The sequence below is a fragment of the Streptomyces sp. NPDC104096 genome (assembly GCF_055584385.1).
Window position 1 is genome coordinate 1 of sequence record NZ_JBVJMD010000010.1, and the last position, 111953, is coordinate 111953.

Annotated in this window: 105 protein-coding genes and 2 pseudogenes (1 of these 107 running past the window's edge); 50 read left to right on the top strand and 57 right to left on the bottom strand. The window is 72.8% G+C overall.

Annotated elements, in window-relative coordinates:
* The first annotated feature begins 174 nt into the window (after positions 1 to 174).
* Positions 175 to 735 carry a hypothetical protein gene (locus ACZ60B_RS13425; protein ID WP_469386293.1) on the top strand — a complete coding sequence of 187 codons (561 nt, stop codon included), beginning with the start codon at positions 175 to 177 and terminating at the stop codon, positions 733 to 735.
* A 95-nt stretch (positions 736 to 830) separates the two neighbouring features.
* Here the strand turns inward: ACZ60B_RS13425 and ACZ60B_RS13430 are convergent, their stop codons facing one another.
* Complete coding sequence (locus ACZ60B_RS13430; RefSeq protein ID WP_469386295.1) at positions 831 to 1445, bottom strand: hypothetical protein; 615 nt, start codon at positions 1443 to 1445, stop codon at positions 831 to 833.
* 317 nt (positions 1446 to 1762) lie between these two features.
* On the opposite strand from ACZ60B_RS13430, the gene ACZ60B_RS13435 reads away from it, so the two are divergent.
* Positions 1763 to 2968 (top strand): helix-turn-helix domain-containing protein, encoded by a 1206-nt coding sequence (locus ACZ60B_RS13435; RefSeq protein ID WP_469386297.1) that lies wholly within the window; start codon positions 1763 to 1765, stop codon positions 2966 to 2968.
* Positions 2969 to 3048: 80 nt separating this feature from the next.
* On the opposite strand, the gene ACZ60B_RS13440 is transcribed toward ACZ60B_RS13435, so the two are convergent.
* Positions 3049 to 3441 carry a hypothetical protein gene (locus ACZ60B_RS13440; RefSeq protein ID WP_469386299.1) on the bottom strand — a complete coding sequence of 131 codons (393 nt, stop codon included), beginning with the start codon at positions 3439 to 3441 and terminating at the stop codon, positions 3049 to 3051.
* A gap of 354 nt (positions 3442 to 3795) precedes the next feature.
* Here ACZ60B_RS13440 and sigJ point away from each other — a divergent pair, with 354 nt between their 5' ends.
* Positions 3796 to 4728 (top strand): RNA polymerase sigma factor SigJ, encoded by a 933-nt coding sequence (gene sigJ / locus ACZ60B_RS13445; RefSeq protein ID WP_469386301.1) that lies wholly within the window; start codon positions 3796 to 3798, stop codon positions 4726 to 4728.
* Positions 4729 to 4801: 73 nt separating this feature from the next.
* Here sigJ and ACZ60B_RS13450 read toward each other — a convergent pair whose 3' ends face one another.
* Positions 4802 to 5002, bottom strand: coding sequence for a DUF5999 family protein (locus ACZ60B_RS13450; RefSeq protein WP_469386303.1), 201 nt, complete (start codon positions 5000 to 5002; stop codon positions 4802 to 4804).
* A 142-nt stretch (positions 5003 to 5144) separates the two neighbouring features.
* Positions 5145 to 6737 carry a cytochrome P450 gene (locus tag ACZ60B_RS13455; RefSeq protein ID WP_469386305.1) on the bottom strand — a complete coding sequence of 531 codons (1593 nt, stop codon included), beginning with the start codon at positions 6735 to 6737 and terminating at the stop codon, positions 5145 to 5147.
* 106 nt (positions 6738 to 6843) lie between these two features.
* On the opposite strand from ACZ60B_RS13455, the gene ACZ60B_RS13460 reads away from it, so the two are divergent.
* Entirely contained in the window at positions 6844 to 7449 is a 606-nt protein-coding gene (locus tag ACZ60B_RS13460; protein ID WP_469386307.1) for a TetR/AcrR family transcriptional regulator, read from the top strand.
* A gap of 171 nt (positions 7450 to 7620) precedes the next feature.
* Complete coding sequence (locus tag ACZ60B_RS13465) at positions 7621 to 8346, top strand: DUF2470 domain-containing protein (protein WP_469386309.1); 726 nt, start codon at positions 7621 to 7623, stop codon at positions 8344 to 8346.
* On the opposite strand, the gene ACZ60B_RS13470 is transcribed toward ACZ60B_RS13465, so the two are convergent.
* The 3 genes from ACZ60B_RS13470 to ACZ60B_RS13480 form a co-directional block, all read right to left on the bottom strand.
* On the bottom strand, positions 8314 to 9576 hold the full coding sequence (locus tag ACZ60B_RS13470) for a lactonase family protein (protein WP_469386311.1): 1263 nt from the start codon (positions 9574 to 9576) through the stop codon (positions 8314 to 8316). The two genes, ACZ60B_RS13465 and ACZ60B_RS13470, sit on opposite strands and share 33 nt — an antisense overlap.
* A 123-nt stretch (positions 9577 to 9699) precedes the next feature.
* A complete protein-coding gene (locus ACZ60B_RS13475) occupies positions 9700 to 10779 on the bottom strand; it encodes a hypothetical protein (protein ID WP_469386313.1) in 1080 nt (359 codons plus the stop codon).
* 202 nt (positions 10780 to 10981) lie between these two features.
* On the bottom strand, positions 10982 to 12175 hold the full coding sequence (locus ACZ60B_RS13480; RefSeq protein WP_469386315.1) for an FUSC family protein: 1194 nt from the start codon (positions 12173 to 12175) through the stop codon (positions 10982 to 10984).
* 118 nt (positions 12176 to 12293) lie between these two features.
* Between ACZ60B_RS13480 and ACZ60B_RS13485 the strand changes: the two genes are divergently transcribed.
* The gene (locus ACZ60B_RS13485; protein WP_469386317.1) at positions 12294 to 12890 is read left to right on the top strand and encodes a TIGR03086 family metal-binding protein; all 597 of its coding nucleotides are present in this window, start codon (positions 12294 to 12296) and stop codon (positions 12888 to 12890) included.
* A 20-nt stretch (positions 12891 to 12910) separates the two neighbouring features.
* On the opposite strand, the gene ACZ60B_RS13490 is transcribed toward ACZ60B_RS13485, so the two are convergent.
* A complete protein-coding gene (locus ACZ60B_RS13490) occupies positions 12911 to 13405 on the bottom strand; it encodes an FBP domain-containing protein (protein WP_469386319.1) in 495 nt (164 codons plus the stop codon).
* 304 nt (positions 13406 to 13709) lie between these two features.
* Between ACZ60B_RS13490 and ACZ60B_RS13495 the strand changes: the two genes are divergently transcribed.
* On the top strand, positions 13710 to 15002 hold the full coding sequence (locus tag ACZ60B_RS13495; protein WP_469386321.1) for an ROK family protein: 1293 nt from the start codon (positions 13710 to 13712) through the stop codon (positions 15000 to 15002).
* 18 nt (positions 15003 to 15020) lie between these two features.
* Here ACZ60B_RS13495 and ACZ60B_RS13500 read toward each other — a convergent pair whose 3' ends face one another.
* The 3 genes from ACZ60B_RS13500 to ACZ60B_RS13510 all read right to left on the bottom strand — a co-directional run bounded on the left by ACZ60B_RS13500 (position 15021) and on the right by ACZ60B_RS13510 (position 18537).
* Positions 15021 to 16049: an NAD-dependent epimerase/dehydratase family protein gene (locus ACZ60B_RS13500; protein WP_469386323.1), complete on the bottom strand. Its 1029-nt coding sequence runs from the start codon at positions 16047 to 16049 to the stop codon at positions 15021 to 15023.
* A gap of 149 nt (positions 16050 to 16198) precedes the next feature.
* Positions 16199 to 17161 (bottom strand): SDR family NAD(P)-dependent oxidoreductase, encoded by a 963-nt coding sequence (locus ACZ60B_RS13505; RefSeq protein ID WP_469386325.1) that lies wholly within the window; start codon positions 17159 to 17161, stop codon positions 16199 to 16201.
* Between the two features lie 275 nt (positions 17162 to 17436).
* Positions 17437 to 18537 carry a PHP domain-containing protein gene (locus ACZ60B_RS13510; protein WP_469386327.1) on the bottom strand — a complete coding sequence of 367 codons (1101 nt, stop codon included), beginning with the start codon at positions 18535 to 18537 and terminating at the stop codon, positions 17437 to 17439.
* Between the two features lie 136 nt (positions 18538 to 18673).
* Here ACZ60B_RS13510 and ACZ60B_RS13515 point away from each other — a divergent pair, with 136 nt between their 5' ends.
* Positions 18674 to 18922: a hypothetical protein gene (locus ACZ60B_RS13515; RefSeq protein ID WP_469386329.1), complete on the top strand. Its 249-nt coding sequence runs from the start codon at positions 18674 to 18676 to the stop codon at positions 18920 to 18922.
* 147 nt (positions 18923 to 19069) lie between these two features.
* Here the strand turns inward: ACZ60B_RS13515 and ACZ60B_RS13520 are convergent, their stop codons facing one another.
* Positions 19070 to 19522, bottom strand: a complete 453-nt coding sequence (locus tag ACZ60B_RS13520; RefSeq protein ID WP_469386651.1) for a VanZ family protein — start codon at positions 19520 to 19522, stop codon at positions 19070 to 19072.
* A 430-nt stretch (positions 19523 to 19952) separates the two neighbouring features.
* Positions 19953 to 20615, bottom strand: coding sequence for a DUF4230 domain-containing protein (locus tag ACZ60B_RS13525; protein WP_469386331.1), 663 nt, complete (start codon positions 20613 to 20615; stop codon positions 19953 to 19955).
* A gap of 274 nt (positions 20616 to 20889) precedes the next feature.
* On the opposite strand from ACZ60B_RS13525, the gene ACZ60B_RS13530 reads away from it, so the two are divergent.
* The gene (locus ACZ60B_RS13530) at positions 20890 to 21873 is read left to right on the top strand and encodes a ribose-phosphate diphosphokinase (RefSeq protein WP_469386333.1); all 984 of its coding nucleotides are present in this window, start codon (positions 20890 to 20892) and stop codon (positions 21871 to 21873) included.
* 12 nt (positions 21874 to 21885) lie between these two features.
* On the opposite strand, the gene ACZ60B_RS13535 is transcribed toward ACZ60B_RS13530, so the two are convergent.
* The 5 genes from ACZ60B_RS13535 to ACZ60B_RS13555 form a co-directional block, all read right to left on the bottom strand.
* Positions 21886 to 22263 (bottom strand): anti-sigma factor antagonist, encoded by a 378-nt coding sequence (locus tag ACZ60B_RS13535; protein WP_450665384.1) that lies wholly within the window; start codon positions 22261 to 22263, stop codon positions 21886 to 21888.
* Between the two features lie 254 nt (positions 22264 to 22517).
* Complete coding sequence (locus tag ACZ60B_RS13540; protein ID WP_469386335.1) at positions 22518 to 23081, bottom strand: TetR/AcrR family transcriptional regulator; 564 nt, start codon at positions 23079 to 23081, stop codon at positions 22518 to 22520.
* Positions 23078 to 23440: a DUF1304 domain-containing protein gene (locus ACZ60B_RS13545; protein ID WP_469386338.1), complete on the bottom strand. Its 363-nt coding sequence runs from the start codon at positions 23438 to 23440 to the stop codon at positions 23078 to 23080. Before ACZ60B_RS13545 ends, ACZ60B_RS13540 begins: the two co-directional genes overlap by 4 nt.
* Positions 23441 to 23520: 80 nt before the next feature.
* Positions 23521 to 25146 (bottom strand): amidohydrolase, encoded by a 1626-nt coding sequence (locus tag ACZ60B_RS13550; protein WP_469386340.1) that lies wholly within the window; start codon positions 25144 to 25146, stop codon positions 23521 to 23523.
* Positions 25147 to 25197: 51 nt separating this feature from the next.
* Positions 25198 to 26700, bottom strand: a complete 1503-nt coding sequence (locus tag ACZ60B_RS13555; RefSeq protein ID WP_469386342.1) for an APC family permease — start codon at positions 26698 to 26700, stop codon at positions 25198 to 25200.
* Between the two features lie 221 nt (positions 26701 to 26921).
* On the opposite strand from ACZ60B_RS13555, the gene ACZ60B_RS13560 reads away from it, so the two are divergent.
* The 3 genes from ACZ60B_RS13560 to ACZ60B_RS13570 all read left to right on the top strand — a co-directional run bounded on the left by ACZ60B_RS13560 (position 26922) and on the right by ACZ60B_RS13570 (position 29018).
* Entirely contained in the window at positions 26922 to 27386 is a 465-nt protein-coding gene (locus ACZ60B_RS13560) for a pyridoxamine 5'-phosphate oxidase family protein (RefSeq protein WP_469386345.1), read from the top strand.
* A gap of 79 nt (positions 27387 to 27465) precedes the next feature.
* The gene (locus tag ACZ60B_RS13565; protein WP_469386347.1) at positions 27466 to 27858 is read left to right on the top strand and encodes a VOC family protein; all 393 of its coding nucleotides are present in this window, start codon (positions 27466 to 27468) and stop codon (positions 27856 to 27858) included.
* A 155-nt stretch (positions 27859 to 28013) separates the two neighbouring features.
* Positions 28014 to 29018, top strand: a complete 1005-nt coding sequence (locus ACZ60B_RS13570) for a cation diffusion facilitator family transporter (protein ID WP_469386349.1) — start codon at positions 28014 to 28016, stop codon at positions 29016 to 29018.
* An 84-nt stretch (positions 29019 to 29102) separates the two neighbouring features.
* Here the strand turns inward: ACZ60B_RS13570 and ACZ60B_RS13575 are convergent, their stop codons facing one another.
* Together ACZ60B_RS13575 and ACZ60B_RS13580 are read right to left on the bottom strand one after the other, a co-directional pair.
* Complete coding sequence (locus tag ACZ60B_RS13575; protein ID WP_469386351.1) at positions 29103 to 29552, bottom strand: nitroreductase family deazaflavin-dependent oxidoreductase; 450 nt, start codon at positions 29550 to 29552, stop codon at positions 29103 to 29105.
* A gap of 104 nt (positions 29553 to 29656) precedes the next feature.
* The gene (locus ACZ60B_RS13580; RefSeq protein ID WP_469386353.1) at positions 29657 to 30289 is read right to left on the bottom strand and encodes a LysE family transporter; all 633 of its coding nucleotides are present in this window, start codon (positions 30287 to 30289) and stop codon (positions 29657 to 29659) included.
* Between the two features lie 308 nt (positions 30290 to 30597).
* On the opposite strand from ACZ60B_RS13580, the gene ACZ60B_RS13585 reads away from it, so the two are divergent.
* The 6 genes from ACZ60B_RS13585 (at position 30598) to ACZ60B_RS13610 (ending at position 36535) form a co-directional block, all read left to right on the top strand.
* Positions 30598 to 31797 (top strand): cytochrome P450, encoded by a 1200-nt coding sequence (locus tag ACZ60B_RS13585; RefSeq protein ID WP_469386355.1) that lies wholly within the window; start codon positions 30598 to 30600, stop codon positions 31795 to 31797.
* 12 nt (positions 31798 to 31809) lie between these two features.
* Positions 31810 to 32010 (top strand): ferredoxin, encoded by a 201-nt coding sequence (locus ACZ60B_RS13590; protein ID WP_469386356.1) that lies wholly within the window; start codon positions 31810 to 31812, stop codon positions 32008 to 32010.
* A gap of 127 nt (positions 32011 to 32137) precedes the next feature.
* Positions 32138 to 32596: a nuclear transport factor 2 family protein gene (locus ACZ60B_RS13595; RefSeq protein ID WP_469386358.1), complete on the top strand. Its 459-nt coding sequence runs from the start codon at positions 32138 to 32140 to the stop codon at positions 32594 to 32596.
* 9 nt (positions 32597 to 32605) lie between these two features.
* The gene (locus ACZ60B_RS13600; protein WP_469386360.1) at positions 32606 to 33142 is read left to right on the top strand and encodes a flavoprotein; all 537 of its coding nucleotides are present in this window, start codon (positions 32606 to 32608) and stop codon (positions 33140 to 33142) included.
* Between the two features lie 48 nt (positions 33143 to 33190).
* On the top strand, positions 33191 to 34159 hold the full coding sequence (locus ACZ60B_RS13605; protein WP_469386362.1) for an aldo/keto reductase: 969 nt from the start codon (positions 33191 to 33193) through the stop codon (positions 34157 to 34159).
* A 480-nt stretch (positions 34160 to 34639) separates the two neighbouring features.
* Entirely contained in the window at positions 34640 to 36535 is a 1896-nt protein-coding gene (locus ACZ60B_RS13610) for a ricin-type beta-trefoil lectin domain protein (protein ID WP_469386364.1), read from the top strand.
* Between the two features lie 60 nt (positions 36536 to 36595).
* Here ACZ60B_RS13610 and ACZ60B_RS13615 read toward each other — a convergent pair whose 3' ends face one another.
* Positions 36596 to 37270, bottom strand: a complete 675-nt coding sequence (locus ACZ60B_RS13615) for a DUF4232 domain-containing protein (protein ID WP_469386366.1) — start codon at positions 37268 to 37270, stop codon at positions 36596 to 36598.
* A gap of 64 nt (positions 37271 to 37334) precedes the next feature.
* On the bottom strand, positions 37335 to 39719 hold the full coding sequence (locus ACZ60B_RS13620) for a SpoIIE family protein phosphatase (RefSeq protein ID WP_469386368.1): 2385 nt from the start codon (positions 39717 to 39719) through the stop codon (positions 37335 to 37337).
* A gap of 276 nt (positions 39720 to 39995) precedes the next feature.
* Here ACZ60B_RS13620 and ACZ60B_RS13625 point away from each other — a divergent pair, with 276 nt between their 5' ends.
* The 4 genes from ACZ60B_RS13625 to ACZ60B_RS13640 all read left to right on the top strand — a co-directional run bounded on the left by ACZ60B_RS13625 (position 39996) and on the right by ACZ60B_RS13640 (position 46074).
* Positions 39996 to 43091: a glycoside hydrolase family 2 TIM barrel-domain containing protein gene (locus tag ACZ60B_RS13625; protein WP_469386370.1), complete on the top strand. Its 3096-nt coding sequence runs from the start codon at positions 39996 to 39998 to the stop codon at positions 43089 to 43091.
* A 188-nt stretch (positions 43092 to 43279) separates the two neighbouring features.
* Complete coding sequence (locus ACZ60B_RS13630) at positions 43280 to 43525, top strand: hypothetical protein (protein ID WP_152895220.1); 246 nt, start codon at positions 43280 to 43282, stop codon at positions 43523 to 43525.
* A 3-nt stretch (positions 43526 to 43528) separates the two neighbouring features.
* Positions 43529 to 43906, top strand: coding sequence for a toxin Doc (locus ACZ60B_RS13635; RefSeq protein WP_469386373.1), 378 nt, complete (start codon positions 43529 to 43531; stop codon positions 43904 to 43906).
* 539 nt (positions 43907 to 44445) lie between these two features.
* Positions 44446 to 46074, top strand: a complete 1629-nt coding sequence (locus ACZ60B_RS13640) for a ricin-type beta-trefoil lectin domain protein (RefSeq protein ID WP_469386375.1) — start codon at positions 44446 to 44448, stop codon at positions 46072 to 46074.
* Positions 46075 to 46101: 27 nt separating this feature from the next.
* On the opposite strand, the gene ACZ60B_RS13645 is transcribed toward ACZ60B_RS13640, so the two are convergent.
* Positions 46102 to 47271 carry a lactate 2-monooxygenase gene (locus ACZ60B_RS13645; protein ID WP_469386377.1) on the bottom strand — a complete coding sequence of 390 codons (1170 nt, stop codon included), beginning with the start codon at positions 47269 to 47271 and terminating at the stop codon, positions 46102 to 46104.
* 437 nt (positions 47272 to 47708) lie between these two features.
* Between ACZ60B_RS13645 and ACZ60B_RS13650 the strand changes: the two genes are divergently transcribed.
* Positions 47709 to 48143, top strand: coding sequence for a protease inhibitor (locus ACZ60B_RS13650; protein WP_469386379.1), 435 nt, complete (start codon positions 47709 to 47711; stop codon positions 48141 to 48143).
* Between the two features lie 142 nt (positions 48144 to 48285).
* Here ACZ60B_RS13650 and ACZ60B_RS13655 read toward each other — a convergent pair whose 3' ends face one another.
* Positions 48286 to 48666, bottom strand: a complete 381-nt coding sequence (locus ACZ60B_RS13655; RefSeq protein ID WP_469386381.1) for an STAS domain-containing protein — start codon at positions 48664 to 48666, stop codon at positions 48286 to 48288.
* A gap of 145 nt (positions 48667 to 48811) precedes the next feature.
* The gene (locus ACZ60B_RS13660) at positions 48812 to 50314 is read right to left on the bottom strand and encodes an MFS transporter (protein WP_469386383.1); all 1503 of its coding nucleotides are present in this window, start codon (positions 50312 to 50314) and stop codon (positions 48812 to 48814) included.
* 229 nt (positions 50315 to 50543) lie between these two features.
* On the opposite strand from ACZ60B_RS13660, the gene ACZ60B_RS13665 reads away from it, so the two are divergent.
* A complete protein-coding gene (locus ACZ60B_RS13665; protein WP_469386385.1) occupies positions 50544 to 51074 on the top strand; it encodes an SRPBCC family protein in 531 nt (176 codons plus the stop codon).
* A 62-nt stretch (positions 51075 to 51136) separates the two neighbouring features.
* Here the strand turns inward: ACZ60B_RS13665 and ACZ60B_RS13670 are convergent, their stop codons facing one another.
* The 5 genes from ACZ60B_RS13670 to ACZ60B_RS13690 all read right to left on the bottom strand — a co-directional run bounded on the left by ACZ60B_RS13670 (position 51137) and on the right by ACZ60B_RS13690 (position 58324).
* Positions 51137 to 53986 (bottom strand): NHLP bacteriocin export ABC transporter permease/ATPase subunit, encoded by a 2850-nt coding sequence (locus tag ACZ60B_RS13670; RefSeq protein ID WP_469386387.1) that lies wholly within the window; start codon positions 53984 to 53986, stop codon positions 51137 to 51139.
* 1 nt (position 53987) lies between these two features.
* A complete protein-coding gene (locus ACZ60B_RS13675; protein ID WP_469386389.1) occupies positions 53988 to 56222 on the bottom strand; it encodes an NHLP family bacteriocin export ABC transporter peptidase/permease/ATPase subunit in 2235 nt (744 codons plus the stop codon).
* Positions 56219 to 57025: a biotin/lipoyl-containing protein gene (locus tag ACZ60B_RS13680; RefSeq protein WP_469386391.1), complete on the bottom strand. Its 807-nt coding sequence runs from the start codon at positions 57023 to 57025 to the stop codon at positions 56219 to 56221. Before ACZ60B_RS13680 ends, ACZ60B_RS13675 begins: the two co-directional genes overlap by 4 nt.
* 191 nt (positions 57026 to 57216) lie before the next feature.
* Positions 57217 to 57432, bottom strand: a complete 216-nt coding sequence (locus tag ACZ60B_RS13685) for a type A2 lantipeptide (RefSeq protein WP_469386393.1) — start codon at positions 57430 to 57432, stop codon at positions 57217 to 57219.
* 478 nt (positions 57433 to 57910) lie between these two features.
* Positions 57911 to 58324 carry a PaaI family thioesterase gene (locus tag ACZ60B_RS13690; RefSeq protein ID WP_469386395.1) on the bottom strand — a complete coding sequence of 138 codons (414 nt, stop codon included), beginning with the start codon at positions 58322 to 58324 and terminating at the stop codon, positions 57911 to 57913.
* A gap of 186 nt (positions 58325 to 58510) precedes the next feature.
* On the opposite strand from ACZ60B_RS13690, the gene ACZ60B_RS13695 reads away from it, so the two are divergent.
* The gene (locus ACZ60B_RS13695) at positions 58511 to 59899 is read left to right on the top strand and encodes a S1 family peptidase (RefSeq protein WP_469386397.1); all 1389 of its coding nucleotides are present in this window, start codon (positions 58511 to 58513) and stop codon (positions 59897 to 59899) included.
* A 172-nt stretch (positions 59900 to 60071) separates the two neighbouring features.
* Here the strand turns inward: ACZ60B_RS13695 and ACZ60B_RS13700 are convergent, their stop codons facing one another.
* Positions 60072 to 62231, bottom strand: a complete 2160-nt coding sequence (locus tag ACZ60B_RS13700) for a PP2C family protein-serine/threonine phosphatase (RefSeq protein WP_469386400.1) — start codon at positions 62229 to 62231, stop codon at positions 60072 to 60074.
* Positions 62232 to 62396: 165 nt separating this feature from the next.
* On the opposite strand from ACZ60B_RS13700, the gene ACZ60B_RS13705 reads away from it, so the two are divergent.
* Positions 62397 to 64916: a SpoIIE family protein phosphatase gene (locus ACZ60B_RS13705; RefSeq protein WP_469386402.1), complete on the top strand. Its 2520-nt coding sequence runs from the start codon at positions 62397 to 62399 to the stop codon at positions 64914 to 64916.
* Positions 64917 to 64965: 49 nt separating this feature from the next.
* Here ACZ60B_RS13705 and ACZ60B_RS13710 read toward each other — a convergent pair whose 3' ends face one another.
* From ACZ60B_RS13710 to ACZ60B_RS13745, 8 genes and pseudogenes are all read right to left on the bottom strand, one after another.
* Positions 64966 to 65445: a hypothetical protein gene (locus tag ACZ60B_RS13710; protein ID WP_469386404.1), complete on the bottom strand. Its 480-nt coding sequence runs from the start codon at positions 65443 to 65445 to the stop codon at positions 64966 to 64968.
* Between the two features lie 252 nt (positions 65446 to 65697).
* Positions 65698 to 66279 (bottom strand): hypothetical protein, encoded by a 582-nt coding sequence (locus ACZ60B_RS13715; RefSeq protein ID WP_469386406.1) that lies wholly within the window; start codon positions 66277 to 66279, stop codon positions 65698 to 65700.
* 685 nt (positions 66280 to 66964) lie between these two features.
* A pseudogene (locus ACZ60B_RS13720) lies at positions 66965 to 67435 on the bottom strand (aminopeptidase P family N-terminal domain-containing protein); the annotation flags it as partial.
* 194 nt (positions 67436 to 67629) lie between these two features.
* Positions 67630 to 68292: an oligopeptide/dipeptide ABC transporter ATP-binding protein gene (locus ACZ60B_RS13725; protein ID WP_469386408.1), complete on the bottom strand. Its 663-nt coding sequence runs from the start codon at positions 68290 to 68292 to the stop codon at positions 67630 to 67632.
* Complete coding sequence (locus ACZ60B_RS13730) at positions 68208 to 68621, bottom strand: ATP-binding cassette domain-containing protein (protein WP_469386411.1); 414 nt, start codon at positions 68619 to 68621, stop codon at positions 68208 to 68210. Before ACZ60B_RS13730 ends, ACZ60B_RS13725 begins: the two co-directional genes overlap by 85 nt.
* Positions 68618 to 68938: a hypothetical protein gene (locus ACZ60B_RS13735; protein ID WP_469386413.1), complete on the bottom strand. Its 321-nt coding sequence runs from the start codon at positions 68936 to 68938 to the stop codon at positions 68618 to 68620. Before ACZ60B_RS13735 ends, ACZ60B_RS13730 begins: the two co-directional genes overlap by 4 nt.
* Positions 68884 to 69519 (bottom strand): ATP-binding cassette domain-containing protein, encoded by a 636-nt coding sequence (locus ACZ60B_RS13740; protein WP_469386415.1) that lies wholly within the window; start codon positions 69517 to 69519, stop codon positions 68884 to 68886. Before ACZ60B_RS13740 ends, ACZ60B_RS13735 begins: the two co-directional genes overlap by 55 nt.
* Positions 69516 to 70298 (bottom strand): ABC transporter permease, encoded by a 783-nt coding sequence (locus ACZ60B_RS13745; protein WP_469386417.1) that lies wholly within the window; start codon positions 70296 to 70298, stop codon positions 69516 to 69518. Before ACZ60B_RS13745 ends, ACZ60B_RS13740 begins: the two co-directional genes overlap by 4 nt.
* On the opposite strand from ACZ60B_RS13745, the gene ACZ60B_RS13750 reads away from it, so the two are divergent.
* Positions 70293 to 70862, top strand: a complete 570-nt coding sequence (locus ACZ60B_RS13750; protein ID WP_469386419.1) for an Lrp/AsnC family transcriptional regulator — start codon at positions 70293 to 70295, stop codon at positions 70860 to 70862. The genes ACZ60B_RS13745 and ACZ60B_RS13750 overlap by 6 nt on opposite strands.
* Positions 70863 to 71052: 190 nt before the next feature.
* Complete coding sequence (locus ACZ60B_RS13755) at positions 71053 to 71253, top strand: hypothetical protein (protein ID WP_469386653.1); 201 nt, start codon at positions 71053 to 71055, stop codon at positions 71251 to 71253.
* 105 nt (positions 71254 to 71358) lie between these two features.
* Here ACZ60B_RS13755 and ACZ60B_RS13760 read toward each other — a convergent pair whose 3' ends face one another.
* From ACZ60B_RS13760 to ACZ60B_RS13770, 3 genes are read right to left on the bottom strand one after another with little or no spacing between them, the layout of a single operon-like run.
* On the bottom strand, positions 71359 to 71940 hold the full coding sequence (locus ACZ60B_RS13760; RefSeq protein ID WP_469386421.1) for a hydrolase: 582 nt from the start codon (positions 71938 to 71940) through the stop codon (positions 71359 to 71361).
* 5 nt (positions 71941 to 71945) lie between these two features.
* Entirely contained in the window at positions 71946 to 73364 is a 1419-nt protein-coding gene (locus tag ACZ60B_RS13765; RefSeq protein WP_469386423.1) for an MFS transporter, read from the bottom strand.
* On the bottom strand, positions 73361 to 73840 hold the full coding sequence (locus ACZ60B_RS13770; RefSeq protein WP_469386425.1) for a MarR family winged helix-turn-helix transcriptional regulator: 480 nt from the start codon (positions 73838 to 73840) through the stop codon (positions 73361 to 73363). Before ACZ60B_RS13770 ends, ACZ60B_RS13765 begins: the two co-directional genes overlap by 4 nt.
* Positions 73841 to 74014: 174 nt before the next feature.
* Here ACZ60B_RS13770 and ACZ60B_RS13775 point away from each other — a divergent pair, with 174 nt between their 5' ends.
* The gene (locus ACZ60B_RS13775; RefSeq protein ID WP_469386427.1) at positions 74015 to 74515 is read left to right on the top strand and encodes a metallophosphoesterase family protein; all 501 of its coding nucleotides are present in this window, start codon (positions 74015 to 74017) and stop codon (positions 74513 to 74515) included.
* A 61-nt stretch (positions 74516 to 74576) separates the two neighbouring features.
* Here the strand turns inward: ACZ60B_RS13775 and ACZ60B_RS13780 are convergent, their stop codons facing one another.
* A complete protein-coding gene (locus tag ACZ60B_RS13780; RefSeq protein WP_469386429.1) occupies positions 74577 to 75683 on the bottom strand; it encodes an XdhC family protein in 1107 nt (368 codons plus the stop codon).
* Between the two features lie 220 nt (positions 75684 to 75903).
* Between ACZ60B_RS13780 and ACZ60B_RS13785 the strand changes: the two genes are divergently transcribed.
* The 6 genes from ACZ60B_RS13785 (at position 75904) to ACZ60B_RS13810 (ending at position 83166) form a co-directional block, all read left to right on the top strand.
* Positions 75904 to 77874, top strand: a complete 1971-nt coding sequence (locus ACZ60B_RS13785; RefSeq protein WP_469386431.1) for a GTP-binding protein — start codon at positions 75904 to 75906, stop codon at positions 77872 to 77874.
* A gap of 147 nt (positions 77875 to 78021) precedes the next feature.
* Complete coding sequence (locus ACZ60B_RS13790) at positions 78022 to 79884, top strand: cellulase family glycosylhydrolase (protein ID WP_469386433.1); 1863 nt, start codon at positions 78022 to 78024, stop codon at positions 79882 to 79884.
* Between the two features lie 7 nt (positions 79885 to 79891).
* On the top strand, positions 79892 to 80095 hold the full coding sequence (locus tag ACZ60B_RS13795; protein ID WP_469386655.1) for an RHS repeat-associated core domain-containing protein: 204 nt from the start codon (positions 79892 to 79894) through the stop codon (positions 80093 to 80095).
* Between the two features lie 174 nt (positions 80096 to 80269).
* Positions 80270 to 80929, top strand: coding sequence for a hypothetical protein (locus ACZ60B_RS13800; RefSeq protein ID WP_469386435.1), 660 nt, complete (start codon positions 80270 to 80272; stop codon positions 80927 to 80929).
* An 18-nt stretch (positions 80930 to 80947) separates the two neighbouring features.
* A complete protein-coding gene (locus ACZ60B_RS13805) occupies positions 80948 to 81484 on the top strand; it encodes a hypothetical protein (protein WP_469386437.1) in 537 nt (178 codons plus the stop codon).
* Between the two features lie 368 nt (positions 81485 to 81852).
* Positions 81853 to 83166, top strand: coding sequence for an outer membrane protein assembly factor BamB family protein (locus tag ACZ60B_RS13810; protein WP_469386439.1), 1314 nt, complete (start codon positions 81853 to 81855; stop codon positions 83164 to 83166).
* Positions 83167 to 84625: 1459 nt separating this feature from the next.
* Here the strand turns inward: ACZ60B_RS13810 and ACZ60B_RS13815 are convergent.
* The gene (locus ACZ60B_RS13815) at positions 84626 to 84982 is read right to left on the bottom strand and encodes a hypothetical protein (RefSeq protein ID WP_469386442.1); all 357 of its coding nucleotides are present in this window, start codon (positions 84980 to 84982) and stop codon (positions 84626 to 84628) included.
* A 53-nt stretch (positions 84983 to 85035) separates the two neighbouring features.
* Entirely contained in the window at positions 85036 to 85302 is a 267-nt protein-coding gene (locus tag ACZ60B_RS13820; protein ID WP_469386444.1) for a hypothetical protein, read from the bottom strand.
* A 438-nt stretch (positions 85303 to 85740) separates the two neighbouring features.
* Here ACZ60B_RS13820 and ACZ60B_RS13825 point away from each other — a divergent pair.
* The 3 genes and pseudogenes from ACZ60B_RS13825 to ACZ60B_RS13835 form a co-directional block, all read left to right on the top strand.
* A pseudogene (locus tag ACZ60B_RS13825) lies at positions 85741 to 86884 on the top strand (tyrosine-type recombinase/integrase); the annotation flags it as partial.
* Between the two features lie 310 nt (positions 86885 to 87194).
* A complete protein-coding gene (locus ACZ60B_RS13830; protein WP_469386446.1) occupies positions 87195 to 87362 on the top strand; it encodes a DUF4236 domain-containing protein in 168 nt (55 codons plus the stop codon).
* A gap of 205 nt (positions 87363 to 87567) precedes the next feature.
* Positions 87568 to 87927: a helix-hairpin-helix domain-containing protein gene (locus tag ACZ60B_RS13835; RefSeq protein WP_469386657.1), complete on the top strand. Its 360-nt coding sequence runs from the start codon at positions 87568 to 87570 to the stop codon at positions 87925 to 87927.
* A 309-nt stretch (positions 87928 to 88236) separates the two neighbouring features.
* On the opposite strand, the gene ACZ60B_RS13840 is transcribed toward ACZ60B_RS13835, so the two are convergent.
* Positions 88237 to 89172 carry a hypothetical protein gene (locus tag ACZ60B_RS13840; protein ID WP_469386449.1) on the bottom strand — a complete coding sequence of 312 codons (936 nt, stop codon included), beginning with the start codon at positions 89170 to 89172 and terminating at the stop codon, positions 88237 to 88239.
* Positions 89173 to 89423: 251 nt separating this feature from the next.
* Here ACZ60B_RS13840 and ACZ60B_RS13845 point away from each other — a divergent pair, with 251 nt between their 5' ends.
* Positions 89424 to 91016: a ricin-type beta-trefoil lectin domain protein gene (locus ACZ60B_RS13845; protein ID WP_469386451.1), complete on the top strand. Its 1593-nt coding sequence runs from the start codon at positions 89424 to 89426 to the stop codon at positions 91014 to 91016.
* Between the two features lie 36 nt (positions 91017 to 91052).
* On the opposite strand, the gene ACZ60B_RS13850 is transcribed toward ACZ60B_RS13845, so the two are convergent.
* Positions 91053 to 91913 (bottom strand): hypothetical protein, encoded by an 861-nt coding sequence (locus ACZ60B_RS13850; protein WP_469386453.1) that lies wholly within the window; start codon positions 91911 to 91913, stop codon positions 91053 to 91055.
* Positions 91914 to 91973: 60 nt separating this feature from the next.
* On the opposite strand from ACZ60B_RS13850, the gene ACZ60B_RS13855 reads away from it, so the two are divergent.
* Positions 91974 to 92489: a MarR family winged helix-turn-helix transcriptional regulator gene (locus tag ACZ60B_RS13855; RefSeq protein WP_469386455.1), complete on the top strand. Its 516-nt coding sequence runs from the start codon at positions 91974 to 91976 to the stop codon at positions 92487 to 92489.
* Between the two features lie 48 nt (positions 92490 to 92537).
* Here ACZ60B_RS13855 and ACZ60B_RS13860 read toward each other — a convergent pair whose 3' ends face one another.
* A complete protein-coding gene (locus ACZ60B_RS13860) occupies positions 92538 to 92903 on the bottom strand; it encodes a nuclear transport factor 2 family protein (protein ID WP_469386457.1) in 366 nt (121 codons plus the stop codon).
* Between the two features lie 171 nt (positions 92904 to 93074).
* Here ACZ60B_RS13860 and ACZ60B_RS13865 point away from each other — a divergent pair, with 171 nt between their 5' ends.
* Entirely contained in the window at positions 93075 to 93368 is a 294-nt protein-coding gene (locus ACZ60B_RS13865; RefSeq protein ID WP_469386459.1) for a hypothetical protein, read from the top strand.
* A 160-nt stretch (positions 93369 to 93528) separates the two neighbouring features.
* Here ACZ60B_RS13865 and ACZ60B_RS13870 read toward each other — a convergent pair whose 3' ends face one another.
* Positions 93529 to 95286, bottom strand: a complete 1758-nt coding sequence (locus ACZ60B_RS13870) for an ABC transporter ATP-binding protein (protein WP_469386461.1) — start codon at positions 95284 to 95286, stop codon at positions 93529 to 93531.
* 115 nt (positions 95287 to 95401) lie between these two features.
* Positions 95402 to 95986, bottom strand: coding sequence for a rhodanese-like domain-containing protein (locus ACZ60B_RS13875; RefSeq protein ID WP_469386464.1), 585 nt, complete (start codon positions 95984 to 95986; stop codon positions 95402 to 95404).
* A gap of 89 nt (positions 95987 to 96075) precedes the next feature.
* Here ACZ60B_RS13875 and ACZ60B_RS13880 point away from each other — a divergent pair, with 89 nt between their 5' ends.
* Positions 96076 to 96357, top strand: coding sequence for a metal-sensitive transcriptional regulator (locus ACZ60B_RS13880; protein WP_385534364.1), 282 nt, complete (start codon positions 96076 to 96078; stop codon positions 96355 to 96357).
* 61 nt (positions 96358 to 96418) lie between these two features.
* On the opposite strand, the gene ACZ60B_RS13885 is transcribed toward ACZ60B_RS13880, so the two are convergent.
* Complete coding sequence (locus tag ACZ60B_RS13885) at positions 96419 to 97165, bottom strand: sulfite exporter TauE/SafE family protein (protein WP_469386466.1); 747 nt, start codon at positions 97163 to 97165, stop codon at positions 96419 to 96421.
* A complete protein-coding gene (locus ACZ60B_RS13890; RefSeq protein ID WP_469386468.1) occupies positions 97162 to 98565 on the bottom strand; it encodes an MBL fold metallo-hydrolase in 1404 nt (467 codons plus the stop codon). Before ACZ60B_RS13890 ends, ACZ60B_RS13885 begins: the two co-directional genes overlap by 4 nt.
* A 256-nt stretch (positions 98566 to 98821) precedes the next feature.
* Between ACZ60B_RS13890 and ACZ60B_RS13895 the strand changes: the two genes are divergently transcribed.
* From ACZ60B_RS13895 to ACZ60B_RS13915, 5 genes are all read left to right on the top strand, one after another.
* Positions 98822 to 99910, top strand: a complete 1089-nt coding sequence (locus ACZ60B_RS13895; RefSeq protein WP_469386471.1) for an S-(hydroxymethyl)mycothiol dehydrogenase — start codon at positions 98822 to 98824, stop codon at positions 99908 to 99910.
* Complete coding sequence (locus ACZ60B_RS13900) at positions 99910 to 100539, top strand: MBL fold metallo-hydrolase (RefSeq protein WP_469386473.1); 630 nt, start codon at positions 99910 to 99912, stop codon at positions 100537 to 100539. Before ACZ60B_RS13895 ends, ACZ60B_RS13900 begins: the two co-directional genes overlap by 1 nt.
* 142 nt (positions 100540 to 100681) lie before the next feature.
* Positions 100682 to 101596 carry an SDR family oxidoreductase gene (locus ACZ60B_RS13905; RefSeq protein ID WP_469386475.1) on the top strand — a complete coding sequence of 305 codons (915 nt, stop codon included), beginning with the start codon at positions 100682 to 100684 and terminating at the stop codon, positions 101594 to 101596.
* Positions 101597 to 101599: 3 nt separating this feature from the next.
* Positions 101600 to 102439 carry an SDR family NAD(P)-dependent oxidoreductase gene (locus tag ACZ60B_RS13910; protein ID WP_469386477.1) on the top strand — a complete coding sequence of 280 codons (840 nt, stop codon included), beginning with the start codon at positions 101600 to 101602 and terminating at the stop codon, positions 102437 to 102439.
* Between the two features lie 94 nt (positions 102440 to 102533).
* Positions 102534 to 103229, top strand: a complete 696-nt coding sequence (locus ACZ60B_RS13915; protein WP_469386479.1) for a L,D-transpeptidase family protein — start codon at positions 102534 to 102536, stop codon at positions 103227 to 103229.
* 23 nt (positions 103230 to 103252) lie between these two features.
* On the opposite strand, the gene ACZ60B_RS13920 is transcribed toward ACZ60B_RS13915, so the two are convergent.
* On the bottom strand, positions 103253 to 104455 hold the full coding sequence (locus tag ACZ60B_RS13920) for a Gfo/Idh/MocA family protein (protein ID WP_469386481.1): 1203 nt from the start codon (positions 104453 to 104455) through the stop codon (positions 103253 to 103255).
* Between the two features lie 246 nt (positions 104456 to 104701).
* On the opposite strand from ACZ60B_RS13920, the gene ACZ60B_RS13925 reads away from it, so the two are divergent.
* Positions 104702 to 104887 (top strand): hypothetical protein, encoded by a 186-nt coding sequence (locus ACZ60B_RS13925; RefSeq protein WP_469386484.1) that lies wholly within the window; start codon positions 104702 to 104704, stop codon positions 104885 to 104887.
* A 160-nt stretch (positions 104888 to 105047) separates the two neighbouring features.
* Here the strand turns inward: ACZ60B_RS13925 and ACZ60B_RS13930 are convergent, their stop codons facing one another.
* Positions 105048 to 106436: a S1 family peptidase gene (locus ACZ60B_RS13930; protein WP_469386486.1), complete on the bottom strand. Its 1389-nt coding sequence runs from the start codon at positions 106434 to 106436 to the stop codon at positions 105048 to 105050.
* 195 nt (positions 106437 to 106631) lie between these two features.
* Between ACZ60B_RS13930 and ACZ60B_RS13935 the strand changes: the two genes are divergently transcribed.
* Positions 106632 to 107810, top strand: coding sequence for a MalY/PatB family protein (locus ACZ60B_RS13935; RefSeq protein WP_469386488.1), 1179 nt, complete (start codon positions 106632 to 106634; stop codon positions 107808 to 107810).
* A 54-nt stretch (positions 107811 to 107864) separates the two neighbouring features.
* Positions 107865 to 108251, top strand: coding sequence for a PPOX class F420-dependent oxidoreductase (locus tag ACZ60B_RS13940; RefSeq protein ID WP_469386491.1), 387 nt, complete (start codon positions 107865 to 107867; stop codon positions 108249 to 108251).
* A gap of 52 nt (positions 108252 to 108303) precedes the next feature.
* Here ACZ60B_RS13940 and ACZ60B_RS13945 read toward each other — a convergent pair whose 3' ends face one another.
* From ACZ60B_RS13945 to ACZ60B_RS13955, 3 genes are all read right to left on the bottom strand, one after another.
* On the bottom strand, positions 108304 to 111084 hold the full coding sequence (locus ACZ60B_RS13945; protein WP_469386493.1) for a S9 family peptidase: 2781 nt from the start codon (positions 111082 to 111084) through the stop codon (positions 108304 to 108306).
* A 161-nt stretch (positions 111085 to 111245) separates the two neighbouring features.
* Positions 111246 to 111659 carry a Zn-ribbon domain-containing OB-fold protein gene (locus ACZ60B_RS13950; protein WP_469386495.1) on the bottom strand — a complete coding sequence of 138 codons (414 nt, stop codon included), beginning with the start codon at positions 111657 to 111659 and terminating at the stop codon, positions 111246 to 111248.
* Between the two features lie 150 nt (positions 111660 to 111809).
* Positions 111810 to 111953, bottom strand: the end of a protein-coding gene (locus tag ACZ60B_RS13955; RefSeq protein ID WP_469386497.1) for a TetR family transcriptional regulator. Its footprint extends 579 nt past the window's final position; only the last 144 of its 723 coding nucleotides appear in the window; its start codon lies beyond the right edge, outside the window — the gene reads right to left on this strand; the stop codon is at positions 111810 to 111812.

Genomic DNA, 111953 nt, shown 5'->3' on the forward strand with positions numbered 1-111953 from the left:
ACGCCGCACCCACCCCTCGAGCGCGGCTCGTTCCTCGTCCGACAGCGTCAACTCGGCCTTCGGCCGCCCCATCCGTGCCATAGGGCAAGCCTATATATCTGAATGGAATTCCCGACTCGGAACACTAGGTGGAGTTGAGTGCGGTCGGGCGGCGGTGCTCTAGTGTGTGGCGCCGTGACAGCGCAGATACCTGACGAGGTGCTCTTCGAGGGACGTTGGTTCGCGTTGACCGCGGTCGACGGTGGTGGCCTCTTCGACCCGGCTGGGCACGGTCTCGAGGCGGGGCCGGGTGGTACTGCCTGCTACCGCGGGCACATCTGCCGGTACACCACTACCGGGCAGCAACTGACGTTGCGGGATCTCGAACTCGGCTCGGAGCATGAACCGGTCCCGCTGTGCGGTGTTCGTCCACAACAGGAGGCGGAGTCCCTGGGATGGCGCTACCGTCGACTGGATCTTCCGATGTCTTTCACCGGACGTCTGCTCATCGGGAGTGGTGACGTCGCCGACTCCCCGTACCTGAACATGGGGTTCTGGCCGGCCTGGATGTACCGCGACGTCCACGAACTCACTTTGCGGGACGGTCTCCTGATCACCGCCACCGACCACTCTTCGGAACTCGCCGCAGTGCGGTCGGAGGCAACGGCAGGGCCGGTTGCGGGGGAGCCCACCGGAGAATGGATCTCTCGCACGTTCTCCCTGTCCTACGACTACAGCTGGCCGGGCCGCTCCTGACACCTCTGCCTCGGGACGGTCTCTGACCCTTTCTCTTCCGCCCGGTCCGGGGACCCCAACCCCCGGACCGGGCAGCCCGGTTCATCGTTTTCGGCTCAGCCCGCCCAGCGAGGGTTGAGGGCGATGGACTGGAGCCGGTCGAGGGTGAGCGGGGGCTCCGGCCGGGTGACGGGGCCGCTTTCGGCGGCGGCGTTGACCTCCTGGATGACGACCCGGCGGCCGTCGGGGTGGAGGGTGTCGACCAGCCAGACCACGGCGGAGCCGCCCTTCTCGGATGCCCGCTTGGCGCGCATGACCAGGGTGCCGTCGGCCAGGGTCAGCGCCTGGCACTCGAGGTACTGGCCCTCGCAGTGCATGTGCCCGGCGGCGACGTCGCCCATGTCGAGCTGGGCGTTCACGCCGATCAGGCTCTTGCCGCGGCCGTCGTCCCAGACCAGCTGGGCGTAGCCGTCCTGGTTGAACTCATCGCTGATCTTCCCACCCTTGGGGAGCAGGGACTTCAGCACCCTGGCCATCTGGTGGCCGGTCAGCACCGTCCCGTCCGAGGCGGAGAGCGTGGTGGACGAAGCCGTGTGGGCGGGCTTGCCGGTGACGGTCTGCCCGGCGGCGGAGGCCTGGGCTGCCGCGCCGAGTCCGAGGCCCAGGGCGAGACCGGCGGTGATGGCTGCGATACGGCGGACGCGGCGGCGTCCGATGGTGTTGCCGTGCATGTGTGTTCCTCGTTCCGGGTCGGTGTACGTCGTCACACGGGCCTGCCGGACGCGCCGTCGTGGGTGCGCTCGGGCATGGGTGTCCCCGGGGACGTGAGTGCCGTGGATGCCGCTGTGGTGAACCTGCCGGCCGATGGGGCCGTACTGCTCGGGGCGACACCAAGAGCATCGGCGGCTGCGGCGGCGTATGACAACCGTCGACGTCCGATCCGCAACAGTGGAACCGTCTCAGGGCTGTTGACGTGCAGAGATATGGGGTGCCTGGGATGCCGTTCCGGAATGGGGCGGCCTTGTACGAGCGGAGGTGGGCACGGGTCGTGGCGGCAGCTGACGACGAGGTGACGGGGTTCGCGGAGCTGCTGACGGTCCTGAAGGACCGTACGGATCGCAGTTACGCGGATCTCGCCCGGTGCCTGAACATGAACGTCTCCACGCTGTACCGCTATTGCGCGGGGGACGCGGTGCCACGGGAGTTCGCCGTGGTGGAACGTTTCGCTGCGCTGTGCGGGGCCTCGGACCGGGAGCGTGTGGAGTTGCACCGGCGGTGGATCCTGGCCGGCGCGCAGCGTCGGCGGTCCCGCCCGGGCGCGACCCGGGGCGTGGCCGCTTCCCTCGCACGGTCTCTGCCGGACGAGTTGCCCGTGCGACCCGCTCCGGTAGCGCCGGAAGTGACGTCCGGGAGGACCGGGGTGCGGCCTTCTCGTGTCCTGTGGCGAAGGCGCTCGGTCGTGGTGTGCGTGGTTCTGGGCGCCGTGTTCGGGCTGACCGCCGCGGGGCTGTCGGCGTTCTCGGCGATCCCCGCGTTCTCGGACCGGAGTTCGTCCGGCGGCGGGGCACTGCCGCGGCACCGTCCGTCGGCGTCGCCCACCGGAGCCACGGTACGGCCGTCCGCCCCGGCCGCACCGTTCACCTGGACGGTGAACTCCCATGTGTGGGAGGACGACTGCGGCCACGACTACATCATCGGCAAGCCTCCGGCGCAGGTCCCGCCGCCACCGTCCGCCGAGGACGCCGAGGCGTGGGCGAACGCCCAGGACGCGGTGCACGGCCGGGAGACGATCGTGCAGGTGGCGGTGCAGGGGCGTACCTCCTCTGCCGTCGTACTGGAGGCCCTGCACGTGCGCGTCGTGCGCCGCGCCGCGCCGCCGGCCGGTGGGGTCTACGTCTACGACACGTCCCCGGGCTGCGGCGGGGGCATCACGCCCAGGTCGTTCGAGGTGAGTCTCGACGCGCAGGATCCCGTCGCCCGGGCGATGCCCGGGAGCAGGGGGGACGTGACCGTGCCGGCGCGGCGGTTCCCGTACCGGGTCTCCGTGCAGGACCCGGAGGTGCTGCGGGTCACGGCAGGGACCGGGTCCTGCGCCTGTGAGTGGTACCTCGACCTCGACTGGTCCTCTCAGGGGCGCGTCGGCACGATACGGATCGACGACCACGGCCGCCCCTTCCGCACCACCGCGATCACGGGCCTGCCGCGCTACGGGTACGCCGGTTCGCCCCGGCACTGGATCCCGGAACTTCCGTAGGACCGGCCCCTCGCCAAGGGCGTGACATCGGCGGACCGGGGACCGTGGCGCACCGTCGGAGTCGGCGCGTCAGGCGGACGTCACTCCGGCGTCGCGTCTGCGCAGCTCTCCGAGACTTCCACCACCTCGAAGACCACCGGGAACTTGGAGATCCGCTGGTTCGGGCCAGGCTGGGAGCCGCAGATCTTCCACTCGGTGGGGTCGTCCACCGCACGGCCCTGTCCGCTCGCGTCCTTGAAGACCATGTCGAGTTCGGAGCTCATCTGCTCGAATGCCCGCCCGGCGTTGCCGCCGATGACATCGGGCATGACGGCGGCGATGGGTTCGGGTTCTGCCGGACGACGCGTCCCGGCGGCCACCGAGCTGTTCGTGGAGCTCGCCGAGGCGTCCGGCACGGATGATGCTTCGCAGGCAGTGAGCGACGCCAGGAGAGCGGCGGCGAGGACGGGCCTCAGATACTTGGCGACGGGCATGTCATGTTCCCCCGGTATGACGGCAGTTCCGAACCGAATTCGATGCGCGTGGTCAATTCCGCCACCGGCCCGTCGCGAACCAGAACACCGCCGGCCCCAGGGCGATCCAGAACGCGCACTGTCCTACCGCATAGCCCCATTGGTACGCCGTCATCTGCTCGGCCCCTCCCCGTCTGCAGGGGTGACCCTACCGTGGCGGCGCGACACCACTTCGGCGGGTGCGGCCATCGACGTGCGGCACAGAGGAGTTCCCGAACCGACGCCGCGGTCGGCTCTCGTCATCGAGGGGGTGGCGCAGGGCGTCGGGTAGCGTCTTCACGGCGCGTCGGCCGTGGTGTTCGAGCCGTTGGGGCAATGGGGGGACATGCAGTGAGCGACACGGAACTGCTCGCACAGCGTTTCGAGGAGCACCGGGGGCATCTGAAGGCTGTCGCCTACCGGATGCTCGGCTCGCTCGCCGAGGCCGAGGACGCGGTCCAGGAGACCTGGCTGAAGCTCGCCCGGACCGAGACGGAGGAGATCCGCAACCTCGGTGGCTGGCTGACCACCGTCATCGGGCGCGTCTGTCTGGACCTGCTGCGGTCGCGTGCCGCGCGCCGCGAGCAACTGACCGAGACCGGGGGCACCTTCGACGCCCTCGACACCTTCGTCCCCGACCCCGTGGTCGGCCCGGCGACCCGGATCGACCCGGAGGCGGAGGTGCTCCAGGCCGACTCGGTGGGCCTCGCGCTCCTCGTCGTGCTGGAGACCCTGGAGCCCGCCGAGCGGCTCGCGTTCGTCCTGCACGACATGTTCGCGGTGCCCTTCGACGACATCGCGCGGATCGTCGACCGCAGCCCGGCCGCGACCCGGCAGCTGGCCAGCCGGGCCCGGCGCCGGGTGAAGGACGTCGCGCCGCCTGCCGAGCCCGATCGCGGACGCCAGCGCGAGGTGCTGGAGGCCTTCCTCGCCGCCTCCCGGGCCGGTGACCTGGAGGGGCTGGTCGCCGTCCTGCATCCGGACGTGGTGCTGCGGGTCGACTCGGGCGCGCTGGTGCGCGGCGCCGCCGCGTCCAAGGTGGTGCGCGGGGCCCGGCGGGTGGCCGAACAGGCGGCGATGTTCTCCCGGTTCGCGGACGTCACCCGGCTGGTGTCGGTCAACGGCTCGCTGGGGCTCGCCGCCCTGCCCGACGGGCAGCCGCAGTCGGTCGCCGCCGTGACCGTCGTCGACGGCCTGATCACCGGCATGTACCTCCTGGCCGACCCGGAACGCCTCGCCCATCTCGGCCTCGACACCCTGGCGGACTGAACGACCTGGCGGACTGAACGACGGCCCGGACGCCTGGGCCGGCCACGGCGGCCCCGAGGGCCGGCCGGGCGGCTCAGGCGGCGACGGTGAGCGGGCCGAGGGCGCGGCACGGGCCGACGACCCGCCCGTCGGGCAGCAGTTCACCGGTGTCGTCGAAGACGATGGTGCCGTTGCACAGCAGGCTCCAGCCCTGCTCGGGACGGGCCGACACGGTCACGGCGGTGCGGTGCTGCGGGCTGTCCGCGCTGGGACAGGGGGGCTGGTGGCTGCACATGACGTCTCTCCTCGATCCGCTGGCTCCTGCCTCGGCCGACTCCTCCCCCCTTGGTAGCCGACGTTGTTTTCCGTTGGATGAGGAGTCCCCCACAGGACCGGAAACACCGCGGTGAGATTTCGGCGGCGGCCCGACGCCGGGCTCAGTCGGCCGCCCGGTGGGCGGGGGCGCGGCGTTCGAGGTGCAGCCGCAGGCCTTCCGGCATCAGCGTGAGCCGCTCGGTCACCCGCAACCGGTAGTCGGGGTCGGGCCGCAGGTCGTAGCGGCGCAGCAGCAGGCCGAGCACCAGCGTGGCCTCGTGCAGCGCGAACTGGCGGCCGATGCAGGCCCGGGCGCCGGTCCCGAACGGCTTGAAGGTGTGCGGGGCGCGGGCCCGTACCGCCTGGGCGTCGAAGCGGTCCGGGTCGAAGCGCTCGGCGTCCGGCCCCCACACCTCGGGGTCGCGGTGCAGCATCGGCGTGAGCACCAGCGCCCACGCGCCCCGCCGCATCGGATGCGTCCCGCCCAGTACGGTGTCCTGCCGGGCCTCGCGGGCGAAGGCGGGCGCCGTCGGCCACAGCCGCAGCGACTCGTCCAGCACCCGGCGCACATAGCGCAGCCGGGCCACCTGTTCGTACCCCGGCACGGCGGCGTCGCCCCACACGCGGTCCACCTCGGCGCGGGCGCGGGCCGCGATCTCGGGGTGCCGGGAGAGGTAGTGCAGGGCGAAGGAGAGCGCGCCCGAGGTGGTCTCGTGGCCCGCGACCAGGAACGTGACGACCTGGCGGCGTACGTTCTGCGCGGACAGCCGCTCCCCGGTCTCCGGGTGCGCGGTGCGCAGCATCCGGTCGAGCAGGTCACCGCCGCCGTCGCCGTCGTCGCCCTCGGTGTGCGCCGCGCGCCGGGCCCGTACGAGGTCGTCGACCGTGCGGTTGAGGTAGGCGATGTCGGCGGCGTTGCGCCGGGCCGCCCGGCGCAGCAGCAGCGGGGTCAGCGGCGCGGGCACGGTGTTGAGCCGCTGGGCGTGGCTGAGCGTGCCCACCATGGCGGTGACGAAGGGGTGCGGCCGGGAACGTTCGAAGGAGTCGAAGTCGTGCCCGAAGCCGGTGCGCGCGATGGTCTCCAGGGTCAGCCGGGTCATGTCGCCGGGCACGTCCACCGCCCGGCCCGCCGTCAGCGCGCGGTCCCAGTGGTCGGTGAGCCGGGCGGCCACGTCCAGCATCATCGGGTGGTAGGCCGCCATGGCCTCCCGGCTGAAGCCCGGGGCCAGCACGTCGTGCGCCAGCTGCCAGTTGGGCTCGTGGTTGTACGCGGTGAACAGCGCGTCCCCGACGACCGGCCGAAGGTTGGCTATCCCCAGCCCGACGTGCTTGGCGAAGCGGGTCTCGTCCGCCATGTCGGCCGCGAGCCCGGCCCCCCACACGAAGACGAACTCGTGGCCGAACACCCGGCGCCGGAAGATCGGCCCCAGCTGTCGGGCGAACCGCATCGAGTCCTGCACGGGGGTGCGCCGGCTCGCGCCGACGAGGTCGCCGAGCAGGGGCAGCCGGTGCGGTGGATGAGGGACGCGGCGCAGCTCGGGCCAGCCCTGCTCGGCGCCGCGGAAACCCCTCGGCAGCGCGCCGCCGGGAGGCGTGGTCGTGCCCAGCGGTTGCGGCCCCGCCGACTCGGCCGGCCCTCCCGACCCGGCCGCCTTCGCCGGTCCCGCCGTCGCCGCCGGTCCGGTTGTCTCCGCCGTCTCCGCCGTCTCCGCCATGACGTGATCTCCCTCGATCAGCGGCGCGTAGCTCGTGTTGTACGTGGGTTCAATAACGGTTCCAGTCTGGTCCCGCTGTTGAACCGACGTCAAGTAAAGTGCGGCCATGGCCGCGAACCAGGGGCAGCGCGCACGCCGTCGGCTCAGCACCGAGGAGCGCAGGGAGCAGCTTCTGTCGGTCGGCGCGCGGCTGTTCTCGGAGAGCCCGTACGACGACGTGTGGATCGAGCAGGTCGCGGAGATCGCGGGAGTGTCCCGGGGGCTGCTCTACCACTACTTCCCGACCAAGCGGGACTTCTTCGCGGCGGTCGTGGAGCGCGAGAGCGGGCGGATGCTGCGGATGACCGCCGCCGTGCCCGGCGTCCCGGTGCGCGAGCAGCTCACCGCGGGCCTCGACGCGTACCTGGAGTACGTCCACTCCCACGCTCACGGATACCGGGCCTTCCATCGCGCGGACGCGGCCGGAGACCAGGCCGTGCGCAGGGTCTACCGGCGGGCCCTGGCCGCCCAGGAGCGCCAGATCCTGGCGGCCCTCGCCGCCGACCCGGAGTTCGGGCCGGTCTTCGAGGAGCGCCCCGACGTACGGCTCGCGGTGCGCGGCTGGCTCGCGTTCACCACCGCCGTCTGCCTGGAGTGGCTGCGGGGGGAGGGGGTGTCGCGGGAGCAGGTGCGGGAGCTGTGCGCGCGGGCGCTCCTGGGGGTCATCTCGTAAGCGGACCTCGTGATCGGGCGTAACCCGACCTCGTGATCGGGCGCAACCGGACCTCGTGATCGGGCGCAACCGGACCTCGTACCGGAGCTCGCGACCGTATGCGTGCCGCGTGGTTGGCGTGCGCCCCGATCTTCGATAAGTTAGGCAAGGCTTACCTAAGGAGGTTTCGGGATGGGTGACAGCCAGACCTGGACGGCCGCGCCTTCCGCGGCGGAGCGGGCGCGTTCGGTGCTCGCCGCCGCGTGGTCGTGCGCGGTGACCGCGGACGGCGGACGCGAGGAGTACGTCGGTGCGCACGCCGTGGACACCGACGGCCGGGTACTCCTGCGCGTGCCCGACGAGAGCGCCCTGCGCACGGCCGCGATCTGCGCGCCCCGCGGCGAGCCGTCCGCCGTCCTGGAGTTCGCCGACGTCGCGCCCGTCCCCGTGCGCAACCGCATCCGCGGCCGGCTCTGGCTGGCCGGCTGGTTCCAGCCCGTGGACGGCCGGCTCCTCTTCCAGGCCACGCGCGTGGTGCTGCGGCAGCAGTCCGGGGCCACGGTCGTCGGCCTCGACGAGTTCGCCGCCGCCGAGCCCGACCCGCTCGCCCCGGCCGAGGCCCATCTGCTGACCCACCTCGCCGACGCCCACCCCGACGCGGTCGAACGGCTCACCCGGCTGGTCCGGCCGGACAGCCTGCACGGCGCCGTACGCGTCCAGCCGCTCGCCGTCGACCGGCACGGACTGACCCTGCGCATCGAACGGGCCCGCACCCACGGCGAGGTGCGGCTGCCCTTCCACGCGCCCGCCGACGACGTCACCCAGCTCACCGAGCGCATGCACGTCCTGCTCGCCCAGGCGAGCGCCGCCGCCTGCCCGCGTTCCCTACAGTGGCAGCGCACAGACCGCGAGGGGTGAGGCGAACGGGTCGCCCGCGAGCCGCAGCCCGCCGCGCTCCGCGTCCACGTGGAAGACGCTGACCGTGCCGGAGCGCTGGTTCGCCGCGAACAGCAGCCCGCCGTCCGGCGAGAACGCGATCTGCCGCGGGAAGTCGCCCGCCACCGGCACCGTGCCGAGCAGCCGCAGTCGCGCGCCGTCCGCCTCCACCGCGTACCGCGCGACGCTGTTGTGGCCCCGGTTGGCGAGGAACGCGTAGGAACCGTTCGCCGTGACCAGGAACTGCGCCGGGTAGTTGGTGCCCTTGCCGCTCCCGGTGGACTGCGGATCGCCGACGGTCAGCCGGCCGGTGGCGGGGTCGTAGTGGCAGACAGCCACCGTGTCGTCGACCTCGTTGGCCAGGTAGGCGTACCGGCCGCCGGGGTGGAAGGCGAGCTGGCGCGGCCCCGCGCCCGGCCGGGTGTGCCCCCGCGCGACCTCGGTGAGCGTGCCGGCCCGGTCGTCCAGACGGTACGTGTAGACGGTGTCGGTGCCGAGGTCGACGGCGAGGATGTGACGGCCGTCGGGGGCGGTGACGATCTGGTGCGCGTGCGGGCCGTGCTGGCCCGGCCCGGGAGCGGGGGAGGAGTGCGTCACCCGGTCCGTGCGCTCGCCCAGCGCCCCGGACGCCTCGACCGGATGCACGCTCACGCTGCCCGAGCCGTAGTCGGCGGTGAGCAGCCAGCGCCCGCCGGGGTGGACCGACACGTGGCAGGGCGACGCGCCGCCGGTGGCGCGGCTGCCCAGCACACGGCCGTCGGACAGCCGTACGGCGGTCACCGCGCCCTGCTCGCGCTCGTTCACCGCGTACAGCGTCCGGCCGTCCGGGTGCGCCGCGAGATACGACGGGTCGGCGACGCCGGTGAGGACGCCCGAGCCGGTGGCGGTGATCAGGCCGGTCGCGGTGTCGTAGGAGGCGAGCCCGATGCCCTTGCCGCCGTCCTCGGGGGAGGTGTAGGTGCCGACGTACAGGGGGCGCGGACCGGTGGAGTCCGGGGATCCGCCCGACGCGTCCGGGCTCGGCCGCCGGGACCCGGACCCGGACCCGGATCCGGACCCGGCCGTCCCGGCTCCGGCCGTCGCGGGCGCCCGCGAGGCCTCCGACGAGGACCCGCAGGCGGCCAGGGCCGTCGCCGCGGCCGCTCCGCCGAGCGCGCCGACGAAACGGCGCCTGCTCCAGCCGCCGCGCGACGCTTCTGCCCCACTGCCCATCTGCGCACCTCAGGTCGTCGGTGGTCCCGGTCGTCACCGCCACCCTGACGCGCGGCGCCCCCGAAGCGCAAAACGACCGGTGGGTGTTGCGCAGGGCGCAACACCCACCGGGATCCGGGCCCGCTACCAGTCGCCGTCCGGCACCGGCTTGCCCGGCGCGTCCTTCAGCGGCTGCACCTGGTGGGGCGACGGCGGCTGCCAGGGCTCGTGGTCGTCACCCAGCCAGTCGCCGACCGGCCGTACGTCCCCGAGGGTGTCCGTGGGGGCGAGGTCCTCGGCCCCCTCGTCGTAGTAGTCGAACCAGGGCAGCCCGGCCCGGGTGTACGCGGCGCGGTCCACGGGCGACGGCGGCGGCTCCTCGCCGGTGATACGACGCCACTCCGGCGGCGTCACCAGGTGCACGAAGACCCGTCCGGCCGGCTCGACCGCCCAGTCCTTCGCGGGCCGGTCGTCCCGGTAGACCTCCTGGCGCATCGAGCCACCGACACCGAGTCCCATGGCGGCCGCGGCGCGGGGCGCCCCGCCGGGCCGCGGCGCGGCGCCGGGCGGTGCGGCCATGGGGGCGGGCGGGAACGCGCCGCCGAGCACGGACGGCGGGCCGCCGTAGGCGCCCCCGGCCGGCCTCGCCGCCCGCATACGCTCCTGCGCCAGGCGGCGCTCCCGCTCGCGCTCACGCCACTCGGCCAGCGCCCGGTCGTTCAGCGGGAACGACTGGAGCTGTACGCCGCCCCACACCTCCTCGCCCGTGACCTGCCCCTCCACCGTCGCGCCCAGACCCAGCGGCACCGCCACGAACTGGCGGACCGTGCCCTTGCCGGAGTTGATGCCGTCCAGCCAGGGCTGACGCGGCAGTACGACGTAGTTCTGCGGCTCGCGGGACAGCCGGCCGCTCCACGGCTTGCCCGAGACCGCGCACACCTTGCCCACGCCCACCTGGAGCGCGGCCGGTTCCGTCGTCCCCGAGAAGCTCAGCCACATCGCCTCGCGCAGGTGGACCGGCAGCATCACGCCGCCCCGCGCCAGCCACTGCTCGGGGACGGTGTCCGGGTGGTCCGCGACCGCGCGCACCGGGAACTCGCCGAGTCCGGGCGGCAGCGGATGGGTGCCCTTCTCGGGCAGCCGCAGCGTGCGGACGAACCGCACCGCCACCCCGCCCGGCAGCCGCAGTGTGTTCCCGTCGATCCGTACGGTGGTGTCCCTCATCCGCACCCTCCCCCTCGCACATGCACCGGCTCGTACTCGTACTCGCCTGTGCTCGTACTCGCCTGTGCTCGTACTCGCCTGTGCTCGTACTCGCCTGTGCTCGTACTCGCCTGTGCTCGTACTCGCCTGTGCTCGTACTCGCGACCGTCGTGACAGAGAACGTCCGACGAGCACCGCGCGGTTCCGCCCCCTCCGGACCGGCTCACGCGCGCAGCCGGGCCACCCAGGACAGCCGCGTGTGCTGTCGCCGTGCGCAGCGGTCCAGTTCCTCCATCAGCCGGCGCGAGCGGTGCTCGGTGTCCAGCTCGTCGATGATGCGGGTCGCCTCGGTCAGCACCGCACCGAACAGCTGCCACTGCCGGGCGTCGCGCTGGACCTCCTCCAGCAGCAGCCGGGACAGCTTGTCCCGGGTGGTCGCCGCCTGCCGCAGCGTGGCGGCGAGCCGCTCCTCGGCCGACTCGGCGTTGACGCTCACATGGCTGGTGACCAGGACCGCGAAACTGACCACGGCGTCGGCGACCTCGCACAGCAACTGCTCCACGACCTCGCCCGCCCCGGACGGGAACAGCGGCTCGGACTCACGTTCCTTGGCGAGGTCGGTCAGCGTGCGGGTGATCACCCGCAGTACGACCGTGCAGATCTCCAGGGTGTCCAGCCCGGTGCGCAGCACGATCCGGTGCAGCAGGCCCTCCTGCACCCGCGGGTTGAGCCGCAGACTGTCCTCGGCCTGCCGCAGGTCGGCGTCCACCTGGGCGATGTCGTGGTCGAGCCGGCGTGCCTCGTGCAGCCGCGCCGTCGCGTTCTCCACGGGCGTGTGCCCGGCGGCCTCGTCGCCGACCCGCAGCATCAGCTGACGCACCCGGCGCGCCAGTTCCACGATCGACTCGCCCGCCTCGTCCACCCACACCGGTGGGGCGAGCAGCAGATTGCAGCCGAGCCCGACGACCGCGCCGATCAGCGTCTCCAGGACCCGTGCCCACGCCGTGTTGCCGACCGCGGTGACACCGAGCACCAGCATGGCGCTGATCGCCACCTCGGGCACGAACTCGTCGACCCGCACCAGATGGCCGACGGCCAGCGACGCCACGATGACCAGCGCGAGGCTCCACCAGGTCAGCCCCACCAGGAGGCTGAAGGCGATGGCGACCAGGACACCGGCCACCACGGAGTTCACTCGGCGGATGCTGGTGGTGAGCGTGGAGTACAGGGTGACCTGGACGACCAGCAGCGCGGTCAGCGGGGCCGTCAGGGGCGCGGGCTCCGGACTGAGGTGCAGGGCGATGACGTAGGCGATCGTCGCCGCGGCGGTCGACCGGAACGCCTGGACGACGACGGGGTCCCGGTGGCGCCTCACCAGCCGTCCGAGGGACTCTTTCCACTCATGTGCAACGCGCATCTCTTGGCCTGTTCCCCATCCCGGGACGACTCGAACGTCCCGATCGAGGACCGTGGGTGTCCGCAAGGGTCCCTAGATTGGTTCTCACCAGCCGGAAGGCCACAGGAGGGGTAAGGGCATGACGGAGCTCCGGGGCGTCGAGGTCCTCACGTACGCGCACGACTACCTGCGGGAGGTGGTCGCCGCGGTGCCGGAGGGGGCCTGGGCCGCGCCGACCCCGTGTTCCGCGTGGTCGGCGCGGCAGGTCCTCAACCACGCGCGCGTCGACCAGCAGGTCTACGGCCTCGTCCTGACCGGCGGCGGCCGACCGGACGGCGACCCCTTCCAGCCGGACGACGCGCTCGCCGGGGACCCGGTGGCGGAACTCGACAAGGTGCTGGTCGCGGTCGCCGGCGCGTACGCGCGGCTGCCCGGCGACGCGGATCAGGTGCCCACGCCGCTGGGCCCGCTGCCCCTGGCCGTCGCCGCGGCGGCGGCCGCGATGGACGCGGCCGTGCACGCCTGGGACATCGCGGTCGCGACCGGCCAGAACCGGCCACTTCCCGATGGCCTGGCCGAGGGGATCCGGCCGGCGGCGGACCGTCTGGTGAACCACCTGCGGGACGCCTACCAGGTGTTCGCGCCCGCTCACGAGATCCCCGAGGGCCACACGGCGGCCGAGGCGCTCCTGGCGTTCCTGGGCCGCGACCCGCGTTGGACGCCGCCGGCCGGGTGAGCGGGCCGGCGGCGCGGGGCTCAGACGTCCAGCTTGTCGAGGAACGCGGACAGATTGCCCGTCGTACGGGCGATCTGCTCCTCCTCCGTCAGGCTCTCCTCGAAACGGGAACCGGAGTCGAGCGCCTTCTTGCCGCGGACGTAGAGGGAACAGGCGAGGTCGGTGCACATGTACAGGCCCACCGAGTTCCCCTCGCGGCCCGCGGCCCCCGCCTTGCGCGCGGTCATCAGCGAGACGCCGCCGCCGCGGTGGGTCGTCAGGCAGAGCGAGCACATGCTGCGGTGCAGGATGCCGCGCTGCGAGGACGGGAACCGCAGCGTCACCCCGACGAGCCGCCCGGCCCGCTCGGTGACCAGGTAGCTGCGGTCGGGCGCGCCCGGATCCCGCCAGCCCAGGAAGTCGAGGTCGGCCCAGGGGCGCCGGTCGAGATCCCGGGGCACGGACAACCGCTTGGCCTCGCCCTTCGAACAGTTGACGAAGGACTCGCGGATCTCCGGCTCGGTGAGCGATCTCATGGGGGTGGCCTCCTGGTACGGCGGGGTAGGGCAGGTCCGGCGGGTACGGCGTCGCGTTCCGGTGGTGCCGACACTCCCGGACGCCCGCAAACCTAGGGGCACTAGGTTTTGGTCAAGGGTAAGCAGTGTCCCAGGGGGACGCCAACGGATTTCAAGGGGGACGACTCCGCCCGTCGCTTAGCTCGTTACGTGAATTAAGGGTCATAAGAAGTGCGCCCGGCGAGCTCGCGGCGGTATGTTGCAGGTCGGGCAGGGTGCCGGACCCGTTCCGACGGGTTCCGGGCAGGGTTCGGGAGGGAACCACATGGCGGGGCGGAACGGGCGCACGGTGCGCGACCTCAGGCGGGCCAACCGCACGGTCGTGCTGCAACGGCTTTACTTCGACGGGCCGTTGAGCCGCTTCGAGCTGGGCCCGGTCACCGGCCTGAGCTCCGGCTCGGTCAGCAACGTCGTCTCCGACCTGGTCGCGGACGGCCTGCTGGAGGAGGCCGGCAGCGTCGACTCCGACGGCGGGCGCCCCCGTACCCTGCTGCGCGTCGCGCCCGGCAGCGGTCACATGATCGGTGTCGACGTCGGCGAGACCCGGGTACGCATCGAGCTGTTCGACCTGACCCTCACCGAACTCGCCCGCGCGGAACGCCCCCTGGAGCACCAGCGGTACGAGGTCGAGGTGATCGTCGGGCACATCCGCGACGGCATCGCCGAGGTGCTCGCGGCCGCCGGCATCCCGCCCGAGCGGCTGCTCGGCGTCGGCATCGGCGTGCCCGGCATCGTCGAGCACACCGCCGACCGCGGGGCCGTCGTGCACGGGCAGACCATCGGCTGGGCCGCGGTCCCGCTGGAGGCGCTGCTGCGCGCCGGGACCGAGCTCCCCGACAGCGTGCCGTACTTCATCGACAACGGCGCCAAGACCCTCGGCCAGGCCGAGATGTGGTTCGGCGGCGGACGCGGGGCGCACAACGCCGTGGTCGTCCTCTTCGGCTCCGGCGTCGGGGCCTGCCTCGTCACCGCCGACGTGGAACACGGCCGGGCCGTGGAGTGGGGCCATCTGACCGTACGGGTCAGGGGGCGCCGCTGCCGCTGCGGCGCGCTCGGCTGCCTGGAGGCGTACGCGGGCGCCGAGTCGCTGCTCCAGCGGTGGAGCGAGGCGGGCGGACAGCCGCCACAGGGCGCCGACGAGGAGACCGCGCTGACCGCGATGCTGGCCGCCGCCTACCCCGCCGACGGCGGCGGCACGGCCGACCCCGTCGCCCTCGCCGTCCTGGAGGAGACCGCCGAGTACCTGGGCGCGGGCCTGTCCGACCTGATCAACCTGTTCCAGCCCGAACGCATCCTCATCGGCGGCTGGGCCGGTCTCCAGCTCGGCGCCCGCTTCCTGCCGTCCGTCCGCCGCCACGCCACCGCGTACGCCCTGCGCCATCCCGCCGAGAAGGTCACCGTCGAGCTCGGCAGGCTCGGGCCGGACGCGGTCACCGTCGGCGCGGCGATCCTGCCGCTCGCCGACTTCTTCTCCCGCGGCGGCCGCCGCCCGGAACCCGAACCGGAGGGACCGGCCCCGGCCTGGCGCACGGCCCTCCAGGAGCGCGCCCCGCACTGACGACCCCCGGTACGCCGCTCATCCCGCCCTGCGCCACCACGAGGACCCGGCCTCCCTCTCCTCCTCGCGGCGCAGGCCCAGCAGGAACTCCTCCAGCACCTCCGTCGCCGTGTGCCGCGGGTGCCAGCCCAGCTCGGTGTGCGCCCGCGTGCAGTCCATCATCGGCAGCCGCACGACCGCGTCGAAGAGCTGGGGCGAGGCGGGCAGCAGCCGCAGGCCCCAGGCGGCGGCGACCGCCGTGCGGGCCGCGGTGCGCGGGAGCCGTACCGGACGGGCGCCGAACATCGCGCTCAGCAGCTCCGTGTCGACCGGGGGGTCGGCCGCCAGGTTGAAGGCCCCGTGGACCTGGCGGTGCACCGCCAGCCGGTACGCCTGGGCCGCGTCGTCCGGGTGCAGGACCTGCACCCGCAGTCCCCGTACCTCCGGCAGGAACGGCAGCAGGTCGGGCCGGGGCGGCGGACCGGGCCGCAGACGCCCGCCGGGGACGCGGCGCGGTGTGCGGTCCGGCTCGCGCCGGACGAGGAAGGCGGGCCGCATCCGTACCACCCGGACCTCGGGGTGCTCCCGCTCGAACGTGTCCAGCACCCGCTCCAGGTAGGCCTTCTCCCGGCAGTACGCGGCGCCCGGCCAGCCGTGCGTCGGCCACGACTCGTCCGCCGTCCGTCCCTTCGGCCCCGGGGAGTACGCCCCCACGGACGATCCGTGCACCAGCGTCGGCACGCCCGCCGCGGCGACCGCCTGGAACACCCGGATGCTGCCCAGCACATTGGTGCGCCAGGTCACCGCGGGGTCGTGGGTCGGCCGGAACGCCCAGGCCAGATGGACCACGGCGGCCGCCCCCTCGAACTCCTTCACCGGGTGGGGCCGCTCGGTCGACAGGTCGACCGCGGCCCAGTCCGTCTTCGGCGGCGACCAGTCGGGGAGCCGCCGGGCCAGGCCCAGCACCGCGCCCACCTCCGGATCCTCGGACAGCAGCCGCACCAAGCTCGTACCGACATGACCGGTGGCGCCCGTGACGACCACCCTCCGACCCGGTTCGCTGCTCACCTCGGTCTCCTCCCTGTGGGTGGGGTGGAGCAGCCCGAGTACCCGGTCCGCGCGGACCGCACCCTCACCCGCGACGACGGTCGGCGGTCGGCGAAGGTCACGACGTCCGCGCCCCGCTCGGACCGGCCGGGGAGTTCTCGGCGCGGTGCTCAGCCGGAGAAGGCGTCGACCCCGGTGAGCCCGGCCGACAGCGACCACAGCCGCGCGGCCTGCGCGGGATCGGTGGCCCAGTCCTTCACGCCGTTGGGCTCGCCGCCCTCCACGGCCGGCTCGGCGACGTCGCAGTCCTCCAGGTACAGGCCGCCCAGGCCGTCCAGCCGGGGCGAGGTCGCCGCCCACACCTGGGTCGCCGCACCCTGTTCGGGGGTCTTGAAGCCCTTCGGGTTCAGCACGTTGCCCTCGGCGTCGATCCAGCCGCGCTCGATCATCTCCTCCTGGGGGATGTGCCGCTGGAGCGGGGTGATGATGCCGCCGGGGTGCAGCGAGAAGGCCCGTACGCCCGCGTCCCGGCCCAGCCGGTCCAGCTCCACGGCGAACAGCACGTTCGCCGTCTTGGCCTGTCCGTACGCCTCCCACTTGTCGTAGCCGTGGCGCCAGTGGACGTCGTCCCAGCGCATGCCGGAGAAGTGGTGGGCGCGCGAGGAGACGGAGACGACACGCGCGCCGCCCGCCGCGATCGCCGGCCACAGACGGTTGACCAGGGCGAAGTGCCCCAGGTGGTTGGTGGCGAACTGGGCCTCCCAGCCGGGCCCGACCCGGGTCTCCGGGCAGGCCATGATCCCGGCGTTGTCGATGACGAGGTCCACGGTCCGGCCGGAGGCGAGGAAGCGTTCGGCGAAGCCGCGCACGCTCTCCAGGTCGCCGAGGTCCAGCTCGTCGAGTTCGACGCCGTCCATTCCGGCGAGCGCCTCCCGGGCGGTGTCCGGGCGGCGGGCCGGTACGACCACGTGGGCGCCCGCCTTCGTCAGGGCCCGGGTGGTCTCCAGTCCGAGGCCCGAGTAGCCGCCGGTGACGACGGCGAGCCTGCCGGTGAGGTCGATGCCCTGGAGGACGTCGTCGGCGGTGCTCTCGGCGCCGAAGCCCGAGCCGATCCTGTGCTGTGCGGTGGTCATGCCCCGAACGCTACGAATTCGAGTGCTCTCGAAGTCAAGCGCATTCGGTCGGTGGCGGCGGAGAGCCGACCGGGCGGAGGGCGCTCACGGCCGGACAGTGGAGAGCCCCGACCGGACGGGGGAATCACGGTCGGGGCGGCACAGGGTGGGAGCGGAGGGCGGTCGCCTCGCGGCGAGGGCTCCCCAGGGCTTCAGCCGGACGATCGTCCCTGGGGGCAGAAGGTGAGGCCCGGGCACACTGTCCCCTCCGCGCCCACGGTTGGTTCAACGGGCAATCACCGGTCGCTGTTCCCCGCCCGGCCGCCGCTCGTGGTGATCCGCGTCACTCCGAGCGATGGGTCCTGGGAGGCCGACGCGGGGACCCGGCCGTCCCGGGTCCAGGCCAGCAGTTCGTCCGCGCGCCAGGTGGTCACCACGCGGTCCGCGGGCACCCCGCACTTCTCGGCCCGCGCGCAGCCGAGCGCCTGCCAGTCCAGCTGGCCCGGCGCGTGGGCGTCGGTGTCGACGGCGAACAGCACGCCCGCCGCCACGGCCCGGCGCAGCAGCGGTTCGGGCGGGTCGAGCCGTTCCGGACGGCTGTTGATCTCCACGGCCGTACCGGACTCGGCGCACGCGGCGAACACCTCGTCCGCGTCGAACTCCGACTCCGGCCGGGTTCGTCCGGCGACCAGGCGTCCCGTGCAGTGCCCCAGGACGTCGGCGTGCGGATCGCGTACGGCGACCACCATGCGGCGGGTCATCGACCGGGCGTCCATGCGCAGCTTGGAATGGACGGACACCACGACGACGTCGAGCCGCTCCAGCAGTTCCGGCTCCTGGTCGAGGGTGCCGTCGTCGAGGATGTCGCACTCGATGCCGGTCAGCAGCCGGAACGGCGCCCAGGTCCCGTTGAGCTCCGCCACCACCTCGAGCTGCTCGCGCAGCCGCTCGGGCGACAGTCCGCGGGCCACCGTCAGCCTGGGGGAGTGGTCGGTGAGCGCCGCCCACTCGTGCCTGAGCGCGGCCGCGGTCCGGCCCATCTCCTCGATCGGGCTGCCGCCGTCCGACCAGTCGGAGTGCAGATGGCAGTCCCCGCGCAGCAGGGCCAGCAACTGCTCACCTCCGTCGGCGAGCGGGCCCGCGGCCCCGGTGTCCTCCAGGTTCGACAGATAGCCGGGCACCTGCCCGTCCAGCGCCTCGGCCGCGGCCTTGGCGGTCTTCGGCCCCACGCCCCTGAGCCCCGCCAGCGTCCCGGCCGCGGCCCGCTCGCGCAGCTCCGCCTCGGGCAGTCGCCGCAGCACGCGCGCCGCGGTGCGAAAGGCGCGGACGCGGTACGTCGGTGCCGCGGACCGTTCCAGCAGAAAGGCGATCCGCTCCAGGGCCTGCACGGGCTCCATCACCACCTCCTGGATCCAGGGTTGCCCGGCCGGAGCCGGGCCGCACCACGGCCGGCCACCGGGTCGGTGAACCTGATGGGCCCGACGGGTGACGCGGGCCGCCCGCCACCGCCGGTTGCGATTTAGGCTCGAAGACATGACCGAAGTCGCGTGCCCTCACATCGGCAGTCCGCGGATCATGGTGCTCGGCGTCCAGCCGGGCGACCCGCCGTTTCGCATCGTGGAGATCGACGGCGAGGTGGTCGGTGAGGCGAGGACCGTCACCGACGTCCTCGCGGCGGCGGCCGCGTCCGGCATCGTCATCCACGACCTCGACGACCCGGACGTGGTCCGCTGGGTCGGCGGGGACAAGTTCACCTGGAAGCTGCACTGGGGCCGCACCTGAGGGTCGCGCCGACCGGGCGGTCACCGTCCCGGGGGCCGTGCGCGGCCGGTCGCGCGGGCACCCGCACCCCCGCGGGGGCACGGGTACCGTCGGGCACCGCGTCGGACGGCCGGGCGGAAGGCGCCCGGCCGGGCCTCCGGACAGCCGTTACCGCGACCGCTTGCGGGCGTGTACCGCCCGGCTCAGCCGTCGGCCCAGGAGCAGATAACCCACCAGCGCTCCCGTGGTGTTGAGGATGACGTCGTCGATGTCGAAGGCCCGTCCGGTGATCAGGGCGCCCTGCGCGAACTCCACCAGGAGCATCACGGTCGCGGTCAGCAGCAGTACCCGCAGCAACCCGCGGGTCTGCGGGGCCACGACCGGCACCAGGACACCGAACGGCACCCCGAGCAGCACGTTCCCGCCGATCTGCTTGACCGCGTCACGCAACGCGGGCTGGTCCAGATAGGCCTCGAGGGAGCGGCCCGGATGCAGGTTCGTGTGGGTGAGCGCCACCGACGCGGGCGAGGGTTCGAGGGTGAGCTTGGCCAGCACGACGGCGAACGCCACCATGAACACGAAGGCGCACAGCATCGCCAGGACGCGCAGCGGGAGGGGCAGCGGACGGCGCTCGTCACGGGCCGGCCGCGCCGTGGACCCGCGCTTCGCCTTGACGGCCGCCCTCGCCCGGGCGGCGAACTTCGGTTTCGTGGTGGCTTTCGCTTTCGTGTCGGCTTTCGCTTTGGTCCCGTTCTTCGGTTTCGCGGCGTTCTTCGGTTTCGCCGTGGCCTTGGGCTTCGTGAGCGATCGTAGGGCGGTACGCGGCCTGGAGGCTGCGCGGGCCATAGGTTCCTCCATGCTTCAACTTCCCGACGTTGTAGGGGGGTTACCCGCGATCGCAGGGTCGATGCCGGGCCCGGCCGGGCGCCCGGAGTGCGCCCGCGTGCCGGCTCCGGCGGTCGGGGACGACCGGGTGGGGATCACCTGTCGGCGGTGATGGGTCGGGGACCACCGAGCGGTGGTCCGGTAATCCGGTGGTGCGGACGGTCGGTCAGCTCCCGTACGTGATGTGCACCTCCTTGAAGCCGAGGGAACCCAGCAGCCCTTCGAGCATGTCCGTGGTGTTGGTCTCGGCCCGTGTCGTCAGCCCGCTGTCCTCGGCCGCGTCGCCGATGTGCCGGACCGCCAGTTTCTGCACGGCCTGTTCGCCGTTCGGGTTGTCCGAGAAGAGGTCGCCGAGCCGGTCGAGGAGACCGCGCTGCTTGGAGACGGCGTAGGAACGGTCGGGGTCGAGGGCCGGCTTGCCGAGCTGGGCGTGCGGCAGCCGCAGGGTGGCGGACGTACGGTCGTCGTTCACCGTCACGTCGCCCTTGCCGAGCCCGCCGAGGTCGACGTACGCGTCGACGGTGCCCGCCCCGACGTACAGGGTGCGGCTGCCGTGCAGCGCGTCGGGCAGGTACTTGGCATCCTTCTCCAGGTCCACGACGACCTGGAAGTTGCCGGAGGCGGCGTCGTAACGGCTCATGTCCTGAATGGACTTGAGGAGTGCGGGACCCGAGCGGTCCTGGGTCTCGGTGCCGAACAGGTCCCGCAGCCCCGGTAGTACGGCCAGCCGGATGCCGGCGAACAGCACGACGAGCACCAGCACGAAGGCGGTCAGCACCTTCGCCCAGCCGGGCATGCGCCGGGGGATGCGCCTGATCGATGAGGTCATGTCGACGGTCCTCCTTCCTACTGGCCGGATGCCCGTCAATTCCGCCGTCAGACAGCCCGGTTGGCTGATCCGTTTCGTCCGGCGGCCCCACCGTCGATCCCGCCGGTGACCCCGCCCGTACCCGCGGTCGGCATGCGGACGCCCGGGACGGCGCGGCCGCCGCCTCGCGGCCGGGTCGCTGCTCGTGGAGCATGGGGATCAGGCCCGGTACGACCGGCCCCACGTGAATCGACCCCAGGCGACCAGGGCGACCTGGTCAGGCGAGGAGCGGATCGTGCGAGACATCGCCGTCTTCACCGGCAGTGCCCACCCCGAGCTGGCCTCGGAGCTCTGTGCCCATCTCGGCGTGCCGCTCAGGCCCACCCGGGTGAGCAGGTTCGCGAACGACTGCCTGGAGGTCCAGCTCCAGGCGAACTGCCGGGAGCGGGACGTCTTCCTCGTCCAGCCGCTGGTCCGGCCGGTCCAGGAGCACCTGGTCGAACTGCTGCTGATGTGCGACGCGGCCCGTGGCGCCTCGGCCGGCCGGATCACGGTCGTCATGCCGCACTACTCCTACGCCCGTTCGGACAAGAAGGACGCGCCCCGTATCTCCCTGGGCGGGCGCATGGTCGCGGACCTGATGGTGGCGGCGGGCGCCCGCCGGGTTCTCACCATGGCCCTGCACGCGCCCCAGGTGCACGGCTTCTTCTCGGTCCCGGTCGACCATCTGCACGCCCACCGTGAACTGGCCGCGCACTTCCGCCGGTACGACCTGACGAGCACCACCGTCGTGTCGCCCGACCTGGGCAACGCCAAGGAGGCCGCGGCCTTCGCCCGGCTGATCGGCGCCCGGGTGGCCGCCGGGGCCAAGCAGCGCTACGCGGACGACCGGGTGAGCATCAGCACGGTGATCGGAGATGTCACCGGACGGGACGTCATCGTCCTCGACGACGAGATCGCCAAGGGCAGTACGGTGCTCGAACTCCTGGAGCGGCTGCGGGAGATGGGGCCGCGCAGCATCCGGGTGGCGTGCACGCACGGGCTGTTCGCGGCGGGGGCGCTCAAGCGGCTCAGCGAGCAGCCCGACGTGCTGGAGATCGTGTGCACCAACACGGTTCCGGTGCCGGCCGAGGAGCACACCGACAAGCTGCGGATCCTCTCCATCGCCCCGGCGCTCGCGGAGGCCGTACGCCGTATCCACAACGGCGAGTCCGTCAGCGCCCTGTTCGACGCGCCGCGGACCGAGCCGGCGGCGGGGGACGGCGGGGCGGGGTCATGAGACGGGGTGGGGTCATAAGGTGCCGGAGGTGGCCTCGGGCCGGCCCAGCGCCGCGTCCAGGGTGGGCCGGGGCGGCAGCAGCCGGGACAGGCCGGTGAGCCGCAGGACGCGCAGCGTCGTCGGGTGGGTGCAGACCAGGTGGAGCTGTCCGCCGCGGTCGAGGACCCGGTGCCGGGCCCGGTAGAGCAGGCGCAGCCCCGAGCAGTCGAAGAACTCGATCTCGGCGAGGTCGATCACGACCCGTGGTTCGGGGCCGGAGGTGGCGTGGTCCAGGTGCGGGACGATCTCCGCGGCCGCGGCGATGTCGATCTCGCCGTGGAACTCCAGGACCGTGTGACCCCGGTCCTGGTGGACGCGCAGCTGCCGGGTGAATGGCGCCGGTTCCCGCACGACGACATCGCCTCCAACCCGCTCCGGGGACGGGGACCCCAACTTCCTTCCCCGTCCTGCAAGTTACCCTCCGACGAATGAATTTGAGCATGTTCGATTGACATATGTCTTCGAATTGAGGCCGACTTCTTTCAAGATCTGAGCCAAGGGGGGCGGGCCGGTTCGGGGCGGCGCGCGGCCCCGAGGGCGTGCGGGGCGACAGCGCGGCAGCTCGGCCCGGTGGTGCCCCGCGTCCCGGGCCGGTGGACGTGCGCTCAGCGGCTCGCGTGCAGGGCCACGAGCAACTGCCAGACCTGGTCGGAGATCTCGGCGGCGGACGCCTCCAGCAGCCCGTGCAGCCAGTCGCCCAGCACCCCCGTGAAGGTGGCGGCTACGGCCGAGGCGACCAGGGGCGCGTCGGCCGCCCCCGCGAGTGCGCGCTCGCGCAGGCTGTAGGCCCGCAGGTCGCTGTGCAGCACCCGGCCGAGCGGGCCCGCGCCGCCGGGGCCCAGCAGGGCGCGGTAGAGGGCGGCATGCGGGGTGAGCGAGTCGAAGAACGCGGCGAGCGCGGGTGGCGCGTGCACCGGGTCGGGCCTGCCGCGCCAGGCGTGCAGCGCCTCCACGGCCTCGCGCACGACGTCCGCACAGGCGTCGACGGCGAGCGCCTCGAGGTCGGCGTAGTGCACGTAGAAGGTGGCCCGGCCGACACCGGCCCGGCGGACCAGCGCGGCCACCCCGACCTCCGCGAGCGGCCGTTCGGCGCACTCGGCGAGCAGGGCCGCCCGCAGCCGGGCCCGGGTGCGGGCGGCCCGCGGGTCCTCGGAGGCGGTGCGGTTCACCGGGCGACCAGCACGGCGGCCAGGGCGAGCGCACCGGGCAGCGCCTGCGCGAACAGGATGCGGCGGTTCGCCGTCGCGGCGCCGTACCCGCCCGCGACCACCACGCAGCACAGGAAGAAGATCTGGGCCTGCCGGCCGGTCGGGTCGTCGGCGAGCAGGCCCCAAACCAGGCCGGCGGCGAGAAAGCCGTTGTAGAGCCCCTGGTTGGCGGCGAGCGGGGCGGTCGCCCGCGCCAGCTCCGGCGCGAAGCCGTGCAGCGCCCGGCCGGGCTTCTTCTGCCACAGGAACATCTCCAGCACCAGGATGTACCCGTGCAGCACGGCCACCAGGCCGACCAGCACGTTCGCGACGGCTTCCATGTCTTCTCCTTCTTGGACAGGCGTCCACTGTACATGGACACTTGTCCAAGAAGATGACGGGGCTCCCCGCCGTGACCGAACTAGTCGGCAGAGTGCACCAGTTCGCCGCCGACGTAGGTACGTCGCACACGCGTCCCGGCGATCGCCTCCGGCGGTCCCGCGAACGGGTCACGGTCCAGCACCACCAGGTCCGCGAGTGCGCCCGGGGACACCTTCCCGGTGTCGTCGAGGTGGTTCACGTACGCCGATCCGGCGGTGTACGCCGTCAGCGCCCGGCCCAGGTCGATGCGCTCGCCCGGCAGGAAGACCGGGCCGTCGCCGCCGGGCTGGACCCGGTTGACCGCCACATGGATGCCCTGGAGCGGGTCCGGGCTGCTGACCGGCCAGTCGCTGCCCGCCGCGAGGGTGGCGCCGGAGCGCAGCAGCGAGCCGAACGGGTACTGCCACGCGGCCCGTTCGGGCCCGAGGAAGGGAATCGTCAGCTCGTCCATCTGCGGTTCGTGCGCCGCCCACAGCGGCTGGATGTTGGCGGTCGCGCCCAGCCGGGCGAAGCGCGGCACGTCGTCGGGGTGCACGACCTGGAGGTGCGCCAGATGCGGCCGGGTGTCGCTCGGCCCGTTCGCCGCTCGGGCCGCCTCGATCGCGTCCAGGGCGTCGCGCACGGCCCGGTCGCCGAGCGCGTGGAAGTGGCACTGGAAGCCGAGCGCGTCCAGCTCCGTCACGTACCCGGGCAGGCGCGCGGCGTCGACGAAACTGGTGCCCCGGTTGGCCGTGGCGCAGCCGCACCGGTCCAGATACGGGTCGAGGAGCGCGGCGGTGCTGTTCTCGGCGACCCCGTCCAGCATCAGCTTCACGCTGCCCGCCCGGAACCGGCCGTGGCTCAACTCCTCCCGCCGTTCGACGAGTTCGGGTATCTGCTCGGCGCCGCGCTCGCGGTCCCACCACAGGGCGCCGACCACGCGCGCGGTCAGCGAGCCGTCCCGGGCCGCCGTCCGGTACGCCTCGGACGGGTCGTCCAGGCCGACGAACCCCCCGACGAGCGCGTCCTGCCAGGCGGTGACGCCCAGGGCGTGCAGGGCCCGCTGGGCGTGCAGCAGCGCGGCCAGCCGGTCGGCCTGCGTGGCCACCGGGGCGAGCCGCCCGACCAGCTGCATCGCGCCTTCCTGGAGCGTGCCGCCCGGCTCGCCGGAGGCGTCGCGCTCGATCCGCCCGTCGGCCGGGTCGGGGGTGTCCCGGGTGATGCCGGCCAGCGCGAGGGCGCGGCTGTTGACCCAGGCCCCGTGGTGGTCGCGGTTGGGCAGGTACACCGGCCGGTCGGGGACGACCGCGTCGAGGAGTTCCTTCGTGGGCGTACCGCCCTCGAACGCCTCCATCGACCAGCCGCCGCCGAGGATCCACTCCCGCTCCGGATGCGCCAGCGCGTACGCGCGCACGGCGGCCAGGGTCTCGTCGGCGGTGCGGGTCCCGGTGAGGTCGCACTGGGTGAGTTCGAGTCCGGCCGGCACCGGGTGGACGTGCGCGTCCTGGAAGCCGGGCAGCAGCAGTCCGCCGGCCAGGTCGACCACCTCCGTGCGGGGCCCGGCGAGTTCGCGCAGTCCGTCGTCGCCGACGGCGGTGACGCGGTCGCCGGTCACGGCGACGGTGGTGGCGGTGCGGCCCTCGGGCGTGAGGACGGCGCCACCGGTGAAGAGAAGGTCAGCGTGCATGTTCTCGGTTTCCTCGTGCGTCGGCGTGCGTGTTCTCGATTTCCCCGTACGTCAGGGGGCGGTGGTGAGCAGTTGCGGCGCGTCGGCGTCGGTGCCGTCGCCGGTGCGGAAGTAGGGCGAGCGGCGCACCCACTTGGCCCAGGCGGCGGCCACCAGGCCCGAGGCCACCATCGCCGCGGGCGCCAGCAGCAGGAACCAGCCGTTGTCCGGGCTGAGTTCGAGATGGTCGGCGGAGGTGTAGAAGGACCAGCAGAGGTAGCCGCCCAGACCCAGCAGCGCCGCCGCGCTCAGGCCCGGCAGGACCACCGCGCGCACGCCCTGCCGCCAGTCCTGGCGCAGCAGCCCGCGGAAGCGCACGGCCGCGGCCAGCGCGGTGAGCGCGTACGACAGCGCGACGACGATGCCCACCGCGTTCACCGTCGCCAGGATCATGTCGGCCAGCCGCGGGATGACCAGGGCGAGTCCCGCCACCGCCATGGCCAGCGCGCCGATCAGCAGGGTGCCGGCCGCCGGGGTCCCGTAGCGGGAGCTGACCCTGGACCACACCGGTCCGAGCGTGCGGTCCCGGCTCATCGCGAACATCCCGCGGGCCGTGGGGATCACCCCGGCCTGGAGCGAGGCGACGGCCGAGAACATCAGCGCCACCAGCGGCAGTGTGGCCAGTGGCTGCGCCGCCAGCCGCTCGCCGAAGTAGGCCAGCCCCTCGGCGCCGTGACCGGCCAGCTCGTCCTGCGACAGCACCCGCTGGAAGGCGACCGAGCCGAGCAGGAACAGCGCCAGCATCGTCCCCAGGGTGATGAACCCGGCGCGCGAGGCGTCCCGCGGTTCGCGCACCTCCTCGTTGACGCTGAAGGCGGCGTCGAAGCCCCAGTAGCAGAACACCGACAGCAGCAGTCCCTGGGCCAGCGCGGAGGCCGACGGGATCGCGAAGGGATCGAACCAGCTCAGGCTGAAGGGGTGCGGGCCGGCGACGATGCCGTAGCCGCAGAACCCGATCAGCACCACGTACTCGAAGACGAGCAGTCCGGTCTGGAGCCGGGCCGCCGTGCGGATGCCGGTGACGGCGGTCAGGGTCACCGCGGCCAGTGCCACGATCCCGACCGCGGTGGTCTGCGCCGTGGAGCCCGGGTCCAGCGTCAGCCCGCCCACCCGGTGCAGTCCGGCCTCCCCGGCCAGCTGCATCATCGCCGACCCGGTGACCGCGGTCGTGTACGCGAGGAACGCCACCGTGGCCACGATGTTCACCCAGCCGACCATGAAGCCGAGCCACGGCGTCAGCGAACGCCCGACCCACACATAGCCGTTGCCCGCGTTCGGCTCGACCCGGTTCAGCCGCGCGTACGCTCCCGCGATCCCCAGGATCGGCACGAACGCCAGCAGCATGATGGCCGGCAGACGCAGGCCCACCACCCCGGCCGTGACCCCGAGGCCGATGCCGATGGTGGTGGTCGCCGCCGTGCTGGACGCGGCGATCGCGACGCCGTCGAGGACGCCGAGGGACTTGCGCAGCACGGGCCGCGCGGGAGGGTCGGCGCCGTAGGGCTTGTCGGTCATGGCCAGTACTCCGCTCGCACCGGGGGGCCTGGTCGGCCCCGGTGAACGCACATGAAACTGGCCGGGGACACAACTGGTCAACGGTGTTGTCATAAGGGGTCGCCGCCCTGGCCCGGCGGCGCGCCCGGCGGAGATCCGGGTGCGGGAGGGGACCTGCCGGTCACACTGGAAGACGTGAACCCGTCAGTGAGGTACGACGTCCCGCCCGGAGGCCTTCGACGATGACCCCGCCACCAGCACGCGCCGCCAAGCAGCGCAAACAGGACACCCTGCACCGCCTCGAACACGACGTGGACGCCTGGGTCGCCACGGCCGACGAGGCGGGAGGCGCCCCCTACCTGGTTCCGCTCTCCTTCTTCTGGGACGGCGCGACCCTGCTGTTCGCCACCCCGGAAGCCAGTCCCACCGGCCGTAATCTGCGCGCCACGGGCCGGGCACGGCTCGGTATCGGCCTCACCCGCGACGTGGTGATCGTCGAGGGGCCCGTCCTCACCGTGCCGCCCGCCGAGCTGCCCGAGGAGGACGCCGAGATCTTCGCGGGCAAGACCGGCTTCGACCCCCGGCTGCTCGCCACGCCCTACCTGTACTTCCGGGTGCGCCCCGACCGGGTGCAGGCCTGGCGCGAGGTGAACGAGCTCGACGGACGGGACCTGATGCGGGACGGGGAGTGGCTGGTGGCCGACTGAATCGGCCCTGCCGGGGCATCCGGCCCGCAGGAGGCGCGGGGCAGACACGCCCCGCGCCCGGGACCCCTGCGGAGGCGACATGTCAGTGGTGAAGGCGGGCGTCGTGGTGCTCGACTGCGCCGAGCCCGAGAAGCTCGCGGTGTTCTACAAGGAACTCCTGGAGGCCGAGGAGACCGTCGTCACCGCCAACATGGTGGAGATCATGAGCCCCGGCGGTACCCGGCTGGGGTTCCGCCGCGACACCAACGCGACCCCGCCGAGCTGGCCGCGTCCCGAGAACGCCCTCCAGGTCCACCTGGACTTCCTGGTCGAGGACCTGGACGAGGCGGAACGCCGGATCGTGGGACTCGGCGGACGCCCGCTGGAGACCAAGGGCGCGCCGACCGCGTACGAGGAGCGCGGATACGCCGATCCGGCCGGCCACTCCTTCACCCTGCGCCTGCTGCCGTCCATGGCGCCGAAGCTGGGCTGACGGTGACCCGACCGCCCACGGGGCCCGGCCGGCCCGGCCGGCCCGGTCGCCCGGACGGGAGGGCCGCCGACGGGAGGGCCGCCGACGGGACGGCCGACCGCCGTCTTTTCCGTCGTGACCGGTATGAGGCGTGCCCGGCGGGGCAGTCGGCGAGGATGAGCGGGACCACGCCCCAGAACGGGCCTACACACCGGGACGGACCCACCCCCCGCAGCGCACCGGACCGGAAGACGCGGGTCACCGTGCTGGTCGCGCTGGCCGCCAACCTCGTCATCGCGGCCGCCAAGCTCGTCGGCGGCCTCCTCGCGGGCTCGCCCGCGCTGATGTCGGAGGCCGCGCACTCCGTGGCCGACAGCCTGAACGAGGTCTTCCTGCTGGCCGCGCTGCGCCGCAGCCGTCGGCCGCCCGACCGGCGTCACCCCTTCGGCTACGGCAAGGAGCGTTACTTCTGGTCGCTCCTCGCGGCTGTCGGGATCTTCGTGATGGGCGGCTGCTTCTCCGTCTTCCAGGGCGTCGAGGCGCTCGGCAACGGCACCGAGGAGGAGTTCGCCGGCTATGTGGCGGGCCTGGCCGTGCTCGCCGTCGCCTTCGTGGCCGAGGGCGTCTCCCTGCTGCGCGCCCTGCACCAGGTGCGCGCCCAGGGCGGCTGGGCCGGACTGCGCGACCCGGCGCTGCGCACGGTCGTCGCCGAGGACGGCACCGCCGTGCTGGGCGTGACCATCGCCATGGCCGGCATGGCCCTGCACATGGTCACCGGGCAGGTGGTGTGGGAGGCGGCCGCCTCGATGGCGATCGGTGTGCTGCTGGTCGTCGTCGCCTACGGGCTCGGCCGCGAGGCGCGCGACCAGCTCATCGGGGAGGCGGCCGACCCGGAACTGCTCGGCAGGATCCGGTCCCTGCTGCGGGCGCAGCCCGAGATCGACAGCGTGGAGGCGCTGTTCACGATGAAGACGGGCCTGGACTCCAACCTGGTGGCCGCCCGGATCGACCTGGTGCCGGGTCTGGACAGCGAGGAGGTCGAGGAGGTCGCGGTGCGCATCAAGGGGTCCGTCGGCCGGGTGTGCCCCGGGATCGGGGAGATCTTCCTCGACGTGACCGACCGGGGAGCGCGGGAGGCACGGGAAAGCCCCGCCGCGACGGGGGAGCGCGGCGGGGCCTGAGGACCGGGTGCCCGGGGGCCGCGGTCCCATGCCTCCCGGAGCGGAAAAAGGTCCGCTCGGTGTCGGAGGGCCGCTCGGGGGCGGTCAGTACCCGGGGGTCGGTTCGAGGACGAACACCGGGATCTCCCGGGACGTCTTCTTCTGGTACTCGGCGTACTGCGGGAAGGCGGCCACGGCGCGTTCCCACCACGCCGCCTTCTCCTCGCCGGTCACCTCACGGGCGGTCATGTCCTGCTTGGTCGGGCCGTCCTGGAGCTCCACCTGGGGATCGGCCTTCACGTTGTGGTACCAGACCGGGTGCTTCGGCGCCCCGCCCAGCGACGCCACCGCCGCGTAGTGCCCGTCGTGCTCGACGCGCATGAGCGGCGTCTTGCGGATCTTGCCGCTCTTCGCGCCCCGCGTGGTCAGCAGGATGACGGGCAGTCCCGTGTCCAGCAGGGTCGTTCCCTTGGTGCCTCCGGAGCTCTCGTACAGCTCCACCTGGTCGCGCACCCACTGCTGCGTGCTGGGTTCGTACTCGCCCTCAAGCGGCATGACATCCGTCCCATCGTCGCGTTGCACGGTGTGATCGCACCGTCCTTCAACAGTGCAACGCCCGGAAATCTTCCGGGGTCACGCAGGACGGCACCGGATGACACCTACCCCGGTGTCACCAGCATCCGCACCGCCAGCACCACCATCACCCCGCTGGACGCCAGCGCCGTGGTCAGCCGGCCGCGGTGGCCCGTCAGCGCCCGGCCGAGCAGCGCGCCGCCGCCGGCGAGCAGGAGCTGCCAGCTCGCGGACGCGGCGAAGGCCGCCAGGACGAAGACGCCCTGTTCCAGCGGCGGTGCCGTGGCCGCGGTGCCCGCGCCGAGGACGAGCGCGGCGAAGTAGATCACGGTGGTGGGGTTGAGCAGGGTGATGCCGAGCAGCCCCAGATAGGCCCGGGAGGGGCTGGGGGGAGGCGGGTCGGGGCGGGTGGCGAGCCGATGGCCGCGGTAGGTGCGCAGCGCCGCGACCGTGCCCAGGACCGCCAGTGCGATCAGCACCAGCGCGGAGGCCCAGCGCAACGGCACCAGTACCGGCCGCAGCGCGGCGGCGAGGGCGGAGCCGCCGGCCATCGCGAGCAGGGCGTAGAGCCCGTCGGCGCTGGCGACGCCGAGCGCGGCGCAGGCGCCGGTGCGCAGCGAGGTGCGGGCGGTGAGGGAGACGAGGTAGGTGCCGACCGCGCCGACGGGTACGGCGATGCCGTATCCCGCGACCAGGCCGGCCACGAGCGAGGCCGTCACGACCGGACCGTACCGATCCTTCCGGAGCGGCCGGGCTGCTGCTGGACGCGCACCGGGGCAGCGGCGGCGGGCGTCGGCGGCAGGGCGTGGATCGTAGGCATGGCGGGATAATGGGGGTGATGAGCGCCCTGTGACAACCGAATTACCAGGTGACCGTGGGCACAGAGCCCCGAACCGGCCAGGCGGAGCGGTAGGTTCCGGACAGATTGCCCGATTAGTCGATCTGGCCGAACATCGCGTCGCTCCATAGGTGCCTGGGGCATCTAATGAAGATCGGCACGACGCACCCTTCGTCTGTGAGGTCTCCCATGACGGAACTCTCGGAACCCGTCGCCTTCCCCCAGGACCGGAGCTGTCCCTATCACCCGCCGACGGCCTACGACCCCCTGCGCACCGACCGGCCGCTGTCCCGCGTCACCCTCTACGACGGCCGTCAGGCCTGGATCGTCACCGGTCACGGCCTCGCACGCACCCTGCTCGCCGACCCGCGGCTGTCGACCGACCGCACCCGGCCGGGCTTCCCCATCACCAATCCGCGCTTCGCCGCCATCCGCGAGCGCCGCACGGCCCTGCTGGGCGTCGACGACCCCGAGCACCGCACCCAGCGGCGGATGCTGGTCCCCAGCTTCACGCTCAAGCGCGCCGCCGCGCTGCGGCCCGACATCCAGCGGATCGTCGACGAACGGCTCGACGCGATGATCGCGCAGGGCCCGCCCGCCGACCTGGTGAGCGCCTTCGCGCTGCCGGTGCCGTCGATGGTGATCTGCGCCCTGCTCGGCGTCCCCTACGCCGACCACGACTTCTTCGAGGAGCAGTCGCGCCGGCTGCTGCGCGGCCCCGACGTCGCCGACGTGCTGGACGCCCGCGCCCGGATGGAGGGGTATCTCGGCGACCTGATCGACCGCAAACGCAAGGAGCCGCCCGGTTCCGGCGTGCTCGACGACCTGATCCACCAGCGGACGGGCGACGGCGAGGTCGAGCGCGACGAACTGATCTCCCTCGGTGTCATCCTGCTCGTCGCCGGCCACGAGACCACCGCCAACATGATCTCGCTCGGCACCTTCACCCTGCTCCGGCATCCCGAACGGCTGGCCGAGCTGCGCGCCGACCCCGCGCTGCTGCCCGCCGCCGTCGAGGAGCTGATGCGGCTGCTGTCGATCGCCGACGGGCTGCTGCGGCAGGCCGTCGAGGACATCGAGGTGGAGGGCGCGACGATCCGGGCCGGCGAGGGAGTGCTCTTCTCGACCTCGGTCATCAACCGCGACGAGAGCGCCTACCCCGAGCCGGACACGCTGGACTTCGCGCGCTCCGCACGGCACCACGTCGCCTTCGGCTTCGGCATCCACCAGTGCCTCGGCCAGAACCTGGCCCGCGCCGAGATGGAGATCGCCCTGCGCACCCTGTTCCAGCGGCTGCCCGGACTGCGTCTCGCCGCCCCGGCCGAGGACATCCCCTTCAAACCCGGCGACACGATCCAGGGGATGCTGGAACTCCCCGTGACCTGGTAAGAGGCTCCGGTCATGCGTATCGACATCGACAAGGACGTCTGCATCGGGGCGGGCCAGTGCGCGCTGGCCGCCCCCGGCGTCTTCACCCAGGACGACGACGGCTTCAGCATGGTCCTGCCCGGCCGGGAGGACGGCGCGGGGGACCCGATGGTCAAGGTGGCGGTCAAGGCCTGCCCGGTCGGCGCCATCACCCTGTCGGACCCGGCCGACTGACCACCGCGCAGCCGGGCCGGGGCCGACGGGGGAGCGCACGTTCTCCGGCCGTTTCGGTAACTGTGGGAACGCGCATTCCTGACAGGGACGCGCGTTCTCGACCTGCTCGCCGACCAGGAGGAAGCCCATGGCCGCCCGTCCGCCCCTGCCGCCCTTCACCCGCCACACCGCCGAGCAGAAGGTCCAGGCCGCCGAGGACGCCTGGAACACCCGCGACCCGCACCAGGTGGCGCTCGCCTACTCGGAGGACTCCGTGTGGCGCAACCGCGACACCTTCCTCACCGGCCGCGAGGAGATCGTCGCGTTCCTCACCGCCAAGTGGCGGCGCGAGCTGGACTACGCGCTGCGCAAGGACCTGTGGACCTACGACGGCAACCGCATCGCCGTCCGCTTCCAGTACGAGTGCCGCGACGCCGAAGGGCGGTGGTGGCGCTCGTACGGGAACGAGCTCTGGGAGTTCGACGGGCAGGGGCTGATGACCCGGCGCGAGGCCAGCATCAACGACGTACCCATCGAGGAGCGGGAGCGCCGCATCCGCGGACCGCGCCCCGAAGCCGAACGCGGGCGCACCTTCCCGGTTCAGTAACCTGCGCGGATGACCGAACGGGACGGGAAGCCATTCCTCTACGTCGTCGTCTGCGCGGCCGGCATCGCCGCGGACGTCGGCGCACTCGTCGTCGCCGCGCAGCGGTGCGACTGGGAGGTCGGCGTCTTCGCCACGCCCACGGCGGCGGGCAACGGCTTCTTCGACCTGGCGGCCGTCGAGGCCGGGACCGGGCGCCCCGTCCGCTCCGCCTGGCGCAGGCCGGGCGAGGCGCGCCCCTTCCCGGCCCCGGACGCCGTGGTCGTCGCGCCCGCCACCTTCAACACCGTCAACAAGTGGGCGGCCGGGATCGCCGACACCCTCGCCCTGGCCACCCTGAACGAGGCCTGCGGCATGGGCGTCCCGATCGCCGTGCTGCCCTGCGTGGCCGACGCCCTCGCCGGCCACCCGGCCTACCGGAGCAGCCTGGTACGCCTGCGCGAGATGGGCGTGCGCTTCGGGGACCCGTACTCCGGCGAGCCGGGGGCGGACGGCCGACGGCCCGACTTCGACTGGACACGGGCACTGGACCTGCTGGGGCCTGCCTGACGCCGTACGCTCCGTCAGGTACCCCATCCGAAGGCAGGAGCAGCAACGATGCAGTACGTGAAGCTCGGTTCGACGGGTCTGGACGTGTCGCGGATCTGTCTGGGCTGCATGACCTACGGACTGCCCGACCGCGGTGCGCACGAGTGGACGCTCGACGCGGAGGCCTCACGTCCGCTGATCCGGCAGGCGCTGGACGCCGGGATCAACTTCTTCGACACCGCCAACGTCTACTCCGACGGCACCAGCGAGGAGATCGTCGGCCAGGCGCTGCGCGACTTCGCCCGCCGGGACGAGATCGTGCTCGCCACCAAGGTGCACGGCCGGATGCACACCGGCCCCAACGGCGGCGGTCTGTCCCGCAAGGCGATCATGAGCGAGATCGACCACAGTCTCACCCGCCTGGGCACCGACTACGTCGACCTCTACCAGATCCACCGCTGGGACCCGCACACTCCCGTCGAGGAGACGATGGAGGCCCTGCACGATCTGGTGAAGGCGGGCAAGGTCCGCTACATCGGGGCGAGTTCGATGTACGCCTGGCAGTTCTCCAAGGCCCAGTACACCGCCGAACGGCACGGCTGGACCAAGTTCGTCTCCATGCAGAACCACTACAACCTGCTCTACCGCGAGGAGGAGCGGGAGATGCTGCCGCTCTGCGCGGACCAGGGCGTCGGCGTGCTGCCCTGGAGCCCGCTCGCCCGGGGCCGCCTCACCCGCGACTGGGGCACCGTCACCGGGCGCAGCACGGGCGACACCTTCGGCAGCACCCTCTACCTGGAGAGCGACCGGAACATCGTCGAGACCGTCACCCGCATCGCCGCCGCGCGCGGGGTGCCGCGCGCCCAGGTCGCCCTCGCCTGGCTGCTGCACCAGGACACGGTGACCGCGCCCATCGTCGGCGCCGCCAAGCCGCAGCACCTCCAGGACGCCGTGGCCGCCGTCGAACTGGAGCTGAGCGACAAGGAGATCGAGCAGCTCCAGGAGCCCTACACCCCGCACCCCGTCGCCGGCCACTGACGACCGCGGGCGTCCGCCTCGACCCGGGCGGGCGTCCGTGCGGTGCCGACCGGGTGCCGCACGGACGCCTCGCTGTCGGCGGGGTCTTCCGCGAACCCCACGACATCCCGTAAAGGTGCGTATCCGCCGGTGAATGCTTACCGCAATTCCTCCTCGCGCAAGGACGGGAAACCGTCGCGCGATGTCGATTGACGTTTCGTCAATTGCCGTCCGAGGAAGCCGAATGCGCAAAACTCCGGGATCACTTGTTCCGTCTCCCCGGCCTGTGCAAAGGTGTGCGTTGTCCGCGCGCGGTCAAGGAATTCCTCTGCCGCGCGCACAAGGTCACTCCCGTCCACCCCCCACGCTTCGAAAGAGCGGCCACCGGCGGACGCCCGAGATGCCGAACACCGTGCAATCGGGGCTCCCGTCATCCTGTCGGCGGAGTCCCGTGACCCTTGGTACGGACTTATGCCGCAGGTCATTGGGAGGAATGCAGCCGTGAATGAGGCAGGCCCGACGAATTCCCCGGAACCCGAGCTCCGGTTCGGGGCGACCGACGCTCAGCTGAGCGCGGAGCTGAAGCAGTGGACGGGGGCGTCACCCGCACTGCATCCCGTCGGCGAGTTGCTGGACCGCCACTGGGAAGCGGCCTTCGCCTATGCCCGGTTGTGCACCGACGGCCCCCGTGCCGCGGGCATGCTGACCACCGCCGCGTTCACCCGGCTGTTCGGCGAGTCCATGCGTCACGAGGGGCCGACCGCGGCCTGGCGGCCCCGGCTGCTCGTCACCGTGCGCCGGATAGCGGCCGAGTGGGACACCGACGACCGGCGCGATCTGCTCCACCCCGCACTGCGCTCCGCGGCCGAGGACGGCGACCGGGCGGCCGCCCGGCTGCTGCCGCCCGCGAACCGGCGTCTGTTGTCCAGCGCGTTCCAGCGGCTGCCCCAGGCCGCTCGTTGTCTGCTGTGGCACGTCGAGGTCGAGGCCGAGTCGCTGTCCGTGCCCGCCGCGCTGATCGGTCTGGACGAGGAGGGCGCGCGGGTCGCGCTGCGCCGGGGCCGCGACCGGATGCGCGAGGAGTGCCTCCAGCTCCACCAGGAGCTCGCGCCCCGGCAGGAGTGCCGTCAGTACCTCCGCCTGCTGGACGTCACCTACCGGCGCGGCGGCTCCGAGGTCGACCCCGATCTGCGCCGACACCTGGAGGGCTGTCGGCACTGCCGTGACACGGCCGACCAACTGGCCGTGTTCAACACGGGGTTCGGTCTCGCCCTGGCCGAGGGCGTGCTCGGCTGGGGCGCCGCCGACTATGTCGCGTCGCGGCTGACCGGTCCCCTGGGGGCCGAGGCCGGCGCGGTCCATGAGCGACAGCCCGCGCCGGGAACCGGCGCGGCGGACTCCGGCACGGCCGGGGGCGTCGCGGGGGAGTCGTTCACGTCCGCGGAGCCCGAGCCCGGTGAGGCCGTCCGGCCGCGGGGCGCGCGCCGCTCCGCCCAGCGGGCCAGGGCCGCCCGGCGCCGCAACCTCACCGCCGCCGTCCTCACGGTCAGCGGTCTGGTCGTCCTGCCCCTGGTCCTGTGGTCGGCCCTGGGCTCCGAGCACCGGGCGGGCCGGACCGAGGGCGGCACCGAGGTCACCGGCACCGGTACGAACAGCACGGCGACCAGCCGTCCCTCCTGGATCAGCAGCGGGGCGGAGCAGCAGGGCGCCCTGCGCGGCCGGCTGCACAACCTGGCCTCCGGACTCTGCGTCGCCGTCTCCGGCAAGCCCGTCGAGGGCGCCGAGGCCGTCCTCGCCACCTGCTCGTCCGCGGCGAGCGAGCAGTGGACGTACGAGACCGACGGCCTGCTGCGCAGCGCCGCGGTACGCGGTCTGTGCCTGGACTCCCGGCTCGGCTACTCGGTGCGGCTGGCGCCGTGCGCGGGCGAGTCCGAGCCGGGAGGCAGGAACGTCCGCTACGACTTCACCCTCCAGGGCACCCTGGTGCCCCGCTCGGACCAGAACCTGGCCCTCAGCCCCGCCGCCGCCGACGGATCGGGCGCCCTGGTGGTGAAGAACCGCACCGACACCTCGGTCCAGCGCTGGGTGATCGACACCTCCGAGACCGGCCCGCAGATGCAGGCCGTCAACTGGGACGCCGACACCTCGTCCGCCACGCCCACCGCCGCGGCGGTCCCGAAGAGGACCGTCACCCCCACGCCCACGGCCTCCGCGGCCCGCCCGACGGCATCGGCGACGCCGACGCCGAGCAGCCCGTCCACGAACGCGGACATGTGCGCGTACTACCCGTACGCCTGCACGGACGACGGCTCGTACGGCGGGGGTGGTTACGGCGGCGGGGACGGCTACGGCTACGGCGGGGGCGGCTACGGCCGGGCAGGCGGCGGCCGCCGCTGACCGGCACGGGGCGGGCCGGCGGCGGGTGGAGCGGTCCCGGAGTGGCGCGTGGAGCGGTCCTCAGGCGCCGCGGCCCGCGCTGAACACGGTCAGGAACACCGACGACGCGTTGCCGGCCACCGGGACCTTCCCGGCCGTCCAGCGCACCGTGAGCGGGTCCTGCTCGTCCGGCGGGGTGATGAGCAGCGAGTCAGGGACCGCCGTGCTCGCCCCGCTGATCTCGGGGTTCGAGAACGTCAGCCCGGCCCAGGCGCTCTGTCCCGGGGCCAGCGTGACGGTCGTGGGCGTCTGGCCGGACGTGCGTCTCGGGTCCGGTCCGACCTGCCGGCCCGCGCCGTCCAGGAACGCGGCGCCCGGGAAGCCGTGCAGCGTGCAGGTGCGTGGGGAGCCGTTGGTGAGGACGAGCGGGAAGTTCTCCTGCCCGGCCCCCGGGTTGTTGCGGCCGACCGAGGCGCGTAGCTGCGAGGTGTGACAGCGGGTGCCGTCCGCGGCACCGGGCGCGCGGCCACCGGTCGTGCCGGGGGTCGCCACCGCCGCCGTACCGGTCGCCGTGTTCACCGCGGTACTCGCCGTCGTACGCGCCGCCGTGCTCGTCGTGGCGCCCGGCGTGGTGCCGGCCGCGGGCCGGGACGCGGACGGTGTGCCGTCGGCGGCGGAGCAGGCGGTCGCCGACCCCAGCAGCGCGAGCGCGCACAGCAGCGCGGTGGAGAGGCTCTTCGACTGTGGCATGTACATCGGGTGCCCTCCCTCGGTGGTCCGACGCGGCCGCCGGCCGGAGTCCGCCCGGTTCGGCCGGAACTCAGCTCTCCTCGAACAGCGCCAGCTCCGCCCAGATCGTCTTGCCGTCGGTGGTGTGCCGGCTGCCCCAGCGCTGGGTGAGCTGGGCGACCAGCAGCAGGCCCCGGCCGCCCTCGTCCCAGGTCTTCGCGCGGCGCAGGTGCGGGGCCGTGTGGCTGGTGTCGGAGACCTCGCAGATCAGTGTGGCCGCATCGTGGATCAGCCGCAGCCTGATCGGACGGGCGCCGTACCGGATGGCGTTGGTGACCAGCTCGCTGACCACCAGCTCCGCGGTGAACGCGGCCTCGCTCAGACCCCACAGCGCCAGCTGCTCGACGACCTGCTTGCGGATCCGGGCGACGAGCGCGGGATCGGCCGGGATGTCCCAGGTCGCGACCTGGGAGGCGGACAGCCCCTGGGTGCGGGCCAGCAGCAGGGCCACGTCGTCGGCGGCCCCGCCCGGCGGCAGCAGGGTGCGCAGGATCCGGTCGCAGGTCTCGTCCAGGGAGCCCGTGTGCGTCGCCAGCGCCTCGACCAGCAGCCCGTGTCCGGCCTCCATGTCGAGCTCGCGGGACTCGATCAGCCCGTCCGTGTAGAAGGCCAGCACGCTGCCCTCGGGCAGGTACAGCTCGGTCGACTCGAAGGGCAGCCCGCCCAGGCCGAGCGGCGGCCCGCTGGGCAGGTCGACCCGCTGCGGCGTGCCGCCCGGCGGCAGGATCACCGGCGGCGGATGTCCGGCGCGGGCGAGGGTGCAGCGCCGGGAGACCGGGTCGTACACCGCGTAGAGACAGGTGGCGCCGACCTCGCCGGGGCGGCCCTCGCCGCCGGAGTCGGCGGACAGCCGAAGCACCAGGTCGTCGAGGTGGGTGAGCAGCTCGTCGGGGGCCAGGTCGATGTCCGCGAGGGTGCGTACGGCGGTGCGCAGCCGGCCCATGGTGGCCGAGGCCTGGATGCCGTGGCCCACGACGTCACCGACGACCAGGGCGACCCGCATCCCGGACAGCTGGATCACGTCGAACCAGTCGCCGCCCACCCCGGCCCGGGCCGCCGGAAGGTAGCGGGAGGAGGCCGTGACGGCCGCCGTCCGCGGCAGCGTGCGGGGCAGCAGACTGCGTTGCAGCGCCAGGGCCGTCTCGCGTTCGCGCGAGTACCTGCGGGCGTTGTCGATGCACACGGCGGCCCGCGCGGTCACCTCCTCCGCCAGCAGCACGTCGTCGGAGGTGAAGGGGTCCGGCCGCCGGAACCGGGTGAGGACCGCCACGCCGAGCGTCGTGCCGCGGGCCTGGATCGGCACGGCCATGGTCGAGTGGACGCCGAGCTCCGTGACCGCCCCGCCGCGAGCGTCGTCCCAGGTCAGCCACTGGTCCAGCGAGCCGCCCGCGACCGTAGCGGCGATCGTGCGGCCCGCCGTGAGCGCGTCGGCCTGTGGCGATCCGGCCGGGTAGGCCTGGGCGTCGCCCGGCTTGACCACGGCCTCGGGCGTGCCCGGGTGCAACGACCGGTGGGCGGCCCGGCGCAGTTCGGCCGGGGCGGTGAACGGCCCCGGCGGCTCGCCGCCCGGGTCGTGCGGATCCAGCAGGTCCACGCTGACGAAGTCGGCGAGGGCCGGCACACAGACCTCCGTCAGCTCCTGGGCGGTCCGGGTGACGTCGAGGGTGGTGCCGATCCGGATGCTCGCCTCGTTGACGAGTTGCAGCCGTTCGCGGGCGAGGTGGCTCTCGGTGAGGTCGTGCACGGCCAGGCACACGCCCCGCACCCGGCCCTCGGCGTCGGCGACCGGGGCCATCCGGGCCAGCCAGGCACGCGGCCGGCCCTCCCCGCCGGTGCGCAGATACGACCTGCTGTCCAGCGGGCGGCCCGAGACGAGCACCCGCAGCAGCTGCGCCTCCAGCTCCGCGCTGTGAGGTCTGCCGCCGATCTCGGAGACCCGCAGCCCCCGGACCCGTTCCTCGGGCAGGCCCAGCACCTCGGACATGGCCTGGTTGGCGTGGCGCAGCCGCAGCCGTTCGTCGTAGACCGCGACGGCGCACGGGGCGTGGACCAGCGCCGCCAGGGCCAGCGCGGCGTCCGTGGCCGGCCGGTCGGCGACCTCCAGCGGGGTGACGACGAGCCAGTGACCGGGCTCGCCGTCCTGCGGCCGCCGGTGGTGGGCGAGCAGCCACACCGGCAGGGCGCGGCCGTCGCGATGGCGCAGCGTGACCGTCCCGTACCAGCGGCCCCCGGCCGAGGCGGGCGCCGGCTGGCTGTCCCCGTCGGCCAGCAGCCGGGCGGCCGGCCGGCCGACGACCTCGGCCTCCTCCCAGCCGAGCAACTGCCGGGCCCCCGCGTTCCAGGAGCTCACGGTGCCGTCACCGGCGATGACAGCCCGTGCCGTCGCGGCATCGTCGAACGGGTAGTCCGGGGTCATCGTCGCCACTCCATCGCGCGCACTCACAGTGACAAGTGGGTCACTTGAGCTTCCAGCCTAGTGCGTACCGCTCCCGTGGGGACCGTGACGCCGTACGCGGGATGCCGCGGCCGCGGCGATGTCCCGGCCGTGGCGTGCGGCGCACGGGACGCCGCGAGCGGAAGAGCCCTGACGAAGTCTTGACGCGCCGGGGTGACCCGACATCAGATTCTGTTTGTTCGCGATCAGTTGTGAGTACTTCTGGGCTTTGATGAGCTTTGATGAAGGAGAGTTGTCATGACGGTCACGCGCAGATCGGTCCTGCTCGCCACCGCGGCCGCACCGGCCGCCGGAGCGCTGCCGGGCACCGCGCAGGCCTGGGCCGCCACGGCAGGGGGCCCCTCCGGCCGCCGCACGGTCCCGCTGCGCGACGGCTGGCGCTTCGCGCTGGTCGACCCGGGCGGGCTCGCCGACCCGACGGGCGCGTACGCCGACGCCGCCGACCCCGGCCACGACGACTCGGGGTGGCGCGAGGTGGCCGTGCCCCACGACTGGAGCATCGAACAGACCCCCACCACCGAGCACGGCACCACCGGCGGCACCGGTTTCCTCCCCGGCGGCCTCGGCTGGTACCGCCTCGCCTTCACCCTGCCCACCGCCCTGGCGGGGCGGCGGATCTCGGTGGAGTTCGACGGCGTCTACATGGACGCGTACGTCTACTGCAACGGCACCGAGGTCGGCCGCCACCCCTACGGCTACACCGGCTTCGCCCTCGACCTCACCGGCCTCCTGCACACCGACGGCACCACCGAGAACGTCCTCGCGGTCAAGGTGCAGAACCAGTTGCCCAGCAGCCGCTGGTACTCGGGCAGCGGCATCTACCGCGAGGCCCGGCTGGTCGTCACCGAACCCGTGCACGTGGCCCGCTGGGGCACCCACGTCACCACGCCGGAGGTCACCGCGGAGCGCGCCCTCGTACGGGTGCGGACCCAGGTGGTCAACGACTCGGGCGCCGCCGCCGACGTCGAGGTCGTCTCGCGGATCGTCGCACCCGGCGGCCGGACGGTCGCCCGTACGTCCACCACGGTCGCGGTCCCCGCCGCGACGGCCGGCGCGGTCACCGAGTCCCATGAACTCGCCGTACCCGAGCCGAAGTTGTGGGACTTCGCCGCCCCCCACCGCTACACCCTGGAGACCGAACTGCGGGTCGCCGGCGAACGGACCGACGCCTACCGCACCCCCTTCGGCATCCGCACCTTCCGCTTCGACCCGGACGAGGGCTTCCACCTCAACGGAGTCCACGCCAAGATCAAGGGCGTGGACCTGCACCACGACCTCGGCGCGCTGGGCGCCGCGGTCAGCGCCGACGCCGTCCGCCGCCAGATGACCCTGATGAAGTCGATGGGCGTCAACGCCTTCCGCACCTCCCACAACCCGCCCTCGCCGCAGATGATCGAGGTCTGCGAGGAGCTGGGCATCGTGATGATGGTGGAGGCGTTCGACTGCTGGCGCACCGGCAAGACGCGCTACGACTACGGGCGGTTCTTCGACCAGTGGTGCGAGAAGGACGCCGCCGAGATGGTCCTCGCGGCCCGCAACTCGCCCGCCGTGGTGCTGTGGTCCATCGGCAACGAGATCCCGGACTCCACCGCCACCGCCGGACTCGCCATGGCCGACCGCATCATCGCGGCGATCCGGGCCGCCGACGACACCCGCCCGCTCGTCATCGGCTCCGACAAATACCGGCGGCTGCCCGCCAAGGGCTCCGCCGCCGATCTGATGCTGGCCAAGCTGGACGGACTCGGCCTCAACTACAACACCGCGCAGTCCGTGGACGCCCTGCACGCGGCCTACCCGCACCTCTTCCTCTTCGAGTCCGAGTCGTCGTCGGAGACCTCGACGCGAGGCGCGTACCAGGAGCCGGAACACCTCAACACCGGCGAGAACCACACCCCCGGCCGGCGGGCGACCTCCTCCTACGACAACAACCTCGCCTCCTGGACCATGAGCGGCGAGTACGGGCACAAGAAGGACCGGGACCGGAAGTGGTTCGCGGGCCAGTTCCTGTGGTCGGGCATCGACTACATCGGCGAGCCCACCCCCTACAACGTCTTCCCGGTGAAGGCGTCCTTCTTCGGCGCGATGGACACGGCCGGCTTCCCCAAGGACATGTACCACCTCTTCCGCAGCCAGTGGACCGACGAGCCGATGGTGCACCTGCTGCCGACCACCTGGAACCACGAGCCGGGCGACACCGTCGAGGTGTGGGCCTACGCCAACGTCGACACCGTCGAGCTGTTCCTGAACGGGAAGTCCCTCGGCACCCGGACGTTCGACACCAAGACGACCACCGACGGCCGCACCTATCTGGAGACCACCGAGGCCACCGGCGACGACAAGACCTTCACCGGCGGCCCCTGGCCGGGCAGTTACACCAGCCCCAACGGCAGCGCGGGCAAACTCCACCTCGCCTGGCGGGTGGCCTACGAGCCGGGCGAGCTGAAGGCGGTGGCGCGGCGCGGCCGCAAGACGGTCGCCACCGACGTCCTGCGCACGGCCGGCGCCCCGCACGCCCTGCGGCTCACCCCGGACCGCACCTCCCTCGCCGCGGACGGGCGTTCGCTGGTGTTCGTGACCGCGGAGGTCGTCGACGCGAGGGGCGTGGTGGTGCCCGACGCCGAGGACCTGATCACCTTCGAGGTGAAGGGCGGCTCCCTCGCCGGGCTCGACAACGGCCGCCAGGAGAGCGCCGAGCGCTACCAGGCCACCACCCGGACCGCCTTCCACGGCAAGGCCCTGGCCATCGTGCGCTCCGGCACCGGGGCGGGCGCGCTGAAGGTCACGGCGCGCGCGGACGGCCTGCGCCCGGACACCGCGGCCGTGCGCACCACCCGGGCCCGCTCGGTGGCGACCACCCCCGCGGCGCGGTTCGCCCCCGAGCCGCCGGCCCCGACCGACTACCCCCACGCGGACGCCGGTTACTCCGGCCGCGCCGACACGCTCCCGGCCGCGATGCTGGACGGCGACCCGGCCACCGGCTGGTCCAACGCCTTCGTGAAGTCGGCGACGGCCCTGCTCCCGGCGTTCGGCGGCGCCCGCCCCGAGGACTGGGTCAGCGTGGACTGGGGCCGGACGCGGACCTTCGACCGGGTCGCGGTGTCCTTCACCGAGGACGCCACGCACACCCCGCCCGCCGCGGTCGAGGTCGCGGTCTGGCGCGGCGGCCGGTACGTGCCGGTGACCGGCGTGTCCGTCGAGCGGGCCACCGCCTCGGACGCCCCCACGCTGATCGCCTTCGACGCGGTGACCGGCTCCGGGCTGCGGCTCACCCTGACCAGCGCGCACCCGGGGGAGACCCGAGGGGCGGTACGGATCAGCAGACTTGACGCGTAGCACGGCGTGAAGTGCGTGTCCGGACGGGGCGGGGTCCCGTCCGGACCCCGCCCGGCTGCTGTCGGTGACACGGTCCGGGGACCGCGCGGGATCGGGCCAAGGTCCCACGCGACCCTCGGGTACCGCAGGCATATGCCTTTGACCTGCGGATATTTACGGGAAAGTGGCCGCGCGGTACCGTGAGTTCCATGCCAGCTCTCAACGTGGAGTTCAGCGACCGCGAGCTAGAGGACCTGCGGCAGATCGCCAAGGAACGCGGTACGTCGATGAAGGCGCTCGTGCGCGAGGCCGCCGCGGCCGACATAGCCCGGCACCGGGCGCTCCAGGAGGGGGCGGAGGCGTTCCGCCGGTTCTTCGCCACCCACGCCGAGGAGTTCGCGGCCGCCTTCCCCGACGACGAACCGCCCGCCAAGAGTGAGGGGCGGGCCGCCTGACCGATGGCCCCCGTCATCCATATCGACGTGCCCTGGCTGCTTCAGCGCCATGAGGAAGTACTGCCCGACCAGCCCACCGTCAACGACTTCTCCGCGCTGGTGGCGGCCGTCGCCCGGCACCGGGTGGACCCGCCCCGGCTCGGGGTCGACTCGGACCCCGCCTGGCGCGCCGCCGCGCTGCTGCACACCCTCGCCCTGCTGAAACCCCTGCCGACGGCAAACGCGCGTTTCGCCTGTGCGACCGCCGTCGCCTACATGTTCGTCAGCGGTGTCGGCATCGACCCGCCCTACGGCGCCCTCGTCGATCTCGCCCGCGACCTGATCAGCGGCAAGACGGACGTCTACGGCGCGGCCGACCGGCTGCGCTCCTGGCAGCTCTGAGCTTCGAGGGCCCACCAAGGCCTGTCTGACCATTCCCGCCTCCCCGGGAATGGTCAGACAGGCCCTAGGGGCCCCGAGGTCGCCGGCCGAGGGCGGATCGAACAAGGCCGGCGACCGTTTCGCGCGGAAGAGCCGCCGTTCCGCGCGGGGCCTCCGAGGGGAGGCCGGGGTCCAGTCCACCGCACCGGCCGGGCCGCCGGGAGAGTGCGCGGAGCACCGGAGTGTGCGCGCGTTTCACACGGGGCGCAGTATTCCCGAATGCGTACACATGGGGCGCGAGTTGGCGCGCTATCTGACTATTTGTCAAAGAGGCGGTTGTTGTTCGTGCGGCTTGTTGCGCACGAGTGAGTTGTGTAAGGCTGAAGAACCCGTGCGGGGGCCACGGCCGGTCTCGATCGCCCTTCGGTGAAACGGGGGCGGTGCACACCCGGCGAATTCGCTCTCCCGCACCCACCCGAAAGGTACGCGGCGACCCCGCGGCCCCCTGGGGTGACCAGAAGTTCTGTGTGCTCACGCGCGCACGGGAAGGAATCCGCTCAGTGCCCACCCCCCACCCCCCTCGTCCGCCCTTCTCCCCGCCCGGCGGGGACCCCGGAGAATCCGACGAGGCTCTCGCGCTCCGGATGAGGGGCGGCCCGGACGCCGAGGTCGCCCAGTCGACCGCGCTGCTCATCGCCCGGCACTGGCAGCCGGTGCACGCGTACGCGGCCATCTGCCTGGCATCCTCGGCGCAGGTCGCCGCGATGGTCACCGGCGCCGCGTTCCACCAGGTCTTCGACCGCCTCAACCTCGGTGAACCGGCTGCGGCGCTGCGCCCCCGGCTGCTGGTGACCGTGCGTGACACCGTGCGCCACTGGGCCGCCGCGGAGGACATAGCCGCGGTGCTGCCCGCGTTGCAGAAGCCCGCCGGAGGGCGCGGAATGCGCGCCGCCCAGTCCATGACCCCGGAGAACCGCGAGCTGGCCCAGCGCTCGTACCAGTCCCTGCCGCCCTTCGCCCAGTGCCTGCTGTGGCACGTCGAGGTCGAGGCGGAGCCGGTGTCCGTCCCCGCGGGCCTGCTGGGCATGGACGTCGAGACCGCGACGGACGCGCTGGACCAGGCGCGGGAGAAGCTCCGCGAGGGCCTCGTACGGGCCCACCGGGAACTGTCGCCGACCTCCGAGTGCCGCCACTACAACCGTCTCCTGGACGTCCCGATGCGCCGCGGGAACGGACTGCTGCCGGACGTCCAGCGGCACCTGGTGGACTGCCGCTACTGCCGTGCCGCCGCCGAACAGCTCGGGCACTTCGAGGGCCGCCTCGGAGTCCTGCTCGCCGAGGCGGTGCTCGGCTGGGGCGCCCGCCGCTATGCCGACTCCCGTCCCGGCCGTTCCGCCGAGGAGGGTGCCCACGGCCGCGGCTCCGCGGGGCGCGGCGGCAGACGAGCCCGCCGCGCGGCGTCCCGGAGCATCCTCGCCCGCATCCCGCTGCCGACCCGCCGGCCCGCGGACGGGTCCCGCTCGTCGCGGGCCCTGCGCAACGGCGTCGGTCTCGCCTCGGCCGGGGTGCTGACGACCCTGCTCGTCGTCGGGCTCTGGCCGGGCGACGACGGCGGCACCGACCCGACCGCCTCCGCCAGCGTCACCGGCGGCCAGGCCACGGCCCCCGCCACCGACTCCCATGCCGCGTCCGGCGGCGCCCAGCTGCCGACCGGCACCCGGCAGACCCGGCTGCGCAACGCCGACGCCGACCTGTGCCTCGACATCGCGGGCGTGCCGAAGGCGGGCACGGCGGCCGAACTCGCGGTCTGCTCCTCGGCCTGGACCCAGCAGTGGACCTACGAGGACGACGGTCTGCTGCGCAGCATGGCCGACCCGGCGCTGTGCCTGGACGCGCACGCGGACGCCGGTGTCGTCATCCTCGGCACCTGCGCCGACGAGGGCGAGGCGCGGGGCGACGACGTGCGCTACGACCTCACCGTGCAGGGCGAGTTGCTGCCCCGCTGGGACGAGACCCTGGCCCTCGCCCCCGCGGGCGGGGACCCGGGCGCGGGCCTCGTCGTCAAGGTCCGCGACCACTCCGTCGGCCAGCGCTGGCTGACCGACCTGGGGTCGGCCGCCCTGGATCCGCCGGCCGTCACCGGTACCGCGACCGCCCGGCCGGTCGAGCTGTCGGACCGGACGGTCTGACGGGCCGCGCCCCGCCGTCCGGCGCGTTCACGCGGGGTCCTCGACGAGGTCCGCGGGGCCGACGTCGGTGGGGCGCGCGTGTCCGGACAGGGCCAGGGTGAGGTCCAGTTCGGCGAGCAGACAGCGGATCACGTGCTCGACGCCGGAGCGGCCGTCGAGGCCGAGGCCGTAGGCGTACGGGCGGCCGAGCAGCACCGCCCGCGCGCCGAGCGCGAGCGCCTTGAAGACGTCGTCGCCGGTGCGGATGCCGCTGTCGAACAGGACCGTGAGGCGGTCGCCGACGGCCGCGGCGACCCGCGGCAGCGCGTCGGCCGCGGCCACCGATCCGGCCACCTGGCGGCCGCCGTGGTTGGACACCACCACCCCGTCCATGCCGGCGTCGGCCGCGAGCCGGGCGTCGTCCGGGTGCAGGATGCCCTTCAGCACGATCGGCCCGTCCCAGTTCTCGCGCAGGAACGCCAGGTCCGGCCAGGTCTTGGCGGGGTCCGCGAACATCCCGACGAAGTGCATCACCGCCGCGTTCGGGTCCTCGTGCACCGGCTTGGCCAGCCCGGCCCGGAAGGCGGGGTCCGAGAAGTAGTTGGCGGTGCCCACGCCGTGCAGGAACGGCAGGTAGGCCTGGTCCAGGTCGCGCGGCCGCCAGGCCAGCAGCGGGGTGTCCAGGGTGACCAGCAGCGCGGTGTACCCGGAGGCCTTGGCCCGGTTCAGGAAACTCCGGGTGACCTCGCGGTCCTTGGCCCAGTACAGCTGGAACCAGCGCTCCGCGTCGCCCATCGCCTCCGCGACCTGTTCCATCGGCGTGCTGGACGCCGAGGACAGGACGTAGGGCACGCCCTGCGCGGCGGCGGCCTGCGCGGCGGCCGTCTCGGCGTCCGGATGCATGATCGACAGCACGCCGATCGGCGCCAGCGCCAGCGGGGCGGGCAGCGGGCGGCCCAGCACCTCCACCGACAGATCGCGCTCGTGCACGTCCCGCAGCATCCGCGGCACGATCCGACGGCGCTCCAGGGCGGCCCGGTTGGCGCGGGCCGTGCTGCCGTCGCCCGCGCTGCCCGCCACGTAGCCGACCGGGCCGGGGCCGAGCCGCTGCTCGGTCAGCTCCTCCAGCCGGGTCAGATCGGTGGGCAGCCGGGGGACGGCACCCGTCATCCCGTTGAGGTAGATCTCGTACTGGAAATCCGCCCAGTGCCTGGCCATCCGTGCCGCCCCTCGTCGTCGAGCCGTGTGCCGCACGCCGACCATACTCGCGGGTATGTGACGATCCGCAGGCCAGGGGCCGGACAGCGGCCGGGAGCCCCGGGCGGCGGTCGGCAGCTGCCGTGACGCGGTCCGAAGATGAACACAAGGGGGCGCGAAAAAGTCCACCGAGAGCGGAAGTGGAATGTTTCCGGACTATTAACGAGCACGTGGGAACGGGCCATCTGGCCGGTTCTCGAGAGCGGGAACCCCGTGGTTGAGCGGGTGTGCTGTTCGAATTCCGTGACTTCTCGCCACTGATTCAATACGCAATGTTACTGAAACCTGTGGGTTCGATGTGTGTTTCGACGGCGGACTCGGCAGACTCGCGCTCGCCGCCGCGGCACCCACCGGTCCGCGGCCGGCACACCCTCGAATCCAGCGGAAGGATGCACACAATGCGGAGCACCGCGCGCCTGGCAGCCACCCTCGGCCTCACCGCCGCCGCCGTCTGCGGACCCCTCACCGGGGCCTCGGTTGCCGCCCAGAGCGCCAGCCCGATGTCGCTCTACGCCCCCTCGGCCCTGGTGCTCACCATGGGTCACGGTGAGAGCGCGGCCGTCGCGAGTCCGGCGCGGGCGGTCACCCTGACCTGCGCCCCGACGGCGTCCGGCACCCATCCGGCCGCCGCCCAGGCCTGCGCCGAACTACGCGCCACCGGCGGGGACCTCGACGCGCTGACGAACCGGAGCGACGTGCTGTGTACCAAGCAGTACGCCCCCGTGGTGGTCACGGTCGAGGGAGTCTGGCAGGGCAAGCGGGTCTCGTACGAGCGCACGTTCGCCAACGAGTGCGTGAAGAGTGCCTACGGGACCAGCGTGTTCGAGTTCTGACCCCATGGACCGGGATCGTACGGCCTCCGTGAGCGAAACGAGAGGCCCGCAGGTGGGGAGTGCGAGCCCCAGTCGCGGGGCCCGTGCGATCTCGCACCAGGGGCCGGCCGGGCGGAGTGGGGCCTCCGGCCGGCCCCTGGTATCACGTGGAATCCCGCCGCTGTCCGGGCAGTGCGGGCAGCGGCGGGAAGCGGCCCAGCAGGCCCGCCGCCCGCAGCAGCCGGTGCACCCGGGGGTCGTCGGAGACGATCCGCAGGCGGCCGCCGTGCTCGACGGCCCGGGCCTCGGCCCGGCACAGCACGCGCAGTGCCGAGCAGTCGAGGAATTCGACCGGCCGCAGGTCGACCAGCACGTCCGGGGCCGGCGACGAGACCGCCGCGGTCAGGTGCTCGGCGACCAGGTCGGCGGTGGCGATGTCCACCTCGCCCGTCACCTCGACGACGGTGTACGGGCCGTTCGTCCGGGTGCGGGCGCAGGCGTTGGGGTCGGGGGGAGGGTCGCGGTCGGGGGGTTGCGGAGTCATGGTCGCTCCACCGCGGCAGGGGGACTTCGGGTCTGTCTGGCTACCCCGGCGGAGCGACGCTCACCCCTGTCCGACGCCTCGTACGATCTTGTTCATCCGAAGCGGTGAACTTCCCGAGGCGCTCATTGACTTGCCGTCGGCCGACTCACATGTGGACGACCTGCGGGGCGTCCGCGTCCTGCTGCGGCACCCCGCGCCGGAAGAGCAGGAACGCGATCACCGTGCCGGCCGCGAAGAACCCGGCCGACCACCAGAACGCGGTGGTGTAGCTCTCGATGGTCGCCTGCGCCCGGACCAGCTCGCTGGTGGCGTCCCGGCCGGCCAGGTAGTCGGTCGCGGCGGTCGCGGCCAGCGTGTTCAGCAGGGCCGTACCGATCGAACCGCCCACCTGCTGCATGGCGTTGACGGTCGCCGAGGCGACACCGGCGTCCTCGGCCGCCACCCCGCCGGTGGCCAGCTGCATCGCCGTCGGCATCACCAGGCCGAGACCCGCGCCGATCACCACCAGCTGCGGCAGCACGGCGCTCACGTAGTCGGAGCCGACGCCGATCCCGGACAGCCAGGCCATGCCCGCCGTGGCGACGGCGAAGCCGAGCGGGATGACGGCCTTCGGGCCGATGCGGGGCATCAGGACCGTGGTGCCGAGCTGTGCCGCGACCATCAGCGCGCCGACCATCGGCAGGAACGCCACACCGGTCTTCGTCGGGCTGAAGCCGAGGTTCAGCTGGAGGTAGTAGGTGAGGAAGAGGAACACCCCGAACATGCCCGCGCCGGTGATCAGCACGGCGACGAACGAGGCCCCGCGGTTGCGGTCGAGCAGGATGCGCAGCGGCAGCAGCGGGTGCGCGGCGCGGGTCTGCCACCAGGCGAAGACCGCCAGCAGGGCCGTGCCGGCGAGCAGGAAGCCCCAGGTCAGCGGTGAACCCCAGTCGTGGGTCTCGGCGTTGGAGAAGCCGTAGACCAGGGCGAAGAGGCCGGAGGCGACGAGGGCCGTGCCGGGCACGTCCAGCTTGGCGTGCGAGGCGTCGCGGTGGTTGCCCAGCAGGACCCAGCCGCCCGCGAAGGCGACGACCGCGATGGCCACGTTGACGTACAGCGTCCAGCGCCAGTCGAGCGCGTCGGTGAGCAGGCCGCCGAGCAGCAGGCCCACCGCGCCGCCGGCGCCGGCGATGGCGCCGTACACGCTGAACGCGCGGGCCCGTTCGCGGGCGTCGGTGAACGTCGTGTTGAGCAGGGAGAGCGCGGCGGGCGCGAGCAGCGCGCCGAAGGCTCCCTGGAGGGCGCGGGCGACGACCAGCATGCCGAATCCGGTCGCGGCGCCACCGAGCGCGGAGGCGACGGCGAAGCCGACGACACCGACGAGGAAGGCGGGCTTGCGTCCGAAGAGGTCGGCGATGCGGCCGCCGAGCAGCAGCAGGGAGGCGAACGCGAGCGCGTACGCGGTGACGATCCACTGGCGGTTGCCGTCGGAGAAGCCGAGGTCGGCCTGGGCCGAGGGCAGGGCGATGTTCACGATGGTCGCGTCCAGCACCACCATCAGCTGCGCGACGGCGACGATCGCGAGGATCCACCAGCGCTTCGCGGAAGCCCCGGGCGGTGCTTCCGCTGCACCCGTGCGGGTGTCTTCGGTCACGGTCTTCTGGGACATCGGGGTACCACTCCAGAGGCGGTCGTCCGGTCCTCGGCGTCGGTCCGGGCAGTGCGAGGCCCGGACTTTGCCAAGAATTGAACGAAACGGTTTCGTACACATGAAGGCTAGAGCAGTTCCAGCGAAACGGCAACGTTTCGCTGGGGGAGGGGGCCAGGAGAGGGAACCCGACCGTCGGGACGCCCCCGGACGCCCCGGACGATCTCAGTGAAGGAAGGACCGAGCCGCCATGCCCGTGGACCTGACCGGCAGCCATCTCGCCCTCGACGACGGACGCCCCGCCGTGCGCTTCGTCCGCACCTACGACCTCCCGGTCGACCACGTGTGGCGGCTCGTCACCGACGCCGACGCGCTGGAGCGGTGGTTCCCCTCCCGAGCGGAGATCGAGCTGCGCCCCGGCGGGACCGTCATTTTCAGCGGCGACCCGAACATGCCCGCCTCGACCGGCCGGGTCGTCGCCGTGGATCCGCCGCACACGCTGTCCCTGGACTGGGGCGGCGACGAACTGCGCTTCGACCTCGCGGCCGCCGGCGCCGGGCGTACCCGGCTCACCTTCACCGACGTGCTGGGCGAGGCGGACACCGCCGCCCGCAACGCCGCCGGCTGGGAGGTCTGCCTCGCCGCGCTCGACGCGACGGCGCGCGGCGAACGGACCGCCGGGCCGCACGCCGGGGCCGGGGCGTCCTGGAAGGAGTTCTACGACGGACATGTCGCGGCCGGCCTGCCCTCCGGCGCGCCGGTGCCCGGCCTGGACACCTGAGCCGCGCCCGACGCCACACCGGCACCACGCAGCTCCGGGGGAGCGCCCGAGCCAAAGGGAACCTACGTCAGCTGCCGCCGCACCAGTTCGTGCAGGCGGCCGCCGGTGTCCGCGAGGAGCTCGGCCGGCGGGCCCTGCTGGGTGATCCGGCCGTCCTCCATCACGATCACCCGGTCGGCGTCCAGCACCGTCGACAGGCGGTGCGCGATGACGATCCGGGTGGCGTCGAGGGCCTTGGTGCTCTCGATGACCGTGCGCTGCGTCTCGTTGTCGAGGGCGCTCGTCGCCTCGTCGAAGAACAGGATGCGCGGCCGGCGGATCAGCGCCTGGGCGATCATCAGCCGCTGGCGCTGGCCGCCGGAGAGCGAACCCCCGCCCGAGACGATCGTGTGCAGGCCCATCGGCATCCGCCTGATGTCCTCGGCCAGCCCCGCCAGCTCGGCCGCCGCCATCGCCTCCTCGGGCGGGTACGGCTCCGTACCGCAGATCACGTCCAGCAGGGAGCCGGTGAACGGCCGGGCGTGCTGGAGCACGACACCGCACTGCCTGCGCACCGCCGAGGGGTCCAGGGCGGCCAGGTCCTGGCCGTCGTACAGGACACTGCCCGAGAGCGGCCGGTCGAAGCCGATGAGCAGCCGCAGCAGCGTCGACTTGCCGCACCCGCTGGGGCCGACGACGGCCACGAACTCGCCCGGCCGCACCGCGAACGACACGTCGTCCAGCACGAGCGGGCCGTCGTCGGAGTAGCGGAACGACAGCCGCCGGGTCTCGATCGCGCCGGACAGCGGGCCCGGCCGGGTGCCGCTCGCCCGCGCCTCGGGGGCGGCGTCCAGCACCGGCCTGATCTCCTCGAACAACGGCCATGCGGCCACCGCCGTGACGAAGGCGCCGGTCAGCTGGGTGACCGAGGTCAGCAGCATGGTCACCGACGTGTTGAAGGTGAGGAACCCGGCGGCCGACAGCGAACCCCGCGCCGGACCGGCCAGCAGCACGAACATCAGCAGCGTGCACACCGGCAGACAGGCCGCGCCCAGCACCGCGTCCAGGTTCTTGATCCGCCCGAGCCGCCGCTGGAGCTCCCGGCCGCGCGCGAACTGCGCGGCCCAGGCGGCGTAGGCGTAGTTCTCGGCCGCCGCCACGCGCAGCTTGGGCAGCCCGCGCAGGGTCTGGAACGCCTGGTTGTCGAGCTTGTTCTCGAGCACGACCAGCCGCCGCTGCCAGCGCACCTGCCACAGTCCCAGCCCCAGGAACACGGCCGCGATCACCACCAGCATCCCGATCGCCGCGAGCGCCATCGGCACGCTGTACCAGAGCAGCAGCCCCAGGTTCACCGCGCCGACGGTGACCGCCTGGGCGACCGTGGGCCCGACGCCCGCGAGCAGTCGGCGGATCGCGCCGATCCCCATGGCCGCGCTCGCCAGCTCACCGGTGGAGCGCCCGGCGAAGAACGAGGTCGGCAGCCGCAGCAGCCGGTCCCAGACGGCCGGCTGGAGGGCCGACTCGATCCGTCCCTCCAGCCGCAGCACGGTCAGGTTCTGGAGCAGCGTGAAGGCCGCCGCGACCACGCTCGCCACCATCAGCGCCAGACAGACCTGCACGATCGGCCCCGGCCGGGCCGTCGGCACGTACTCGCCGAGCACCTTGCCGGTGGCCACCGGCACCAGCGCGCCGATCGCGACCGTGACCAGGCCGCTCAGCAGCAGCCGGGCCAGATCGCCGCCGGTGCCGCGCAGGGTGAACCGCAGCAGCCGCAGCGGTCCGGGCACGCGCTCCGGGAGCGGACGGTAGAACATCACCCCGCGCGGCTCGAACTCCTGGGCGTTGGCCCGCTCGACGGGCGACTCCCGGCCGGTCGCCGGATGCACGGCCACGTATCCGCCGCGCCGCCACAGCAGGGCCACCGGCGCTCCGGACAGGGCGCGCCGGCCCACCAGCGGGCCGACGTCCTCCCGCCACCAGGTCCCCTCCAGCCGCACCGCCCGGGTGCGTACCCGCGAGACGAGGGCGAGCTGCTCCACCGGGTCGAGCCGGTCGCCGCCGGTGCCGCCCGGGGCGGCCGCCGCCAGGGTGATGCCGGCCGCCCGGGCCACCAGCCGGCACGCGGCGTGGGTGGCGTCCGCGTCGGCGGCCGTCACGGGCCGCGCGGACCGGCCGCCGATCGAGGCGAGCAGCGTCCGGTCGGCCTGGGCGCGGACCGCCTCACCCGCCTCGACGCCGGCGGCCGTACGGGTCTCGTGGGTGTGTTCCAGCTCCTCGATCCAGCGGTCCAGGGTGGCCAGCAGCCGGTACTGCCGGTCGACCAGGCCCTGCCAGAGGCCGGGGTCCATCAGCAGGTCGGCGGCGGCCTCCGGGCCGTACGGGGAGCCGTACCCGACGCTGCCCGGCGGCACCTGCGGCCAGAAGACGTCGTCGTCCCCCGGGCCCGGACCGGTGTACCCGGGGGCGCCGCCGTCCGCCGCGGCCCGCTCGGTGGCCATCGGCGCCTGGAAGAGGACGGTCAGCGCCCGGCCGACGCCCAGCGCGAGGGCGTACTCCAGCGGGCTGCCGGCCGGCGGCGCGTACCGCGGGTCTCCGTACGAGTCGTACGACCAGGTCTGGCCGGCCGGGGGCCGGTACAGCTCGCGCAGCCCGATCCGGCGCACCGCGCAGTCGCGGACCGGGCGGGCGACCAGCGTGTGCCGGGGTCCGGCGACCGGGCCGGGCAGCAGCGCGCCCGCCTCCAGCCGGCCGAGGTGGTGCCAGTGCCCCTGCTGCGCCGCGTCGACCGCGAACAGGTCCAGGGCGCCCGCCGTCACCAGCCACAGCACCTGCGGACCCGCCAGGTCGAGCCGGCTCAGGCCCGCGCAGTCGACCGGTGTGCCCAGCGCGCCGAGCGCACCGAGCACGTGGTCGCCCTCCGCGACGGATGTCATCTCAGCGCTCCCTGATCAGCGCGGCGTACGCGCCGTCGCGCGCCACCAGTTCCTCGTGCCGCCCGCGCTCCACGATCGCGCCGTGCCGGAGCACGACGATCTCGTCGCTGTCGCGCACGGTGCTCAGCCGGTGGGCGATCACCACACAGGCGCAGCCGCGCCGGCGCAGGTTGTCCATCACGGTCAGCTCGGTCCGCGCGTCCAGCGCGCTCGTCACCTCGTCCAGGACGAGGACGCTGGGCCCGCGCACCAGCGCCCGCGCGATCTCCAGCCGCTGGCGCTGCCCGCCGGAGAAGTTGCGGCCGTCCTGCTCGACCCGGCTGTGGATGCCGCCGGGGCGGCGCGCGACGACGTCGTACAGCGCCGCGTCCCGCAGCGCCTCCACCACGGCCTCGTCCGGGACCGAGGGGTCCCACAGCGCCACGTTGTCGCGGACCGTGCCCTCGAAGAGGAACACGTCCTGGTCGACGAAGGACACGGAGGCGGCCAGCGCCCCGCGCGGAATGTCCTCCAGCCGCCGCCCGTCGATCCGGATCACCCCCTGCCACGGCCGGTACAGGCCCGCGATCAGCCGCGACACGGTGGACTTGCCGCTGCCCGAGCCGCCGACCAGCGCCACCTGGCGGCCCGGTCCGACGCTCAGGTCGAAGCCGGACAGCAGCGGTTCGTCCAGCGGGCTGTAGCCGAACGTGACGTCCTCCAGTTCGACATGGCCGTGCAGCCGGCGGGTGGACCCGCCCGCCGGCGCGCCGTCGCTCCCGCGCCCGTGCAGCGGGTCCGCCCGGAAGTTCTCCACGTCCTTGAGCCGGGCCATGTCGGCCGCGAGGTCCTGGACGCGGCCCGCGACGCCGTTGAGCCGGGTCAGCGGGGCGGTGAACCGGGCCACCAGCGCCTGGAAGGCGACCAGCAGACCGACGGAGATGTGCCCCTCGATCGCCCGGACGCCGCCGATCCACAGGATCAGCGCGCTGTTCAGCATGGCGAGCGTCGGCGCGACCACCCCCAGCCAGGCGCCCGGCACCCCGAGCCGCTGCTGTTCCTCCAGGGTGGTGGCGTGCTGACCGGCCCACTTGCGGAAGTAGCCGTCCTCGCCGCCGGTCGCCTTCATGGTCTCGATCAGCTCGAGGCCCGTGTAGGCGGTGTTGGCGAGCCGGGCGTTGTCGGCGCGCAGCTTCGCGGTACGGGTCGCCCGCAGCCGGACCACCACGCGCATGGCGACCACGTTGAGCAGCGCCACACCGATGCCGACGAACGTCAGCTGCGGGTCGTAGGTGTACAGCAGTACGGCGTACAGGAGCACCACCACGGCGTCCACGCCCGCCGCCGCGAGGTCGCGGGCCAGCGTCTCGGCCACCGCGTCGTTCGACCGCAGCCGCTGGACCAGGTCCGCGGGGCTGCGCTGGGCGAAGAACGTCACCGGCAGCCGCAGCAGATGCCGCAGGAAACGGGCGCTGGAGAGGGTCGAGGAGATGATCCGGCCGTGCAGCAGGTTGGCCTGCTGCAACCAGGTCAGCAGGACGGTGAGCAGCACGCACACGGCCATCGACGTGAACAGCACGCCCAGCGGCGAGGTCTGGCCGCCGATCAGGAACAGGTCGATGTAGGTGCGGCCGAGCGCGGGCACGGCCGCCCCGACCAGGACCAGCAGCAGGCTCGCCAGCACGGCCGCCGGCATCGTGCCCGCGGTGCCGCGCAGCCTGGCCGGCAGCGCGCCCCACACCCCCGGCCGGCGTCCGCCGCGCTCGAACTCCTCGCCCGGCTCCATGACCAGCACCACACCGGTGAAGCTGCCGTCGAAGTCCTCCATCGGCACGAAACGGCGGCCCTTGCCGGGGTCGTTGACGTAGACCCCGCGGCGGCCGAGGCGGCGGCCGGTGCCGTCGTAGACGACGTAGTGGTTGAACTCCCAGAAGAGGATCGCGGGGGCCGTCACCTCGGCGAGGGCGGCCAGGTCCATCTGCATGCCCCTGGCCGTCAGTCCGTAACCGCGCGCCGCCTTCAGCAGGCTGCCCGCGCGCGAGCCGTCGCGCGAGACGCCGCAGGCGACCCGCAGCTCCTCCAGCGGGACGTGCCGGCCGTGGTGGCCGAGGACCATGGCGAGGCAGGCGGCGCCGCACTCGACGGCCTCCATCTGCAACACGGTGGGGGTGCGCACGGTCTTCGGGCCCGCGGTACGGGTCTTGCGCGCGGGCGGGGCGGCACGGCGGCCCCGCCGGTGGTCCCGGGTGGTGGTCACGGCAGCAGCCAATCGACGGGACGCCGGTCGGCCAGCCGGATCGAAGCCGTGGCCAGGGTCATGGAGGCGAGGGCGTACGGCGGTCCGTCCGCCGAGGACCACCGCAGACCGCTCTTCGCCGCGGACGCCCGGTCGAGCCGCACGGTGACGGCGACCGGCCGGCCCTGCCCGGTGAACTGCTCGCCCAGCTGGCCGTCCCCGAGGAACGCGGTGATCTGCCGCGCCGACTGCGCGGACCGGCCGACGGACTTCACATGTCCGCGCAGCACGCCGTACCGCTGTGACGGCACCGTCTGGACGGTGAGGTCGACGGGCGCTCCCGGGGGGACGGAGCCGGCGCTCTCGGCCGGGACGTACACCGTGGCGTACAACGGGTCGTCGGCGTGGGCGACCTTCTCCACGACGGCGATGTTCTCGCCGGTGCGGACGATGTGGCCGACGGTTGCGGCGAGCGCGGTGACCCGGCCGGCGGCGACCGCCCGGACGACCGTGTCGCCCCGGTCCGTACGGACCTCGAGGACGGGGGAGCCGGCCGGCAGCCGTTCGCCCTCCTCGGCGAGGACCGCGGTGACCTGGCCGGCCGCGGGGCTCTCCAGCACGTAACTGCCCTCGCCGTGGGTGAGGATCGCGGGCGCGCCGACCGTGGAGGCCACCGAGCCGGTCGTCGCCCACACGGCGGCGCCCGCCATCGCGAGCACCGTCACCGCCAGGACGAGCCGGCCCTGCGGGCGGGCGAGGCGTACGGGAAGGTCGAGGTCCTCCGGCGACTGGTGCCTGGCGAGGGCCTGTTGGCGGAACTGCAACGGAATTCCCTCACCTGTCAGGGGGGTTCATGGCACGCGGTCACGGCACCCGTCGACACCGGTTCACGGCACCGGTCGGCGCCCGTTCACGGCGCGCGTCCACGGCACCGGTCGGCGCCCGTCGGTGGCACCCGTGGGGTCCCGGAGCCGTGGGGGAGGCTCCGGGACCCGACGGAAGCGGCAGGCCGTGGTCAGAGACCGGCGACCAGGCCCAGGACCGGGGCGGTGTTCAGGCCGGTGACACCCTCGACGGTGCCGACGGCCGTGTTGGCCAGGCCGGAGACCGGGGCGACGCCGTCCACCAGGCCGGCGACGGTGCCCACGGCGTTCAGGGACAGACCGCCGGAGACGTTGTCGAGCTCGGCGTCGGAGATCTCGGCGGTGGTGACCTGGGGGGTGGAGTTCATGACGGAACTTCCCTTCATACGGAGATTCACAAGGGGGGAGTGCGCGGGCCCCTCTGGGGACAGGGACGGCCGCGACCGCGGGCGCCGGGCGCCCCGCTCGGGGAGCCCCCGGCGGCTTTCGCGGTGCCAGGATCAAAGCAGCTCCACGGCCCGCCGTTCCACCTGATCACCCGCCCCCACCTGCGCAATCGGGGCCGACGGGTGGTCAACCGTGCAGGCTCGGGCACGGCTTGTCGGCGACTTCTTCACAGCCCCCCACGGCATCGGCGCACACCGCCCCTTGCGACCCGGTACCGCATCCTCACTCCGGGCCCCGAAGTCCCGGGAGCCTTCGGGGGTTGTGCAGATACACCCGTTCCCGTGACCCGGCTGGGCACGGGCTGTGCAGATTCCCCGAAGCCGGGATTCCGCCCCGGGTTCGGGGCGGAACGTGACCGTGCGATCACCCGGGGTGCCGGATCGGGGGTGTGACGCCGGGTCAGCCCAGCAGCGCGTAGACCGTGCTCGCGCGGGCCGCCAGTTCGCCCGAACGCTCGACGGTCATCGTGATGTCGGCGAACGCCATCCGGCGGCCCAGCTTGGTCAGCACCGCCTCGACCAGGACGTCCGAGTCCGTCACCGCCCGCTGGAACGACGTGGACTGCTGAACGGTCGTCATCGGTACGAAGCCGCCCCGGGCCGCCGAGACGGCGATGACCGTCGCGGTGTCGGCCGCGGCCATCAGCGCCTGCCCCGAGAGCCCGCCGCCCTCCCTGGCCAGCTCCGCCGACCAGGGCAGCCGCAGGGTCGCGCGGTCGTCCGCCAGGGACACGGCGGACAGGCCCAGGGCGAGGACCCAGGGGGCGAAGTTGTCGGAAAGGATCTTGTCTGCCTCGGCAGTGGTCATCGTCATGCCTGGATTGTTCCCGGAGCCCGCCCGTTTCGGCCCGCCGACCAGCCGATTCACCTCCGGGCAAAGGAAGTTGCGAAACGGAATTGAACGCCCCGCCTGTCCCGCCCGTACCTACAGCCATCCAGGCGCCGCAGTACGAGCTGCCGACCGGCAGCGCAGACCCCGCCCCCCAGGAGGTCGAGAAGTTTGAGTCACAAGCGGAATTCGAAGCGCAAGGCCGTGATAGCCGCGGGCGGCGTGGCGGCACTCGGAGCGGCGGCCCTGCTCCTTCCGAACGCCATGGCCTCCCAGGACGGTGGGTCGGACGCGGCTGCCCCGAAGACCCTGAAGGCCGCGGACGCCACTGACCTCGCCACGCAGCTCCAGAACCTGCTCGGTGACTCCTTCGCCGGCTCGTACTACGACAGCGCCGGCAAGCAGCTCGTCGTCAACGTCGTCAATGTCTCCGGTGACAAGAACAACGTGGTGGTGCAGGCCGAGAAGGCCGGTGCGAAGGTCCGCGAGGTCGACAACAGCACGGCCGAACTGGCCGCCGCCGCGCAGACCCTGAAGGCGAAGGCCACCATCCCCGGCACCGCCTGGGCCGTCGACCCCAGAACGAACCAGATCCTCGTGACCGCCGACACCACGGTCACCGGTGCAAAGTGGAACCGGCTGGAGTCGACCGTGCAGAGCCTCGGCTCGGGCATGGCCACCATCAAGAAGTCCGCCGGCACCTTCAAGACGTTCGTGTCGGGCGGCGACGCCATCTTCGGCGGCGGAGCGCGCTGCTCCCTCGGCTTCAACGTCACCGCGAGCGACGGCTCGCCCGCCTTCCTGACGGCCGGTCACTGCGGCGTCGCCGCCGAGCAGTGGTCCGACTCGCAGAACGGCCGGCCGATCGCCACCGTCGACCAGGCGGTCTTCCCCGGCGACGGCGACTTCTCCCTCGTCAAGTACGACGACGCCACCACCCAGGCGCCCAGCGACGTCAACATCGGCGGCGGCCAGACCGTCCAGATCCTCCAGGCCGCCGAGGCCACGGTCGGCACGCAGGTGTTCCGGATGGGCAGCACCACCGGTCTGCACGACGGCCAGGTGCTCGGCCTCGACGCCACGGTGAACTACCCGGAGGGCACGGTCACCGGCCTCATCCAGACGGACGTCTGCGCCGAACCCGGCGACAGCGGCGGCTCGTTGTTCACCCGGGACGGCGGCGCGGTCGGCCTCACCTCGGGCGGCAGCGGCGACTGCAGCGCGGGCGGCGAGACCTTCTTCCAGCCGGTCACCACCGCGCTGACGGCGACCGGCGCCACCCTCGGCGCCGCGGACGCCGGTGCCGGTGCCGGAGCCGGTGACCAGGCTGGTGCCGGTGACCAGGCTGGTGCCGGTGCCGGTGCCGGTGCCGGTGCCGGTGCCGGTGACCAGGCCGGTGGCGGTGACGCGGTGGGCGGCGCTGCCGACCCGTCGGCCACCGCCGATCCCTCGGCCACCGCCGATCCCTCGGCCACTGCCGACCCGTCCGGCGCGGCCGACCAGAACGCCGCCGGCCAGCACACCGGCAAGTCCAAGCACCACAAGAGCCACTCGAACTGACCAGGACCCACTGACCGGTCGGCACCAGCGGTACCGGCCGACGGTGGAACGGTCCGGCCCTCCGGCGGGAGGGCCGGACCGTCCCTTGTTTCCGCGGCCGTACCCGAAGACCCCGGGCCTCCGGCTTCCGGCGGCCCGTCCGCAGCTGCCGCGCCGCCCGCTCTCCCGCCGGCTACGGACCGCCCGTCGGCGGCCGGCCGCTCGCCCGCAGCAGCAGGAGCGCCACGTCGTCGGTCCGGTCCTCCGCGGCCGCGTAGTGGCGTACGAGATCGTCGGCCACCTCGTCCAGCGGCTGGTCCCCGACCAGCGACAGGCGCGCGCCCAGCTCGGCGAGGGCGTCCTCGATGTCGACGCCGGGCGACTCGATCAGACCGTCGGTGTACAGGGCCAGCAGACAGCCGGGACCGAGGTCGACCTCCGTCGTCGCGTACGTCACGGAGGCGTCGATGCCGAGCAACGGGCCGCCCGCCAGGTCCAGCACCCGCACCCGCCCGTCCGGGCGGCGCAGCAGCGGCGGCGGATGCCCCGCGCGGGACATGACCGCCCGTCCGCGCCCCGGGTCCAGTCGCAGGTACAGACAGCTGGCGAACAGGTCGGCGCCGAGGTCGATCAGCATCCGGTTGGTGCTGCCCATGACCTCCCCCGGCGCCTGACCGACGGCCGTGAAGGCCCGTACCGCGGTACGGATCTGACCCATCAGCCCGGCCGCCGTCACGTTGTGTCCCTGCACGTCCCCGATCACCGCCGCCGCCAGCGGCCGCGCGTCCACCAGGTCGTAGAAGTCACCGCCGATCTCCATGCCCTGGGTGGCGGGCAGATAGCGCGCGGCCGCCTCGATGCCGGCGACGGACGGCAGCGAGCGCGGCAGCAGCGCGTCCTGGAGCCCGTGCGCGAGCTGGTGCTTGGCGTCGTAGCGCAGGGCACGCTCCAGGGCCTGCGCGATCAGCCCGCCCAGACTGGTCAGGACCGCGCGCTCGTCCGCGGGGAAGGGGTGCGGTTCGGCGTAGGCGAGCACACAGGTGCCCACCGGCCGGCCGGAGGCGATCAGCGGCAGATACGCCCAGGCCGCGAATCCGTCGGGGGTCGCCCGCCGAACCGGGTACAGGTGTTCGAGCTGCGCCCGCGACTCGAAGAACGCGGGCACCCCGGTGTTCAGCGTGTGCGCGCCAGGTGCCGGCGCGGTCAGCGGGATGCCGTCGCAGCGCTCCACGACGTGCGCGTCCGGGTAGCCCCGGTGCCCCAGCACATGCAGCCGGCCCGCCCGCGCGCCCAGCAGCACCAGGGCCCGGCTGCCCACCGCCGGGACGACCTCGTCGGCGACCAGCTGCACCACGTCCTGCACGCCCGCCGCCTCGGTGAGCGCGCCGGCCAGGCTCAGCATCTGCGAGAGGGTGACCAGGCGCGACGCCGCGTCCCCCGGCCGCGGACCGGCCCGGTTCATCTCCGCCACCGCGCGCGCCCGGCTGATGCGCACGCTCAGCCCGGTCGTGCTCGGGTACAGGCGGAACGACAGCCAGGTCCCCGGCGGCCGCAGCGCCACGAAGGAGGTGGGGTGCTGGCTGAGCAGCGCGGCCCGGTAGCGGTCCTCGTACACCGGGTCGTTGAGCCAGGGCACGGTCGCCCACAGATGGGTGCCGAGGAGTTCGCTGACCGGGACGTCGAGCAGGTCGGCCGCCGCCGCGTTCGCGAAGCCGATCCGGCCGTTCAGATCGAGCGAGCACAGCCCGTACGGCAGCCGCGCCACCATGCGCGCCGCCTCCATCGTGCCCAGCACGTCGGCCGCGCCGCCCGCCGCGGACGGCGCCGGCAGCTCGTGCTCCGCGCTCAGCGGGCGGCTCTCCTCGGCGGCGCGTTCCAGACGCAGCGCGAGCCGCTCGCAGGCCGCCGTCAGATGGGTGCGCTCGTAGTCGGACAGCTGTCCGGGGTGCGAGCCGGGCCAGGTCACGTACAGCGCTCCGTACACCGTGGACGCGGTCGCCACCGGCAGCGCGGCCAGCGCGAAGGGGTAGGGCAGGATCACCGAGATCCGCGGATAGCGGCGGGCCATCTCCTGCTCGCCGCCGACCCAGACCAACCGCCGTTCGCGCGCCGCCTCCGCGACGGGGATCGGCGCGTTCAGCCCCACCCGCTGCCAGGGCGCCGCGAACGCCCGCGGCAGCCCCGCCGTCACCGCCATCTCCAGCACGGGTTCGTCGGGCGTGCGCAGGTACAGCGCGCCGGAGTGCGCGTGGACGTCGTCCATCAGCGCGGTCAGCGCGAGCGAGAGCAGGGGACGGCCGACCGGCGTCCGGGCGGCGGCCGGTGCCTGCTCGGATCTCTGGCCGTCGGACATGGCGACCACCTCCCGGGGCCTGGCGGGCTCCCAGGGATCAAATCTCCCCCCTGTGCGCCGGACGCGCACGGTGAACGGCTGTCACGAGGTCACGATGCCGAATACGCACATCAAGGTAAGTTCGATATTTTCCGAACGGGCGGATTTCCCCGACAGGCGGCGGCCATGAGCCCCTTCCGGCGGTCACAGGGGCTGCGCAGGGGCCACATACGCGCTGTAATTACGGACGTGGTCAGTGTGGGCGATGCGGGACGCGGAACGCGATCGTTGCGTGCCGAACTTGCCCTCAAATCGATCGCCGCGGACCTCGACGCGCCGATTCGGATGCATCACGCGCTCGAACAGGTGCTGGTATTCGCAGGTGCGGCGCTGGCCGTCGTCTACGTACCGAGCGGCGACGACGGCAGTCTGCTCTGCCTGGTGGACTCCGCCGGGGTGCCGCGGACGCTGTACGGGCTGCGCGAGAGCTATTCCGTCACCGGCCGCTCCCCGGCCGCCGTCGCCCACCGCAGCAGGCAGCCCGTCTGGCTCGGCCCCGCGGAGCTCGCCGAGTGCCCCGAGTTCCGGTTCACGCCCTCGCCGGGCGCCCCCGACTTCTTCGTGGCGGCGCTGCCCGTGCCCGGTGACTCCGGAGGATGCCTGCTGGCCGTCAGCGAGCGTCCCGGCGGCTTCGGCGTCGAGGAACGCGAGTGTCTCGCGCTGATCGCCGGTACCGTCGCCGCTCCCGCCCCGGCCGGGACACCCGTGGGGGAGGAGCTCGCGTCGCACGCCTTCAGCCTCGCCATGGACACCGGCCGGGTGGAGGTGGACGACGGTCTCCTGGAGGTCTTCGGCCTGCCCCGGGACGGATTCGACGGCAAGGTCGAGACCCTGCTGGGGCGCACCGTCCCGGAGGACCTGCCCTCGCTGATGTCGGTGGTGGAGGTCGACCACCTGTCCATCGGCGACCGCGAACTGGAGTTCCGCGTCGTGCAGCCCGCGGGCCCGCCGAGGTGGCTCCGGCTGCGCGGCCGCGTGCTGCCGGGCGGCGAGGGCCGCCCGCCCCGGCTCGTGGGCACCGTGGAGGACGCCTCCGGGCCGGGCTCCGAGGTCACCGACGTGACCCGGGTGCAGCGCCTGGCGGCGGCGCTGGCCACCGCCGGCACCGTCCGCGACGTCAGCCAGGCCGTGGTCACCGCCCTGCGCAAGCCGCTGCGGGCCGACCGGATCGCGCTCGCCGAACTGGAGGGCGACCGGCTCGTCGTCACCGTCCTCGACCCGCCCGCCCAGGAGGCCTGGCCCGAGCTGTGGCGCCAGGAGTGGCGCACCGAATGGCCCGAGGCGCCGGTGCGCGCCATGCCCACCCTCGCCGCCGCACTGCGCGAGGGCCGCGCCCAGATCTGGCCCGTCGGCGCCGACCTGGAACCCGCCCTCGCCGAGGTCGGCCCCGGTGGCCTGGCCGTCCTGCCGCTGATCGCCGGCGGCCGGACGGCGGGCGCCTGCCTGATCGGCTGGGAGACCCCGCACGACTTCGGCCCCGACGAACGCACCCTGCTCACCGCCTCCGCCGGACTCGTCGGCCAGGCACTGATGCGCGCCCACGCCTTCGACGCCGAGCACGAGCTGATCGGCATGCTCCAGCGCCAGCTGCTGCCGCGCCGCCTGCCGAAGCTGCCCGGCGGGGTCGCCGTGGCCCGCTACCTGCCCACCACCGCCGGACTGGAGCTCGGCGGCGACTGGTACGACGTGATCCCCCTGACCGACAACCACGTCGCCCTCGTCATCGGCGACGTCCAGGGCCACAACGCGGGCGCGGCCACCCTGATGGGCCAGATGCGCACGGCCCTGCGCGCCTACGCCGCCGAGGGGCACACCCCGGACGTGGTGGTCTCGCACGCCAACCGGCTGCTGATGGACATGGAGACGGATCTCTTCGCCACCTGCTGCTATGTCGACGTCGACATGGAGGAGGGCTCCGCCTGGTGCGTGCGCGCGGGGCATCTGCCGCCGGTACTGCTGTACCCGGACGGCACCACGGAGATCGCGGAGGCCGAGGGCGGCCCGCCCCTCGGCGTGGTGGCCCAGGCCGACTTCCCGATGACGCCGCTGCGGCTGCGGCCCGGCACGCTGCTCGCCCTGACCACCGACGGCCTCGTGGAGTCGCCCGAGTCCGACCTCGACACCGGCATGGAGGGCTTCGCCCGCGAGCTGTCCCGCTCCGACCCCACGGACCTCGGCCTGGTCGCCGACGCGCTGCTCGGCAACGCCCGCCGCAACGACGACATCGCCCTGCTCCTCATGCGCTACGACGGCATGGCCGTCCGCCCGCTGCGCGAGAGCTGGACGGTCTGGCGGGTCCCCGAGGCGGTCCGCCACGCCCGCCGCTTCACCCGGCGCACCCTGCGCACCTGGGGCGTGCCCGAGCGCAGCATGGACGCCGTCCTGCTGGTCGTCTCCGAGCTCGTCACCAACGCGATGGTCCACACCGACGGCCGGGTCCGTCTCGACCTCACGCTCGTCAACCACCGTATGCGCGTCGGCGTCTTCGACGTCTCGCCCCGCGCGCCCATGAAGCCCACCAACATCGGCTGGGAGGCCACGGGCGGCCGGGGCATCCTGCTCGTCGAGGCCATGTCGGAGTCGTGGGGGACGGTGCCCGTCAGCGGCGGCAAGCAGGTGTGGTGCGAGCTCGTGCTGCCCGACTGAGCAGGGCGGGTGCGGCGGGAACGACCGGCGCGGGTGCGGGCCGGTTCCGTCAGCCCTGGTGGTGCGCGGCGTGGAGCACGCGTGAGCCCGCCATGTCGTTCCACGGCACGGCCGGACGGAAGCGGCGGGTGAAGTTCAGGGCGATGTCCAGGGCGAAGAAGTTGCTGCCCCGGCCCGTCCGGGCGCGCAGCAGGATGCGGTGCTCGGCCACCGGTACCGCGTCGGGCAGCCGGAGGTTCCAGGTCTGCCGCCAGGGTCCGGCGGGCGGTCTGGGGTCGCCCTGCAGACTCGCGCCGACGCCCTCCAGCAGGTCGGGCAGCCGGTAGTTCCGGTCGAACATCTTCACCGGACCGAACTTCATGATCACATCGCAGGTGACCCGGGTCAGGTCGACCGGCTCCTTGAGGTGGCCTTTCATCTCCCACGCGACCTGGTGTCCCAGCCACGGCCGGGCCGGGGTCCAGCTGACGGCGAGGCGGTCCAGGACGTACGTGCCGTCGCTCACGTCCTCCACCAGGTGGATGCTCATGTCACTCCTCACCCGTTCACGGGACGGGGGAACGCCGGAAGACGGCCGGTGCGGCGGCACGGGAGGCGGGTGGGGGCTCCCGGGGCGGGCCGGCCGGTGCGGGAAAGACAGCCACGCCCCGCATGTACCCCGCGCGCCCGGCGTGGGGCGCGCGGGGTGCACACGGGGCGTGGCTGTCGGAGAATGGTGGGCAGTGGGACCCCGGCCCGATTCCGGCGGGCCGGGGCTCCTCACCGGGTGACCGGCCGCGTCCTACCAGTCGCCCCCGCGGTCGCCGCCGTCGTAGCCGCCGCCGTCGTAGCCGCCGCCGTCGTAGCCGCCGTCGTAGCCGTCGTACCCCCGGACCACCCGGAAGCTGGCCACGACGCCGTGCTCGATGTGGATGCCCTCGGTGCGGCCCGGCCGCACGCCGTCGGCGGAGCTGCGCGGGCCGACGGTGGCGATGGGGGCGCCGTTGTCGCAGACCACGCCGCGGAAGATCTCGACGGTCCGACGGCTGTCGTTGCGGATGTTCAGGCTCCGGGCACCCAGGCCGCTGAGCACGGTGATGCAGTCGCCGGGGCGGGCCGAGTAGGACCGCTCGTTGATCTCGATGCGGCCCTCTTCGTGACGGTAGCCGCCGCCCCTGCCCTCGTTGCCCCTGCCCTCGTTGCCCTTGCCGTTGTTGTTGCCGTTGTTGTTGCCGCCGTTGCCACCGTCGGCTACGGCGGCGGCGACGGCCGGCGCCTGCTGAAGCGCCGGAGTGGAAGCGGCCGAAGCGTAGGTGATGCCGGTCGCGGCCAGCGCCGCTGCCGCGGAAACAGTCGCGGTGATCACCGTGGAACGAAGCTCCATGTCGCAATCTCCTGTCTCAGGGTGGCCGACCCGTCAGCCGGCTCGTGGATGAACTTACCCACACCGGTCATATTGGTCATATCGAAAGATCGGCAGGAGAGCGCCAAACGAGGCATTTATGGCCCAGGTTGTGTGCCTGATGAGTTGTCATATCGCCATCGAATTAAGCGGATTGACATACCATTGGTCCTTCTGATGGATCTTCTGACGCCCGCTCACTCCGCGACTTCGGCGTGTCGCTGTGGAGGCGGTGGGACGAGCCGTGTTAGCAAGGGGTCGGCCGTCCCGGGACCCGCTGGTCGCGCGGCCCGGCAGGAGGCCGCGGAGCGGCTGTGGGCGGCCCCCGGAGCGGCTGTGGACGGGCCCCGGCGCGGCCCGCGTACCCGGACTCGACGTAGCCCCGACTTCGGCGCAGAACAGCAGAGTTGTGAGGTGCCGTGCGGTGCCGGCAGCACGAGGACCCCGTCATCGGCCTTCCGCCGATGACGGGGTCCTCGAGTGCCTCGCGCAGCACGCCCTACGGGTGGGCGGGGGCCTGGACGTCCTCGTGCAGGTGGACGATCAGCCACGCGCCGCTGCCGGCGTCCCGGCGCAGGAGCGCGGTGTTGCGCACGAGCTCCGGCGGGGCGGCACGGAAGTCGACGCGCAGCCAGTAGCGGGCCACGGCCAGGTCCGTGAAGACGTCCTCCTGCGGGGTCTTGCGCATCCGCAGCCCGTTCAGCACGCCGCCCGCGAGTTCCTGCCGGGCGCCGGGCAGCGCGTCGCGGAACGCGATCGTCTTCTCCGCCCACATGTGGTTGTCGACGCCGACCCCGGCGGTACGGGACGGCAGCCGGGCCGCGACGAGGGCGTAGGGGTCGTCGGTCTCGTCCCAGCCGGTGATCTCGATGCCCAGTCCGCCCGCGGGCGAGGCCTGTGCGGCGGGCTTCTCCAGGGCCGGCACCAGCAGGAACGGGTCGCCCTCGACCGGCAGGACCAGGCAGGTCAGCCGTTCCAGCGGCAGGGCGTCGTAGCCGGTCAGGTAGCGCAGATCCGCGCCGGGGGAGATCAGCAGCGCGTCCGGTCCGGCGGCGGCCGTGGCCGCGCGGGCGGCCCGGAGGCGGTCGGCCGGCTGGGCATCCGGGCCGGGCCCGGCGGTGTCGGTTCGGTCCTGCATCACATCTCCGTGGAATGGGGGGCGGCCGGGGAGGAGCGGTCGCTCGCTCCGGGGCCGGTCGGGCACGGCGGGGCCGCGGCGGGAGGGTCCGTCCGGGGCGTGAGGGGAGTCGCCCCACGGCCGAGTGCCGTGCTGAAGGTTCCTGAGTGCCGGTCAGGCCGCCGGGCAGGGGCGGCAGGCGACGCCGCCGGCGGTCAGCCGTTGCTGCTCGCGGCCGCGGCCGTCGAAGGCGCGACCGCCGGGTAGAGGCGGCAGGCGACGCCGTCGTCGGTCAGCCTCGGTTCCTCGCGGTCGCAGCCGTCGAAGGCGAGCGGGCAGCGCGGGTGGAAGCGGCAGCCGCTCGGCGGGGCCGACGGGTCGGGTATGTCGCCGGGGAGTTCGGCGGGCAGCAGCCCGGCACCGTCGGGCTGCGGGATGGCGGCCAGCAGGGCCCGGGTGTACGGGTGGCGCGGGTTGTCCCAGACCTCGGCGGTGACCCCGGTCTCCACGATCTGCCCGAGGTGCATCACCGCGATGCGGTCGGCGATGAGGCGTACGACGGACAGGTCATGGCTGATGAAGAGCAGCCCGGCGCCCGACTCCACGGCCAACGACCGCATCAGTCTGGCCACGTGGAGCTGGGCGGAGGCGTCGAGCGCGGAGATCGGCTCGTCGGCGACCAGCAGCCGGGGCCGGGCGGCGAGCGCCCGGACGATGGCGATGCGCTGGCGCTGGCCACCGGAGAACTCCTGCGGGTAGCGCAGCGCGGCGTCGGCGGGCAGGCCGACCCGGGTCAGGAAGTCCTCCGGCGTGGCGCCGTCGGCGTCCTCGCGGCGCCCGGCCGCCGTACGGATGCCGTCGGCGATCTGCGCGCCCACCCGGCGGCGGGGGTTGAGCGTCCGTACGGGTCCTGGAAGACCATCTGAATGGACGTCAGCACGGGATCGCGGCGGCGCACCCCCAGCGGGCGCACCGGCGTGCCGTCGAAGGTGATCGAGCCCGCCTCGGACGGGGCGAGCCCGCACACCGCGCGGGCCAGCGTCGACTTGCCGCAGCCCGACTCGCCGACCAGCCCGACGACCTCCCCGGCCCGCACCTCCAGGCCGACCCCGGCGACCGCCCGGGTCGGCGCCGCCCCGGGGCGGCGGTACCGGACGACCAGGTCATCGACGCTGAGCAGGGGCCCTCGGTCCGGTTGCCGGGTCATACGGTGCTCCTTCCGGGGAGCGCGTCCAGGAGCGTACGGGTGTATTCGTGGCGCGGGTCGGTGAGGACCCGGCCGCGCGGGCCGGTCTCGACGACGAGGCCGTGACGCATCACGCGGACCTCGTCGGCGATCGCGGACATCACGCCCAGGTCGTGGGTGACCAGCAGCACGGCGAGGCCGAGGTCGTCGCAGAGCCCGCGCAGCAGCCGCAGCACGCCGGCCTGGACGGTGACGTCGAGTGCCGTGGTCGGCTCGTCGGCGATCAGCACCTTGGGCTCGCAGGCCAGCGCGATCGCGACGGCGATGCGCTGCCGCATGCCGCCGGAGAACTGGTGCGGGTAACGCCCCAGCGCCTCGAGGGGGTTGGGATGCGAACCTGTCCGAGCAGATCGGCGGTCCGCGCCCGGGCCGCCTTGCGGTCCAGCCTCAGGTGGTGGCGCAGATGGTCGGTGAGCTGGCGCCCGACGGTGAGCATGGGGTGCAGGCTGGTGGACGGGTCCTGGAACATCATGCTGACCGCGCGGCCGCGCAGCGCGCCGAGCCGCCGGGGCGGCAGGGTCAGCAGATCCTCGCCCTCGAACCCGATCCGTCCGGTGGTGCGGGCGCCGGGCGGCAGCAGACCGAGGACGGCGAAACCGGTCATGGTCTTGCCGGAGCCGCTCTCCCCGGCCAGGCCGTGGATGCGGCCGGCCTGGAGCGTGAGGTCGACACCGTGCAGGATCCGCTTGGTGCCGCCCTCGGCGGGGAGGTCGAGCGTGAGCCCGGAGATCTCCAGCACGGCGGCGCCCTTCTCGGCGGGGCCTTTCTCGGCGGGGCCGCCGGTGGCCGCCGCGGTCCCGTCGCCGACCGCTTCGGCGGTCCCGCCGACGGCCTCTTCGGGAGTTTCGGTGGTGGTCACGCCACACGCTCCTTCTCCGCGCCGATGGTCCGCGCGGTGTTGGGGTCCAGCGCGTCCCGCAGCGCGTCGCCGAGGAAGTTGAAGGCCAGGACGACCGTCAGGATGGCCAGGCCCGGGAAGACGCCCATCCACCACATGTCGAACTGCTGGGTACCGGACGCGACCATCGCGCCCCACTCGGCGGTGGGTGGCTTGGCGCCCAGCCCGAGGAAGGACAGCCCGGACAGCAGCAGGGTCGCGGTGCCGATGTCGAGCGTGGCCAGCACGAGCAGCGGCCCGAGCACGTCGGGCAGCACGTCCACGCGCAGCGAGTGCCAGGCGGAGAAGCCCAGCAGCCGTCCGCTGAGGACGAACTCGCGGTTGCGCAGGCCCATGACCAGCCCGCGGGTGACGCGGGCGTACGAGGGCCAGGCGACCACGAGGACGGCCAGCACCGCGTTCTCCAGGCTCGCGCCCAGGGCCGCGGCGACGACCATCGCCAGGATGACGGTGGAGAAGGCGAACACCAGGTCCGCGACCCGCATCACGGTCTCGTCCACCCAGCGCCCGAAGAACCCGGCGCAGGCGCCGAGGATCCCGCCGACCAGCAGTGACATGACCACCAGCAGCAGCGAGAGCGGAATGGACATCCGGGCCCCGTACAGCACCCTGCTCAGCACGTCCCGGCCCAGCTCGTCGGTGCCGAACCAGTGTCCGGCGCCGGGGGAGGCCAGCCGGGGCAGGTCCTGCGCCAGCGGGTCGTGCGGGGCGAGCAGCGGCGCGGCCTCGACGCGGTGCACTTCAAGATTCTCGACGTCCTGCGTTCACACGGACGTCTCTCCATGGCCGCCCTCGCCGAGCGCGTCGGCGTCTCCCGGGCGAACGCGTACACCCGCGTCGAGGCCCTGCGCGCGGACGGGGTGATCAGCGGGTTCAGCGCCCGCGTCGACTACTCCCGCATCGGCCTGGAGATCTGCGCCCTGATCTTCGTCACCGTCCGCCAGGAACTGTGGAAGCAGTTCCGTGCCGCGCCGGCCCAGATGCCGGAGGTGGAGTACTGCGTCGTCACCACGGGTGAGCACGACGCCATGATCCAGATCCGGGTGGCCGACGTCGCCGCCGTGCACCGGGTGGTCACCGACAAGCTGTCCAACATCCCCGCGGTGCGCGCCACCGAGACCGTCATCGTCCTGGACGAGGTGCTCCGCCGCCCCTACGTCCTGCCCCCTGCCTCCCAGGGCGCCGAACCGCTTCCCGTACCCGCTCCGGGCGCTCCCGGCGCGAGCCACTTCGGCATGACCCGCTTCATCCGCGCGGCCGACGGACGCCCCGGCCTCCGGGGCGACGCCGACCAGGAGGACTGACCGGCTGTCGGGGGCGGTGCGCTCCCGGTGACCGGAGGCCGCACCTGTGCATGAATGGGTGTTTGGTTACGCGAATGGGTGTTTGGTCCGGATGTGGCCGGGCACTCGACGGGGTGCGGAGGACGGGTGAAGGCCGTCCCCGGGACTGTCGTCAGAAGGAATGTGAAGTGTCGTGACCTCGCACACCGCCATGGACACCCCGAACAGCGCGGACATCGCGAACACCATGCCGAGCGCGGCCGGCCGCCCGTCCGAGACGGGCTGGGCGAGGGCCCGGCGGCTGCGTGACCGGCCGGTGATGCGTACGTGCGTCCCGGCCGTCGAGGACCTCGGCGGCGCTGCCGTACGGCAGCCGGGCCCGGACGGGAACATCGTCAGGGGCGAGGACTAGACACCGCCCGCCCGCGCTGCCGGGCGGCGCCGGGAGACCGGCCGACCGTCCGCCCGGCATCTGTCGGACCCGGGTCGGGGAGGCCGGCCGTCCTTCCGGGCGGGTTCAGCGCGTCTTGGCGAGGAGTTCGAGGACCTCGGCCGTCGTGCCCGTCTCGCCGAGCCGGGGGAAGATCCGCGTGACGCTGCCGCGGTGCGCCTCGGGGTCCATGTCGCTCATCGCGTCCGTGGCGAGGGTGACGTGGTAGCCGTGCTCGTGGGCGGCGCGGGCGGTGGACTCGACGCCGATGCTGGTGGCGATGCCGGTCAGCACGATCTGGGTGACCCCGCGGCGGCGGAGCTGCACATCGAGGTCGGTGCCGTGGAAGGCGCCCCAGTTGTGCTTGGTGACGGTGATGTCGCCGGGGTGCCCGGCCAGCTCGGGGACGATCACGTCCCAGCCCTCCGGCCGGGTGGCGCCGGGGCGCCCGGCCTCGGTGCGGCCCGGCGCGAGGTCCGCGCCGTCGGCGGCGAAGGACACCCGGACCAGGACGACGGGCAGGCCCTGGGCGCGGAAGGCGTCGGCGAGCTCCACGGTGCGGGCGACGACCTCGGCGCCGCTGTACGGCTGCGTGGGCGCGGCGACGATGCCCGCCTGGAGGTCGATGACGACGAGGGCGGTGCGCGGGTCGAGGGCGGTGGGTGCCATGAGGGTCAGACCTTTCGGGTGTTTCGGGTGTCACGAGGGGTGAGGGTGCTCAGCGAGCGGTCGGCCAGGGTGGCCACCAGCAGCAGCGCGGACCCGCAGAGCATGAACAGGGCCAGATCGTGCAGCCCGGCGGTGTCGGCGCGGTGGGTGAAGAAGGCCGCGTCGGCGGCGGAGGCGCCCAGCGCGCCGAGGTACATGAAGGTGCGCAGCAGCCCGGCGGCGGACGCGATCCGGGCGGGCTCGGCCTGCCGGTACAGGGCGGTCTGGTTGGCGAGCCCGATCAGCCCCTGCGGTACGCCCATCACGGCGCCCGTCAGCAGCAGCACCCACAGCGCGCTGCCGGAACCCACCAGCAGCAGCGCCGCGCACCCGGCGATCTGCACGAGCGAACCCACCACCAGCTTGCTCCGTACGGCCTCGCGGCGGCCGGTCAGGGTGGAGACGACGAGCGCGCTCGCCGACAGCGGCAGCAGCACCAGCCCGGCGGTGGACGTGGTCAGCCCGCGCCCCTCCTCCAGCCAGAGGGTGAACCCGTACAGATAGGCGTACGACGTCGTGTAGCCGAGGAACTGGCGCAGATAGGTCGCGATGAGCGGAAGGTTGCCGCCGAGGACGCGGACGTCGACGAACGGATCCGGCACCCGCAGCTCCCGCGCCACGAAGGCGACGGCGGCGACGGCGCCGATCGCGGGCAGGTACCAGTGCTCCAGGCGCGGGCCCATCAGGAACAGCATCAGCGCGATCAGCGTGACGGCGAACAGGGCCATGCCGGGCGGGTCGACACCGCGCCGCTCGCCGGCCGGTCGCCGGGTCCGCGGCAGCCGCAGCGCGCCGAGCACCAGACAGGCGGCCGCGAGCGGCACGTTGACGGTGAAGACGGCCCGCCAGCCGTTCAGGCCGATCAGGATCCCGCCGAGGGTGGGCCCGACGACGGCGACCGTCTGCGCGGCGACGGCCAGCGCGGTCAGCACCCCGGCAGGGCTGTCCCGCCCGGTGCGTTCGGCCTCGCTGCGGGTGAGCTGCATGGCCGCCGGATACGCGGCCGACGTCCCGAACCCCAGCAGCACCCGGGCGGCGATCAGCGTGCCCAGGGTCGGCGCGAGGGCGCCCAGCAGGCCGGCGACCCCGACCAGGCCGGTCCCGGCGAGGTAGAGGCGACGCGGCCCGTACATGTCGACGAGCCGTCCGATGACCGGCTGTCCGACGGCCGTGGCCAGATAGAGCGCCGACACCAGCCACACCGTCCGCGACGGCGGGGCCCCGAAGGCGGTCCCGATCGGCACCAGCGCGACCGCGATCATCGAGGAGTTGATCGGGTTGAGTACGGAGCCCAGCACCATCGGGGCGATCAGCCGCCGGTCGAAGGCGTCGGGGGCGGGACCGGCCGCCGTGGCCGGGTCGCGCCGGGAGAGCCGCGGTATCACTGCTCGGTGAGCCGGTCCATCAGGGCGAACGCCGCCAGCACCGTGCGGCGCTCGTCCTCCGTGAACCGGTCCTCGAACGCGCGGGCCAGCCACTCGGCCCGGACCCGCCGGTTGCCCTCGACCCGCTCACGCCCCGCGTCGGTCAGCGTGACCAGCTGGCGGCGGCCGTCGTCGGGGTCGGGGTTGCGCCGGATCAGTCCGTGCCGGTCCAGCGCGGCGAGCGTGGTCGCCATCGACTGCGGCCGGACCCCCTCGGCGGCCGCCAGCGCGCTCGCCGTGGCGGCCCCGTGCTTGCCGACCAGGGTGAGCGCGGACTCCTGCGAGGGCGTGAGCTCCTCGTCCTCGGCGACCTCCCTGATGCGCCGGCGCAGCCGGCTGAACACCACCCGCAGATCGCGTGCGGCGCGGGCGGCGGACTCGGACACGCCGTCGGGCGGTCCGGGCACCTCGGCGGCTTCCGGAATGGGCTGCTCCATGGGGCCACCGTAAAACTTGCCGACGCAAACTGTCCAGTTACAACTGAACAGTTTTATCTGTAGATCACCTGTGGGCGGTCCGCAGTCCGCCCGCAGTCCGCCCGCAGCCCGTCCGTGGCCCGTCCGCAGTCCGTCGGCAGCGGAGCCGGGGGCCGGACGCCGTACGCTGAACCCGTGCGCCTGCTGCTGACCGCCGACACCCACCTCCCCCGGCGCGCCAAGGAGCTGCCCGCCGTGCTCCTCGCGGAACTCCCGCGCGCCGATGTCGTCCTGCACGCCGGGGACTGGGTCGACACGGACACCCTCGACCTGCTGGAGAGCCGCAGCCGCGCGGTCGTCGGGGTGTACGGCAACAACGACGGCCCGGACCTGCGCGCCCGCCTCCCCGAGGTGGCGTACGCCGAACTCGGCGGCCTGCGCTTCGGCGTCGTCCACGAGACGGGTTCCGCCCAGGGCCGGGAGGCCCGCTGCGCCGCCCGCTTCCCCGACCTCGACGTCCTGGTCTTCGGCCACAGCCACATTCCCTGGGACACCACCGCCCCCGGCGGACCGCGCCTGCTCAACCCCGGATCACCGACCGATCGCAGGCGCCAACCCCACTGCACGTACATGACCGCCACCGTGGCCGACGGCGCCCTCACCGAGGTGGTCCTGCACCGGCTGCCACCGCGCTGACGCCGTACGCGGCAACCGTGCGCACCCGGGACCGGGCACCCGCCCGCAGGCCCGTACGCACTCACCGCGACGCGCGCGGGTGGACGGCTCCCCGCGTCGCCGTCAGCGGAGCGCCGCTGCCGCCCCAGCGCATCGCGACGATCTCGGCGGCGACCGACACCGCCACCTCCTCGGGGGTACGGGCCCCGAGGTCGAGCCCCACCGGTGAGCGCAGCCGGGACAGTTCGCCCGGGCCGAGCCCGGCCTCGACCAGCCGCCGCGTCCGCTCGTCGTGCGTACGGCGGCTGCCCATCGCCCCGATGTACGCGGCGGGCCGGCGCAGCGCCTCCTGGAGCAGCGGCACGTCGAACTTCGGGTCGTGGGTCAGGACGCACACCACCGTGCGCTCGTCGGTGTCGGTGCCCCGCAGATAGCGGTGCGGCCAGTCCACGACCACCTCGACGCCCGCCGGGAACCGTTTCGGGGTGGTGAAGGCCGGGCGGGCGTCGCACACCGTGACCCGGTAGCCGAGGAAGTCGCCGATCCGGGCGACCGCGGCCGCGTAGTCGATCGCCCCGAACACCAGCATGCGCGGCGGCGGCGCGAAGGAGTGCAGGAACACCCGGACGGCGTCCTCGCGCCGCTCCCCGTGCGGCCCGTAGTGCCGTACGCCCGTCGCGCCGAGCGCGAGACCGCCGCGCGCGTCGGCGGTGACCGCCACGTCCAGACCCGGCGTGCCCAGCGTGCCGAGGGCCCGGTCGGGCCAGACGGCGAGGACGGCACCGAGCGGCGCGGGCCCGCCGGTCACCGTCGCCACGGTCACCGGCCGGCCGGCCGCCACCGACCCCGCGACCTCGCCGAAGGCCGGGTCCAGCGCGGGGGAGACCGGCCGCACCAGCACGGTGAGCTCACCGCCGCAGGTCAGCCCGGCGGCGAAGGCGTCCTCCTCGTCGTAGCCGAAGGTCTCCAGGCGGGCCCGGCCACTGGTCACCACCTCCCGCGCGAGTTCGAACACCGCGCCCTCCACGCAGCCGCCCGACACGCTGCCCACGACCTCGTCGTCCGGCCCCACGGCCATGGCCGCGCCGGGCTCGCGCGGCGCGCTGCGGCTGACCTCGACCACGACGGCGAGACCGAAGGGGACACCGGCCGCGTACCAGCGGCTCAGCGCCGGGAAAACGTCACGCATCGTCGCCCCTCTCGCCGCCGCGGCCAGCGTCGCATCCGGTCCGGTGCCGTCGACGCACCGCCACGCTGCCGCCGCCGGGCGTTAATCCGTTGCCGTGCCGCCCGCGACTCTGCTGCACTGAGAGTGACCAGTCCCCCACGGAACCAGGAGCACCGATGCGCGCACCGTTCATGTCCAAGCCCGGAAGGAACGACCCCCTCTTCGAAGGACATGACGCTTCGTGCACCTGCTCAACCTCGGAATCCTCGCGCACGTGGACGCGGGTAAGACCAGTCTGACCGAACGGCTGCTGCACACGGCCGGGGTCATCGACGAGATCGGCAGCGTCGACGCCGGCAGCACCCGCACCGACACCCTCGCGCTGGAGCGGCAGCGCGGCATCACCATCAGATCGGCGGTCGTCTCCTTCCCGGTCGACGACGTGACCGTCAACCTGATCGACACCCCGGGCCACCCCGACTTCATCGCCGAGGTGGAGCGCGTCCTCGGGGTCCTCGACGGGGCCGTGCTGGTGGTCTCGGCCGTCGAGGGCGTCCAGGCGCAGACCCGGGTCCTCATGCGGACGCTGCGCCGGCTGCGCATCCCCACGCTGATCTTCGTCAACAAGATCGACCGTCGTGGCGCCCGCGACGCGGACGTGCTGCGCGCGCTGTCCCGGCGCCTCGCCGCGGCGGTCGTCCCCATGGGCCGGACCACCGGGCTCGGCACCCGCGAGGCGGCGTTCACGCCCGGCTTCGGCCCCGCCGCCCTCGACGTCCTCGCCGACCACGACGACGCCCTGCTCGCCGCCTACGTCGAGGGCGCCGTCGGCCACGACCGGCTGCACGCGGCCCTGGTCGCCGGGACCCGGCAGGCCGAGGTGCACCCGGTGTACTTCGGCTCGGCGACGACCGGCGCGGGCGTGCCGGAGCTGGTCCGCGGGATCAGGGACCTGCTGCCGACCGCCGGCGGTGACCCCGAAGGCCCGGTCTCCGGCACCGTCTTCAAGGTCGAGCGGGGTGCGGCGGGGGAGAAGGTCGCCTTCGCGCGGATGTTCTCCGGCACGCTGCGCGTGCGCGACCGGATCGCCTTCGGGGAAGGCGGCCGGGAGGGCAGGATCACCGGGATCGGTGTCTTCGACCACGGCACGGACACCCCGTCCGGAGCCGTCGCCGCGGGCCGGATCGCCCGGCTGCGGGGGCTGGCCGACGTCAGGATCGGCGACCCGATCGGCGTGCCCCGCAAGCCGTACGGGCACTTCTTCGCGCCGCCGACCCTGGAGACCGTCGTCGTACCGGGGCGGGGCACGGACACCGGGGCACTGCACACGGCGCTCACCGAACTGGCCGAGCAGGACCCGCTGATCGACCTGCGGTACGACGAGGCGCGCCGGGAGATCTCGGTGTCCCTGTACGGAGAGGTGCAGAAGGAGGTCGTCCAGGCGACCCTCGCCGACGAGTACGGACTCGACGTCTCCTTCCGCGGGACGACGCCGCTGTGCGTCGAGCGGCCGGCCGGGACGGGCGAGGCCGTCGAGTTCAACAAGAAGGACCTCAACCCGTTCCTGGCGACCGTCGGCCTGCGGGTCGAGCGGGCCCCGGTCGGCGCGGGCGTCTCCTTCGGGCTGGAGGTCGAGCTGGGCGCGATGCCGTACGCCTTCTTCAAGGCGGTCGAGGACACCGTGCGCGAGACCCTCGGCCAGGGCCTGCACGGCTGGCAGGTCACGGACTGCGCGGTCACCATGACCCACTGCGGCTACTCGCCCCGGCAGAGCCATGCCCACCAGCGCTTCGACAAGAGCATGTCGAGCACCGGCGCGGACTTCCGCGGACTGACCCCGCTGGTGCTCGTCGAGGCGCTGCGCCGGGCGGGCACCCGGGTGCACGAGCCGATGCACGGCTTCCGCCTCGACGCCCCGGTGGACACCCTGGGCGCCCTGCTGCCGGTGCTGTCCGCTCTGCGGGCCGTGCCGCGGACGGCCGCCACGCGCGGCGAGGTCTGCGTCCTGGAGGGGGTGGTGCCGGCCGCCGAGGTGCGCGCCCTGGAACAGCGGCTGCCCGGACTGACCCGCGGCGAGGGCGAGTTCGAGAGCGCCTTCGACCACTACGCGCCGATCGCGCGCGGCCCGGTCCCCGAGCGGGCCCGCACCGACCACGACCCGCTGAACCGGAAGGAGTACCTGTTGCAGGTGACGCGCGGGGTCGGCGGCTGAGGCGGCCACGGGGGAGGGGCGGCCGTGGCGCCGGCCGGGGCGGACCGGGCGCGGCGGCAGCGGTGGCCGAGAGCCGCCGGGGCGACGAGGGACGAACTTACTCCGGAGTCAGTGGTGTTGACTGTTGAAGGATATCCTCGGAATGTAATGGACATGCCGAATATCCGGGCGCGTCTGCTCGTGGTTCTGGTTGTCCTCTGCGGATTCCTGACGGTGGCGGGCTCCCCGTCCGCCACCGCCGCCACCACCGTCCCCGACTCCCTCTGGTTCGACGGCACGTCCCTCACCGTGTCGAACGGCAGGTTCACCGACAGCCTCGGCCGCGAGGTCGTGCTGCGCGGCTACAACGTCTCCGGCGAGACCAAACTGGAGGAGAACGGCGGCCTGCCCTTCGCCTCGGTCGCCGACGCGAAGAAGTCCGCGACCGCGCTGCGCGCCCTGGGCGGCGGCAACTCGGTCCGCTTCCTGCTCTCCTGGGCGCACGCCGAACCGGTCCGCGGCCAGGTGGACACCGCCTATCTGGCCGCGGTGACGGACCAGCTGCGCGCCTTCCTCGACGCGGGCATCCGCGTCTACCCCGACTTCCACCAGGACCTCTACTCCCGCCACCTCTTCGACGACGACAGCTGGTACACCGGCGACGGCGCCCCCGAGTGGGCCGTGGACGCGGGTGCCTATCCGGACGAGTCCTGCGGGATCTGCCTCTTCTGGGGCCAGAACATCACCCAGAACGGCGCGGTCAAGGCCGCGTCGTACGACTTCTGGCACAACGCCTACGGCCTCCAGGACGCCTTCCTGGCCACCGCCCAGCAGACCATGGCCTATCTCGGACAGCACCTGTCGGCCGAGGAGTTCGCGGGAGTCGTCGGCTTCGACCCCTTCAACGAGCCGTACGCGGGCACCTACGACTCCGGCCAGACCAGCCGCACCTGGGAGCGGGACGTCCTGTGGCCGTTCTACGTGGAGTTCCGCGCCCGGATGGACGCGGCCGGCTGGCAGGACAAGCCCGCCCTCGTCGAGCCGAACCTCTTCTGGAACGCCAACATCGCCTCCCAGAAGCAGACCGGCGGTCTGCTGGACGCGGGCACCCTCGGCCCCCGCTACGTCTTCAACACGCACTTCTACGACCAGAAGGCGATCTCCGGGATCCTGATGTGGGGCAAGGCGGCCGACGGGCAGTACGCGACCGACTTCGGCACGGTCCGTGACCGGGCGGCGGCGGCCGGGACGACGGCCGTGGTCAGCGAGTTCGGCCACCCGCTGTCGGGCACGGTGGCGGACAAGGCGCCGACCGTCCTCAAGGCGATGTACCAGGCCCTCGACTCCCGGGTGAAGGGCGCGAGCTGGTGGTCGGGCCCGGCCGCCTCGGGCCCGGTGCTGTCCGGTTCCCAATGGCAGTGGGACCTCTGCAGCGGCCGTCATCACGAGCTGATGAACGGCAACCCCGGCAAGGTGCTCACCACCGGCGACGCCTGGAACGACGAGGACCTGTCCGCCGTACGCCTCGACGACTCGGGCACGGCGGTCCTGCGCCAGGACGCCCGGCTCCTCGACCGCCTCTACCCGAGCGCCACTTCGGGCACGACGGTCGCCTTCACCTACGAGGACCGCTCCCGCGACGGCTCGACCACGCTGACCTGGAACCCGGTACCGTCCTCCCTGCCCGACGTGGCCCAACTGGTCGGCTCCGGCCAGTACGGACTGCTGGTGTGGCGCTCCGCGGGCGGCTCGGCGCCGACCGAACTTCATCTGCCGGCGTCGTTCCCGACGGCGTCCACCACGGTGGTCTCCGACCTCGGCACCGCCTACGGGCCGCCCGCGTACACCCAGACCGCCCCGATCGCCGCGGCCGCCGAGCCGGGCGGCACCGGAAGCCGCCGCCTGCTGCTCACCGCATCGGACACGAACGTCCTGCACTACGCCCTGGTGACCAACGGAGCGACCTCCCCCTCCGCCACCCTGCTGGCTGCGGCCCGCACGGAACTCACCGCCTGGGCGGGCCGGTTCTGACCCACGGATCCGACCCGCGGAGCCGCACCGGTGCCGGTCGTTCCCGTCCTCCCGGGGCGGTGCCACGACCGGTTGGGCGGACGACAAGGGATTCCTCGGCAAGAGCGCCGACAGCGACACCGGACTCACCCATGTCGGCGACCGGGAATACGACCCGGGAATCGGTCAGTTCATCAGTGTCGACCCGCTCCTGCAGACCGACATCCCGTAGACCCTCAACGGTTACGGCTACGGTTCCCAGAACCCGGTGACCAGGGCCGACCCCAGTGGCATGGGTCTGCTCTGCGGTGTGCCCGGCGAAGCCGCCTGTCCCACGCGGCCCGACGGGACCCCGGGAAACGGCCGACCCGGAGAAGCGGTGAAGCCCAAGGTCGCGTGCCCGAGTGTGATCGATCCGCGTTGCCCCGAGTACAAGGGAGGCGGCAACAACTCGTCGGGCAAGCATTCGGGTGGCACGGGGTCCTCGGCCACGCCGTCCCCCTCACCCGGTCCTCCGCCGCCGCAGCCGCCCAACTCGTGCTGCAACAAGTCCCCGGGCCGCAACGCCGGCCCCGCCGACCTGGTGGACCCCAAGTCCGTCAACTCGAACAACGGGGCCAACCTCCTTGCCCATACCTACTGGCTGGCCAATGGCTCCAACAAGTGCGAGCGAGGAGCCGAGCAGGTGATCTGCTACAACGGCTCGCCCGGCGGTGACCAGCCCATGACGGTGGGGGACGTGCTGTTCTGGCCGGGCGGCAAGGCGGATCTCCAGGACCGGCAGGCCAGGGAGAAGCAGGAGCGGGAGAACATCGAACAGCAGGCGGGCAGGAAGACCGCCGAGCAGTACGGCCCGGACATCCTCAAACACGAAGCCGTCCACTCGAAGCAATGGGCCCGCTACGACAAGGCCCAGAACTACCTGCTGGACTACGGGCGGGAATCTCTCTCCTCCTGGTGGGAGCGGAACGACCCGGCCGTGAGCAACAAGTTCGAGGTGGAGGCCAACATCTGGTGGGGCGGCTACGTTCACTGGCAGCCTGACCACTGGGCTCCCGTCCCATGAGAACCGGAGAGAGTTCCGATGGCTGAACGCAAACGGCGGCTGGGCCGCACCACGGTCGTGGCCATGGGTCTGCTGACCCTGGGCCTCGGTGTCGGCGCCTGCTCGCCGGCGCCCGAACCGATCGTCGCGGTCGAGGCGGTCGGGGAAGGCGGTGCGCGGATACTGACCATGACGTGCTCAGAGTTCTCCCCGGACAACTTCGGTGTCTATCGCGAGGACGGCCCCGACGAACTCCAGAGGTGGGCCGTCGCCCCACGCGGCTGGAACGGGCCGGCACCCAGCGCGGTGGAGGTGTTCCAGGTACCGGAGGGATGGAAGACCTACGAGTCGAACATGCATGGTTTCCAGCCGGACGCGAGCTACGCGGCCGACGTCGACGGCAGCGTCGACGGACGGGGCATCTCGGGCAAGGTCCGGTTCGACCTGGGAGGCCTGGCGAAACTGGGCAAGGGCGAGGTGCTGACCGAGAACGAGGACCACGAAACGGTCACCGTCAACAAGAAGGATTTCCTCGCCCGGGCCAACGGCCGTTGCCGGGACCTCTCGCAGAAGTAAGGAGGCCCCGCGTCCTGCGTGACGCGGGGAGTGAGTGGGCGGGGTGCCATCTGACGGTGTCGTCCGACGCCGACGTCAGTCGGCACCCCGCAGGCCAGTGCGACCGCTCGGCGGTGTGCCTCTGTGGTCGAGGGGCGATCCACCTGTACCGATCACACGTCGCGTTGGCCGTCCGGCGGTGGTATGCGGCGACCGGTGAGCCGATAACGTCGTCGCAGGAGGCGTTCCGAGCAGGCCGTGTCCAGCCCTTCCGTATCTGTGTGCAACCCACGCGGAACAGGAGGGCGGACGTGGTCGAGCGGGAGGACTGAGCCGCAGGGGTCACGGTGACCAGCGGCAGGGACGGCGGGGCTGTGGTGGGACAACGGATGAATCTGCTGGGAGAACCCGGGGTGGGGCTGCCCGGGGGACCGGGCACACCTGTTCCGAGCCATGCGGACGTGCAGACGGCCCGCCGCCGGGTGTGGGGTGTGTTCATCGCGCTGGTCGCCCTCGCGATCGGTCTGCTGGTGACCAGATATCAGTCGCGGGACGTGTTCACCGGAGCCCGCGGCCCCTTTCCGGCCGCGTTCGCCGCCGGTGCCCCGGTCGCGCCTGACCGCGTCGTACGCCGGACTTCGGATGAGCACGCACTGAAACACGGGGTGTACCTGCGGAACACGGTCTCCGGCGTGACGGCGGTGAACCTGCGGACCGGTAAGGAGTACTGGCGCTATGAGCGCCGGGGCGCCAAGGGAGTTTCGTGGGATTTCAAAGTGTCGGAACGCACCGTGGTCGTCGGCCACGCTGACGGAAGGCTTGTCGGCATCGATCTGCGTACGGGCGGGCTGCTGTGGCGCGTAGAGATCGGGGAGGACGGCTATCGGCCCGTGGAACTCGCCGGCGGCCAGGTCGTCACCGATGCACCCGGCGCCGTGCGTGCCTTCGACGAGCGTGCGGGCCGCAGCCTGTGGACGGCGAAGATGCCTGAGTCGTGTCCCGAGGTACTCGTCTTTTCCGTGCACGCCCTACCGGGGCACCTGAGCGCCGTCCACGTGATGTGCAACGTGACGAGCCTCGACCGGGACGAGTACGAGCTTCTGCTCGGTGTCGACAACCGCACGGGCGAGGTCCTCTGGCGACAGCCCACCGTGGACCCCAAGCTGACGGCCTGGGCCGACGGGCACACGCTCGTCGCTCCGGACCCGGACCGCCTGCGGACCGTCCAGTTGCTCGACATGGACCGTCAAGGGATCTCCGCACGCGCCACTCTCCCCCTGGACGAGTGGGACGTGGCCGCTGCGGGCAGCGGCCACGTCCTGTCCGGCACCGACCCGGAAGAGAACTCCGAGGACCACGACACCCTCCTCCAGGCCTACGACATCCGAGACGGACGACCCTCCTGGCAGTTGCGGGCCCCGACCGGCCAGGAGTACGGGTTCCCCGAGATCGCCGACGGCCGGATCTATGTCGTACGTCAGCCCTTCCTGACCGAGGCAGACGCAGGGCGCCGGATACGCGCGGACCTGCTCATCCTCGACGCGGACAGCGGTCGCCTCCTCCACACCCTGCGGCTGCCGGCCATGACCACGCCGGACGACTACGACTACTTCGTGAAGCTCGACATCGGCGACACCGCCGACGGCGCGGTGAGCATCGGCTGGCGAGACGGCGAGGGGGACCTGCTGATCGCCACGGACTGACCCCGCCCGCGCCACGCCACCGACCGACGGTGCGACCTGAGACCTGGCTGTCGGTGGTTGTCGGCATTGGTTGTCGTCGAGCACCCTCGGACGGTGCCCGTGTACCAGTCGTCGTCCTGAACAGGCTTCAGCTATGCCGTCCTCACGCTTGCAGACGTTGCTGTCGCCGGTCGGTCCGGGGCTCCTCAGCGTTTCCGCTGTGGTCTTGACGGCGGCCACGTCTCCGAAACCGACACGCATTCCCTCGGTGCGCGGGCTGGGAATGCCTGGCTCCGGCGCGACCAGCCACCGAAGGGAAGCTTCGTTCCACGCGGGCTCGGACGGCTCCGCTGTGAGCAGCGGGTCGTACTGGTTGAGGTCCGCGCGCCACAACTGGCTGACCGTTCGTATGGCGTCGTCCGGACTGGCCGGATACACGGCGTCGAGTACCGGAACGTCTTTCGGCTCTCCGTGGTCGAGACCGAGTTCCGCAGCGGTTGTGGAAAGGGCATCGCAGAGCAGCGGACCGTAGAAGTGGTCCGGCGTGCTGTGACCGTTCTCCCAACTGGCGATACGGCGTTTGACGCTGGCGTCCGATGGGAGCTGGTGCCCTCGCCGAGTAGCTGCCTGGCGTAACTCCCTCACCAGTCGCGGCTGGCTCCAGCCTCGGCTGGCACGAGCCTCACGTAATCGGACGCTAGTCGGTTTCATGGAGACGTGCCCCTTCACTTCCGTGCGCTTACGTCCGTGCGGCAACTCGGCCTGCCCGACAGCAATGTGTGCGTAGTTGCTTAAACGCGCACAAGGGGCCCTCTGAGCGTATGCGGCAACATGCTTTCCAAGTGTGCTCGTGCCCATTCGAGCGCCGTGCGGAGCCGTTCACCTGCGTCTACGCGCGCTCGCTGCTCTTCAACTAGACCTGGGCCGGTACTCACCCGGACGGGACGGTACGCCCGTGAATGAGACCAGAGGTGAGACCACGACGAGACCGGGTGCCGATGGCCGGCGCTACCCCCGTCTGCGGCTGAGTGCAGGACGCCCACTCTTATAACTGGCTCAACTCCGCTTCGCTGAGTAGCACCTGCGCCGGCATCAGAAGTACCGTCCCTGAGCAGAGGAAGAGCCGTTGCTGACTGTCGTTGTCTGTCATCGTCGAGCACCCCCGCCCGGCCCAGAGACGGCCCGAAGCCGTGTTGCGGCGCGCCCCTCGTTGCAAACTACGGGCGGGACGGTCACTGAGGGCTGCTCGACCGGTCGTCCACGCGCCTATGTCGGGCGAGGACTGGCTGTGGTTGTGGTGGTCGCTGTACTTCGCTGCGATACGCGGACACCCCGCTGAAAGTTGGCCACGCTCCTCATGGTCGATCTCGGTGTGCCTGCGGCGATGCGACTGCCACAAGGTCGAATCGGCCCGGTGACGCGAAGAGCGGCCCGCCAGAATCTTCCGGCGGACCGCTGCAAAAGGTTTGGTGACGCTTCGCTAGTCGCCTTCGTCGCACGCAGCGTCGAAAGCCTTATCGTACGCTTTGTTGTAGGCGGCCGAGTACTTCCCGATGTCCTTCTTCTTCGTGAAATTAGCTGGGGGGATCGGATTGCGGCTCGGTTCGCTGTAAGTGCAGTCGTTGCCGTCCGCTGTCCCGGCCTGGCGGCCCGCGGTAGTGCCTGCTTTCGCGGGGTTGGGTGGTGGATCGACCTTCGGCATCAGCTTGGCGGCAGGTGCTGTCGCGGCTTGGGGGGCGCTGGCCGATGCTTGAGACATCAGCGTCGGCGTGAACGCCAGTATTGATGCTGCGACAAGGGGGCTCACTGTGGCCGCGATAACTCGGTTGATGCGCATAATAACTGTCCTCTCCCTTGGAGGCGATACGCGCATGGAAATATGGTCCCGGATCATGTCACATTCGATGCGGCTCCGAAGCAGGACGCGGTACTTGCGCTGCGATGCGCTTGGCGAGATAAGGACCGGCGAATTTCAGCCTGCCGCATCAGCGTCACCGGGTGCGGGTGGTCCTCGCTGTGTGCGCCTGCAATTCGATCGTAGCGAGCGAAATGCGGCGTGTCCACGCGAGCAGGAGCGATATGTGTTTTTGATGCCTCAACTGTTTTGAGTTGATGACGATGACTAGCATGAATGCGTGAGTCAATGTCGGGCAGCATGGCATGACGGTCGGTCATTTCTGTGCGACGCAGCTGATGTCGTTCACTCGGTGCCCCCACTCGAGTCGTTGAGATCTGCCTACGAGGCGGCGCGTCGTAGGGGGGCGGGGTCGGGTCGAGTCCGAGAAAGGCCAGGTGGCTGCGGGGATTGCGCATCACTGCGGCTGATCCGCTGCTCATCGGGTCGATCGTGTACTGGCACCAGGTTCTCGACACGAGCGGCCTACCACCCCAGCTCCCATCCCGGTGCCGGCCGATCCCCCGCCGGAGGCATCGCCTTGACCGTTGGCCGCGCTCCGCGGTGCTCGACTCATGGCCACCGGCCCTATCCACCTGTGGGCGCGCCTCGGCGCAGCGCGGGCGGAGCGGGCCGGAGGCAGGAGCGGCGCCCCGAGCGGAGCCGGGAAGCGCGCCCGGCGGAGCGGAGCGCAGCCGGGGCTTGACCTGGCGATCAAGTACGTCGATGCCCGGTGGTCGGAGGCATCGGCCAAGCATCGGGACAGCATGACTGATGCATTGGCGACGGTCGTTCCCGTCCTCATCAAGCCGGGACGGGGGCGGCCGGCCCCGGAGACGTTGCGTCGCGCGCTCCGTTCGTACGTCCTGCCCGTGTCGCGCAGGGACCGAGAGCGGCCGGAAGAGATCACCTCTGCTGTCTGCTGGATCGAGAAGGCGTCGCTTCCGGTCGGAGAGCTGCAAGAGATCGCCCATGTCCATGAACTGATCGACGGACTGGGGCGGAGGCTGGACGGCAAGCCTGCGGCGGCTCAGACGTATCGGCGTCGGCGTGCGGTGGTCTTCAACGCGCTTGAATACGCGGTGGAGCTGGAGCACCTGACGTCCAACCCGCTGAGCCGGGTACGTCGCAAGCGTGGCAAGCGCGCGGTGCAGGAAGTCGACCGCCGGGTGGTGGTCAATCCGCGGCAGGCTCGGGAGCTGCTGACCGCGCTCACCTACGTGGGCGGCTTCGGGCGGTCGGCGGCTGCGGGCCTTCTTCGGATGCCTGTACTACGCGGCCATGCGGCCGGGTGAGGCGCTCGGGCTCCGCCGGTCCGACTGCACGCTTCCGGCGTCGGGCTGGGGACGTATCGAACTGGCGGAGACGCGTCCCTCGGCGGGGAAGGCGTGGACCGACTCCGGCGAGGCGCATGACCGGCGGGGGCTGAAGCAGCGAGCCCAGGGCGAGGTGCGCATCGTGCCGATTCCACCTCCGCTGGTGCGGCTGCTGCGCGAGCACTTGAAGGAATTCGGTACGGCGAAGGACGGCCGGCTGTTCTCCAGCGAGCGGGGCAACGTGATCGCGGCCTCCTCGTACTCGCGTGCGTGGAAGCAGGCGCGGGAACTTGCCCTCGCTCCCGATCAAGTGACCTCGGTCCTCGCCTTCCGGCCGTACGACCTCCGTCATGCGGGAGTCTCCCAGTGGCTCAACTCCGGTGTCCCGGCCCCGGAGGTCGCTGCCCGCGCGGGCCACTCGGTGGACGTGCTGCTGAAGATCTACGCCAAGTGCATCGACGGCCAGGGACAGGAGATGAACGACCGGATCATGCAGGGGCTGGGAGAGGGGGATGGCATCGCAGACTGAAGTTGTGACATGACCCCGGACCAGCAGCCCCAGACTGAATCGGTCTGGGGCTTTGTCTTTGGGCGGGATCGAGCAAGGGAGTGGTGCGTGATGGATCTTGCGATGACGCTGGGCAAGCTGGTTTCAGCTACCGCCATCCGGCTCTTGACGGACGTTGGCCCTCTCGGTCAATAGGGACATACTTCGCGAGAGGCCTGTCCAAATGCTGTCTTATGGGGGAGGGCCATCACAAGTAGGCATCAGCGCGTCGCCTGATCGGTAGTGGCTGGAAAGATGGTGTCCTAAACAGGATGTCAGAAGGGCACGAAGCATGGGTTTCTCCTACCGTAAGAGCTTCAAGGCGGGACCACTTCGGGTCACAGCTTCCAAGTCGGGGATCAGCTACTCCGTCGGCGCGAAGGGCTTTCGGGTGACGAAGGGGGCCAACGGACGCGTACGGACCACCGGCCCGACTGGGCCGCAGGGAACTGCGCGTTAAGGCGGGAATCCACGCCGCCGCTGCGGTCGTGGTGGGCCTTCTTGTGTCGATCACGCCACAGGATGCCCAGGGGAACCCGATTGGCACGGCAGGGCACGTGCTGAGCGCGATCTTTGGTGTTCTGGGATTCGCCCTGATCTTGACGGCCTCAATACAGTTGATCCCCCTTCGCCGCGAGGTCTATGGCCTTCAGGTAAGCCTGCCGATGCCTAGCGTTCCTCAAGCCGTCGATCCGGTCGTAGCAGCGCACCTCGCGGCTCGCGCTCGCCGCGACGAAGCTCGCGTCCTCGCGCAGCGCGACCCAGTCCTCGCATACGACCTGCGCATTGGCCGTCCGGACCTGCCTCGCGAGTACGACGACGGAGGTCTGGTCGATCTCAACGGCGCGCCAGCGGATGCCATAGCCGCAGCCTGCTCCATCGACTCGAGCTTGGCCGAACAGATCGTGCGAACTCGTCAGGAACTCGGTTCGTTCAGCTCGCTCGACGAGGTGTTTGTGTACGCCCAGATTGAGCAGATCGCCGCAGAGCGGATTCGCGACCACGCGTTGATCCTGCCGAGATAGGTGTTGAGGCCCGCGGGAAGCCTCCTGGCCTGCCGTGGAGCCGTTCAAGATCAACACGTCATTACAACGTGATCACTGGCGAACGGCTGCTTTCGGCGGCATCCGCCTGCGCATGATTGTAGATACGCGAGGACCCCGACCGTAGCGTTTCCACTGGTGACAGGGCCTTTGGGCACTTCGTGCGAAGCGCCCCGGCGGGAGTCGAACCCCCGCACACGGCTTCGGAGGTCGTGACCGCAGGCCGCAGCGCGGCGGGAGCGTCGGGTGTCAGTCCGCCGTTCCCGCCGCGCGCACGGCCTCTTCGGTTGTTCAGGAGTCCGTGGGGAACGGCGGGTTCGAGGTCAGTTGGGTGCCGTTCCACGTGATGACGTAGTTGACGGACCCTCCGGACGGGCAGCACTGGGGGTCGTCCGGGTTGCGGAGGTCCGCTCGGAGCGTCACCGAGGGGCCGCCGGGCTGCGGAACGCCACCGACATTCGACAGCGGAGCGGCGCCGAGGAAGCGGTTTCCGTAGAAGAGGAAGACCTCTGTGATGTGGCCGCCGTCGTCGACGACTCCCCAGACGGCGCGCAGCGGTCCGCTCGGTTCCCCGATCGGCTTCACGGGCCGGTAGCCGAGCCCGGACATCGTTTTGAGCGCCGCGTCCTTGTCGAAGGGCTCCGGATCCACCTTGCCTTCGCAGGCGTAGCCGATCAGGTCCGCCGGCGGATTCATCCGGCGCAGTCCGTCGCAGGTCGCGGTCGTCGAGCGTGTGGTGAAGGAGGCCGCTTCGGCCGGGGTGCCGTTCTCGTCCCGGAAGACGACGAGGTCCGCTTGGGCCGTGCCTTCCGTGGCGCTTGTTGTGACCAGCACCGCGGTGTCCCAGCCGGACCAGCACCGCTTCAGCCCCAGGGCGGGCTTTCCGAGTGTGTTGAGCCGCTTGTGCGCGGCAGTCAGGAGAATCGAGTCCGCGGGGCATTCCGTCCGCTGCACAGGCGCCGGAGCGGCGGACTTTCCGGCGGTCGGCGAGCTCGGGTCGGCCTGGACGGTGCTGCCCGATCCGTCTGCGTGGGTCGAACCGCCGGCCTCGGTGGTGGTGGTGTTGCCGAGGCCCAGCTTCCCGGCCAGGTTCCAGTGGGCGGCGGAGAAGCCCAGCCCCGCCGCGAGCAGCATGATGACCACCAGGACGACGGGCCAGCGCGTCCTGCGCCGGACCGTCGCAGGTGCGCTCTCGTCCTGTTCACCCGGCATGCCGGATATCTCCATCGTTGCTCCTTCGTCCGGACCGCCAAGCGTTCGTGATCATGACACCTTCACATTTAGCTTGCAAGATCTTCACATCCGCGTGCGGACTTCCCGGGTGAACGGCGTTTGCCTGACGGCGAGTTGGCGTCTGACGTCACATCCGTTGACTTCGTCCTCGCGCGGCTCTACCTTCGGCGCGCCGCAGTGTTCGGAAAGTCGATCCTCGTTCGATATATCGAATCTGCCGGGATGTCTCCGGTCGAAGGAGCCGCATGTCTCCCCCCACCCGAGCGAGCCGCGTACGACGTTGTCGGGACGTCGTCGTGCGCGTTCTCGTGCTGGCGCTGACCGCGACCGCCGCACTCCTGTTCGCCCAGCCCGGCCCCGCACGGGCCGCGACCGCACGTCAGATCCCCGTCGCCACCGCCCCGATGGGCTGGGCCTCCTGGAACAGCTTCGCCGCCCGGATCGACTACGGCGTGATCAAACAGCAGACCGACGCGTTCGTCGCGGCCGGTCTCCCCGCGGCCGGGTACCAGTACATCAACATCGACGAGGGGTGGTGGCAGGGCACCCGGGACAGCGCGGGCGACATCACCGTCGACGAGACGGAGTGGCCCGGCGGGATGAGCGCCGTCGCCGCCTACATCCACAGCAAGGGCCTGAAGGCCGGCATCTACACCGACGCGGGCAAGGACGGCTGCGGCTACTACTACCCGACCGGCCGCCCCGCCGCACCCGGCAGCGGCAGCGGCAGCGAGGGCCACTACGCCGAGGGCATGCTCCGGTTCTCCACCTGGGGCTTCGACTTCGTGAAGGTCGACTGGTGCGGCGGTCACGCCGAGGGCCTCGACGCGCCGAGCACGTACCGGTCGATCAGCGCCGCGGTCACCGCCGTGGACCAGGACCCGCGCGGCCTCCAGGGCGTCAAGGTGGCCGAGGACACCGCGGGAGCGCAGGTGTACGGCAAGGTCCTGGCCGGCACCGGCAACCGCGCCGTCGTGCTGCTCAACCGCACCTCCGCCGCGCAGAACATCACCGCCCGCTGGGCCGACCTCGGCCTGACCGTGGCCTCCGCCGCCGTGCGCGACCCGTGGTCACGGACCGGCCTCGGCAACTACGCCACCGGGTACACCGCGAGCGTCCCGGCCGGCGGCTCGGTGCTGCTCACCGTCACCGGCGCCACCGAGGCGGCGAGCGCCACCTACACCGGCACGTCGAGCTTCACCGGTGTGAGCGCCGCGCACACCGGCCTGGACGTCGTCGACGTCGCCTACACCAACACCGCCGCCACCGCCCGTACCGCGACCCTCCAGGTCAACGGCCAGACGGCGACGACGGTCTCGTTCCCGCCGACGGGCTCCGCCCAGGGCACGGTCTCCGTCGCCGTGTCCCTGTCCAAGGGCGCCTCGAACACCCTGACGTTCTCCGGCGCCCCCACGCTCACCGACCTCACCGTGCGCCCACTGCCGGGCACGGACGGCAGGCTCGTGGTCGGCGCGCAGTCCGGCCGCTGCCTCGACGTCCACGACAACACGACCACCAACGGCACCCAGACCGAGCTCTGGTCCTGCAACGGCGGCCGCAACCAGGCCTGGACGTACACCTCCCGCAAGGAACTCGTGCTGTACGGCGACAAGTGCCTCGACGCCTACGACCTCGGCACCACCGACGGCACCAAGGTCGTCATCTGGGACTGCAACGGCCAGAACAACCAGAAGTGGAGCGTCAACAGCGACGGCACCCTCACCAACGTCAACGCGGGCCTGTGCCTGGACGCCTACGGCGCGGGCACCGCAGATGGCACCCGGATGGTGCTGTGGACCTGCAACGGCGGCGCCGATCAGCGGTGGACGCTGACCTAGAGCGTAGAGCGTAGAGCGCAGGGCTGGAGCGCAGATCTAGGGTGTGGGCGGCGGGGCGGTCGGGTCGGTTCCGGCCAGGAAGGCGCGCGCCTGCGCCGCGAGCGGGGTGGCCCCCAGGGCGTCCGCCCAGCGGGCCACCTCCGCCGCGAGGGCCGCGGCCCCGGCCCGGTCACCGGTGTCCCGGGCCAGCACCGCCAGCAGCAACTGCTGCGAGAGCGTGCCCGGCACCGCGCCCGCGCCGGCGCCGAGCGCGGTCGCCCGGCGCCAGCGCTCCAGGGCGAGGCCGTCGTCACCCGCGTCGTGGTCGTGGTCGCCGAGGTGACGCAGGGCCTCCCGGGCCAGCAGGGGGTCACCGGCCGACTCCGCGGCGTCGAGCGCGGCCGCGTAGCAGGCGGGGGCGGCGGCGCGGTCCGCGAAGTGGTTGTCCGTGACGAGCCCGGCGTACATGGCGGCCCAGCCGCGGCGTCCGTCGTCGGGGGCGCGGTCGCGCAGCGCCTCGGCCTGTCGGCGCAGGGTCCCGAGCGCTTCGGGGTCCTTGCCGGCCGGGCCGAAGCGCGGGGCGCCGTCGACGAGGAGCAGCAGCCGGTAGGTGTGCCGCAGCCGGGCGAAGTCCACGTCCCAGGTGAAGCCCATGTCCCGGTCCCCGTCGGGCAGTTCCCGCTCGGCGAGCGCCAGCCGCTCCCGTGCGCTGTCGCCGCCGGTGAACCAGTCCTTCTCCAGGGCTATCTGAGTAGCCGTCAGGGAGATGCGGGATCGGCTTTGCGGCGCGTCGGCGGAGGTCGCGTCCAGCAGTGCCAGCGCCCGGTCCCACCGTCCGGCCAGCCCCAACTCCCTTGCCGCACTTAATAGTTCATCGACCCTCACGGTCAGGTTCGCGGTGCTCGTGTCAATCGTCATGACAGGGAAGGTAGTTATTTGAAAAACTATCCACAAGAAAATCACTGCGGGAGGCAGTCGATGGAGGACTCGGTCGACCGTCATGTGGCGGAGTGGACGAAGGAACTCGCCTGGATGGACCCGGTCAAGGAGGCGATCTTCGTCCGGCTGGCGGTCCTGGCGCGGCACGCGTCCCAGGCCCGGCGTGACGTGCTGGACGCGGACGGACTTCCGTACGGGCACTTCAAGGTGCTGCTGAAGCTGCGCAGGCTCGGACCGCCCTACGAGAGCAGCCCCTCGCGGCTGGCCGACGAACTCGGGCTGACCCGGGGCGCGCTCTCGGCGCGGCTCGCGGCCGTCGAGGAGGCCGGGCTGATCGTCCGTACGCACGAGACGGGGGACCGGCGCCGGGTACGCGTCCGGCTCACCGCCACCGGTCATGCCGCGTTCGAAGCGCACGCGGCGTCGGAGGCCGCGAGCGAGCACGCGCTGCTCGCAGCGCTGAGCGCAGCAGAGCAGCGGACACTCGCAGACCTGCTGCGGAAACTCGTCGCGGCTGCCGAGACCGCCCTGCCCCCAGCGTCGCCCGAGCAGTGAGGGTCCAGGTCAACCTGGAGGTGACCTGGACCCTCGCCGCTCTCCGGTCTACTCGTCCCATGCCTGGATCATGATCTGCTCGCTGATCCTGCCGTCGCGCAGCGTGATCATCGACTCGGCGAGGACGCGCACCCCGTCGGGATACCGGCAGGACTCGCTGAAGGCCGCGCTGTCCCCCTGGATCACGCAGTTCTCCAGCTTGTGCGTCATGTCGCGGCTGTAGACGTCGTCGAGCATCGCGCCGATCTCGTCCCGGCCGCGCAGGATCTTCGGGTGGCTCGGCTGGGAGTGGCGGTCGATGACGCGTATCTCGGCGTCGTCCGCGTAGAGCTGAAGGAGCGTCTCCGCCGTCGTCCCCTCTATGCCCTCACGCAGGGTGTCGGTGTCGAAGGCGGAGCCTGCCGCGGTGCCCATGCTGACCTCCTCACGAGGGTCGCGGCCCGGCGGACGGACGGGCCGCGGCACTCCCACCTCCGAGCCTCCCCCGCCCCGCCGGGCTCGGCAAGCGGGACGGGAGGCTCCCCCTGACGGGTGAGTGCGGCGCCGCGCCCGTGTCCGCCGCCGCGCCCGTGCCGTTGCCCGGGCATGATCTCCACTCGACGCATCGTCGCCGCCGCCTGCCTCGCCGCCGGGGTCACCGGCCTCGCCGCCCCGCTCGCGAGCGCCGCCGAGGCCCCCGCCCCGGCCGACGGCAAGCTGAGCCCGATCGCGGTGCTGGACTCCGTGGCCGCCAGTGACGTCCCCGCGCAGTACCGGGGCAAGGTCCCGGGGGTCCGCGAGCAGCTGACGGGCCTGAGCAAGCTCAACGACCTCGGTCAGCTCCACCAGCTCACCGACCTCGCCGCACCCGTGACGGGACTGCTGCCCGCCGTCCAGTGATCACCCTGCGCGGCCGGTGTTCACCGTCGCACGGTGACGACCGCCGCACGGTGACGACCGCCGCACGGTGACGACCGCTGTCCGGTGAAGACCGTCGCACGACGCAGGGCCGCCCCTCGGGGTGGCCCTGCACCATGTCGGGGCCGGTCGTCATGGGGGATCAGCCGTCCGAGGGCGCGAGGAACTGCGTGGCCGCCAGCTCCGCGTACAGCGGGTCGGCCGACACCAGGTCCCGATGGGTGCCGACCGCGCGGACCCGGCCGGCGTCCATGACCACGATCCGGTCCGCCGTCGTGACCGTCGACAGCCGGTGCGCCACGACGAGGACGGTCGTCGTCCGGGCGACGTCCGCGACGGTGTCGCGCAGGGCCGCCTCGTTCACCGCGTCCAGTTGCGAGGTGGCCTCGTCCAGGAGCAGCAGCCGGGGCCGGCGCAGCAGGGCCCGCGCGATCGCCACCCGCTGCCGCTCGCCGCCGGACAGCCGGGTGCCGCGGTGCCCGACCAGCGTGTCGAGCCCCTGGGGCAGCCGGGCGACCAGGCCGTCGAGCCGGGTCGTCTTCAGGACGTGCGCGAGTGCCGTGTCGTCCGCCTCCGGGCTGCCCAGCAGCAGGTTGTCGCGCAGTGAGCCCGACAGGACCGGCGCGTCCTGCTCGACATAGCCGATCGCGGACCGCAGCCGCGGCAGCTCCCACTCCGTGAGGTCCACCCCGTCCAGCGTGATGACCCCGGAACCGGGCTCGTAGAACCGCTCTATGAGGGAGAAGACGGTGGTCTTGCCCGCCCCCGACGGGCCGACGAACGCCGTCATGCCCCGGGCCGGCACCGCGAACGTCACCCCCTGGTGCACGTACGGCAGTTCGTCGGCGTACCGGAAGCGGACGTCCTCGAAGGCGAGCGACGCGGGCCGGGCGTCGGCGGACGGCAGCGGGGCCGGACGCGCGGGCGGCTCCGCGGGCAGCCGCAGCGCCTCCTGGATGCGGGTCAGGGCCGCGGCCCCCGTCTGGTACTGGGTGATCGCGCCGACGACCTGCTGGATCGGCGACATCAGATAGAAGACGTACAGCAGGAACGCCACCAGCGTGGCGATGTCGATCGCGCCCGTCGCCACTCGCGCCCCGCCCACCGCGAGCACCGTGATGAACGCGATCTGCATCGCCAGCCCGGCCGTGTTGCCCGCGGCCGCCGCCCACCTGGCGGCCCGCACGCTCTGCCGCCAGGACTCCTCGGCCGCCGCGTGCAGCGTCTGCTCCTCCCGGTGCTCCGCGCCCGACGCCTTCACCGTGCGCAGCGCGCCCAGCACCCGTTCCAGCGAGGCCCCCATCACGCCGACCGCGTCCTGCGCGCGCCGGCTGGCCCGGTTGATGCGCGGCACGATCAGCCCCAGCACCAGGCCCGCGCCGAGGATCACGGCCAGCGTGACCGCCAGCAGCACCGGCTCCACCAGCCCCATCAGCACGACCGTCGCCACGAGCGTGAGCCCGCCGGTGCCGAGCCCGACCAGCGAGTCGGTGGTGACCTCGCGCAGCAGCGTGGTGTCGGAGGTGACGCGGGCCATCAGATCGCCCGGCTCGCTGCGGTCGACGGCCGGGATCCGCAGCCGCAGCAGATACGACGCCAGCGAGCGCCGCGCCCCCAGCACCACCGACTCGGCGGTGCGCCGCAGGACGTACGAACCCAGCGCGCCCACCGCCGCGTTGGCGACGACCAGGCCCGACATCGCCAACAGGGCCCCGGTGATCGCCCGGTCGTGCGCCAGGTCGTCGATCAGCCCGCGCGCCACCAGCGGAAGCAGCAGCCCGGTGGCGCCGGTGACCAGCGACAGCACGGCCCCGGCCGCCAGGGCCCAGCGGTGCGGGCGTACGTATCCCAGCAGCAGCCGCCACGGGGGCGGGCCGGGCTGCGTCTGTGCGGTGGTCACGGTGCTCCTCACCGGTCGGGCCGGACTTCCTTGCCGTACCGCCGACTTGCGGTACGGCGGCGGGTGCCCGTGGGGCTCCCGGACCGGTTTCGGGGCCCGGGCGGGCCGCCGTCGGTCAACGCTGTGTCAACGCGGCCAGGGTGGCTTCCAGTTCCGCGCCGCGCGGCCGGTTGTGCGGCAGCCTGGACAGCAGCGCGGCCATGCCGCAGGTGTCGGTGAGCGCCGAGAACACCAGCCCGCCGGCGACCCCCGCGGAGATCAACTGCCAGGCAGGATGCAGGAGTCCGAGGCCCAGTCCGGCCAGCACCAGGGTGCCCGCGGTGAGCCGGACCTGCCGTTCCATCGCCCAGCCGGTGCGGGCGCCCGCCGTCGGACGGTGCACCTCGTGGCCGGCCCGCACCCAGCCCTGGGTGCCGCCGGTCAGGGACAGGGCGTGGACGCCGTGCCCGGCCAGGACCTGCCGGGCGCTCTCGGAGCGTGCCCCCGAGGCGCAGACCACGAGGAGTTCGCCACGGACCTCGCGCAGGGTGGGGACGGCGGGCCCGATCCGGTCCAGCGGGATGTTGTGGGCGCCGGGCAGATGGCCGGAGGCGAACTCGCCGGGTGTCCGTACGTCGATGACGGTCAGCGCGGCCAGCCGGGCGTGGGCCTCGCTCGCGTCGAGGGCGGAGGGCGCGGGGGGAGTGGGGGGAGTGGTCACGGTGCGATCCTTTCGAGGGTCGGTCGAGTCGGTGGGGGAGACCCGAGGGGGAGGGTAAAATACCCCCAAGGGTATGTAGAGGAGTGGTCGTGGAGCTTCAGTTCGAGGGCGATGAGCTCAAGTCCGTGCTGAACCGGCTGCGCCGGGCGCAGGGGCAGATCTCCGGAGTGATCAAGATGATCGAGGAGGGGCGCGACTGCGAGGACGTCGTCACCCAGCTCGCGGCGGCCTCCCGCGCCCTCGACCGGGCCGGGTTCGCGATCATCGCGACCGGTCTCCAGCAGTGCCTGACCGACGCGGGCGACGGTGGGGCGGAGACGACGGAGCAGATGAAGGCGCGGCTGGAGAAGCTGTTCCTGTCGCTGGCGTAGCGGCTCTCCGGCGGAAGCGGTGCACCGGCGCCGGAGCGGTTCCCCGGTGCGTGCGGGCGGGTCACAGCACCGCGTCGGCCAGCATCACCGCGGCGACCAGCAGCAGCGCCCAGGCGAACAGGCGGCGCAGCAGGTCGGAGGAGAGCCGGGCCGACAGCCGTCGGCCGTCCCACGCGCCGAGCACGGCGGCCGCGGTGAACGGCGCGAGGTGCGCCCAGTCGACGCTCACCGCCGCTCCCGCGCGGGCGGCCAGCGCGGCGAGCGAGTTGACGGTGATGACCAGCAGACTCGTACCGACGGCCGCCCGCATCCGCAGGCCGACCACGTTCACCAGGGCGGGTACGGCGAGAAAGCCGCCGCCCACCCCCAGCACGCCGGTCACCGCGCCGAGCCCGGCCCCGGCTCCGGCGACCCGGAGCGGACGTACCTCGGAGCCGTCGCGGACCGAGGCCGCGGGGCGCAGCATCCGCAGCGCCGCCACCCCGGCGATCACCGCGAACGCGCCGGTGAGCAGGGCCGGCGGCAGGCGCGTGGAGAGCGCCCCGCCCGCGGCGGCGGGCACGAGTCCCGCCGCGGCGAACAGCGCGCCGGCCCGCCAGTGCACGGCGTCGGCCCGCGCGTGCGCGGCCAGCGCGGTGACGGAGGTGACGGCGACGACGACGAGGCTCGCGGTGGTGGCCGCGGCCGGGGTGGAACCGAGCAGGTAGATCAGTGCCGGTACGGCCAGCATGCTGCCGCCGCCGCCCAGCGCGCCCAGCGCGATGCCGGTGACGGCACCGGCGACGAGGGCGAGGACGAGCGCGGTCACGGCGCCGTCCGCCCGAGGGCGTCGGCCGGAGTGGCGCGGGTCGTCGGGAGTCCGGCCGCGCGTGCCGCGTCGAAGCCGTCGTCGACGGCGACGACGTCCCGGCCCGCCGCGTCGAGCAGCGAGGCCGCGATCGCGGCCCGTGTACCGCCGGCGCAGTGCGCCCACACCGTGCCGTCCGGTATCTCCGCGAGCCGGTCGCGCAGCCGGTGCAGCGGTATGTGCAGCGAGCCCGTGATGTGCCCGGCCGCGCGTTCGGAGTCGCGCCGCACGTCGAGGACCACGACCGGGGCGTCCGCGCGGGCCGTCTCCGCGGCGAGCGCGGCGAAGTCGGCGCGCGGGAAGGAGCGCGGCCGTTCGCCGGGGCGCACCCACTGCGCGGGAGAGCCGGTCGCGGCCGCGGCCGGCCGGTCGATGCCGACCCGGACCAGTTCGCGCTGGGCGGCGGCGAGCTGCCCGGCCGACTCGGCGAGCAGGGTGACCGGCCTGCCCCAGGGCAGCAGCCAGGCCAGATAGGTGGCGAGCTGCCCCTCCGCCGCGAAGTTCAGCGACCCGTCGACATGGCCGTCGGCGAACGCGACCCGGTTGCGCAGGTCGACCACCCACTCCCCGGCGGCCAGCCGGGCGGCGATCTCGTCGGCGTCGGCCCGGCGCGGCGGGGTGAGGTCCACCGGAGCGGGACCGCGCGTGTTGATCGGGGCCATGTGCGCGTAGTACGCGGGCACGTCGTCCAGCCCGGCGAGCAGGTCGGCGACGAAGGTGTCGACGTCCTTGACGAGTGCCTCGTTCACGGCGCGCTCCCGGCCGATGGTGGTCGTCGCCCCGCCCTCGGCCTGCGCGGCGGAGCAGAAGCTGCCGAAGCCGTGGGTGGGCAGGACCGCGGTGTCGTCCGGCAGGGCGGCGGCCAGCCGGTGCGCGGAGTCGTACTGGGCCCGCGCCAGCCGCGGGGTCAGCCGGGGTTCCACCAGGTCGGGACGGCCGACGGTGCCGATCAGCAGCGAACCGCCGGTGAAGACGGCCACCGCGTGTCCGGCCTCCTCCAGGACGTACGAGGTGTGGTGCGGGGTGTGGCCGGGGGTGGCGAGCGCGCGCACCGCCAGACCGTCCGCGACCTCGACGACGTCGCCGTCCGAGACGGGCGTGTGCGGGTGGGCGATCCGGGCCGCGGCCGGTACGAGGTACGCGGCGCCGGTGATCCGGGCGAGCTCCGGGCCGCCGGACACGTAGTCGTTGTGGACGTGGGTCTCGACGACGTGCGTCACCCGCACGTCCCGCCGCGCGGCGGCCGCGAGCACCCGGTCGACGTCCCTCGGCGGATCGACGGCCACGGCGCCGTGCGCCCCGCCCGCCAGGTAGCCGCGGTTGCCGAGCCCCGGCACGTCGATCGTGTCGACGAAGTACACGGCAGCACTCCTCTCGTGATGAACGCTGAAAATTACCCCCCGGGGTATGCCTACCACCGTAGCAGAGGTACCCCCGGGGGTATTTTTGACAGGGTGGACGCCGAGACGGCCGTCGTGGTCGCCGGCATGGCCGTCGCGCACGCGGAAGCGGCCGACGTGGACATCGGCGCGGCCGTCGTGGGGTGTGCCACTGCCGATCCGTGACGCGTAGGGTCGGACCGGGACGGATCCCCGTCGAAGGAAAGGGCTGAGCACCATGGCGCAGGAAGTACGCGGCGTGATCGCACCGGGCAGGAACGAGCCGGTCCGGATCGAGACGATCGTCGTGCCGGACCCGGGGCCCGGGGAGGCCGTCGTGCGCGTCCAGGCCTGCGGTGTCTGCCATACCGACCTGCACTACAAGCAGGGCGGTATCAGCGACGACTTCCCTTTCCTGCTGGGCCATGAGGCCGCCGGTGTCGTGGAGTCGGTCGGCGAGGGCGTCACCGACGTCGAGCCCGGTGACTTCGTGATCCTCAACTGGCGTGCCGTGTGCGGTCGTTGCCGGGCCTGTCTGCGGGGCCGGCCCTGGTACTGCTTCGACACCCACAACGCGAAGCAGAAGATGACGCTCGCCTCGACCGGTCAGGAGCTCTCCCCGGCCCTGGGCATCGGCGCCTTCGCCGAGAAGACCCTGGTCGCGGCCGGCCAGTGCACCAAGGTCGACCCGGCGGTCTCCCCGGCGGTCGCCGGGCTGCTGGGCTGCGGAGTGATGGCGGGCATCGGCGCCGCGATCAACACGGGCAATGTCGGCCGCGGCGACACGGTCGCCGTCATCGGCTGCGGCGGGGTCGGGGACGCGGCCGTGGCCGGCGCGAGGCTGGCGGGCGCGGCGAAGATCATCGCCGTCGACATCGACGACCGCAAGCTGGCCACCGCCCGCACGATGGGCGCCACCGACACCGTCAACTCCAAGGACACCGACCCCGTCGAGGCGATCCGCGCACTGACCGGCGGCTTCGGCGCCGACGTCGTCATCGAGGCGGTCGGCCGCCCGGAGACGTACAAGCAGGCCTTCTACGCCCGCGACCTGGCCGGCACGGTCGTCCTGGTCGGTGTGCCGACCCCGGAGATGAAGCTCGAACTGCCGCTGCTGGACGTCTTCGGCCGCGGCGGATCGCTGAAGTCCTCCTGGTACGGCGACTGCCTGCCCTCCCGGGACTTCCCCATGCTGATCGACCTGCATCTGCAAGGCCGCCTGGACCTGGAGGCGTTCGTGACCGAGACCATCCAGCTCGACGAGGTGGAGAAGGCGTTCGAGCGCATGCACCAGGGCGACGTCCTGCGCTCCGTGGTGGTGCTCTGATGACCGTGCGCATCGAACGGCTCGTCACCTCGGGGCAGTTCACCCTCGACGGCGGCACCTGGGACGTCGAGAACAACGTGTGGATCGTCGGCGACGAGCGCGAGGTCGTCGTCATCGACGCCGCCCACGACGCCGAGGCGATCGCCGAGGCCGTCGGCGAGCGCCGTCTGACGGCCATCATCTGCACCCACGCCCACAACGACCACATCGGCGCCGCGCCCGCCCTCGCGGACCTGACCGGCGCCACCGTCTGGCTGCACCCCGACGACCTGCCGCTCTGGCAGCAGACCCACCCGGACCGCGAGCCCGACGCCCATCTGGCCGACGGCCAGGTCATCGAGACCGCGGGCGCCGACCTGACCGTCCTGCACACCCCGGGCCACGCGCCCGGCGCGGTCTGCCTCTACGAACCCGGACTGGCCACGGTCTTCACCGGCGACACCCTCTTCCACGGCGGCCCCGGCGCGACCGGCCGCTCCTACTCCCACTTCCCGACGATCATCGACTCGATCCGCGACCGCCTGCTCACCCTGCCGCCGGAGACGAAGGTGCTCACCGGCCACGGCGACCCGACGACCATCGGCGCCGAGGCCCCGCACCTGGAGGACTGGATCGCGCGCGGCCACTGAGGAGCGACCGGCACCGCCTCGCGCCCGGCCGGGTGACCGGCCGGGCGCGACGACGGACACCGCGCCAAAGGCGACAGAAGATGTCCGGTTCACCCGGCACCCTCGAAGACGACATCGGTCGTACGGGTACGGGAGGTCGGACATGTCCGGACCACTGGCAGGCAAGGTCGCCCTGGTCGCGGGGGCCACGCGCGGAGCGGGACGCGGGATCGCGGTGGAACTCGGCGCGGCGGGCGCCACGGTCTACGTCACCGGACGCAGCACCCGCGCCCGGCGCTCCGCGTACGACCGCCCCGAGACCGTCGAGGACACCGCCGACCTGGTCACCGCGGCGGGCGGCCGGGGCGTCGCCGTACCCACCGACCACCTCGTCCCGGACCGGGTCCGCACGCTCGTGGACCGTATCGCGCGGGAACAGGGCCGCCTCGACGTCCTCGTCAACGACATCTGGGGCGGCGAGAAGCTCTTCGAATGGGACACCCCGGTCTGGGAGCACGACCTCGACAACGGGCTCACGCTGCTCCGCCTCGCCGTCGAGACCCACGCGATCACCAGCCACCACGCCCTGCCCCTGCTGCTGGAGGGGACCGGGGGACTGGTGGTGGAGATGACGGACGGAACCGCCGAGTACAACCGCGACACCTACCGGGTCAACCTCTTCTACGACCTCGCCAAGGCGTCCGTCCTGCGCATGGCCTTCGCCCTCGGCCACGAACTCGGGCCCCGCGGCGCCACCGCCGTCGCGCTCACCCCCGGCTGGATGCGCTCGGAGATCATGCTCGACGCGTTCGGCGTGCGCGAGGACAACTGGCGCGACGCCCTCGACGGAGAGCCGCACTTCGCGATCTCGGAGACACCGCGCTACGTGGGCCGCGCCGTCGCCGCCCTGGCCGCCGACCCCGAGGTGGCCCGCTTCAACGGCCTTTCCCTCTCCAGCGGCGGCCTGGCCAGGGAGTACGGGTTCACCGACCTCGACGGCAGCCGCCCGGACGCCTGGCGTTATCTGACCGAGGTGCAGGACCGGGGCAAGCCGGCGGACGTGACCGGGTATCGGTAGGCCATGACACGTTCCGAGAGCGCACGACTCCAGGGGTACGCCGTCCTCGTCACCGCCGCCGCCCGCGGCATCGGCGCCGCCACCGCCGGGCGGCTCGCCCGGGAGGGCGCGCGGGTCCTGGTGACCGACGTGGACCTGCCCGCGGCCGAGCGGACCGCGGCGGCACTGCGCGAACAGGGCCTCGGCGCCGAGGCGTTCGGCTGCGACGTCGCGGACCGCACCTCCGTGGAGCGCGCGGTCGGGTATGCCGTCGACACCTTCGGCGCACTCGACGTCCTGGTCAACAACGCCTACGGCTGCTCCCCGGACGCGGCCCGCTTCGAGGACGAACCGGACGACGTGTGGGCCCGCGACCTCGACCTCACCCTGACCGGCGCCTACCGCTGCTGCCGGGCGGCCCTGCCGCACCTCGCGGCGTCGGGGCGCGGCGCCGTCGTCAGCATCGGCTCGGTCAACGGCCTCCAGGACTTCGGCAATCACGCCTACAGCGCCGCCAAGGCGGGCCTGGGATCGCTGACCCGCACGCTCGCCGGGCACGCCGCCGGCCGCGGGGTGCGGGTCAACCTGGTCGTCCCCGGCACCGTACGCACCACCGCGTGGGAGGGGCAGGAGGACCGACTGGAGGAGATCGGCGGGCTGTACCCGCTGGGCCGGGTCGGCGAGCCGGAGGACATCGCCGCCGCCGTCGCCTTCCTCGCCTCCCGGGACGCGGCCTGGATCACCGGGACCGCCCTCACGGTCGACGGCGGCCTCACGGCGGTCAACACCGGCTTCCACGCGGCCAGGGGGAGCCGGGGAGAGCGAGGAGGCACCGGCGGGCGCCCGTCCGCGCCCGGCGTGTAACCGTTGTGTCCCGGCGCGGTCGGCCGTGCAACTTTCCTCTCGTACCGCCGGTCTAGGCAATTGAGAACGCAGGACGTACGAGAGGGAGTCCGCCATGGGGGACATGCACAGACGGGGCGCCGTCGCGCTCGGGATCACCGCGCTGGTGGCCCCGCTCACACTCGCGGTCACCGCCGCGCCGGCGCAGGCCGCGAGCTGCACGACGCAGGCCGGCCCGTACCAGAAGCAGGTGGAGAAGTTCCTCGGCCGTCCCGTGGACGGCAGGCAGTCCGCCGCCGACTGCAAGGCCGTCCAGGCCTTCCAGACCAAGCACGGCATCACGCCGAACATCGGCTACGCCGGGCCGGTGACCTGGGGTGTGATGGACCTGATGAACAAGCAGAAGGCCGTCGGCAAGAAGCCCAACGCGGCCGGCAAGTGCCCGACGAACAAGGGCCGTATCGCCTGCGTGAACCTCACGCTCCAGCTCAGCTGGATCCAGGACGGCGCGAGGCTCGTCTACGGACCCGTCCCGGTGCGCACCGGACGCAACGGGTACGAGACGCGTACCGGCCTGAAGAAGATCTACTGGCGCGACATCGACCACGTCTCCAACATCTACAACGTGGCCATGCCGTACAGCCAGTTCTTCGACGGCGGCCAGGCCTTCCACTCGGTCGGCCTGAGCATGTGGAACCCGCCGGGCTCGCACGGCTGCGTCAACATGACGAAGACCGACGCCAAGAAGTACTGGTCGCTGCTGAAGAACGGCGACGACGTCTTCGTGTACGGCCGCAAGCCGGGCACCTGACGACACCCGGCCCGCCGGGCCGGTCAGATCTCGGGCGCGTCCCCGAAGTCCGGGATGTCGAGGCGCGTCCCGCCCTGCCGCGCGGAGTCGTGCGCGACGATGCCCGGCAGGGTGTAGCGGGCGGCCACCCAGGCGTTCACGGACGGCAGGGTGCGGCTCTCGACGGCGGTCACGAAGTCGTCCACCAGGAAGTGGTGGCTGCCCTCGTGACCGTTGTGCAGGGTGTCGAACACCCGTGGCAGCCGGGAGCGGTCGTGCACCGGCGCCGAGCCCGAGGTGAACGCGGCCCGCAGCTCCGGGGCGATGTGCTGGATCGACGGGTCGTCGGGGGCGACGGTGGGCCTGGGCTCCAGCAGGTCGCTGATGTCCTGCACCCCCTTCTTGTCCTGCCACAGCGCGACCGTGGCCAGCTGTTCCATGCTGGCCTCCGTGCCGAAGAAGCGGAAGCGCGACTCCCTGATGTGCGAGGGGTAGCCGACCCGCCGGAACTCGTTGGTACGGAACGAGCCGCCGCCGGCCACGGCGAACAGCGCGGTGGCGTTGGAGAGGTCGTTGCCGAACTGGCTGATCTCCTTGTCGAACACACCGTCCTGGCGCTCGTCGGTCACCCCGATCGCGGACACGCTCACCGCGTGCGTCCGCCAGGCGCCGAGCACCCCGCCCACCGAGTGCGTCGGGTAGAGCAGCGGCGGATAGCTGGCTGTCGCCTTCCAGTTCTCGCCCCCGCTGTAGCGGTAGGCGTCGTAGAACCCCAGGTCCATGTCGTGGACGTAGTCGCCCTCGGCGTAGAAGAGCCGCCCGAAGGCGCCTTCGGCGATCCGGTCGCGGGCGTGCACGGTCGCCGGGTGGTACTGGCTGGTCTCGCCCATCATGTACGTCAGTCCGGTGGCGCGGACCGCGTCGACGATGGCCGCGATCTCCTCGACGGTGACCGCCATAGGGACCGCGGAGTACACGTGCTTGCCGGCCTGGAGTCCCTGGAGCACCAGCGGGCCGTGCGTCCAGCGCTGGGTGAAGATCGCGACCGCGTCGACGTCCGGCGACTCCAGCATGGCCTCGTACGAGGGGAAGGTGCCCGCGAGTCCCTGGGCGGCGGCGAGGCGTTCGGCCCGCTCGGGCAGCAGGTCGGTGACATGGACGTCGTCGATACCGGGGTGGGCCTGGAACAGCAGGGCGAACCGGCCGGAGAACTGGCCGGCGCCGACGATGCCGAGCGAGAACGTCATGGAGTGCGTGCCTTTCACTAGGACACTAGGAGAGGAACGTGTTCACCGCGGGAGCGGAACGATTATGACGTGAAGCGGTGGTTTCCGGCGCGAATCGACATGCGGGCGCACCCTCGGCGAATGGACCGCGATCGATCCGCGGTCCGGGTTCGATCGGAGTTCCGTCGGATGGACGTGATCAGTGACACTGTCGCATATGTCCGATAGGTTCCTTATTGCTCACATGGCCTTCACGCATCGAGACGTATGCTTCACGGCATGTCCACCAGTGTTGAACCCGTATCCGACCGATCGGCGGCGGAGGTCAACGAGGAGATCCGGGCCCTGTGGCTCCGGTCGGGCGGGACACTGAGCGGCGAGCAGCGCGAGGAGTACCAGCGGCTCGTCCTGGAGTGGGCCGCCGCGGTCCCGCAGGCGCAGCGGGCGGCCTGAGAGCCGTCCCTCCGGGAACGGCGCCGACGCGTCATCGCGTCATCGCCCTGGCGCGGCGAACGCCCGGGCGCCCTTCTCCCACCGGCTTCCGTGTGCCACGGCATCGCATCGATGCCGTGGCCACCGCGTCACCCCGTCCCGCAGATGCCGGGACGGGCCGTCATCCCCAGGTCGCCGAGTAGTACCGCTGATAGGCCTTGCGGTCCTGCTCCGCGCGGATGTACCGGGTGGCGAACAGCGCGATCAGACTCACCGCGATCACCAGCATGCCGGGGCCGAGGTTGTCCGGGTCCGTGAACACCGACAGCAGCGTCGAGTCCGTCGAGCCGGCCGCCACCGGAGCCGTCGACCCCGGCGAGGCGGCGCTGGGCGCGATCGCGCTGTGCGTGGCGGAACCGGACGGGGCCGAGGGGGCGGCCGACGAGGCCGCGCCGCCCTGACCGGCGGCCTGCTTCGACACGATCAGCTGCACCCCCAGCCCCGACAGCGCCCTGGTCACCGGCTGGAAGAACGTGGTGCCGCCGGTCGTGCAGTCCCCGCTGCCGCCCGAGGTCACGCCGAGAGCGATCCCCTCGGAGAACAACGGCCCGCCGCTGTCGCCGGGTTCGGCGCACACGTTCGTCTCGATCAGGCCCGTGACCGTGCCCTCGGGGTAGTTGACCGTCGAGTTGAGCGAGGTCACCGTCCCGTCGTGCAGCCCGCTGGTGCTGCCGCTGCGGAACACCCGCTGCCCGACGGTCGGATCGGCCGCGCCCGTGATCCGCACTCCGTTGCCGTTGCCGATGGCCACGATGTCGGCACCGTCGCCCGCCCGGCCGCTCGCGTACTGCACCAGTGAGAAGTCGGCGCCGGGGAACGAGCTGTCGACCGTCCTGCCGACCTGCTGGGTGGCCTGGTTGTCGGCGAACCACAGCGAACCGGTGGGCCCGCAGTGGCCGGCCGTGAGGATGAAGTCGCTCTGCCCGTTGGTCACGTTGAAGCCCGCCGAGCAGCGGCCCCCGGTCGACAGGATCGGCTGGGCGCCGTTGAGCCGCGTGGTGAACGCGCCGGTGGTGCGCTCCATCCGGACGAAACTGCCGATCTTGCCCGCCACCTGTGTCATCGCCGACCAGTCGGCCGCGGAGACCGTGCGGTCGGCCAGCACCACGACCTGGTTGGTGCGGGGGTCCACCGACCATGCCGTGCCGGCCACCCGGGGCGCCGAACGCAGCGCCGTCGTGGCCGACTTCAACTCGTTCATGCTGTGCCCGACCATCTTGGCCTCGGCACCCGCCCTGCGGACCTCGGCCGCCGCGTCCTCGTCGGTCACCGCCACGACCGGCTTGCCGTCGGCGCCGATCCAACTGCCCGCCGTACGGGCGGTGCCCAGCCGCGACACGAGCTGCGACCCGGTGTCCGCGACGGACTGCGCGGAGCTGCGCGGGACGGCGGACGCGGCCGGCTTCTCGCTCGCCATGGCCTGCGTCACCATCACCCCTCCCAGGAGGAGTCCGCCGACGGCCGTCAGTTGTGTCGCCCGCCGGACGACCCGTCGTCGTGCGTGCCTCATGCATGGCTCCCGAACCCCGAACGCGCGGTGGTCACACCGCGGGGCCCTCCGGTCATCGAGCGCCCGGACTCCCATACGTACGCCGACCGGCGGGTGTTCACCGCGCGCGAGATCGGCGCCGAACGCCCGGGATCCCCCACCCGCGCCCCGGACGCCTCGTTCCGGCGCACCGGCCGGCGGCCTATCTTGTGCCCCATGACACGCATCCCGCACGTCACGCCCGCCGAGCCGAACCCCCTGCGCGCACTCGGTCTCGACCGCCTGCGACGTCGTACGAGCATGAAGTGGCGCACCTATCCGCAGGACGTGCTGCCGCTGTGGGTGGCCGAGATGGACGTACCGCTCGCCGAGCCGGTCGTGCGCGCCGTCACCGACGCGATGGAGCTCGGCGACACCGGCTACCCCGCGGGCACCGCCTACGCCGAGGCGCTCGCCGCCTTCGCCGCCGCACGGTGGGGCTGGGACGGACTCGCGGTGCCGCGCACCGCGATCGTGCCGGACGTGATGCTGGGCGTGGTGGAGATGCTGCGGCTGGTGACCGGGCCGGGTGACGCCGTCGTCGTCGACCCGCCCGTCTATCCGCCGTTCTTCCAGTTCGTCGGCCACATGGACCGGCGGCTGTGCGAGGCTCCGCTCGGCCCGGACCTGCGTCTGGACCTCGGCGCGCTGGAGGAGGCCTTCCGCGGGGCAGTGGCCGGCGGAAGGCCCGCCGCCTATCTGCTGTGCAGCCCGCACAACCCGACCGGCACGGTGCACACCGCCGACGAGCTCACCGCGGTGGCCGCGCTCGCCGAGCGGTACGGGGTGCGCGTGGTCGCCGACGAGATCCACGCCCCGCTGGTCGTCGCGGGCGTGGACTTCGTGCCGTACCTGAGCGTGCCGGGCGGGGAGAACGGTCTGTCGCTGATGTCGGCCTCCAAGGGCTGGAACCTCGCCGGACTCAAGGCCGCCCTGGCCGTGGCGGGCCCCGCGGCCGCGGCCGACCTGGCCCGGCTGCCCGAGGAGGTGAGCCACGGGCCGAGCCATGTCGGCGTCCTCGCCCACACCGCCGCCCTGCGCGAGGGCGCCGCCTGGCTGGACGCCCTGCTGACCGGGCTCGACGACAACCGGCGCCTGCTCGCCGGGCTCCTCGCCGAGCACCTGCCCGCGATCGGGTACCGGCCGAGCGAGGCCACCTACCTCGCCTGGCTCGACTGCCGGGCGCTCGGCCTCGGGGACGATCCGGCGGAGGTCTTCCTGAAGCGCGGCCGGGTGGCCCTCAACCCCGGGACGGACTTCGGCACGGGCGGCGCCGGCCACGTACGGCTGAACCTCGCGACCTCGCCCGAGGTGATCACGGAAGCCGTGCACAGGATGGCGAAGGCGGTGGCCTGAGGGCGGCGTCGCCGGGCGGACGGGACCTTCGGAACACGCCCTAGACTGCGCCGCATGGACGAGACGTCGGTGGCCCGGCTCGGTGCGGGCAAGTATCTGCTGATCACCAGTTACCGCAAGAACGGCACGGGTGTGCCGACCCCGGTGTGGGTGGTGCGGGACGGCGAGGCCCTCGGTGCCTGGACGGTCGCCGACTCCTGGAAGGTGAAGCGGATCCGCGCCCGCGGCGACGTCCTGGTCGGCCCGTGCGACGTGCGCGGCAACCCGACCGGCGACCCGGTCCCCGCCACCGCCGAGATCTGCGACGCCGGGACCACCGCCCGCTACCGGGACCTCATCGCCCGCAAGTACGGCATCGTCGGCCGGCTCACCCTCCTCGGCAGTCGCCTGCGGCGCGGGACGGACGGCACGGTCGGGATCCGGATCACCTTCCCCGGCTGAGCCGGGAGCGGGCCGGCCGTACGACACGGCCGGCCCGCACCGGATTCCCGCGCTACGACGCGTCCAGCACCGTGCCGGTCAGCACCGGCCCGCCGCCCGGTTCACCGGAGTCGTCGACCCACTGGAAGCGCACCGACTCCTCGGGCTCGGCCACCCGGTCGCGCACGGTGGGCAGGCTCAGGTCCGCCCCGGTCCGTCCCGCGGGGACGGTCACCCAGAGGTACAGGTGCTCCACCGCGGACAGCGGGCGCTCCGGGTCGGCGGACGCGCCGGTCGTTTCCATGAGCCAGGCCGGGTCGACGTCCTTGGTGGACAGCTCGGCGCCGCCGGACACCGGGCGCACCACGAAGGTGGCGTACGTGTCCGTGTCGGCGGCCTCCGACAGGGACAGGTGCCAGCGCAGCGGATGCCCCTCGGCCACCCGGTCCGCGACCGGGGTGACCGACAACTTCGGCATCGGGTCGTCGTTGCGCACCAGGATCCCCCCGTGCGGTGTGCCGACCACCGCGCCCCGGACGGCCTTCACGAACACGTCGTGCGAGACGTCGTAGGAGAAGCGCGTGTTGCCCCGCACCCGCACCCGTACGTCGATGCCGGGTCCGCCCGCCCGGACCGTCACCAGCCGGTCCTTCGACCTGCCGGTGACGGGGTCGACGACGTACACCCGCACCTGGCCGCTGCCGTGGCCCGACACCCGCACCGGCACCCGGTAGGTGCGCACTCCGGAGTCGCCCTCCCGCACGGTGGTGGTGCCGAGGTCGACGCGCGGCAGCGCGGACGTGCGCACGGCCGGGGTGCCGGGCCGCCAGGCCCAGGCGTCCATCAGCCAGGCCCGGCCCGACCGGGTCCGGGGGGTGAGGTCGAGGGACTTCACCCGGCGCAGGTCGAGACCGGCGCGGGCGGCGGCCGTGAGCGGGACCCGTATCTCACGGGCCCAGTACGAGGAGGTCCGTTCGGTGCCCGGCAGACCGTCGACGCCGACCCGGCCGAGCGTGGCCCGCCGGCCGGCGGTGTCGGTGACCGAGACGTCCAGCCGGGTGCCGTGGGTGCCGGGCGGCACGATCACGCGCAGCGTCAGCGCCTTCGCGCCGCTCAGCGGGACCGGCTTCGCGGGGCGCACCCGTACCGGACGGCCGGCCGACGACCAGCGCAGGGCCACGGCCCTGCGGTCCTGCTCCCGGTCGACGTACCAGGGGACGAAGTGCGGCGAGGACCCCTTCGTGGCCGAGCCGAGACAGGCCGCGGCCGGGTCGGGATCCACCGCCGAGCACAGCTTCGCGCCGGACACCGTCACCGGGCCGTCCGGCAGGAACCCGGCGCCCCGGTTCCCGCCCACCGCGTGGGTCAGGACCCGGGCGGGATCCGCCGAGGGGGCCCGCCGGCCCGTGCCGTCGAGCAGTTGGCGCGCGCGGTCGTCGCCGGCGACGAACAGCCGGGCCGCGGTGGCGATGTAGGTGGCACCGGCCCGGTGCTGCCGGTCGGCGGTCAGCCGGGTCCGGGTGCCCTTGGAGCACACCGGGTCCGGCTGCTCGGGGTCGTCCCAGAAGTCGTCCTCGGCGGGCGCCACGGCCTGCCCCGGGGTCCACTCGCTGTTGAAGAAGTTGTGGTCGGCGCCGACCACGTAGACGGCGCTGTGCAGCGCGGCGCCCCGGCCGACCCCGCGGGTGCCGTCGACGTACACCTCGCCCTGGAGGTCGGAGACGTCACCGTCGCAGCCCGGCAAAATCGTCGCCGAGGGCACGTCGGCCACCGGGTTGTGTCCGAAGACCGTCGGGCCGATCAGGACGGTGCCGCGGATGTGCCAGCGCACCGGTCCGCGATAGCCGTCCTGGGCGGCGGGCGGGGGATAAAGACTGTCCATCGTGGCGCGGTTGACGCCTTCGCCGCCGCGCGAGTGCCCGACGAGCAGGACCCGGGACAGGTCGGCCTTCGGCGCCCGGCGCACCACCGCGGGAGCGCCGGCCGGGTGGGCGGCCCAGTCGGCCCAGCGGGCCAGGTGCCGCCGGACCAGCGACGAACGGGCCTGTGCGCCGCCGTCGTCGGCGGCGAAGTCCTGGCCGTTGACGCCGTTCGCGGACACCGACACCGTCACATAGCCCTGGGAGGCGAGGAGTTGTTGGTCGCGCAGATAGCCGCGGTAGCTCGGGATCGGCTTCGCGCCGGTCCGGCAGGGCCAGTCACCGGTCACGTCCGCCCCGGCGTAGCAGGTGGCGTGGCGGCCGTGCAGGAACAGCGCCAGCGGACGCCTGCCCGTGGTGCCTTTCGGCGCCACCACCACGGCGCGCATCTCGACCGGTGCGGCGAACCCGGGCAGGCGCACCGGGGCGAGGTCGTACTCGCCGGTGAGCGTGCGGAACGGGCCCGGCCTGCCGGGGTCGACCGAACCGGCGGGGAGCGGGGCGGGCGGCTGCGCGGCGGTGACGGAGGGGAGCCCGCCCGGTCCGCCATCGGGTGCGGTGGGCGCGCCGGGCTGGTCCAACCGGCGCCCGCCGGCCTGGACCCGAAGGTTCGTCAGATCGGTGGCGCGGGCGTCGGCCAGCTCCAGCCGGAACGTTCTGCCGTCACGGTCGGCCGACGGCACGCCGAGCAGCCCGCCCGCGGCGTGGAACTCCACGCGCGCGTCCCCCATGGGCACGGGCACGGACGACCGCCAGACCAGGGCGCGTTCGGCACCCGCCCCGGTGAGCCGCCAGCCCGGTGGCAGCCCGTCGTCGGAGACGGCGGCCGACGGCCGACTCCCGTGGGTCGGTCGGGCCTGCGCCAGTCCTGGTGATCCTGCCAGTGCCGCGAGCACCGCCACGGCGGCGACTGCGGTTCGCCGGGCACGGAACAATGTTCCCCTCCTCCAGCCTCGTGCGCGGGCGCCCCGTCCGTAACGGGGGCCTCTCGCCTACCGGAGGAGGGCAAAGGGAATCTGTGGGTTGCCTGTGTTGTGCGATCCGATGCGGTAATGGATCGGAAATCGGCCATTCATGACCGTTTCGCGGCAACCCCTCAGTGCCAGGCCCGGAAGGGCTCGTCGACGAGCTGGAAGACGGGCTCGCCCCGGACCGGGTCCTTGGCCGTGGACAGCCGTACGCGGTCGCCGCTGTGGATGCCGATGAGCGGTCCCATCACCCGGCCGCGGACGACGAAGCCCTCGGCCATCTCGATGAGCGACACATTGCGCGCGGCGGGGGTGTTGCGGTGCACCACCGTGGCGTGGCGCACGGTACCCGTGCCCTCGCTGCGCTCGGTGCGCAGGTCGCCGCCCTGACACGCCGGACACAGCAGCCGGTGGTACATCGCGGTGCCGCACCAGGTGCAGCGCTGGTAGAGGATCGTCTCGGTGTTCGCGGCCGCCGGTTCGAGCACGCCCGTGGCGGAGCCGGTTCCCTGCTGAACTGCGCTTCCTGAGTGGTGGTACACGCTGTCAACTCCCTGCGCCGAGCCGGAAACCGCGTGCCCGGAACGCCCGGGCACGCCTGTGCCCGGTCAGCCGTGCCACCGTGCACGGCCACAGCGTATGGCACTGAGTGTCACTCGTAAAGGCACTCGGTACCCCAAAATTGCGGGGGTTCAGTCGCGGGCCAGCGTGGTCTCGATCTCCTGCACCACGCGCCACAGGGGTGCCCCGCGCCGGGAGACGACCACGACGACGTCCTCCTGGTCCCCGGCCGGGCGCTCGGCGGCCGCCCCCGACGGCCGGGCGAAGGTCTCCTG

Bases quoted from the DNA above. Each gene is read 5' to 3' on its own strand.
- ACZ60B_RS13790 (WP_469386433.1), top strand. From the start codon at position 78,022: ATGGACATGCCGAATATCCGGGCGCGTCTGCTCGTGGTTCTGGTTGTC.
- ACZ60B_RS13490 (WP_469386319.1), bottom strand. From the start codon at position 13,405: ATGAGATCGCTCACCGAGCCGGAGATCCGCGAGTCCTTCGTCAACTGT.
- sigJ (WP_469386301.1), top strand. From the start codon at position 3,796: ATGGGGGGACATGCAGTGAGCGACACGGAACTGCTCGCACAGCGTTTC.
- ACZ60B_RS13495 (WP_469386321.1), top strand. From the start codon at position 13,710: ATGGCGGGGCGGAACGGGCGCACGGTGCGCGACCTCAGGCGGGCCAAC.
- ACZ60B_RS13910 (WP_469386477.1), top strand. From the start codon at position 101,600: ATGACACGTTCCGAGAGCGCACGACTCCAGGGGTACGCCGTCCTCGTC.
- ACZ60B_RS13810 (WP_469386439.1), top strand. From the start codon at position 81,853: ATGAATCTGCTGGGAGAACCCGGGGTGGGGCTGCCCGGGGGACCGGGC.
- ACZ60B_RS13590 (WP_469386356.1), top strand. From the start codon at position 31,810: ATGCGTATCGACATCGACAAGGACGTCTGCATCGGGGCGGGCCAGTGC.
- ACZ60B_RS13920 (WP_469386481.1), bottom strand. From the start codon at position 104,455: ATGACGTTCTCGCTCGGCATCGTCGGCGCCGGCCAGTTCTCCGGCCGG.
- ACZ60B_RS13485 (WP_469386317.1), top strand. From the start codon at position 12,294: ATGACGGAGCTCCGGGGCGTCGAGGTCCTCACGTACGCGCACGACTAC.
- ACZ60B_RS13625 (WP_469386370.1), top strand. From the start codon at position 39,996: ATGACGGTCACGCGCAGATCGGTCCTGCTCGCCACCGCGGCCGCACCG.
- ACZ60B_RS13860 (WP_469386457.1), bottom strand. From the start codon at position 92,903: ATGGGCACCGCGGCAGGCTCCGCCTTCGACACCGACACCCTGCGTGAG.
- ACZ60B_RS13925 (WP_469386484.1), top strand. From the start codon at position 104,702: ATGCTTCACGGCATGTCCACCAGTGTTGAACCCGTATCCGACCGATCG.
- ACZ60B_RS13760 (WP_469386421.1), bottom strand. From the start codon at position 71,940: ATGGCACCCACCGCCCTCGACCCGCGCACCGCCCTCGTCGTCATCGAC.
- ACZ60B_RS13665 (WP_469386385.1), top strand. From the start codon at position 50,544: ATGCCCGTGGACCTGACCGGCAGCCATCTCGCCCTCGACGACGGACGC.
- ACZ60B_RS13700 (WP_469386400.1), bottom strand. From the start codon at position 62,231: ATGTCCGACGGCCAGAGATCCGAGCAGGCACCGGCCGCCGCCCGGACG.
- ACZ60B_RS13550 (WP_469386340.1), bottom strand. From the start codon at position 25,146: ATGCACGCTGACCTTCTCTTCACCGGTGGCGCCGTCCTCACGCCCGAG.
- ACZ60B_RS13670 (WP_469386387.1), bottom strand. From the start codon at position 53,986: ATGACATCCGTCGCGGAGGGCGACCACGTGCTCGGTGCGCTCGGCGCG.
- ACZ60B_RS13505 (WP_469386325.1), bottom strand. From the start codon at position 17,161: ATGACCACCGCACAGCACAGGATCGGCTCGGGCTTCGGCGCCGAGAGC.
- ACZ60B_RS13655 (WP_469386381.1), bottom strand. From the start codon at position 48,666: ATGACTCCGCAACCCCCCGACCGCGACCCTCCCCCCGACCCCAACGCC.
- ACZ60B_RS13865 (WP_469386459.1), top strand. From the start codon at position 93,075: ATGATCTCCACTCGACGCATCGTCGCCGCCGCCTGCCTCGCCGCCGGG.
- ACZ60B_RS13440 (WP_469386299.1), bottom strand. From the start codon at position 3,441: ATGCCCGTCGCCAAGTATCTGAGGCCCGTCCTCGCCGCCGCTCTCCTG.
- ACZ60B_RS13935 (WP_469386488.1), top strand. From the start codon at position 106,632: ATGACACGCATCCCGCACGTCACGCCCGCCGAGCCGAACCCCCTGCGC.
- ACZ60B_RS13565 (WP_469386347.1), top strand. From the start codon at position 27,466: ATGTCAGTGGTGAAGGCGGGCGTCGTGGTGCTCGACTGCGCCGAGCCC.
- ACZ60B_RS13840 (WP_469386449.1), bottom strand. From the start codon at position 89,172: ATGGAGATATCCGGCATGCCGGGTGAACAGGACGAGAGCGCACCTGCG.
- ACZ60B_RS13570 (WP_469386349.1), top strand. From the start codon at position 28,014: ATGAGCGGGACCACGCCCCAGAACGGGCCTACACACCGGGACGGACCC.
- ACZ60B_RS13480 (WP_469386315.1), bottom strand. From the start codon at position 12,175: ATGCGCGTTGCACATGAGTGGAAAGAGTCCCTCGGACGGCTGGTGAGG.
- ACZ60B_RS13560 (WP_469386345.1), top strand. From the start codon at position 26,922: ATGACCCCGCCACCAGCACGCGCCGCCAAGCAGCGCAAACAGGACACC.
- ACZ60B_RS13630 (WP_152895220.1), top strand. From the start codon at position 43,280: ATGCCAGCTCTCAACGTGGAGTTCAGCGACCGCGAGCTAGAGGACCTG.
- ACZ60B_RS13555 (WP_469386342.1), bottom strand. From the start codon at position 26,700: ATGACCGACAAGCCCTACGGCGCCGACCCTCCCGCGCGGCCCGTGCTG.
- ACZ60B_RS13850 (WP_469386453.1), bottom strand. From the start codon at position 91,913: ATGACGATTGACACGAGCACCGCGAACCTGACCGTGAGGGTCGATGAA.
- ACZ60B_RS13735 (WP_469386413.1), bottom strand. From the start codon at position 68,938: ATGCGGCAGCGCATCGCCGTCGCGATCGCGCTGGCCTGCGAGCCCAAG.
- ACZ60B_RS13455 (WP_469386305.1), bottom strand. From the start codon at position 6,737: ATGGCGGAGACGGCGGAGACGGCGGAGACAACCGGACCGGCGGCGACG.
- ACZ60B_RS13660 (WP_469386383.1), bottom strand. From the start codon at position 50,314: ATGTCCCAGAAGACCGTGACCGAAGACACCCGCACGGGTGCAGCGGAA.
- ACZ60B_RS13820 (WP_469386444.1), bottom strand. From the start codon at position 85,302: ATGCTGCCCGACATTGACTCACGCATTCATGCTAGTCATCGTCATCAA.
- ACZ60B_RS13930 (WP_469386486.1), bottom strand. From the start codon at position 106,436: ATGAGGCACGCACGACGACGGGTCGTCCGGCGGGCGACACAACTGACG.
- ACZ60B_RS13475 (WP_469386313.1), bottom strand. From the start codon at position 10,779: ATGAGGGACACCACCGTACGGATCGACGGGAACACACTGCGGCTGCCG.
- ACZ60B_RS13900 (WP_469386473.1), top strand. From the start codon at position 99,910: ATGACCGTGCGCATCGAACGGCTCGTCACCTCGGGGCAGTTCACCCTC.
- ACZ60B_RS13595 (WP_469386358.1), top strand. From the start codon at position 32,138: ATGGCCGCCCGTCCGCCCCTGCCGCCCTTCACCCGCCACACCGCCGAG.
- ACZ60B_RS13510 (WP_469386327.1), bottom strand. From the start codon at position 18,537: ATGGAGCCCGTGCAGGCCCTGGAGCGGATCGCCTTTCTGCTGGAACGG.
- ACZ60B_RS13470 (WP_469386311.1), bottom strand. From the start codon at position 9,576: ATGGGCAGTGGGGCAGAAGCGTCGCGCGGCGGCTGGAGCAGGCGCCGT.
- ACZ60B_RS13515 (WP_469386329.1), top strand. From the start codon at position 18,674: ATGACCGAAGTCGCGTGCCCTCACATCGGCAGTCCGCGGATCATGGTG.
- ACZ60B_RS13940 (WP_469386491.1), top strand. From the start codon at position 107,865: ATGGACGAGACGTCGGTGGCCCGGCTCGGTGCGGGCAAGTATCTGCTG.
- ACZ60B_RS13430 (WP_469386295.1), bottom strand. From the start codon at position 1,445: ATGCACGGCAACACCATCGGACGCCGCCGCGTCCGCCGTATCGCAGCC.
- ACZ60B_RS13835 (WP_469386657.1), top strand. From the start codon at position 87,568: ATGCCTAGCGTTCCTCAAGCCGTCGATCCGGTCGTAGCAGCGCACCTC.
- ACZ60B_RS13650 (WP_469386379.1), top strand. From the start codon at position 47,709: ATGCGGAGCACCGCGCGCCTGGCAGCCACCCTCGGCCTCACCGCCGCC.
- ACZ60B_RS13460 (WP_469386307.1), top strand. From the start codon at position 6,844: ATGGCCGCGAACCAGGGGCAGCGCGCACGCCGTCGGCTCAGCACCGAG.
- ACZ60B_RS13730 (WP_469386411.1), bottom strand. From the start codon at position 68,621: ATGACCCGGCAACCGGACCGAGGGCCCCTGCTCAGCGTCGATGACCTG.
- ACZ60B_RS13645 (WP_469386377.1), bottom strand. From the start codon at position 47,271: ATGGCCAGGCACTGGGCGGATTTCCAGTACGAGATCTACCTCAACGGG.
- ACZ60B_RS13710 (WP_469386404.1), bottom strand. From the start codon at position 65,445: ATGAGCATCCACCTGGTGGAGGACGTGAGCGACGGCACGTACGTCCTG.
- ACZ60B_RS13770 (WP_469386425.1), bottom strand. From the start codon at position 73,840: ATGGAGCAGCCCATTCCGGAAGCCGCCGAGGTGCCCGGACCGCCCGAC.
- ACZ60B_RS13815 (WP_469386442.1), bottom strand. From the start codon at position 84,982: ATGCGCATCAACCGAGTTATCGCGGCCACAGTGAGCCCCCTTGTCGCA.
- ACZ60B_RS13635 (WP_469386373.1), top strand. From the start codon at position 43,529: ATGGCCCCCGTCATCCATATCGACGTGCCCTGGCTGCTTCAGCGCCAT.
- ACZ60B_RS13705 (WP_469386402.1), top strand. From the start codon at position 62,397: ATGAGCCCCTTCCGGCGGTCACAGGGGCTGCGCAGGGGCCACATACGC.
- ACZ60B_RS13755 (WP_469386653.1), top strand. From the start codon at position 71,053: ATGGACACCCCGAACAGCGCGGACATCGCGAACACCATGCCGAGCGCG.
- ACZ60B_RS13605 (WP_469386362.1), top strand. From the start codon at position 33,191: ATGCAGTACGTGAAGCTCGGTTCGACGGGTCTGGACGTGTCGCGGATC.
- ACZ60B_RS13715 (WP_469386406.1), bottom strand. From the start codon at position 66,279: ATGGAGCTTCGTTCCACGGTGATCACCGCGACTGTTTCCGCGGCAGCG.
- ACZ60B_RS13895 (WP_469386471.1), top strand. From the start codon at position 98,822: ATGGCGCAGGAAGTACGCGGCGTGATCGCACCGGGCAGGAACGAGCCG.
- ACZ60B_RS13690 (WP_469386395.1), bottom strand. From the start codon at position 58,324: ATGACGATGACCACTGCCGAGGCAGACAAGATCCTTTCCGACAACTTC.
- ACZ60B_RS13450 (WP_469386303.1), bottom strand. From the start codon at position 5,002: ATGTGCAGCCACCAGCCCCCCTGTCCCAGCGCGGACAGCCCGCAGCAC.
- ACZ60B_RS13585 (WP_469386355.1), top strand. From the start codon at position 30,598: ATGACGGAACTCTCGGAACCCGTCGCCTTCCCCCAGGACCGGAGCTGT.
- ACZ60B_RS13685 (WP_469386393.1), bottom strand. From the start codon at position 57,432: ATGAACTCCACCCCCCAGGTCACCACCGCCGAGATCTCCGACGCCGAG.
- ACZ60B_RS13620 (WP_469386368.1), bottom strand. From the start codon at position 39,719: ATGACCCCGGACTACCCGTTCGACGATGCCGCGACGGCACGGGCTGTC.
- ACZ60B_RS13575 (WP_469386351.1), bottom strand. From the start codon at position 29,552: ATGCCGCTTGAGGGCGAGTACGAACCCAGCACGCAGCAGTGGGTGCGC.
- ACZ60B_RS13855 (WP_469386455.1), top strand. From the start codon at position 91,974: ATGGAGGACTCGGTCGACCGTCATGTGGCGGAGTGGACGAAGGAACTC.
- ACZ60B_RS13615 (WP_469386366.1), bottom strand. From the start codon at position 37,270: ATGTACATGCCACAGTCGAAGAGCCTCTCCACCGCGCTGCTGTGCGCG.
- ACZ60B_RS13805 (WP_469386437.1), top strand. From the start codon at position 80,948: ATGGCTGAACGCAAACGGCGGCTGGGCCGCACCACGGTCGTGGCCATG.
- ACZ60B_RS13845 (WP_469386451.1), top strand. From the start codon at position 89,424: ATGTCTCCCCCCACCCGAGCGAGCCGCGTACGACGTTGTCGGGACGTC.
- ACZ60B_RS13830 (WP_469386446.1), top strand. From the start codon at position 87,195: ATGGGTTTCTCCTACCGTAAGAGCTTCAAGGCGGGACCACTTCGGGTC.
- ACZ60B_RS13915 (WP_469386479.1), top strand. From the start codon at position 102,534: ATGGGGGACATGCACAGACGGGGCGCCGTCGCGCTCGGGATCACCGCG.
- ACZ60B_RS13545 (WP_469386338.1), bottom strand. From the start codon at position 23,440: ATGGAAGCCGTCGCGAACGTGCTGGTCGGCCTGGTGGCCGTGCTGCAC.
- ACZ60B_RS13600 (WP_469386360.1), top strand. From the start codon at position 32,606: ATGACCGAACGGGACGGGAAGCCATTCCTCTACGTCGTCGTCTGCGCG.
- ACZ60B_RS13465 (WP_469386309.1), top strand. From the start codon at position 7,621: ATGGGTGACAGCCAGACCTGGACGGCCGCGCCTTCCGCGGCGGAGCGG.
- ACZ60B_RS13780 (WP_469386429.1), bottom strand. From the start codon at position 75,683: ATGCGTGACGTTTTCCCGGCGCTGAGCCGCTGGTACGCGGCCGGTGTC.
- ACZ60B_RS13525 (WP_469386331.1), bottom strand. From the start codon at position 20,615: ATGACCTCATCGATCAGGCGCATCCCCCGGCGCATGCCCGGCTGGGCG.
- ACZ60B_RS13905 (WP_469386475.1), top strand. From the start codon at position 100,682: ATGTCCGGACCACTGGCAGGCAAGGTCGCCCTGGTCGCGGGGGCCACG.